At 41.7% G+C, this 113158-nt stretch carries 123 protein-coding genes, 1 other RNA gene and 4 pseudogenes (3 of these 128 cut by a window edge); 89 read left to right on the top strand and 39 right to left on the bottom strand.

Going from position 1 to position 113158, the window contains the following annotated elements; genetic code table 11:
• Positions 1–876, bottom strand: the 5' portion of a protein-coding gene (locus NSQ83_RS11050; protein WP_015483359.1) for a diglucosyl diacylglycerol synthase. Its footprint begins 273 nt before the window's first position; only the first 876 of its 1149 coding nucleotides appear in the window; its start codon is at positions 874–876; the stop codon falls past the left edge of the window.
• 230 nt (positions 877–1106) lie between these two features.
• Entirely contained in the window at positions 1107–2012 is a 906-nt protein-coding gene (gene metA, locus NSQ83_RS11045) for a homoserine O-succinyltransferase (RefSeq protein WP_015714134.1), read from the bottom strand.
• A 304-nt stretch (positions 2013–2316) separates the two neighbouring features.
• Between metA and NSQ83_RS11040 the strand changes: the two genes are divergently transcribed.
• From NSQ83_RS11040 to NSQ83_RS10990, 11 genes are all read left to right on the top strand, one after another.
• Entirely contained in the window at positions 2317–2799 is a 483-nt protein-coding gene (locus NSQ83_RS11040) for a glutathione peroxidase (protein WP_074794588.1), read from the top strand.
• A gap of 15 nt (positions 2800–2814) precedes the next feature.
• Positions 2815–3432, top strand: a complete 618-nt coding sequence (gene hdhQ / locus NSQ83_RS11035) for an Mn(2+)-dependent (deoxy)ribonucleoside pyrophosphohydrolase (RefSeq protein WP_074794587.1) — start codon at positions 2815–2817, stop codon at positions 3430–3432.
• A 59-nt stretch (positions 3433–3491) separates the two neighbouring features.
• A complete protein-coding gene (locus NSQ83_RS11030; protein WP_074794586.1) occupies positions 3492–4625 on the top strand; it encodes a conserved virulence factor C family protein in 1134 nt (377 codons plus the stop codon).
• Positions 4626–4914: 289 nt separating this feature from the next.
• Positions 4915–6591, top strand: coding sequence for a dihydroxy-acid dehydratase (gene ilvD, locus NSQ83_RS11025; protein WP_009967560.1), 1677 nt, complete (start codon positions 4915–4917; stop codon positions 6589–6591).
• Positions 6592–6696: 105 nt separating this feature from the next.
• Positions 6697–7131 (top strand): bacilliredoxin BrxA, encoded by a 435-nt coding sequence (gene brxA / locus NSQ83_RS11020; protein WP_003230794.1) that lies wholly within the window; start codon positions 6697–6699, stop codon positions 7129–7131.
• A 41-nt stretch (positions 7132–7172) separates the two neighbouring features.
• Positions 7173–7946 carry a class I SAM-dependent methyltransferase gene (locus NSQ83_RS11015; RefSeq protein WP_198878675.1) on the top strand — a complete coding sequence of 258 codons (774 nt, stop codon included), beginning with the start codon at positions 7173–7175 and terminating at the stop codon, positions 7944–7946.
• Between the two features lie 259 nt (positions 7947–8205).
• Entirely contained in the window at positions 8206–8817 is a 612-nt protein-coding gene (locus NSQ83_RS11010; protein ID WP_009967559.1) for a YpjP family protein, read from the top strand.
• A gap of 17 nt (positions 8818–8834) precedes the next feature.
• A complete protein-coding gene (locus NSQ83_RS11005; protein WP_003230797.1) occupies positions 8835–9368 on the top strand; it encodes a phosphatidylglycerophosphatase A in 534 nt (177 codons plus the stop codon).
• Positions 9369–9451: 83 nt separating this feature from the next.
• Positions 9452–10246, top strand: coding sequence for a thymidylate synthase (locus tag NSQ83_RS11000; protein ID WP_046663397.1), 795 nt, complete (start codon positions 9452–9454; stop codon positions 10244–10246).
• Complete coding sequence (gene dfrA, locus NSQ83_RS10995; protein ID WP_015251863.1) at positions 10243–10749, top strand: dihydrofolate reductase DfrA; 507 nt, start codon at positions 10243–10245, stop codon at positions 10747–10749. The genes NSQ83_RS11000 and dfrA overlap by 4 nt, the downstream gene beginning before the upstream one ends.
• Positions 10750–11370: a hypothetical protein gene (locus NSQ83_RS10990; RefSeq protein WP_015251864.1), complete on the top strand. Its 621-nt coding sequence runs from the start codon at positions 10750–10752 to the stop codon at positions 11368–11370.
• A gap of 39 nt (positions 11371–11409) precedes the next feature.
• On the opposite strand, the gene NSQ83_RS10985 is transcribed toward NSQ83_RS10990, so the two are convergent.
• Positions 11410–12051 (bottom strand): hemolysin III family protein, encoded by a 642-nt coding sequence (locus NSQ83_RS10985; protein ID WP_004398522.1) that lies wholly within the window; start codon positions 12049–12051, stop codon positions 11410–11412.
• 20 nt (positions 12052–12071) lie between these two features.
• Positions 12072–13067 carry a sigma-54-dependent transcriptional regulator gene (locus tag NSQ83_RS10980; protein ID WP_033884735.1) on the bottom strand — a complete coding sequence of 332 codons (996 nt, stop codon included), beginning with the start codon at positions 13065–13067 and terminating at the stop codon, positions 12072–12074.
• Positions 13068–13314: 247 nt separating this feature from the next.
• On the opposite strand from NSQ83_RS10980, the gene ilvA reads away from it, so the two are divergent.
• From ilvA to NSQ83_RS10945, 7 genes are all read left to right on the top strand, one after another.
• Positions 13315–14583, top strand: coding sequence for a threonine ammonia-lyase IlvA (ilvA, locus tag NSQ83_RS10975; RefSeq protein WP_174222964.1), 1269 nt, complete (start codon positions 13315–13317; stop codon positions 14581–14583).
• A gap of 85 nt (positions 14584–14668) precedes the next feature.
• Entirely contained in the window at positions 14669–14920 is a 252-nt protein-coding gene (locus NSQ83_RS10970) for a DUF2535 family protein (RefSeq protein ID WP_004399020.1), read from the top strand.
• Between the two features lie 146 nt (positions 14921–15066).
• Complete coding sequence (gene scuA, locus NSQ83_RS10965) at positions 15067–15648, top strand: cytochrome c oxidase assembly accessory protein ScuA (RefSeq protein ID WP_174222963.1); 582 nt, start codon at positions 15067–15069, stop codon at positions 15646–15648.
• A 77-nt stretch (positions 15649–15725) separates the two neighbouring features.
• The gene (locus NSQ83_RS10960) at positions 15726–16493 is read left to right on the top strand and encodes an SGNH/GDSL hydrolase family protein (RefSeq protein ID WP_003245956.1); all 768 of its coding nucleotides are present in this window, start codon (positions 15726–15728) and stop codon (positions 16491–16493) included.
• Positions 16494–16502: 9 nt separating this feature from the next.
• Positions 16503–17066, top strand: a complete 564-nt coding sequence (locus NSQ83_RS10955) for a YpmS family protein (RefSeq protein ID WP_015251867.1) — start codon at positions 16503–16505, stop codon at positions 17064–17066.
• A 12-nt stretch (positions 17067–17078) separates the two neighbouring features.
• Complete coding sequence (ypmT, locus tag NSQ83_RS10950; protein WP_198878677.1) at positions 17079–17273, top strand: protein YpmT; 195 nt, start codon at positions 17079–17081, stop codon at positions 17271–17273.
• A gap of 71 nt (positions 17274–17344) precedes the next feature.
• Complete coding sequence (locus NSQ83_RS10945; RefSeq protein WP_198878678.1) at positions 17345–18682, top strand: MATE family efflux transporter; 1338 nt, start codon at positions 17345–17347, stop codon at positions 18680–18682.
• Between the two features lie 49 nt (positions 18683–18731).
• On the opposite strand, the gene NSQ83_RS10940 is transcribed toward NSQ83_RS10945, so the two are convergent.
• A complete protein-coding gene (locus tag NSQ83_RS10940) occupies positions 18732–19157 on the bottom strand; it encodes a MarR family transcriptional regulator (RefSeq protein ID WP_004398634.1) in 426 nt (141 codons plus the stop codon).
• Between the two features lie 131 nt (positions 19158–19288).
• Between NSQ83_RS10940 and msrA the strand changes: the two genes are divergently transcribed.
• Positions 19289–19822: a peptide-methionine (S)-S-oxide reductase MsrA gene (gene msrA, locus NSQ83_RS10935; RefSeq protein WP_042976318.1), complete on the top strand. Its 534-nt coding sequence runs from the start codon at positions 19289–19291 to the stop codon at positions 19820–19822.
• Positions 19823–20257, top strand: coding sequence for a peptide-methionine (R)-S-oxide reductase MsrB (gene msrB / locus NSQ83_RS10930; RefSeq protein ID WP_024572009.1), 435 nt, complete (start codon positions 19823–19825; stop codon positions 20255–20257).
• A gap of 43 nt (positions 20258–20300) precedes the next feature.
• On the opposite strand, the gene NSQ83_RS10925 is transcribed toward msrB, so the two are convergent.
• Positions 20301–21326: a nucleoside-diphosphate sugar epimerase/dehydratase gene (locus NSQ83_RS10925; protein WP_014477115.1), complete on the bottom strand. Its 1026-nt coding sequence runs from the start codon at positions 21324–21326 to the stop codon at positions 20301–20303.
• Between the two features lie 365 nt (positions 21327–21691).
• Here NSQ83_RS10925 and NSQ83_RS10920 point away from each other — a divergent pair, with 365 nt between their 5' ends.
• Complete coding sequence (locus tag NSQ83_RS10920) at positions 21692–22840, top strand: phytase (protein ID WP_015483350.1); 1149 nt, start codon at positions 21692–21694, stop codon at positions 22838–22840.
• Positions 22841–22910: 70 nt separating this feature from the next.
• On the opposite strand, the gene cgeB is transcribed toward NSQ83_RS10920, so the two are convergent.
• Positions 22911–23864 carry a spore maturation protein CgeB gene (gene cgeB / locus NSQ83_RS10915; RefSeq protein ID WP_041336460.1) on the bottom strand — a complete coding sequence of 318 codons (954 nt, stop codon included), beginning with the start codon at positions 23862–23864 and terminating at the stop codon, positions 22911–22913.
• Positions 23865–23870: 6 nt separating this feature from the next.
• Positions 23871–24272 carry a spore crust protein CgeA gene (gene cgeA, locus NSQ83_RS10910; protein WP_015251873.1) on the bottom strand — a complete coding sequence of 134 codons (402 nt, stop codon included), beginning with the start codon at positions 24270–24272 and terminating at the stop codon, positions 23871–23873.
• Between the two features lie 204 nt (positions 24273–24476).
• On the opposite strand from cgeA, the gene cgeC reads away from it, so the two are divergent.
• The 14 genes from cgeC (at position 24477) to NSQ83_RS10840 (ending at position 34908) form a co-directional block, all read left to right on the top strand.
• Complete coding sequence (gene cgeC / locus NSQ83_RS10905; RefSeq protein WP_003230826.1) at positions 24477–24782, top strand: spore maturation protein CgeC; 306 nt, start codon at positions 24477–24479, stop codon at positions 24780–24782.
• A gap of 64 nt (positions 24783–24846) precedes the next feature.
• On the top strand, positions 24847–26127 hold the full coding sequence (cgeD, locus tag NSQ83_RS10900; RefSeq protein WP_128480798.1) for a spore maturation glycosyltransferase CgeD: 1281 nt from the start codon (positions 24847–24849) through the stop codon (positions 26125–26127).
• 28 nt (positions 26128–26155) lie between these two features.
• On the top strand, positions 26156–26935 hold the full coding sequence (gene cgeE, locus NSQ83_RS10895) for a spore maturation N-acetyltransferase CgeE (RefSeq protein WP_015383898.1): 780 nt from the start codon (positions 26156–26158) through the stop codon (positions 26933–26935).
• 79 nt (positions 26936–27014) lie between these two features.
• Complete coding sequence (gene yoyG / locus NSQ83_RS10890) at positions 27015–27128, top strand: YhzE/YjcZ family sporulation protein YoyG (protein ID WP_003218179.1); 114 nt, start codon at positions 27015–27017, stop codon at positions 27126–27128.
• On the top strand, positions 27122–27277 hold the full coding sequence (locus NSQ83_RS10885) for a hypothetical protein (RefSeq protein ID WP_015714119.1): 156 nt from the start codon (positions 27122–27124) through the stop codon (positions 27275–27277). Before yoyG ends, NSQ83_RS10885 begins: the two co-directional genes overlap by 7 nt.
• Positions 27258–28592: an aspartate aminotransferase family protein gene (locus NSQ83_RS10880; RefSeq protein WP_029726807.1), complete on the top strand. Its 1335-nt coding sequence runs from the start codon at positions 27258–27260 to the stop codon at positions 28590–28592. Before NSQ83_RS10885 ends, NSQ83_RS10880 begins: the two co-directional genes overlap by 20 nt.
• Positions 28593–28598: 6 nt before the next feature.
• Positions 28599–29288, top strand: coding sequence for a CoA transferase subunit A (locus tag NSQ83_RS10875; RefSeq protein WP_029726808.1), 690 nt, complete (start codon positions 28599–28601; stop codon positions 29286–29288).
• On the top strand, positions 29273–29926 hold the full coding sequence (locus tag NSQ83_RS10870) for a 3-oxoacid CoA-transferase subunit B (RefSeq protein WP_015251878.1): 654 nt from the start codon (positions 29273–29275) through the stop codon (positions 29924–29926). Before NSQ83_RS10875 ends, NSQ83_RS10870 begins: the two co-directional genes overlap by 16 nt.
• An 8-nt stretch (positions 29927–29934) precedes the next feature.
• Positions 29935–31245 (top strand): peptidase, encoded by a 1311-nt coding sequence (locus tag NSQ83_RS10865; protein WP_080316919.1) that lies wholly within the window; start codon positions 29935–29937, stop codon positions 31243–31245.
• Positions 31223–32050, top strand: a complete 828-nt coding sequence (gene ablB, locus NSQ83_RS10860; protein ID WP_041054607.1) for a putative beta-lysine N-acetyltransferase — start codon at positions 31223–31225, stop codon at positions 32048–32050. The genes NSQ83_RS10865 and ablB overlap by 23 nt, the downstream gene beginning before the upstream one ends.
• Positions 32051–32078: 28 nt before the next feature.
• Positions 32079–33494, top strand: a complete 1416-nt coding sequence (ablA, locus tag NSQ83_RS10855) for a lysine 2,3-aminomutase (RefSeq protein ID WP_160221644.1) — start codon at positions 32079–32081, stop codon at positions 33492–33494.
• Positions 33491–33769 carry a YokU family protein gene (locus tag NSQ83_RS10850; RefSeq protein ID WP_004399539.1) on the top strand — a complete coding sequence of 93 codons (279 nt, stop codon included), beginning with the start codon at positions 33491–33493 and terminating at the stop codon, positions 33767–33769. The genes ablA and NSQ83_RS10850 overlap by 4 nt, the downstream gene beginning before the upstream one ends.
• A gap of 86 nt (positions 33770–33855) precedes the next feature.
• Positions 33856–34080: a YozE family protein gene (locus tag NSQ83_RS10845; RefSeq protein ID WP_003231160.1), complete on the top strand. Its 225-nt coding sequence runs from the start codon at positions 33856–33858 to the stop codon at positions 34078–34080.
• A gap of 147 nt (positions 34081–34227) precedes the next feature.
• Positions 34228–34908, top strand: a complete 681-nt coding sequence (locus NSQ83_RS10840; protein WP_014477102.1) for a hypothetical protein — start codon at positions 34228–34230, stop codon at positions 34906–34908.
• On the opposite strand, the gene NSQ83_RS10835 is transcribed toward NSQ83_RS10840, so the two are convergent.
• The gene (locus tag NSQ83_RS10835) at positions 34905–35048 is read right to left on the bottom strand and encodes a hypothetical protein (RefSeq protein WP_003231164.1); all 144 of its coding nucleotides are present in this window, start codon (positions 35046–35048) and stop codon (positions 34905–34907) included. The two genes, NSQ83_RS10840 and NSQ83_RS10835, sit on opposite strands and share 4 nt — an antisense overlap.
• Before the next feature lie 118 nt (positions 35049–35166).
• Between NSQ83_RS10835 and NSQ83_RS10830 the strand changes: the two genes are divergently transcribed.
• From NSQ83_RS10830 to yodL, 3 genes are all read left to right on the top strand, one after another.
• Positions 35167–35343, top strand: a complete 177-nt coding sequence (locus NSQ83_RS10830; protein ID WP_038429171.1) for a YozD family protein — start codon at positions 35167–35169, stop codon at positions 35341–35343.
• Between the two features lie 76 nt (positions 35344–35419).
• The gene (gene pgpB / locus NSQ83_RS10825; protein WP_038429169.1) at positions 35420–36031 is read left to right on the top strand and encodes a phosphatidylglycerophosphatase PgpB; all 612 of its coding nucleotides are present in this window, start codon (positions 35420–35422) and stop codon (positions 36029–36031) included.
• 60 nt (positions 36032–36091) lie between these two features.
• Positions 36092–36406 (top strand): shape determination protein YodL, encoded by a 315-nt coding sequence (yodL, locus tag NSQ83_RS10820; protein ID WP_004399431.1) that lies wholly within the window; start codon positions 36092–36094, stop codon positions 36404–36406.
• A 39-nt stretch (positions 36407–36445) separates the two neighbouring features.
• On the opposite strand, the gene NSQ83_RS10815 is transcribed toward yodL, so the two are convergent.
• The gene (locus NSQ83_RS10815; protein WP_003231174.1) at positions 36446–36571 is read right to left on the bottom strand and encodes a hypothetical protein; all 126 of its coding nucleotides are present in this window, start codon (positions 36569–36571) and stop codon (positions 36446–36448) included.
• A 201-nt stretch (positions 36572–36772) separates the two neighbouring features.
• On the opposite strand from NSQ83_RS10815, the gene deoD reads away from it, so the two are divergent.
• Positions 36773–37474: a purine-nucleoside phosphorylase gene (gene deoD, locus NSQ83_RS10810; RefSeq protein WP_038429167.1), complete on the top strand. Its 702-nt coding sequence runs from the start codon at positions 36773–36775 to the stop codon at positions 37472–37474.
• An 82-nt stretch (positions 37475–37556) separates the two neighbouring features.
• Entirely contained in the window at positions 37557–38378 is an 822-nt protein-coding gene (gene ldcB / locus NSQ83_RS10805; RefSeq protein WP_038429165.1) for an LD-carboxypeptidase LdcB, read from the top strand.
• A 70-nt stretch (positions 38379–38448) separates the two neighbouring features.
• Here ldcB and NSQ83_RS10800 read toward each other — a convergent pair whose 3' ends face one another.
• Together NSQ83_RS10800 and NSQ83_RS10795 are read right to left on the bottom strand one after the other, a co-directional pair.
• Positions 38449–38700 carry a hypothetical protein gene (locus NSQ83_RS10800; RefSeq protein ID WP_014477099.1) on the bottom strand — a complete coding sequence of 84 codons (252 nt, stop codon included), beginning with the start codon at positions 38698–38700 and terminating at the stop codon, positions 38449–38451.
• An 87-nt stretch (positions 38701–38787) separates the two neighbouring features.
• A complete protein-coding gene (locus NSQ83_RS10795) occupies positions 38788–39489 on the bottom strand; it encodes a class I SAM-dependent methyltransferase (protein WP_015714112.1) in 702 nt (233 codons plus the stop codon).
• Between the two features lie 152 nt (positions 39490–39641).
• Here NSQ83_RS10795 and ctpA point away from each other — a divergent pair, with 152 nt between their 5' ends.
• Entirely contained in the window at positions 39642–41042 is a 1401-nt protein-coding gene (gene ctpA, locus NSQ83_RS10790) for a carboxy-terminal processing protease CtpA (RefSeq protein WP_128422284.1), read from the top strand.
• Between the two features lie 34 nt (positions 41043–41076).
• Here ctpA and NSQ83_RS10785 read toward each other — a convergent pair whose 3' ends face one another.
• Entirely contained in the window at positions 41077–42567 is a 1491-nt protein-coding gene (locus NSQ83_RS10785) for a sodium:solute symporter (RefSeq protein ID WP_128422283.1), read from the bottom strand.
• Positions 42567–42767 carry a DUF3311 domain-containing protein gene (locus NSQ83_RS10780; RefSeq protein WP_003231189.1) on the bottom strand — a complete coding sequence of 67 codons (201 nt, stop codon included), beginning with the start codon at positions 42765–42767 and terminating at the stop codon, positions 42567–42569. The genes NSQ83_RS10785 and NSQ83_RS10780 overlap by 1 nt, the downstream gene beginning before the upstream one ends.
• Positions 42768–42950: 183 nt before the next feature.
• On the opposite strand from NSQ83_RS10780, the gene NSQ83_RS10775 reads away from it, so the two are divergent.
• Together NSQ83_RS10775 and NSQ83_RS10770 are read left to right on the top strand one after the other, a co-directional pair.
• Positions 42951–43862 (top strand): ring-cleaving dioxygenase, encoded by a 912-nt coding sequence (locus tag NSQ83_RS10775; protein ID WP_029318029.1) that lies wholly within the window; start codon positions 42951–42953, stop codon positions 43860–43862.
• A gap of 15 nt (positions 43863–43877) precedes the next feature.
• Entirely contained in the window at positions 43878–44480 is a 603-nt protein-coding gene (locus NSQ83_RS10770) for an alpha/beta hydrolase (protein WP_024573520.1), read from the top strand.
• Positions 44481–44522: 42 nt separating this feature from the next.
• Here NSQ83_RS10770 and NSQ83_RS10765 read toward each other — a convergent pair whose 3' ends face one another.
• Positions 44523–45131, bottom strand: coding sequence for a nitroreductase family protein (locus tag NSQ83_RS10765; protein WP_128422282.1), 609 nt, complete (start codon positions 45129–45131; stop codon positions 44523–44525).
• 129 nt (positions 45132–45260) lie between these two features.
• Here NSQ83_RS10765 and yodB point away from each other — a divergent pair, with 129 nt between their 5' ends.
• The gene (gene yodB, locus NSQ83_RS10760) at positions 45261–45599 is read left to right on the top strand and encodes a transcriptional regulator YodB (protein ID WP_004399427.1); all 339 of its coding nucleotides are present in this window, start codon (positions 45261–45263) and stop codon (positions 45597–45599) included.
• Between the two features lie 379 nt (positions 45600–45978).
• Here yodB and NSQ83_RS10755 read toward each other — a convergent pair whose 3' ends face one another.
• Entirely contained in the window at positions 45979–46368 is a 390-nt protein-coding gene (locus NSQ83_RS10755; protein ID WP_014477090.1) for a tautomerase family protein, read from the bottom strand.
• A 364-nt stretch (positions 46369–46732) separates the two neighbouring features.
• Between NSQ83_RS10755 and NSQ83_RS10750 the strand changes: the two genes are divergently transcribed.
• Positions 46733–48067 carry a gluconate:H+ symporter gene (locus NSQ83_RS10750; RefSeq protein WP_144500736.1) on the top strand — a complete coding sequence of 445 codons (1335 nt, stop codon included), beginning with the start codon at positions 46733–46735 and terminating at the stop codon, positions 48065–48067.
• 84 nt (positions 48068–48151) lie between these two features.
• A complete protein-coding gene (locus NSQ83_RS10745; protein WP_004399366.1) occupies positions 48152–48388 on the top strand; it encodes a hypothetical protein in 237 nt (78 codons plus the stop codon).
• A gap of 34 nt (positions 48389–48422) precedes the next feature.
• Here the strand turns inward: NSQ83_RS10745 and gerT are convergent, their stop codons facing one another.
• Positions 48423–48884, bottom strand: a complete 462-nt coding sequence (gene gerT / locus NSQ83_RS10740) for a spore germination protein GerT (RefSeq protein ID WP_038427762.1) — start codon at positions 48882–48884, stop codon at positions 48423–48425.
• Positions 48885–48982: 98 nt separating this feature from the next.
• Between gerT and rarD the strand changes: the two genes are divergently transcribed.
• From rarD to bshB2, 4 genes are all read left to right on the top strand, one after another.
• A complete protein-coding gene (gene rarD, locus NSQ83_RS10735) occupies positions 48983–49879 on the top strand; it encodes an EamA family transporter RarD (protein WP_119899497.1) in 897 nt (298 codons plus the stop codon).
• Between the two features lie 75 nt (positions 49880–49954).
• Positions 49955–50233: a hypothetical protein gene (locus NSQ83_RS10730; protein WP_003231211.1), complete on the top strand. Its 279-nt coding sequence runs from the start codon at positions 49955–49957 to the stop codon at positions 50231–50233.
• Positions 50230–50580: a YojF family protein gene (locus NSQ83_RS10725; protein ID WP_003231213.1), complete on the top strand. Its 351-nt coding sequence runs from the start codon at positions 50230–50232 to the stop codon at positions 50578–50580. Before NSQ83_RS10730 ends, NSQ83_RS10725 begins: the two co-directional genes overlap by 4 nt.
• Before the next feature lie 18 nt (positions 50581–50598).
• Complete coding sequence (bshB2, locus tag NSQ83_RS10720) at positions 50599–51264, top strand: bacillithiol biosynthesis deacetylase BshB2 (protein WP_003231215.1); 666 nt, start codon at positions 50599–50601, stop codon at positions 51262–51264.
• Between the two features lie 25 nt (positions 51265–51289).
• On the opposite strand, the gene rsbRC is transcribed toward bshB2, so the two are convergent.
• Positions 51290–52138 (bottom strand): RsbT co-antagonist RsbRC, encoded by an 849-nt coding sequence (gene rsbRC / locus NSQ83_RS10715; RefSeq protein WP_128422279.1) that lies wholly within the window; start codon positions 52136–52138, stop codon positions 51290–51292.
• Between the two features lie 15 nt (positions 52139–52153).
• Entirely contained in the window at positions 52154–53512 is a 1359-nt protein-coding gene (locus tag NSQ83_RS10710) for an MATE family efflux transporter (protein ID WP_106073492.1), read from the bottom strand.
• 265 nt (positions 53513–53777) lie between these two features.
• Between NSQ83_RS10710 and cdaS the strand changes: the two genes are divergently transcribed.
• From cdaS to odhB, 8 genes are all read left to right on the top strand, one after another.
• Positions 53778–54401: a cyclic di-AMP synthase CdaS gene (gene cdaS, locus NSQ83_RS10705; protein WP_015251893.1), complete on the top strand. Its 624-nt coding sequence runs from the start codon at positions 53778–53780 to the stop codon at positions 54399–54401.
• A gap of 235 nt (positions 54402–54636) precedes the next feature.
• Positions 54637–55854: a macrolide family glycosyltransferase gene (locus tag NSQ83_RS10700; protein ID WP_004399256.1), complete on the top strand. Its 1218-nt coding sequence runs from the start codon at positions 54637–54639 to the stop codon at positions 55852–55854.
• 381 nt (positions 55855–56235) lie between these two features.
• On the top strand, positions 56236–57480 hold the full coding sequence (cwlS, locus tag NSQ83_RS10695) for a D-gamma-glutamyl-meso-diaminopimelic acid endopeptidase CwlS (RefSeq protein WP_046663362.1): 1245 nt from the start codon (positions 56236–56238) through the stop codon (positions 57478–57480).
• A gap of 92 nt (positions 57481–57572) precedes the next feature.
• Positions 57573–58163, top strand: a complete 591-nt coding sequence (locus tag NSQ83_RS10690) for a superoxide dismutase family protein (RefSeq protein WP_015251895.1) — start codon at positions 57573–57575, stop codon at positions 58161–58163.
• A 63-nt stretch (positions 58164–58226) separates the two neighbouring features.
• The gene (locus NSQ83_RS10685) at positions 58227–59141 is read left to right on the top strand and encodes a MoxR family ATPase (RefSeq protein WP_015251896.1); all 915 of its coding nucleotides are present in this window, start codon (positions 58227–58229) and stop codon (positions 59139–59141) included.
• A 10-nt stretch (positions 59142–59151) separates the two neighbouring features.
• Positions 59152–61068, top strand: coding sequence for a nitric oxide reductase activation protein NorD (locus tag NSQ83_RS10680; protein ID WP_128422278.1), 1917 nt, complete (start codon positions 59152–59154; stop codon positions 61066–61068).
• Between the two features lie 228 nt (positions 61069–61296).
• Positions 61297–64131, top strand: a complete 2835-nt coding sequence (gene sucA / locus NSQ83_RS10675; RefSeq protein WP_080529430.1) for a 2-oxoglutarate dehydrogenase E1 component — start codon at positions 61297–61299, stop codon at positions 64129–64131.
• Between the two features lie 15 nt (positions 64132–64146).
• Positions 64147–65400 carry a 2-oxoglutarate dehydrogenase complex dihydrolipoyllysine-residue succinyltransferase gene (gene odhB, locus NSQ83_RS10670; protein ID WP_014477077.1) on the top strand — a complete coding sequence of 418 codons (1254 nt, stop codon included), beginning with the start codon at positions 64147–64149 and terminating at the stop codon, positions 65398–65400.
• Positions 65401–65449: 49 nt separating this feature from the next.
• Here odhB and NSQ83_RS10665 read toward each other — a convergent pair whose 3' ends face one another.
• A complete protein-coding gene (locus tag NSQ83_RS10665; RefSeq protein ID WP_029726822.1) occupies positions 65450–66415 on the bottom strand; it encodes a bile acid:sodium symporter family protein in 966 nt (321 codons plus the stop codon).
• A gap of 218 nt (positions 66416–66633) precedes the next feature.
• Here NSQ83_RS10665 and NSQ83_RS10660 point away from each other — a divergent pair, with 218 nt between their 5' ends.
• The gene (locus NSQ83_RS10660; RefSeq protein ID WP_014477075.1) at positions 66634–67971 is read left to right on the top strand and encodes a sodium-dependent transporter; all 1338 of its coding nucleotides are present in this window, start codon (positions 66634–66636) and stop codon (positions 67969–67971) included.
• A 32-nt stretch (positions 67972–68003) separates the two neighbouring features.
• Here NSQ83_RS10660 and NSQ83_RS10655 read toward each other — a convergent pair whose 3' ends face one another.
• The 3 genes from NSQ83_RS10655 to dhaS form a co-directional block, all read right to left on the bottom strand.
• Positions 68004–68849: a superoxide dismutase gene (locus NSQ83_RS10655; RefSeq protein WP_015251901.1), complete on the bottom strand. Its 846-nt coding sequence runs from the start codon at positions 68847–68849 to the stop codon at positions 68004–68006.
• A complete protein-coding gene (gene sqhC, locus NSQ83_RS10650; protein WP_339238363.1) occupies positions 68839–70737 on the bottom strand; it encodes a sporulenol synthase in 1899 nt (632 codons plus the stop codon). Before sqhC ends, NSQ83_RS10655 begins: the two co-directional genes overlap by 11 nt.
• Positions 70738–70837: 100 nt before the next feature.
• Entirely contained in the window at positions 70838–72325 is a 1488-nt protein-coding gene (gene dhaS / locus NSQ83_RS10645; protein WP_015714095.1) for an aldehyde dehydrogenase DhaS, read from the bottom strand.
• 229 nt (positions 72326–72554) lie between these two features.
• Here dhaS and NSQ83_RS10640 point away from each other — a divergent pair, with 229 nt between their 5' ends.
• Together NSQ83_RS10640 and NSQ83_RS10635 are read left to right on the top strand one after the other, a co-directional pair.
• Positions 72555–72758 (top strand): DUF6501 family protein, encoded by a 204-nt coding sequence (locus NSQ83_RS10640; RefSeq protein ID WP_003231245.1) that lies wholly within the window; start codon positions 72555–72557, stop codon positions 72756–72758.
• 353 nt (positions 72759–73111) lie between these two features.
• Complete coding sequence (locus NSQ83_RS10635; protein WP_003220141.1) at positions 73112–73456, top strand: PH domain-containing protein; 345 nt, start codon at positions 73112–73114, stop codon at positions 73454–73456.
• 86 nt (positions 73457–73542) lie between these two features.
• Here NSQ83_RS10635 and NSQ83_RS10630 read toward each other — a convergent pair whose 3' ends face one another.
• Positions 73543–73776 (bottom strand): hypothetical protein, encoded by a 234-nt coding sequence (locus NSQ83_RS10630; RefSeq protein WP_003231251.1) that lies wholly within the window; start codon positions 73774–73776, stop codon positions 73543–73545.
• A 4-nt stretch (positions 73777–73780) separates the two neighbouring features.
• The gene (locus tag NSQ83_RS10625; protein ID WP_004399338.1) at positions 73781–74044 is read right to left on the bottom strand and encodes a hypothetical protein; all 264 of its coding nucleotides are present in this window, start codon (positions 74042–74044) and stop codon (positions 73781–73783) included.
• Positions 74045–74110: 66 nt separating this feature from the next.
• On the opposite strand from NSQ83_RS10625, the gene yocM reads away from it, so the two are divergent.
• On the top strand, positions 74111–74587 hold the full coding sequence (yocM, locus tag NSQ83_RS10620) for a salt stress-responsive protein YocM (protein ID WP_085187518.1): 477 nt from the start codon (positions 74111–74113) through the stop codon (positions 74585–74587).
• Here the strand turns inward: yocM and NSQ83_RS10615 are convergent.
• Positions 74574–74801, bottom strand: coding sequence for a hypothetical protein (locus NSQ83_RS10615; RefSeq protein ID WP_038429125.1), 228 nt, complete (start codon positions 74799–74801; stop codon positions 74574–74576). The two genes, yocM and NSQ83_RS10615, sit on opposite strands and share 14 nt — an antisense overlap.
• 77 nt (positions 74802–74878) lie before the next feature.
• Between NSQ83_RS10615 and NSQ83_RS10610 the strand changes: the two genes are divergently transcribed.
• From NSQ83_RS10610 to NSQ83_RS10585, 6 genes are all read left to right on the top strand, one after another.
• A complete protein-coding gene (locus NSQ83_RS10610; RefSeq protein WP_003231257.1) occupies positions 74879–75211 on the top strand; it encodes a hypothetical protein in 333 nt (110 codons plus the stop codon).
• A 74-nt stretch (positions 75212–75285) separates the two neighbouring features.
• On the top strand, positions 75286–75777 hold the full coding sequence (locus tag NSQ83_RS10605) for a TraR/DksA family transcriptional regulator (protein WP_003231259.1): 492 nt from the start codon (positions 75286–75288) through the stop codon (positions 75775–75777).
• A 150-nt stretch (positions 75778–75927) separates the two neighbouring features.
• Complete coding sequence (gene azoJ / locus NSQ83_RS10600; RefSeq protein ID WP_003231260.1) at positions 75928–76554, top strand: FMN-dependent NADH-azoreductase AzoJ; 627 nt, start codon at positions 75928–75930, stop codon at positions 76552–76554.
• A 236-nt stretch (positions 76555–76790) separates the two neighbouring features.
• Positions 76791–76977: non-coding RNA, 6S RNA (ssrS, locus tag NSQ83_RS10595), on the top strand.
• Positions 76978–77118: 141 nt separating this feature from the next.
• On the top strand, positions 77119–78894 hold the full coding sequence (recQ, locus tag NSQ83_RS10590; RefSeq protein ID WP_069703917.1) for a DNA helicase RecQ: 1776 nt from the start codon (positions 77119–77121) through the stop codon (positions 78892–78894).
• A gap of 247 nt (positions 78895–79141) precedes the next feature.
• Complete coding sequence (locus NSQ83_RS10585; RefSeq protein ID WP_003231267.1) at positions 79142–80005, top strand: 3D domain-containing protein; 864 nt, start codon at positions 79142–79144, stop codon at positions 80003–80005.
• A gap of 601 nt (positions 80006–80606) precedes the next feature.
• Here the strand turns inward: NSQ83_RS10585 and desR are convergent.
• The 5 genes and pseudogenes from desR to NSQ83_RS10560 all read right to left on the bottom strand — a co-directional run bounded on the left by desR (position 80607) and on the right by NSQ83_RS10560 (position 85215).
• Entirely contained in the window at positions 80607–81206 is a 600-nt protein-coding gene (gene desR, locus NSQ83_RS10580; protein WP_004399356.1) for a two-component system response regulator DesR, read from the bottom strand.
• 18 nt (positions 81207–81224) lie between these two features.
• The gene (gene desK / locus NSQ83_RS10575) at positions 81225–82337 is read right to left on the bottom strand and encodes a two-component sensor histidine kinase DesK (protein ID WP_029318043.1); all 1113 of its coding nucleotides are present in this window, start codon (positions 82335–82337) and stop codon (positions 81225–81227) included.
• A 119-nt stretch (positions 82338–82456) separates the two neighbouring features.
• On the bottom strand, positions 82457–83515 hold the full coding sequence (desE, locus tag NSQ83_RS10570; protein WP_029318044.1) for a fatty acid desaturase DesE: 1059 nt from the start codon (positions 83513–83515) through the stop codon (positions 82457–82459).
• A gap of 161 nt (positions 83516–83676) precedes the next feature.
• Positions 83677–84654: pseudogene (locus NSQ83_RS10565) on the bottom strand (LD-carboxypeptidase).
• A gap of 63 nt (positions 84655–84717) precedes the next feature.
• On the bottom strand, positions 84718–85215 hold the full coding sequence (locus NSQ83_RS10560) for an N-acetyltransferase (protein ID WP_014477061.1): 498 nt from the start codon (positions 85213–85215) through the stop codon (positions 84718–84720).
• Positions 85216–85385: 170 nt separating this feature from the next.
• Between NSQ83_RS10560 and NSQ83_RS10555 the strand changes: the two genes are divergently transcribed.
• Positions 85386–86168: a VLRF1 family aeRF1-type release factor gene (locus tag NSQ83_RS10555; RefSeq protein ID WP_122895472.1), complete on the top strand. Its 783-nt coding sequence runs from the start codon at positions 85386–85388 to the stop codon at positions 86166–86168.
• Between the two features lie 136 nt (positions 86169–86304).
• Complete coding sequence (locus tag NSQ83_RS10550; protein ID WP_003231280.1) at positions 86305–86841, top strand: DUF420 domain-containing protein; 537 nt, start codon at positions 86305–86307, stop codon at positions 86839–86841.
• 89 nt (positions 86842–86930) lie between these two features.
• On the opposite strand, the gene NSQ83_RS10545 is transcribed toward NSQ83_RS10550, so the two are convergent.
• Positions 86931–87608 carry a lysozyme family protein gene (locus NSQ83_RS10545; protein WP_003231283.1) on the bottom strand — a complete coding sequence of 226 codons (678 nt, stop codon included), beginning with the start codon at positions 87606–87608 and terminating at the stop codon, positions 86931–86933.
• Between the two features lie 193 nt (positions 87609–87801).
• Here NSQ83_RS10545 and czrA point away from each other — a divergent pair, with 193 nt between their 5' ends.
• On the top strand, positions 87802–88125 hold the full coding sequence (czrA, locus tag NSQ83_RS10540) for a Zn(II)-responsive metalloregulatory transcriptional repressor CzrA (protein ID WP_003231284.1): 324 nt from the start codon (positions 87802–87804) through the stop codon (positions 88123–88125).
• 26 nt (positions 88126–88151) lie between these two features.
• Here the strand turns inward: czrA and csk22 are convergent, their stop codons facing one another.
• Positions 88152–88697 (bottom strand): mother cell-specific sporulation protein Csk22, encoded by a 546-nt coding sequence (gene csk22, locus NSQ83_RS10535; protein WP_080529424.1) that lies wholly within the window; start codon positions 88695–88697, stop codon positions 88152–88154.
• Between the two features lie 205 nt (positions 88698–88902).
• Here csk22 and NSQ83_RS10530 point away from each other — a divergent pair, with 205 nt between their 5' ends.
• The 7 genes from NSQ83_RS10530 (at position 88903) to csaA (ending at position 93696) form a co-directional block, all read left to right on the top strand.
• Positions 88903–89844: a YafY family protein gene (locus tag NSQ83_RS10530; protein ID WP_029318046.1), complete on the top strand. Its 942-nt coding sequence runs from the start codon at positions 88903–88905 to the stop codon at positions 89842–89844.
• Positions 89845–89897: 53 nt separating this feature from the next.
• Positions 89898–90380, top strand: a complete 483-nt coding sequence (locus tag NSQ83_RS10525; RefSeq protein WP_014480008.1) for a GyrI-like domain-containing protein — start codon at positions 89898–89900, stop codon at positions 90378–90380.
• A 75-nt stretch (positions 90381–90455) separates the two neighbouring features.
• Positions 90456–91157 (top strand): MBL fold metallo-hydrolase, encoded by a 702-nt coding sequence (locus NSQ83_RS10520; RefSeq protein ID WP_017697554.1) that lies wholly within the window; start codon positions 90456–90458, stop codon positions 91155–91157.
• 5 nt (positions 91158–91162) lie between these two features.
• Complete coding sequence (locus NSQ83_RS10515) at positions 91163–91738, top strand: TetR/AcrR family transcriptional regulator (protein ID WP_160245195.1); 576 nt, start codon at positions 91163–91165, stop codon at positions 91736–91738.
• Between the two features lie 77 nt (positions 91739–91815).
• Positions 91816–92559: a GNAT family N-acetyltransferase gene (locus NSQ83_RS10510; protein WP_204551332.1), complete on the top strand. Its 744-nt coding sequence runs from the start codon at positions 91816–91818 to the stop codon at positions 92557–92559.
• A gap of 14 nt (positions 92560–92573) precedes the next feature.
• Complete coding sequence (locus NSQ83_RS10505; RefSeq protein WP_072592544.1) at positions 92574–93299, top strand: helix-turn-helix domain-containing protein; 726 nt, start codon at positions 92574–92576, stop codon at positions 93297–93299.
• A gap of 64 nt (positions 93300–93363) precedes the next feature.
• A complete protein-coding gene (gene csaA, locus NSQ83_RS10500) occupies positions 93364–93696 on the top strand; it encodes a chaperone CsaA (protein ID WP_014480003.1) in 333 nt (110 codons plus the stop codon).
• A gap of 249 nt (positions 93697–93945) precedes the next feature.
• Here csaA and NSQ83_RS10495 read toward each other — a convergent pair whose 3' ends face one another.
• Complete coding sequence (locus tag NSQ83_RS10495) at positions 93946–95382, bottom strand: flavin monoamine oxidase family protein (protein ID WP_204551331.1); 1437 nt, start codon at positions 95380–95382, stop codon at positions 93946–93948.
• Positions 95383–95509: 127 nt separating this feature from the next.
• Here NSQ83_RS10495 and NSQ83_RS10490 point away from each other — a divergent pair, with 127 nt between their 5' ends.
• The 3 genes from NSQ83_RS10490 (at position 95510) to yobK (ending at position 98438) form a co-directional block, all read left to right on the top strand.
• Positions 95510–96067, top strand: a complete 558-nt coding sequence (locus tag NSQ83_RS10490) for an SMI1/KNR4 family protein (protein WP_198878682.1) — start codon at positions 95510–95512, stop codon at positions 96065–96067.
• Between the two features lie 100 nt (positions 96068–96167).
• On the top strand, positions 96168–97970 hold the full coding sequence (gene yobL, locus NSQ83_RS10485; RefSeq protein WP_198878683.1) for an LXG family T7SS effector ribonuclease toxin YobL: 1803 nt from the start codon (positions 96168–96170) through the stop codon (positions 97968–97970).
• A 9-nt stretch (positions 97971–97979) separates the two neighbouring features.
• Positions 97980–98438: a type VII secretion system immunity protein YobK gene (yobK, locus tag NSQ83_RS10480; protein WP_198878684.1), complete on the top strand. Its 459-nt coding sequence runs from the start codon at positions 97980–97982 to the stop codon at positions 98436–98438.
• A 282-nt stretch (positions 98439–98720) separates the two neighbouring features.
• Here yobK and NSQ83_RS10475 read toward each other — a convergent pair whose 3' ends face one another.
• The 3 genes from NSQ83_RS10475 to NSQ83_RS10465 all read right to left on the bottom strand — a co-directional run bounded on the left by NSQ83_RS10475 (position 98721) and on the right by NSQ83_RS10465 (position 102589).
• On the bottom strand, positions 98721–98795 hold the full coding sequence (locus NSQ83_RS10475; protein WP_256683490.1) for a putative holin-like toxin: 75 nt from the start codon (positions 98793–98795) through the stop codon (positions 98721–98723).
• A gap of 570 nt (positions 98796–99365) precedes the next feature.
• Positions 99366–100334, bottom strand: coding sequence for an ROK family protein (locus tag NSQ83_RS10470; protein ID WP_038429107.1), 969 nt, complete (start codon positions 100332–100334; stop codon positions 99366–99368).
• 14 nt (positions 100335–100348) lie between these two features.
• Entirely contained in the window at positions 100349–102589 is a 2241-nt protein-coding gene (locus NSQ83_RS10465) for an alpha-galactosidase (protein ID WP_048655130.1), read from the bottom strand.
• A gap of 537 nt (positions 102590–103126) precedes the next feature.
• Here NSQ83_RS10465 and NSQ83_RS10460 point away from each other — a divergent pair.
• The 6 genes from NSQ83_RS10460 (at position 103127) to NSQ83_RS10435 (ending at position 109892) form a co-directional block, all read left to right on the top strand.
• Complete coding sequence (locus NSQ83_RS10460; protein ID WP_038429104.1) at positions 103127–104011, top strand: sugar ABC transporter permease; 885 nt, start codon at positions 103127–103129, stop codon at positions 104009–104011.
• A 19-nt stretch (positions 104012–104030) separates the two neighbouring features.
• Positions 104031–104912 carry a carbohydrate ABC transporter permease gene (locus tag NSQ83_RS10455; RefSeq protein WP_326256824.1) on the top strand — a complete coding sequence of 294 codons (882 nt, stop codon included), beginning with the start codon at positions 104031–104033 and terminating at the stop codon, positions 104910–104912.
• 93 nt (positions 104913–105005) lie between these two features.
• Positions 105006–106274 (top strand): sugar ABC transporter substrate-binding protein, encoded by a 1269-nt coding sequence (locus NSQ83_RS10450; protein ID WP_038429103.1) that lies wholly within the window; start codon positions 105006–105008, stop codon positions 106272–106274.
• Positions 106275–106327: 53 nt separating this feature from the next.
• Entirely contained in the window at positions 106328–106945 is a 618-nt protein-coding gene (locus tag NSQ83_RS10445; RefSeq protein ID WP_198878685.1) for a hypothetical protein, read from the top strand.
• Positions 106946–107245: 300 nt separating this feature from the next.
• Positions 107246–108610 carry a glycoside hydrolase family 1 protein gene (locus tag NSQ83_RS10440; protein WP_015251931.1) on the top strand — a complete coding sequence of 455 codons (1365 nt, stop codon included), beginning with the start codon at positions 107246–107248 and terminating at the stop codon, positions 108608–108610.
• A gap of 262 nt (positions 108611–108872) precedes the next feature.
• Positions 108873–109892 (top strand): substrate-binding domain-containing protein, encoded by a 1020-nt coding sequence (locus tag NSQ83_RS10435; protein WP_015251932.1) that lies wholly within the window; start codon positions 108873–108875, stop codon positions 109890–109892.
• A gap of 294 nt (positions 109893–110186) precedes the next feature.
• On the opposite strand, the gene NSQ83_RS10430 is transcribed toward NSQ83_RS10435, so the two are convergent.
• On the bottom strand, positions 110187–112250 hold the full coding sequence (locus tag NSQ83_RS10430) for a glycosyl hydrolase (protein WP_198878686.1): 2064 nt from the start codon (positions 112248–112250) through the stop codon (positions 110187–110189).
• A gap of 355 nt (positions 112251–112605) precedes the next feature.
• Here NSQ83_RS10430 and NSQ83_RS10425 point away from each other — a divergent pair.
• Together NSQ83_RS10425 and NSQ83_RS10420 are read left to right on the top strand one after the other, a co-directional pair.
• Positions 112606–112965: pseudogene (locus tag NSQ83_RS10425) on the top strand (UV damage repair protein UvrX); the annotation flags it as partial.
• Positions 112961–113158, top strand: a pseudogene (locus NSQ83_RS10420) (YolD-like family protein) (its annotated part continues 36 nt past the right edge of the window); the annotation flags it as partial. The pseudogenes NSQ83_RS10425 and NSQ83_RS10420, both read left to right, overlap by 5 nt.
• Positions 113136–113158, bottom strand: a pseudogene (locus NSQ83_RS10415) (SOS response-associated peptidase family protein) (its annotated part continues 200 nt past the right edge of the window); the annotation flags it as partial. The pseudogenes NSQ83_RS10420 and NSQ83_RS10415 overlap by 59 nt on opposite strands.

Below are 113158 nucleotides of genomic sequence, written 5' to 3'. Positions count from 1 at the left end.
AATGGCTGTGGCTTCTGTCAAAGTAATGCCGCCGGGCTTGGTAATCATGCAATCTGTGATCCGAAATAGCTCATCAATGCGCTCCACATAGCCCAGAACTTTTAATTTGTCACCATTTTCCGCCTCAAGCGCACTCAAAGATTCTTTTAAAGCCGTATTTTTCCCGCACACGACAACCACTTGCACTTGGTCATCCTTGACAAGGTTTTCGCACAGCTCTTTTACGTTCTTTAATACACCGTGAGCACCTGCCATGATCAGAAGCACTTTTTTGTTTGGTGAAAGATTGTACTTTTTATATATCGGGCCAACCGGCATGGATTCTTCAAATTGCGGCCTGATTGGAATTCCTGTGATTTTTACGTTGCTTGGATGAGTGCCGATCTCCAGCAGTTTTTCCTTCACGTAATCTGTCGCCACATAATATTTATCCACGTTTTCGTGAACCCAAATTTTATGAAGACAAAAATCAGTCATAACGTTGAAGGTAGGAATGACTCTTCCAGTTCGGCGTCTGTATTCCGGCACGACGATCATCGGAAATGTATTAATAATAATATCGGGCTGATGTTCATCGACAAGTTCGCCCAATCTTTTATTACCCATTTTAAAGTAAATATTGAATTTACGTTTATTATAGATTTTGTCAACTCCGTAATAAAACAAACGATAAAACTGTTTCCCGATTGAGAAGCTTTTTAAATAAAGGTATTGAGTTACCTCTGAAACAATCGGATTTGACTCTTGGTACAAATTAGAAACTGTTACATGCTGAAAGCCGAGCCGTACACATTGTTCATAAAGTGTTTTGGCTACCTGCACATGTCCATTTCCGTAATTTGCAGTCAAAATTAATACTCTTTTATTGGTATTCAAGTAAATTCACCTCAATGTAATCAACAACAAGCAAGCTTCATGCATCGTAAGGAGTTATTGTCTATACATAAACATAACACAAATACATAATCGAATTATTAATGCAGTGAAAAAGTTAAGCTAATTTTAAATGATTTGGATTCCAGTATTTTAAATTTTTGTTATACGCAGACTGAATCAGATGTATTTTATCATATTTTTTGCTCAGCGTATCACTAAAAAAAGAAAAATTAGTCCCATTCATAAGGAGTTTCTTGGTAAACGTAATAATTCAGCCAATTCATAAACAATAATGTGGCATGCGCTTTCCAGCGATTCACTGGCTCGTTGCTGCCTTTTGCAAAATAATGTTTAGGCTCCTCGACAGTAGAAAGGTTTCGTTCCAAATCTCTTTCATACTCTTGAAGAAGCGTATTTGTATCATATTCAGGGTGCCCTGTCAAAAAGACTTGTTTTTCGTCTTTAGACACAATTAAGCACACCCCGGCTTCCTTTGATGCGGTAAGAATGTTTAACTCGGGCACTGCTTGAAGCTGTTCCATATTTATATCTGTATGCCGGGAATGCGGCACGTAGTATAGCTCGTCAAAACCTCTTACCAATCTTTCGTGTTTTGAAAGAACGGTATGTTCGAACACACCGAAGATTTTTTTCGGCATTTGAATTTTTTCCACACCGTAATGGTAGTACAAACCTGCTTGAGCACCCCAGCAAATATGCAAGGTTGAAGTGACATTTGTTTTGCTCCACTCCATGATTTCCTTGAGCTCTTCCCAATATGAAACCTCTTCAAACGCCAAATGCTCGATCGGCGCACCGGTGATAATCATGCCGTCAAACCTCTTGTGACGGATATTGGAAAAAGTCGTGTAAAATTCGTCAAGGTGTTCTCTCGCAGTATTTTTCGGCGTGTGTGTGCTTGGGATTAAAAATGTGAAATGAACCTGTAAAGGCGAATTTCCAAGCAATCTGAGAAGCTGAGTCTCTGTTTGGATTTTTTTCGGCATCAAATTTAATATAATAATTTTTTGCGGCCGGATATCCTGATGAAATGCTCTGCTTTCATCCATTACAAATATATGTTCACTTTCAAGCACCTGTTTTGCCGGCAGGTGTGTTGGTATATTAATAGGCAACGTGCCACCTCCATTATTTCCCCGTTTAATTTTCTTCATTATAGGAATTTTCACGCCAATTTTCAATCTATCTATACGTGTTGAGGGGGAAACAACAGAAAACTCTTTAAATAAAACGCACTGACACGCCTTTTGGTTTCACAGTAAAATGATTTTCAAAGATGTCAGAGGGAATTGTAATGTTTTATAGAATGATAAGATAAAAAACGAGCCATATGAATTGATAATGAACGGACGCTCATATCGTGAATTGCGATTTAAAAAAGGTAAAATAATCAGCACCAGGGACATAGGAGGGACTTACATGTCTATTTATCATATGAAGGTACGTACAATCACAGGGAAAGACATGACACTTCAGCCTTTCGCGGGAAAGGTACTGATAATCGTGAATACAGCAAGTAATTGCGGTTTTACTCCCCAATTGAAGCAGCTGCAGGAATTATATGATACATATCAGCAGGAGGGGCTGGAGATCTTAGGGTTCCCCTGCAATCAATTCATGAACCAAGAGCCTGGTGAAGAGGCTGACATACAGGAATTTTGTGAAACAAATTACGGTGTTACATTTCCTATGTTTTCAAAAGTGGATGTAAACGGGAAAAACGCCCACCCGCTGTTTGTGTATTTGACAGAACATGCGAAAGGGATGCTGGGAACTAAGGCGATCAAATGGAATTTCACGAAATTTATAGTGAATAGAAATGGAGAAATCGTTGGCCGTTATTCACCAAATACAAATCCGAAAGAGCTGGAAGACACTATCGTGAAGCTATTAGAGCAATAAAAAGAGGGTGTTTTTGTGAAGGAATTGAAGCAGGCAGAGCAAATCAGGACATGGGTTCAATCTATCCTGACTGACGAAAGCTCTGGACATGACTGGCATCATGTGTCAAGAGTAGCAGATCTTGCAGTGTATATTGGAGAAAAGGAAAAAGCGGATTTGTTCATTGTTGAAACGGCGGCTTTGGTTCATGATTTAATTGATGTGAAGCTGCCTGACACGGTCAGGCTTTCTGTGAGCGAAGTATATGATCAGCTCGTTTTTTTCGGAGTAGGAAAAGAGAATGCTGACAGGGTGATTCATATTATAACAAGGATGTCCTTTCGAGACAGGGAAAAGCTGGCGAAGGAGCCGCTCTCAATTGAGGGAAAAGCCGTACAGGATGCTGACAGAATTGATGCGATTGGTGCTGTCGGCATTGCGAGAGCTTTCATGTTTGCAGGCGCAAACGGCCATGGCCTTTATGGAGATGATCGAAGCGCCTACGCTCATTTTTTTCATAAGCTGCTGCGGCTGAAAGATATGATGAATACAGACGCTGCACGGGAACTGACAGAAGAAAGACACAATTTTATGCTTCAGTTTGTCCGCCAATTAGAAAAAGAAATACCCGGGATTGATGCCAAAACGTCGTAATAGAAGGCTTGGAGCGACTATGATAGAATAAGTCACAGATATGCTATAGGAGGACGATCATGAAGATAAAATCAATTGAACCTACACCAAGCCCGAATACAATGAAAGTCATCTTAACGGAAGAGCTTCCGGCGGGGAAAAGCAATAACTATAAACTTGAGCAAGCAGAAGGCGCACCGCCTGTTATAGCGGAAATCCTTAAAATAGATGGAGTTAAAGGGGTATATCACGTCGCAGATTTTCTTGCTGTTGAACGGAATGCAAGATACGACTGGAAAGACATTTTACCGCAAGTCCGCACTGCATTTGGGATGGAAAGTGCTGAAAGCGGAGAAGAAAATCGTTCTGATCAAGAATCTTTTGGAGAGGTAAAAGTTTTTGTGCAGATGTTCAGCGGCATTCCTATGCAAGTTAAATTAACCGATGGAGAGCGGGAAGAACGCTTCGGCTTACCTGAACGCTTTCAGCAGGCCATCTTAAAACTTAGATCTGAAGCTTCCAATGTTGTGTTTGAGCGGGCTTGGAAAGAACAAGGAGTCAGGTTCGGTGACTTTAATGAAATCGGCCATGACGTGACAGAAGAGCTTCAGGCGGCATACAGTGATGAACGGCTGAAACGACTGACTGAAGCAGCCGCTCAAGGAAAGGGCGAAGCAAAACAAGCTGTACAGCGCAAAGCGTATAAAGTAACGCTTGACATGCTGGATGATGAGGACTGGAAAAAGCGTTATGCACACTTGGAACAGATGGATCCGAAAGAAGAGGATATCCCGGTTTTACAGAAGGCATTGGATGATCCAAAGGTGTCCATCAGAAGACAGGCTGTTGTGTACTTAGGAATGATTGAAACACCTGATGTTCTTCCTCTATTGTATAAAGCACTTGAGGACAAAGCTGTATCAGTCAGAAGAACGGCCGGAGACTGCCTGTCTGATATCGGCGATCCTCAAGCCATTCCTGCTATGATCAAGTCATTAAGCGACTCCAGCAAGCTTGTTCGCTGGCGTGCGGCCATGTTCCTGTACGAAGTCGGCGATGAAAGTGCAATTGAAGCTTTGCGCGCTGCAGAAGATGACCCCGAATTTGAGGTCAGCCTTCAAGTCAAAATGGCGCTTGAACGTATTGAGCATGGAGAAGAAGCAAAAGGTTCTGTTTGGAAACAAATGACGGAAAGCAGAAAAAAAGGCGAATAAAGATAAAAAAGGTGCAGATCATGCACCTTTTTTATGTGAATTCACTTTTTATAAAAATTATTTCGAATATTGTTGAAAAATATCCGAAAACTATTTATAGTAAGTAACAATATTAATAGTTGGAGGGTTCAAATCGAAAGAAAAGCTATATAAATATAAAAACACGAAAGAACAAAACAAGGTGAGGGCGGCCTGAATTTATCTTATTTGCAAAAACAGCTCATAAATAAACTGAAAATTTTCAAAATAAAATCCAATCAAACAATTGAAAGAATTTAGGAGGATCACCATGGCAGAATTACGCAGTAATATGATCACACAAGGAATCGATAGAGCTCCGCACCGCAGTTTGCTTCGTGCAGCAGGAGTAAAAGAAGAGGATTTCGGCAAGCCGTTTATTGCGGTGTGTAATTCATACATTGATATCGTTCCCGGTCATGTTCACTTGCAGGAGTTTGGGAAAATCGTAAAAGAAGCAATCAGAGAAGCAGGGGGCGTGCCGTTTGAATTTAATACCATTGGGGTAGATGATGGCATCGCAATGGGGCATATCGGTATGAGATATTCGCTGCCAAGCCGTGAAATTATCGCAGACTCTGTGGAAACGGTTGTATCCGCACACTGGTTTGACGGAATGGTCTGTATTCCGAACTGCGACAAAATCACACCGGGAATGCTTATGGCGGCAATGCGCATCAACATTCCGACGATTTTTGTCAGCGGCGGACCGATGGCGGCAGGAAGAACAAGTGACGGGCGAAAAATCTCCCTTTCCTCAGTATTCGAAGGGGTAGGCGCCTACCAAGCAGGGAAAATCAACGAAAACGAGCTTCAAGAACTAGAGCAGTTCGGATGCCCAACGTGCGGGTCTTGCTCAGGCATGTTTACGGCGAACTCAATGAACTGTCTGTCAGAAGCACTTGGTCTTGCTTTGCCGGGTAATGGAACCATTCTGGCGACATCTCCGGAACGCAAAGAGTTTGTGAGAAAATCGGCTGCGCAATTAATGGAAACGATTCGCAAAGATATCAAACCGCGTGATATCGTTACAGTAAAAGCGATTGATAACGCGTTTGCACTCGATATGGCGCTCGGAGGTTCTACAAATACCGTTCTTCATACCCTTGCCCTTGCAAACGAAGCCGGCGTTGAATACTCTTTAGAACGCATTAACGAAGTCGCTGAGCGCGTGCCGCACTTGGCCAAGCTGGCGCCTGCATCGGATGTGTTTATTGAAGATCTTCATGAAGCGGGCGGCGTGTCAGCGGCTCTGAATGAGCTTTCCAAGAAAGAAGGAGCGCTTCATTTAGACGCGCTGACTGTTACAGGAAAAACTCTTGGAGAAACCATTGCCGGACATGAAGTAAAGGATTATGACGTCATTCACCCGCTGGATCAACCATTCACTGAAAAGGGAGGCCTTGCTGTTTTATTCGGTAATCTAGCTCCGGACGGCGCTATCATTAAAACAGGCGGCGTACAGAATGGGATTACAAGACACGAAGGGCCGGCTGTCGTATTCGATTCTCAGGACGAGGCGCTTGACGGCATTATCAACCGAAAAGTAAAAGAAGGCGACGTTGTCATTATCAGATACGAAGGGCCAAAAGGCGGACCTGGCATGCCGGAAATGCTGGCGCCAACATCCCAAATCGTTGGAATGGGACTCGGACCAAAAGTGGCATTGATTACGGACGGACGTTTTTCCGGAGCCTCCCGTGGCCTCTCAATCGGCCACGTATCACCTGAGGCCGCTGAGGGCGGGCCGCTTGCCTTTGTTGAAAACGGAGACCATATTATCGTTGATATTGAAAAACGTATCTTGGATGTACAAGTGCCAGAAGAAGAGTGGGAAAAACGAAAAGCGAACTGGAAAGGTTTTGAACCGAAAGTGAAAACCGGCTACCTGGCACGTTATTCTAAACTTGTGACAAGTGCCAACACCGGCGGTATTATGAAAATCTAGATATTGGGGACACTTTCTTTTATTTTAAGGTGTGAACATTTGAAATCCGGCCCTCTCTATAGTATCCTTTACTTCAGATGAAGGATACTAGAGGGGGCTTTTTTTATGTCAATGGCTTATGAAGAATACATGCGCCAGCTTGTCGTACCGATGCGCCGCGAGCTGACTGGAGCAGGTTTTGAAGAGTTAACAACAGCAGAAGAAGTAGAAAACTTTATGGAAAAGGCAGAGGGCACAACTCTTGTAGTCGTTAACTCTGTATGCGGCTGCGCGGCAGGCCTTGCGCGTCCTGCGGCTACACAGGCAGTCCTCCAGAATGACAAAACACCTGACAATACGGTGACTGTTTTTGCGGGCCAAGATAAAGAAGCTACTGCGAAAATGCGTGAGTATTTTACTGGCCAGGAGCCTTCTTCACCATCAATGGCTCTTTTGAAAGGCAAAGAAGTCGTACATTTTATTCCGCGTCATGAAATTGAAGGACACGATATGGAAGAAATCATGAAAAATCTGACTGCTGCCTTCGATGCGCACTGCTAAATGCCCGTTTTCCGGGCATTTTCTTTTTGGGAGTACAGAAGATGATAACAACAAGCTATAGACCGTCTGAACACACCATAAAAACCGCAAAGCAGCTTTCTAAAGAGCTAAATATGCCATACTGCGGCCGGAATAAACAAACGGTTGAACACCTGCTGAGGTCAGCTGAACGTGATTTGCTTGTGGTCGGCAAAGAGCGGTTTGAGCTGTATACGAAACAAGGTGCCAAATTCTTTTTTCATCCGAATACAGCGATGTTTAGAGCCAAACGCTTCTTACAGGGAGAGCAAGAGCCTATGCTTCGGGCTGCCGGCTTATCTGAAGGGGATACGTTTTTAGATTGCACACTCGGGCTGGGGTCAGATGCCATTATCGCAAGTATGGCAGTAGGCGAAACGGGTTCTGTTGTTGGGATTGAAAAAAACCATCTTGTGTCTGTTTTAGTGAGGATGGGGCTGCATTCATGGGAAACGGGTATAGAAGAGCTTCAAACTGCGATGAGAAGAATCCAGGTGAAGGATGGTGATTGCTTTGAACACATCAAGCAGCTTCCTGACAACTCTGTTGATGTGGTTTATTTCGATCCAATGTTTCATGAACCTGTAGAAACCTCTGATGGCATCGCGCCTTTACGTGATTTGGCAGGGGATTCCGTTTTGCACGAAGGATGTATCAATGAAGCGGTACGAGTCGCCAGAAAAAGCGTTGTGTTAAAAGACCACTGGAAAAGCCCGCGGTTTGAACAGTTTGGTTTTAACGTCATGAAAAGAAAAACAGCACTGTTCCATTATGGAGTCATTCAAACAAGCCCGTGATTCATATCACGGGCTTTCTGTTAATCGGTGACCTCCATGACGACAAAGTATAATAATGTTAAGAGTGAAACTGTGGCAAACAGAGCGTCAATCATGCGGAAAGCCTCCTTTCATGAAATATTGTAAGCGTTTTTACACAAAGTGCATAGCAACGAATCTCCTAATTTGCATATCAGTTTCATATAGTACATGACTTGCATGTTTTGGATGTGCTAAAATAAGAGAAACATGACAATAAAATAGAGAGGAATAAGCAGTCATGAAATTGTGGATGAGAAAGACCCTTGTGGTTTTATTTACCATTGTAACGTTCGGGCTCGTATCTCCTCCGGCTGCCCTTATGGCGGACAAGCCTTCCGGACAGCCGAGCAGTCTTGAGCAGAATGATTACACCGCTTTTTATGATGAGCATGACCTGTACGATGATGAGTCGGATGACAGGCGAGATCCTGAACTGCTTTTTCAATCGTACAAGGAACAGCTCCTTGACAGCGCTGAGGATCAGTCCTTTTTAAAATTCGGCAGCAGAATCGCTCCTGTCATTGAGGATGACTATCGGAAAGAGATCCTGCCAAAAATCGAAAATGTGATTAGTGATTATTTAGCGACATTGCAAGATGATGAGGCGTACCAAGATGTTGTGATCTCAAGCATGCCTTCAGCGGGCAAAACGGAAAAAATTTTCAACGTTTACAATCGGACAACTGGAGAAGATCTTCTCAGATTCCATGTGCGAAGAGACCACCCGCCTCATGACGGCTACTGGTTTAATTTTCATTATCATACAGCAGAAGATGGATTTCAATCACATCATGAGCTTGGGAGCATTTACTGGGACCGCAACACGCCTCCCAACTGGATGAGTGCCTAAAGGAGATGCCATTAGACATGAAAAAGTACACAATGAATGAAATGGTCGATATAACAAAGGATATGCTGAACAAACGGGGCGTTATGATAGAAGATATTGCACGGATTGTTCAAAAACTTCAGGAAAAATACAATCCAAATCTGCCGCTCAGTGTTTGCATGGAGAATGTAGAAAAAGTCCTGAACAAACGTGAAATTATTCATGCTGTTTTGACAGGCCTTGCACTCGATCAGCTTGCAGAACAGAAGCTTCTCCCCGAACCGCTGCAGCACCTTGTTGAAACGGATGAACCGCTTTACGGCATAGATGAAATTATCCCGCTTTCAATCGTTAATGTGTACGGGTCGATCGGTTTGACCAATTTCGGTTATTTGGATAAAGAGAAGATTGGAATTATTAAGGAACTTGATGAAAGTCCAGACGGTATTCACACCTTTTTGGATGATATTGTGGCAGCACTTGCTGCAGCAGCGGCGAGCAGAATTGCACATACGCATCAGGATCTGCAAGATGAAGAAAAAGAACAGGATGAAAAGCCTGTCGTCAGCTGACTATAAAAAAATCATTTCTGGGTTCAGAAATGATTTTTTATTGTGTTACACTACTAGAAGACTACTTTTAAAGGATGAAAAAAATGAAACAGTATAAGGATTTATGCAGACATGTTTTAGAGCATGGTGAGAAAAAGGGAGACCGGACAGGGACCGGAACAATCAGCACTTTTGGATATCAAATGAGATTTAATTTACGGGAAGGCTTTCCGATGCTCACCACTAAAAAACTCCACTTTAAATCAATTGCGCATGAACTGCTGTGGTTCTTAAAAGGAGATACGAATGTACGCTATCTGCAGGAAAACGGAGTGCGAATTTGGAATGAGTGGGCTGATGAAAACGGTGAACTTGGACCTGTATATGGCTCCCAATGGCGTTCTTGGCGGGGAGCTGATGGAGAAACCATTGATCAAATTTCCCGTCTTATTGAAGATATTAAGACAAATCCGAACTCCAGACGCTTAATCGTCAGCGCCTGGAATGTTGGTGAAATTGATAAAATGGCGTTGCCGCCGTGCCATTGCCTGTACCAATTCTATGTGTCTGACGGCAAGCTGTCCTGTCAGCTGTATCAGCGCTCTGCCGATGTTTTCTTAGGTGTGCCGTTTAATATTGCATCTTATGCCCTGCTAACCATGATGATTGCTCATGTGACTGGGCTTGAACCGGGCGAGTTCATCCATACATTTGGTGATGTTCATATCTATCAAAATCATATTGAACAAGTCAATTTGCAGCTTGAAAGAGATGTTAGACCGCTTCCGCAGCTTCGTTTCGCCAGAAAGGTTGATTCTATTTTTAACTTTGCATTTGAGGACTTTATCATCGAGGATTATGATCCGCATCCTCATATAAAAGGGGCGGTCAGCGTATGATTTCATTCATTTTTGCGATGGATGCCAACAGGCTTATCGGCAAAGATAATGATTTGCCGTGGCATTTGCCCAATGATCTTGCATACTTTAAGAAAGTAACATCGGGCCATTCAATCATTATGGGCCGAAAAACATTTGAATCGATCGGACGTCCGCTTCCAAATCGGAAAAATATTGTCGTTACCTCAGCGCCGGCTTCAGAATTTCCGGGATGCACGGTTGTCGGTTCATTAAAGGATGTACTGGACATTTGTTCAGGCCCTGAAGAATGCTTTGTGATCGGAGGGGCTCAGCTCTATACGGACCTGTTCCCTTATGCGGACAGACTGTATATGACGAAAATTCATCACGAGTTTGAGGGTGACCGTCACTTTCCTGAATTTGATGAATCCAATTGGAAGTTGGTTTCTTCTGAGCAGGGGACCAAAGACGAAAAAAACCCGTATGATTACGAATTTCTAATGTATGAAAAAAAGAATTCTTCTAAAGCGGGAGGATTTTAATTGGTTCGCTACAGCCTTCTAGTGGTTTATATTGTGTATATGCTGTTAAAAAATATGAAACAATTATTTAATCAAACAATGCTCGATCCCCGTCTGTCATACAAAAAACAGATGACTCTTGTGTACGAACAGCCAAAGGCGTTTTTGGAAGGCTGTATCGGCATCTCCGGTTCAGTTGTGACGATCCATCAGCCAGAGCCAATACCACACGGTCCTGTTTTGTATGTGCATCCCCGTTTGCGTTTGGCTGAACTGGCCTTAATTGCTGGATATATTGAGGAACCGGCCGGCTTTATCGCCAACCCAAAAGTGTTCCGCTTGCCTTTTATCGGGCAATGGCTGGATCGGATGGATGTGATTTCAGACGGGGATTCAGAAAAGGTATATGAAGATGTGACAAAACAGCTGGAAAAGGGACAAAGCCTGATTCTTTCACTAGATGGTTCTATTGATCCTGTAGAACTTGCGGCCCGCTATCATCTTCCGTTGGTGATGGTGGAAACGAAAGGAACAGATAACATGCAAAAGGGCTCGTTTTTTAAACGCTTAAAACCGGCAGACATTGAATTGTCCTTTTCAAAAGCTTATATACCTGCCAATGAAAAACAATTACGTGCATAAAAAAAGCGCAGTCGTGAAGACTGCGCTTTTCTGTTACTGTTACGAAAGGAACGGCACCTTTACACAATAGAAGAGCACGCAGAAAAACATAGCAGCGCTCCCGCCCAATACAAAGCTGTGCCAAATGGCGTGATGGAAGGGGATCTTTTTCCAAATGTAAAAGATGGTTCCGACAGAGTATAAAATGCCGCCGAGAAAAAGGAGGCTGAATCCCGCTCCGCTCAGTGAAGCATATAAAGGTTTAACTGCAATAATCATCAGCCACCCCATGACTAAATACACGAAGGTTGACAATAGGATAAACCGTTTCACAAAGAAAATTTTAAAAACGATTCCGCCTAGGGCAAGTGACCATACGATAACCAACAGGGTAAAGCCGAGTGTGCCTTTCAGCGGCCCAAGCAAAAAAGGCGTGTAGGTTCCGGCGATGAGTACGTAAATCGCGCTATGATCAATAATCTCCAAAATGTCCTTCGTTTTTTTATGTGTGATGCTGTGAAGCAGGGTGGAGCTCAAATATAACAGCAGCATAGAGACACCGAATATTGTAAAGCTGACAATGTCCCATGCAGACCCGTAATTAGCCGCAAATATGATTAGAAACACTAATGCTGGGATGGATAAGAGGACACCGATGCCGTGTGTAATCGCATTGGCGATCTCTTCTTTGATTGTAAACAAGTGCATTCTCCTTTCGATCGCTAGATCATTTGATTTTTTAACGTCTCTATAAAGCTCAAGCCCTCAAAGGTAATTTTTGTGCCTGCGCGTCCGCGGCTTTTGGTGACATAATCTTTTTTCTCCAAATAGTCGAGACGGCTTCTGACCTGCTGAGGAGTTAACGAGGTTTGGGTATTTTTGCTGTGTTCAGAAATGATCCGTCTGCTGGCAGGTTCTCCTTTTTCGTTCAATACTTTTATTGTTTCCAAAATAAACAAAAACTCAGCTTTTTCCATTAAAGTCAGCAGCTTCGCTTTTTTCTTCGACGTTTTTCCGTCTATCGCGCCTCTAATATATGGCGGCAGGTCATATGGCTGGATCGTTCCTCCGCTTGATACTGCCGCCATATAATCTGCAGCGTTTTTTAATTCCCTGACATTGCCTTCAAATGCATGCTTCTCAAGCACGGGAAAAACGGAGGGATCGATTAACAATTGCTGACCGGAATTTGAGAGAAAATGCTGTGTCAAAAGCGGAATATCGCTTTTTCGTTCCGATAATTCGGGCAGTGTGAGCGTTAAAATGTTCAGTCTGTAGAATAAGTCTTGCCTGAATGTATGTTCCACGGATCGGTCTGCAGAAGCACAGATCATTCGCGGTTTCTCCGTGTCTGAATCAAGCGCTTTTAACAGCTGAGCTTGTACAGAAGCAGGCATGCGCCATACATCATCAAGAAAAAGGGTTCCTCGTACCGCTTTTTGAAAAACACCTGTGTTTCCGTTAGGGCCAAAAAGCTCATGAATAAGGGTTTCTTCCGAATGGGTGCTGCAATTGACGCTTATAAACGGTTCATTGCTTCTCGAAGATTCCAAGTGTATGGCATGTGCGAAGTGATTTTTGCCTGTTCCGATTTTTCCTGTTATTAAGACAGGAAGCTCCGATAACGAGAACTGCTTGGCGATTCGCTTCGCTTCCAGGAAAGTTTGATGTTCTCCGATTAGATGTTGAAATGTATTGAGTTTTGGTGCACTATTCATCAATTGGCTCCTTTTGGTTCTAATTGGTTTCATTATATCATGCCTTTTGGTTGAAAACACCCTTTATTTTACGATCATCTTTTTTTTGGCTCTGCAGGATAATGGTTGAACAGAAGTTACCACAAGATGTGGTGGACATAGTTTGTATTTTTTTAATTATTAAATAAAAATAATTGTCTTATTTTTTGAATATTCGTGTTATAATGGCATATTAAATAGGGATTTAAAACAAGAAAGGAATCTGTACATGAAACCGTTGTTGAAAGAAAACTCTCACATCCAAGTGAAAGACATTTTGAAGGCTCACCAAAACGTAAAGGACGTTGTCATTCACACACCTTTGCAGAGGAATGACAGACTTTCTGAGAGATATGAATGCAATATCTATTTAAAACGTGAAGACTTGCAAGTTGTCAGATCTTTTAAGCTCAGAGGGGCTTATCATAAAATGAAACAGCTTTCCAGCGAGCAGACAGAGAACGGAGTTGTGTGTGCAAGTGCCGGAAACCACGCTCAAGGTGTGGCATTTTCGTGTAAACATCTTGGCATTCACGGGAAAATTTTTATGCCGTCTACTACACCGAGACAAAAAGTATCTCAAGTTGAACTATTCGGAAAAGGATTTATCGATATTATTTTGACAGGTGATACGTTTGACGACGCGTATAAAAGCGCCGTTGAGTGCTGTGAGGCTGAATCTCGGACGTTTATCCATCCGTTCGATGATCCGGATGTGATGGCCGGACAGGGGACGCTCGCAGTCGAGATTTTAAACGACATTGATGCAGAACCGCATTTTCTTTTTGCAAGTGTCGGAGGCGGCGGCCTTCTCTCTGGGGCAGGTACATATTTGAAAAACGTGTCTCCTGATACAAAGGTAATTGCTGTTGAGCCGGCGGGAGCGGCATCCTACTTTGAATCAAACAAAGCTGGGCATGTCGTCACACTTGATAAAATTGACAAGTTTGTAGATGGGGCGGCTGTTAAAAAAATTGGCGAGGAAACCTTCCAGACGCTGGAAACTGTCGTTGATGACATTCTCCTTGTGCCTGAAGGAAAAGTATGTACATCCATTCTTGAATTATATAACGAATGTGCGATTGTTGCTGAACCGGCCGGAGCTCTTTCTGTCGCAGCGCTTGATTTGTACAAAGATGAAATCAAAGGAAAAAATGTGGTGTGTGTGGTCAGCGGGGGGAATAACGATATCGGAAGAATGCAGGAAATGAAGGAGCGTTCCTTGATTTTTGAAGGTCTTCAGCATTATTTTATCGTCAACTTTCCGCAAAGAGCGGGGGCGCTCCGCGAATTTCTTGACGAAGTCCTCGGGCCGAATGATGACATTACAAGATTTGAATATACGAAGAAAAATAATAAAAGCAACGGACCTGCTCTTGTCGGCATCGAGCTGCAGAACAAAGCCGATTATGGGCCGCTGATTGAACGAATGAACAAAAAACCGTTTCATTATGTAGAGGTGAACAAGGATGAGGACTTGTTCCATTTGCTGATCTAATTTTTTTACACAACCGCGCAAAATGACAGACAGCCCGGCTGGCATCATATATAATAGAAGAAAAACAAAAAAGAGGATTGATAGCTTGTTACTCAAAAGCCTAGAGTTCAAACGCGGTGACGGGATTCAGGTGAAAGTGACAGAAATACCTGTATTAAAGGAAGATGAGCACTATTTCTTTATGTTACATCACCATTTGCAATTCTACTTAAAAGAAGTGTTTTCATCAAACAGCAGGGCAAAAGTGTATTCTTTCCGACATTATATGAAGCGCCGGATGAAGTGGGCAGATTATCAGGCTGTATTTCATCAAGAGGTGTTAAAGCACAACGCGTAACATGCCGTTTTTTACCTGCATGCCCTCCTTTGTAATCGTTAATGGGAGGCATGCAGGATTTTTTTTGCTCAGTATCGAATACAAACATGGGACAGTAAGGACGGTTTTAGAAAGCGTTTTTATGATGGCTGGAAAGGGTGGATGTCATGAAGGTTATCAAGGGGTTAACGGCTGGGCTGATTTTTCTGTTTTTGTGTGCATGCGGAGGACAGCAGATTGAAAATCCGCTCAATTACGAGGTGGAGCCTTTTACATTTCAAAACCAAGACGGCAAGAACGTTTCTTTAGAGAGTTTAAAAGGAGAAGTATGGCTGGCGGATTTTATTTTTACCAATTGTGAAACTGTATGTCCGCCAATGACCGCTCATATGACCGATCTGCAAAAAAAACTGAAAGCCGAAAATATAGATGTCCGCATCATATCATTTAGTGTTGACCCAGAAAACGATAAGCCGAAACAGCTGAAGAAATTTGCCGCAAATTATCCATTATCTTTTGATAACTGGGATTTTCTCACGGGATACAGCCAGAGTGAGATTGAGGAGTTCGCACTTAAGAGCTTTAAAGCGATCGTAAAGAAGCCGGAGGGAGAGGACCAAGTGATTCATCAATCTTCTTTTTATTTGGTAGGTCCGGACGGTAAGGTGCTGAAAGATTACAATGGAGTAGAGAATACACCGTACGATGATATCATTTCCGATGTGAAGTCAGCCACTACACTCAAGTAAGCTAAGAGACTAGGCATTTGCAAATCTTCTAAAACATGATACACTTTCCACTAGTAGAATGGGAAGGAGCAACAAGATTGAAGCTGCGCATTTTTTCAATCATGGCCAGTTTGATTTTGCTTCTTACTGCGTGTACGAGCATACGTACATCATCTGAGGGAAAACAAAAAGCCCATGAAACGAAAACAAAAGAACACATTGTCATAGCGGCTGTCGGAGATTCGCTGACAGAAGGAGTCGGAGATCCCGACGGAAAGGGATATGTCGGCAAGGTGGCGGATTCTATCCGGTCAGATAAACAAGTCAAAACGGTCGACGTGAAAAATTATGCCGTAAAAGGGAACCGTTCGGATGATTTATTAGAAAAACTAAAAGATAAAAAGGTTCAAAAAGGCATAAAGGACGCAGATTATGTCTTTTTTACAATTGGCGGTAATGATTTGATGAAAATCCTTCGCCAAAACTTTCTGCAATTAACCGTTGAACCGTTTCAGGAAGCGGAAAAACCGTACGAAAAGCGCTTTGAAAAAATCATTTCTGAAATTCGCGAGCTGAATGATCACGCTGAGCTGATTTATGTCAGCATGTACAATCCGTTTACGTTTACGTTATCAGAACTAAATGAAATAAATGGTGTCGTCACGGATTGGAACCATATTGCTGAAAAAGAGCTGAAAAAAGATAAACATGCAAAAATCGTTCATATCGAAGATTTGTTCAATCAAAAAAGTGACAGCAGCCGAATTTCCGAGGAAGATGATTTTCATCCTAATGGTACGGGTTATTCTCTTATCGCAAAGCGCGTCTATCAAGCCATTAAAAAAGAAGGATTACCGAAAGAGTAGGGTGACAGCATGAATAAGTGGAAGCGACTGTTTTTTATATTGCTTGCAATCAATTTTATCCTCGCCGCCGGGTTTGTGGCACTTGTTTTGCTCCCGGGGGAACAGGCTCAGGTGAAGGATTCATCTGAGAGCGAGTATGGATTTCAAGTGACAAGCACAAAAGAATCATTAGCTGCGTTTGTTAACTCATATTTAAACGACAAAGCATCAAACAAGCTTGATTATAAAGTAGAGATTGATGATGATGTTCATGTCGCAGGGAAAATCAAGGCATTTTCCACGTCTATTGATGCGTTTATCGCTTTTGAGCCGACCGTGAAAAAAAACGGTGATGTAGAGCTGAATGTCACGAAATTTTCGTTAGGGAAATTGAGTATACCAATTAGCTTTGTGTTAAATTATATGGACAGCTTTTATGAATTGCCGTCATTTGTCCATGTTCACCCCGGAGATAAAAGCATTGAAGTGCGTTTGTCAGAAATGCCTTTAACGAATGGAATGTATGTCAAAGCGGATAAGATAAATTTAGAAAAAGATGAAATTGAGTTTTCCTATTACCATCCCAAACAATAGAGGTGACTGAAAATGAAACGGATTTACCAGTATTTCAGTTTATTATCTTTTACATTTTCCCTGTACTTCGGCTGGCTTGCTTATCATCATCTGACTGCTGAAGACATGGATCAAATGTATTTGAATATTTCCTATTGTGCCTTGTTCCTAAGTGTGATGGTGTTTACATTCGGTATGCGAGACCGAAAAAAAACCGATAAGTCATGAAAAAAGAGACATGAAACAACGTCTCTTTTTTCGTGCGGTCCGAAGAAAATTTGAGAACACAAGGAGAAAAGATGAAAGCATACGATTTTACACAGGGGAACGTGCTGAAACAGCTTGTACTGTTTTCAATGCCTATTATGCTCGGAAACGCATTGCAGGTTTCCTTTCAATTTATAGACAGCTTGTGGATCGGCAATTTACTGGGGGCAAAGGCCCTTGGGGCAGCCGCGGTATCAAGCACGATTGTTTTGACCGTGCTGTCTTTTATTTTGGGTCTTAACAATGCGACGTTAACCATTTTATCTCAGCAAAAAGGAAAAGATGATGTAAAAGGAATGGCGTCGTATATTAACGCTTTTGTTGTTTTATTAACAGGCCTAAGCATCGGATTCGGCGTTGCCGGTTTTTTTCTCTCAGAGCTTTTGCTGCGTCTTCTAAAAACGCCGGAGTCAATGATTCCGCTTGCTGAGACGTATTTACAGATTCAATTTATCGGCATTTTATTTTTGTTTGGTTATAACTTTATCAGTACTGTGCTTCGTGCGCTGGGCGACAGCAAGACACCTCTCCGGTTTATTGCGTTTGCTGTTGTACTGAATACAGTGCTTGCACCGCTCTTTATTTCTGTGTTCCGCATGGGAATAGCGGGAGCGGCTTATTCAACGATTTTGTCACAGGGCATTGCGTTTGTGTATGGGTTGTTTTATGTCATCAAACACAAGCTTGTGCCATTCTCAATTCCGAGAATGCCCAAGTGGGAAGAGTCCGCGCTGATTTTGAAACTCGGGATTCCGGCAGGTCTGCAGATGATGGTGATTACAGGCGGTATGATGGCGATTATGAGTGTTGTCAACTCATACGGGGATCACGTGGTATCAGGCTTTGGCGCGGTGCAGCGGCTCGATAGCATCATCACGCTTCCAGCAATGGCTGCCGGTACAGCCGTCAACAGTATGGCAGGGCAAAATATTGGAATTGGAAACGAAAAAAGAGTGGGAACGATTGCAAGGCTGGGTGTGATGGCTGTTATTTCCTGCATGCTGGTGATTGCGGTTATGATTTGGGTATTTGGTAAATATCTCATAAGGTTATTTATCAGTGAGCCCGATGCGGTCGCATTTGGTGAACAATATTTGAAGTGGATCGCGTTTTTCTACCCTTTTATTGGGATTAATTTTGTGCTGAACGGAATCGTCAGGGCCGCGGGAGCGATGCTGCAGGTTCTGGTATTAAATTTGATCTCGTTTTGGGTGTTGAGATACCCTTTCACAGCTCTATTTTCAGCTTGGCTTGGACAAAAAGGAATCGGGCTTGGAATCGGAATGAGTTTTTTATTTAGCAGCTGCGCGGCATTTTTGTATTATAGATATGGCCGCTGGAAAGCAATGAAGCTGTTTACTGAAAAATAAGTGAAGCACTGCGAAAAGCACATACCTATATATCGGTATGTGCTTTTTTTCACCGTTTTTTATCAAGTTTGCTGAAGAGCTCGATTAACGTGGCAAGTTCAGCATCAGTGTAGCAGTCAAAGCGTTTAAAGAAATATTCCGTTTTTTTCTCGTTAAAGTGCTGAAGGACTTTTTCGCCCGCTTCAGTGATATGAATGCGGATGATGCGTCTGTCTTCCTTCGATCTGATTCTCGTAATCCATTCCTTTTCTACCAGCGCATCGGTCACAGCCGTAATGTGGCTTGCCGATACCTCTAAAATAGGCGCAAATTCAGTGACTTTTTTAGGTCCTTGTTCACTGAGGATCCGAAGAATGGTGAATTCATTCCGCGACAGCTCTTTATCTAAAATTTCATTGATTTCATTGCGTATTTGTTTAAAGACTTTACGGAGTAAAGTTTCCATATCGTACATCATCTGTGTTCTTACTTTCAAATTTGTGAACCTCCATTACATAAGCATATTGCTTAAAACCTATAGATTTTATTGAAAAGCAGAATCATTTTCATTCTATTTTTACATGCTATAATATAATAATACCACGTATTAACAAAGGAGGCACCAGTATGTCTGAAAAAAAAGAAATCGCCACATTTGCAGGAGGCTGTTTTTGGTGTATGGTTAAACCTTTTGACGAACAGCCGGGAATTGAAAAAGTGGTGTCCGGGTATACAGGCGGCCATACTGAAAACCCTACGTATGAAGAGGTGTGCAGTGAAACGACGGGACATCGTGAAGCCGTTCAAATCACGTTTAATCCTGATGTATTCCCTTATGAAAAACTGCTTGAATTATTTTGGCAGCAAATCGATCCGACAGATGCCGGGGGGCAGTTTGCTGATCGCGGCAGTTCCTATCGCGCAGCCATTTTTTATCATAATGAAAAACAAAAGGAGCTTGCGGAAGCTTCCAAGCAACGTCTGGCGGAAAGCGGCATCTTTAAAGATCCGATTGTAACGGACATTTTAAAAGCTGAACCTTTCTATGAAGCGGAAGGCTACCATCAGCATTTTTATAAAAAGAATCCAGCACATTATCAGCGCTACCGGACAGGTTCCGGACGAGCGGGATTTATCAGCGAGCATTGGGGGGCTAAATAAATGGCGTACAATAAAGAAGAAAAATTGAAGTCATTAAATCGCATGCAATATGAAGTAACGCAAAATAACGGCACGGAGCCGCCATTTCAAAATGAATATTGGGATCATAAGGAAGAAGGGTTGTATGTAGACATTGTGTCAGGCAAGCCATTGTTTACATCCAAGGATAAATTTGATTCCCACTGCGGCTGGCCAAGCTTTACAAAGCCGATTGAAGAAGAAGAAGTGGAAGAAAAACTGGACACGAGCCACGGCATGATTCGCACAGAAGTAAGAAGCCGAACTGCTGATTCTCATCTTGGCCACGTATTTAATGACGGACCTGGTCCAAACGGACTTCGTTACTGCATAAATTCAGCAGCGCTGCGGTTTGTTCCGAAGCATAAGCTAAAAGAAGAAGGATACGAAAGCTATCTGCATCTCTTTAATAAATAAAGTGTTAAAAACAGGCCTGCCTAATGGATAGACAGGCTTGTTTTTATGCCTTTTTCTCTTGATGCAATTCTTCAATAATCTGAGCAATTCTTTCTTTCGTAATGAGCGGGGCTTGATCTGATTGATACCCAGGCAGATTGACTTTGCGAAAGTCAGGATGTTTTTCCGGCTCTGGAAGGATCGCATAAAGGTTGCCCCATTCATACAGTGATTCAATTTCATGTGGAGATGTTAATTCTTCGTGAAGCTTTTCACCTGGACGCTTGCCCACTTCTACTGCAGCCGGCCGCGGGAGCCCGTGCTGCGATGCATATTCTTCAAACCCATGAATCAGTTCTTCAAGTTTCAGTGATTCCATTTTGAAAATAAAGGTTTCTCCGCCTTTTGTAATAGCAGCCGATTGTAATGTCAATGTAGCTGCATCGTCTATTGACATGAAAAATCTGGTCATGTTTTTGTCTGTGATGGTCAGGGGTTCACCCTCCATCATCTGTTCAAATAATATGGGGATGACCGAACCTCTGGAACCGAGAACATTTCCAAAGCGGACCGAACAAAACAAGGTTCCTTTGTTTTGGACGTGGCGGTTTGCTTGATGAAACAGCTTTTCAGATAACAGCTTGGTGGCACCCATTGTGTTCACAGGAGATACAGCTTTATCTGTACTGATATTAATGACATGCTGCACTCGGTGTGAAAGGGCAGCTTCCACCACATTTTGTCCGCCGATGAGATTGGTCTGGATCGCTTCAAATGGATGGTCCTCACATGTCGGAACCTGTTTCAGCGCAGCCGCGTGAAAGACGATATCGACGCCTTTCATCACCTGATTCACCCTTCTGTGATCGCGTACATCTCCAAGTACAAATAATAGCCGCTTATCCTCCGCATACTTTTGGCTCATGACATACTGTTTACTGTCGTCTTTGCTGAATACAATCACCTGTTTAGGTGTAAGCAGCAAAAGGCGTTTGACAATTTGACTCCCGATTGAACCCGTTCCGCCAGTGACTAAAACTGTTTTGTTATGGAAAAATGGTTTTAGTTCTGCTGTTTGCTGTTTAGGCATGGCTTATCCTCCAACTCTCGTTTCTCTACCATGCATCATATGTTCAACTTTGTAATCGAATTAATGAAAGCAACCAATAAAACAAAATTTAGGGGAATGATCATGTCACAAAGTGTTCTTTTTTAATAGAAAATGGAAAAACGGACGTAACTAGGGAACAACAAAACTAAATAAACAATGTACTAAATATTCAACATATTTTTATTTCGCTCCGCAAAAGGAAATCTGGCAAAGTCCATGTACCTCTTTGGGGAAAAGTTGTTTATGAGTCAGAAACCCTATAAAAAAAGGTTCATTTTCCTCACGGTAATCACCTGTATATATTTTACAATAGTAGTGATAGTGATAAAAGAGGAGGGTACCAAATGAAGGTTTCAAAAACAATGCTGCTAAGCACTGCCGCGGGTTTATTGCTTAGCCTGACAGCAACCTCTGTGTCGGCTCATTATGTGAATGAGGAACATCATTTCAAAGTGACTGCACACACGGAGACAGATCCGGTCGCATCTGGCGATGACGCAGCAGATGACCCGGCCATTTGGGTTCATGAAAAACACCCGGAAAAAAGCAAGCTGATTACGACAAATAAGAAGTCGGGGCTCGTCGTGTATGATTTAGACGGAAAACAGCTTCATTCTTATGAGTTTGGCAAGCTCAATAATGTCGATCTGCGCTATGATTTTCCATTGAATGGCGAAAAAATTGATATTGCTGCCGCATCCAACCGGTCCGAAGGAAAAAATACAATTGAAGTATATGCAATAGACGGGGATAAAGGAAAATTGAAAAGCATTACAGATCCAAAACATCCTATTTCCACCAATATTTCTGAGGTTTATGGATTCGGCCTGTATCACAGCCAGAAAACAGGAGCATTTTACGCATTAGTGACAGGCAAACAAGGGGAATTTGAGCAGTATGAAATTGTTGATGGTGGAAAGGGTTATGTAACAGGGAAAAAGGTGCGTGAATTTAAGTTGAATTCTCAGACCGAAGGCCTTGTTGCGGATGATGAGTACGGAAACCTATACATAGCAGAGGAAGATGAGGCCATCTGGAAATTTAACGCTGAGCCCGGCGGAGGATCAAAGGGGCAGGTTGTTGACCGTGCGACAGGAGATCATTTGACAGCTGATATTGAAGGACTGACAATCTATTATGCACCAAATGGCAAAGGATATCTTATGGCTTCAAGTCAAGGAAATAACAGCTATGCAATGTATGAACGGCAGGGGAAAAATCGCTATGTAGCCAACTTTGAGATTACAGATGGCGAGAAGATAGACGGTACTAGTGACACGGATGGTATTGATGTTCTCGGTTTCGGACTTGGCCCAAAATATCCGTACGGGATTTTTGTGGCGCAGGATGGCGAAAATATCGATAACGGACAAGCCGTCAATCAAAATTTCAAAATTGTATCGTGGGAACAAATTGCACAGCATCTCGGCGAAATGCCTGATCTTCATAAACAGGTAAATCCGAGGAAGCTGAAAGACCGTTCTGACGGCTAGAATAGAAAGCAGCTTGTGCAGCTGCTTTTTTCTATGAATAAAAAAATCGTTCATAGCAATGAACGATTTTTCAAGAAAGCGCCAGATGAATCGCTTTTAGTTTTGCAGGAAGCTCATCAAACGTAAATGCGGGTACGGTCTCTTTATAATTGGCTGCTGCAGCTTTTTGCCGTTCTTCAGGGTGGTAGATATAGAAAGCGGCTTTTTCCTTAAAGTCGTTCATGCCGTGATAAGAAATAAAGGATGAAAAAGGATGTGCCGCGGGTAAATCTGTTAATTGAAATGCTTCGCATGCAGCGATATCAAACGTTCGGTTATTAAAACTGGCATTTTTGATGCGCATAGTATTTTGGTTGAAAGCAAAATGATAGGGACGATGCGCATTAATTACGATGTCTGCCCCATTATAATAATGAACGGCCTGTTCGGGTGGAACCCATGTGCTGACGACATCAATATGCGGCTGTTTGAGCACTTTTTTAGGCAGATATTTTCCCCATTCCTTGCCGATTACCCGAACCGTGAATGGCAGATGGACCGCTTCTTTCATAAGCTGAACCCGATTAGGGTAAGGATAGCCGATGATTAACAGATTTGAATGATAGGAATGTTCGGTGCCCATTTTTTTAAACAGCCGATGGTTAACTGGTATCGGAACATAATAGACGTTCTGGTAGCCGAGCTCTTGATAGTAGAGAGCTGCATTTTGTTCTATCGTTAATATGGCGTCAGCAAGCTTAATTACCTGAAGGCTGATATCCATATAAAATGGGTCTTCGGTCAGCCAAACATACACGGGGATATCCTTACCCTTTAACCAGGTCAGCCAGTCGTGAGGAACGCGGTCTCCAACCATCATAAGTGTGAAGTCCGGCTGAAACGCTTCGATCTTCATCAAAGATTCTGCTTCAGGTTTATCTGCAATCATATACTCTGTATGAGTGTTCTGAAAACATTCTTCAGCCCAGCGATCAAAATAACTGTATATTCCTCCGTATCCCGACTGGATATACAAGACTTTCATCGGATGTTATGAAAAGAACGTAACGCTTTCTACTTTGTCTACATCAATTAATGTTGTAGCTTGGCCTGCCGGAGTGACGGAGCTTTCCTGTGTTACAAAGACGATACCGTGAACCTGATCGAAAGCAACGAAAACAACCGGTCCGATCATGTCACCTGAATCAGTCACAATGCTGATTGTAGTGCCTGGCGTAATTCTGGCAAAAATCCATCTTGCCGGAAGAGAAGGGTCTAAAAGAGATTCTGCCGTAACCGTTTCACTTTCATCTACTTTTTGATCGATGGCAGCATCAAGCAAGGCTTTAAGATTACTATCCATATTTTCTCCTCCTTCTGTTGCAGTTGGAAATAAAGGGCTTAAAACGGCTTTAATTAAATCCTTTTTTAACTGTGCATTTTCAGAGCTCATTACACACACCTCCTATTCGATAGTGAACTCACGTTATTCATATTCTTCCGGCTGTTATTTGGTATGAGTCGAACGCCGTACCTGATCTATTTTTCATCTATTTAAGGAAAATGCTGATTTTTTAATGGAGTGGACATAGCCTATACCATAAATCGAAGTCGCACATATTGTGAAACAGAGATAATGATAAGGGAGAGGGATGATTTGGATTTAGAGAAACAAGTGGATCGAGAAGAAAACCAAGATGATCTGCATTTTATTTTGCTTTTGCTGATTCTGCTTATACGTCAATCGTCTTCTGAAGGAAATCCATCTGACCTCAGACGCCAGCTTGTTTTTGCAAAAGAGCTGGGCGTACCGGTTTCAAAAGTCAATTTGATCAACGGAGATACACTTCAAAATGTCATCGTAAAAGAAGTTCTGACTGATTTGGTTATTTTCCAAAACCCGTTAAATAACACGAGATCTCATGTTTCACTCTCAAGTGTTGTAAGCTGGGGTGCTTTTTAAATGATGACAGAGGCTCTGCTTGCTGCGGAGCCGTTTTTATGTTTGACGGCGGGAGGCGGTATAGATGGGAGAGAAAGTGTCTATTATTTTAACAAGTTACAACAAACCCGATTATTTGCAAAAAGCGATCGAAAGCGTGATACAGCAAACGCATGATCTTTGGGAGCTTTTTATCATGGATGATCATTCGAATGCAGAAACAACTGCGGTGATTCACAAGTATCTCCATGACCGGCGCATTCAATATCATAACAGTTTCGTGCATCCTGCAGATCGATTAAAAACAGCCCGTTATGCCACATTAATTAACAGTGCGCTCCCATTTGCAGACGGCGATTACATTTCCTATCTTACTGACGACACTGTTTATCATCCTGAGCGGCTGAGCCGTATGGTGCAAGAGTTTTCACATAAGCCTGAAGCGCAGGCGGTCTATTCAAAACAAAAAGTTGTACATGTAAACGAAAGGGGAGAGGAAATCTCACATTTCTACAGAAATGCCAATGCAGTGCTTGATCAGGCCGCTTTTCAAGTTGATCATTGCTCCGTTATGCATCGCCGTTCGTTACTTAATCTCATCCACCATAAATTTGGAGGCTACTGGGATGATGATATGAAGCATTGGAATCATGGAGACGCAATTTTTTGGGCGAGACTCAACAACTTTACCCCATTTCTGCCGATAAATGAAGTATTAGACACAACCTATAAAACCCCAGATTCATTTCAAAATGCATATCGGTTTCTGCCCGCCGATTTGATTGACGGCTCTTTTGTAAAAGGTTCAGATCAAAATGTGTATTTTTATGATCAGGGTGTGAGGCATCCTGTTGGAGAAAAGTGGGGTTTTTTGTATCTAAATCGGACTGTCGCTGTTCCAGACCCATATTTATTCCAATATAGGATTGGCAAAATTTTAAACATTCCGAATTATATTTTAGTAAAGGAAGCTGACCATCCTGCAATATTTTATATCGAAGCCGGAAAAAAAAGGCGAATTGTGGACCAGTATGCGTTTCAATTTTATCAATTTCAAAGAAAAGACATAGTGACAATTGGAAAAGAAGAGATGGAGATGCTTCCGGAAGGGCCGCCGATTACGTGGAAACGATCTGAATTGATCAAAAATCCACCTGGCCGACGGGTGTTTTTCATCGAACGCGAGCCGTTTTTGTTTCTAAACGGCGTCTTTCACCCGATTAGTGAACAAGTAACAAGGAAATTTTTTTTACATCAGAAGCCAATCTCCGCTTCTTTCCGAAATATTCAGCAATTTCCAATTGGAAAGCCGTTTTATCCGGTGTACGATGAGATTATAAAGAAATTGAATATTGCAACAGAGTAAAGGCATAGGTCATAAAAAGGAGACGTTCATGACAGGACATTATTCAAAAACGGAACATCAATATATATTGTTAACGTCTGAATCGGCATCGTTTGATCATTACAGCGTATACAGAGATCCGCAGCTTCCGCAAATTTTTTCTCATAACTTTGTTCAGCTCCATGATACGTTTCCATTGGAGCGGTTACTTAACTTTTTACCCTCCGTACCAAAGCTGCTTGATGCGAATTATCTCCATTTAAAAGCGTCGCCGCAGCATGTTTTTCCGCTCGGCTTGAAGCAGTCGCTTGTAAAAAGCGGTTTTGTCGTCGAGGATGAGCTACTATATGACATGAAGCTTAGTGACTGGAAGGGGCAGATGGGACATCCTTTAACCGCATGGGGGACGGCGAAAAGTCTTAGCGACGGATCTTCTATTATGAAAATTTACGATTCCATTTATATTGGAGAAGCAATCGCTGAACAAAAATTAAAAAGAAAATATCCTTTCTATGAAGCAGGTATAATCATTCTTGTTGTTTGTTACAGCGACCAGGCACAGAAAGTTCCCATTGGGTGCGGCGAGCTGTTTATCGATCATCAAGAGAAAACGGCTAAAATCGAAGAAGTGGCAATTTTAGATCAGTTTCAAAGGAAGGGCTACGGCAGTATCTTAGTGAAAGAAATGCTGTCCATCGCCAAATCACTAGGAATGGAAGCAGCCTACTTAGTTGCTGCAAGCACTGACGGTGCAACTCAGTTTTACGAAAAGCTGACGTTTAAAAAATATGAGCGGGTGCATACTGTATTTCATTATTTCCTTACATGAAATAGGCGTTTGCACAAACCATTTGGGACTTGGCCCGCATAAAATGCCGTATATCGTGATAAGAAAGGATGAAAACAGCATGTATGGATACTCTGGGTACGGTTACGGATTTGGCTGCGGGACAAATACATTTGTGTTAATTGTTGTCTTGTTCATTTTATTAATTATTGTTGGAGCCGCTTTTATTTGCTAGATGCTGAAATTCCAAAAGAGCCTTCCCTATTAGGAAGGCTCTTTTTATGTGAAAAAGTTTTTGCGGGGAACGTCATGCCGCCATTTGGACACTCATACAATATGGTAAAAGGGGTTTTGAGGTGGGAGCATGAGCAGTTATTTGATTAAGCCAGAGCTTAGCTCGGCCTATCCGGTTGTCAGTTATGCGAAGGGTTCATATGTTTATGATCAGACCGGAAAAAAATATCTCGACGGCTCGTCAGGAGCGGTGACATGTAATATCGGCCACGGAGTTCGTGATGTGACTGAGAAGCTGAAAGAACAGCTTGATCAGGTGTCTTTTGCTTACCGCTCACAGTTTACGAGTGAGCCCGCCGAGCAATTAGCCGCGCTCTTGGCACAGGAGCTGCCCGGAGATGTGAATTGGTCTTTTTTTGTCAACAGCGGATCAGAAGCGATAGAAACAGCTATGAAAATCGCCATTCAGTATTGGCAGGAAAAAAAGCAAACACAAAAATCCATCTTTTTGTCTCGATGGAGCAGTTACCACGGAATAACTTTGGGAGCGCTTTCATTATCTGGTTTTTATGAAAGGAGATACCGGTTCACCCATCTCATTGAACGGTATCCAGCTATCTCAGCTCCACATATTTATCGGCTGAATCACGAGACAGAAGAAGACTTTGTTCAGACTGCAGCTGATGAACTGGACACTATGATCAAAAGAATCGGAAGCCAATTCATCGCCGGCTTTGTGGCTGAGCCTATTATTGGTGCTGCAGGAGCAGCGATTACTCCGCCTCCGGGATATTATGAGAGATTAAGTGAGGTATGCCGCACACACGATGTGCTTTTTATTGCAGATGAAGTGATGACGGGGCTTGGGAGAACAGGAAGGATGCTCGCGACAGAGCATTGGGACACCGTACCTGATATTGCTGTACTGGGGAAGGGACTCGGTGCCGGTTATGCGCCTATTGCTGCTGCCGTCGTATCTGATTCTATTATTGAAACGATAAAACAAGGGTCAGGTGTGATTATGAGCGGTCACACATATAGTGCACATCCCTATTCAGCCAAAGCTGCTCTTGAAGTTTTGCGATATGTGTTAAAGCACGGCTTGATCAAACAATCAGAAAAAAAGGGCGCTGTGCTGAAGAAAAAGCTTGATGAGGCGGCATCTCAAAGCGGCATTATAGGTGATGTGCGCGGAAAAGGACTGCTATTAGGCGTTGAATTTGTGGCAGACCAAAAAACGAAGAAAGTGTTTCCGCAAGAGCAGACGATAACTCAGATTATTGTCAGCGAGGCGAAAAAACGCGGGCTGATTGTTTATCCTTCCAAAGCTGGAATAGACAGTGGAGAAGGAGATGCTGTCATTATTGCTCCTCCTTTTACCATTTCAGACGGTGAAATGGAAGAGCTTATCTCTATTTTTTCAGAAACAGTTGCAGCGGTCGAAAAAAACTTAAAAAAGGATTGACATTAAATGGCGTCATTTCAAAAAGCAATCAGCATTGACACAGCAATTGCAGATGTTCGGGATGGATCGGTTCTGATGTTTGGCGGTTTTGGGGGAGTCGGGTCGCCTCCTTCATTGATTGAAGCGATATTGGACAGCGGTGTAACGGATTTAACTGTGATCTGCAATGACGCCGGTTTCCCGGATATAGGGATCGGCCCGCTTATTGTTAATCAACGGGTCAAAACCCTGATCGCCTCGCATATCGGTTCCAATCCTGTAGCCGGAAAACAGATGACAGAGGGGACGTTAGAGGTTCAATTTTCACCTCAGGGAACGCTTGCGGAACGGATTCGCGCCGGCGGAGCGGGGCTTGGCGGTATTTTAACCGACGTGGGCATTGATAATCAAATGGTTTGCGAAAAAAAGGACATCGTAACAGTGGCGGGAAAACGATACTTGATTGAAGAGGCGCTGACGGCTGATTTTGCTTTCATCAATGCTTACATTGCAGATGAATTCGGCAATCTAACGTATGACAAAACCGCGCGCAATATGAATCCGCTTATGGCAATGGCCGCCAGGAGAACCTTTGCCGAAGCTGAGCGTATCGTTCCGATAGGTGAGATTTCTGAAGAAATGATTGTCACACCGGGGGTTTTTGTTGAGGGAGTTGTAAGAAGCGAGGGAGTGAAGTGGAAATGGGCTTGGGAGTAGCAGAAAGAGAACAGATTGCAAAACGGGCTGCTGCTGAAATTAAGCAGGGCATGATTGTGAATCTCGGTATCGGTATCCCATCCTTGGTACCGAACTTTTTGCCGCCTGACATGCAGGTCATGTTTCAAGCGGAAAACGGTGTCCTTGGCATTGGAGAAAGTCCCGAAAAGGGAGAAGAGGATGCGCATTTATGCAACGCCGCGGGCTATCCTGTCCGCGCTGTAAAAGGGGCGTCTTATTTTGATACAACCATGTCTTTTGCGATGATCAGAAAAGGCAAAATTGATATTACGATTTTAGGCGCCCTGCAGGTGAGCCAATCAGGAGATTTGGCAAATTGGCTTGTTCCGGGAAAAAAGGTGCCTGGTATGGGCGGGGCGATGGAGCTTGCCCAAAAAGCGAAAAAAGTGGTTGTCGTCATGAGTCATACAGATCAAAAGGGAAGGCCTAAATTAACAGAAAGATGTACGCTGCCATTAACTGCTGCAGGCTGTGTAGATTTGATTATTACCGAAAAAGCGGTTCTTGAGGTCGATAGCCATCACTTCATTTTAAAAGAGCTGATGAATGGCTCGACAATCGATGAGGTGACGAGGCTGACAGAAGCTGAAATCAAAATAGATATGCCTTTTTCTTAAGAGGGGGAATGAGGATGCAAGACATTGAAAGAAAAGTAATCGGGTGGCTTGATCAGCATTCGGCCAAAGCCATTCGTCTTCTCAAAAGGCTGATTGGGGAAAAAAGCACATTGGGGTCAGAGTTTAACGCCCAAGCTGTTGTGCTTGAAAAGCTGCGGCAATTTCATATGGACATTGATGTATGGGAGCCAAGTATAAAGCAATTAAAACAGCATCCCTACTTTAAATCTAACCGATCCGATTTTCATGAGAGCCCGAATATCGTGGCTAAAAAAACGGGAGCCGGCGGAGGCAGGTCCCTGATTTTGAACGGCCATATCGATGTTGTGCCTGAAGGAAGCGTAAAGGATTGGAAGTATGAACCGTATCAAGCTGTCGAAGAAAACGGTAAAATATACGGCCGCGGCTCAACGGATATGAAGGGAGGCAATACAGCCCTTCTTTTTGCTTTAGAAGCCCTGCACGCTTGCGATGTCAAATTGAAGGGAGATGTATTGTTTCAGAGTGTTGTAGATGAAGAGTGCGGCGGCGCCGGTACACTGTCCGCCATCATGAGAGGCTATCGTGCTGACGGGGCGTTGATTCCTGAACCGACGAATATGAAACTATTTATTAAGCAGCAGGGTTCGATGTGGTTTCGGATCACTGTGAAGGGATTAGCCGCACATGGGGGCACACGCTATGAAGGGGTAAGCGCGATTGAAAAAAGCATGCACGTTATCACAGCGATACAAGAGCTGGAGAAAGTCCGCAATGCGAGAATTTCAGATCCGCTGTATGACAATATCCCAATACCGGTACCGGTGAATATCGGCACGATCTCGGGCGGTGCCTGGCCATCTTCAGTTGCAGACCGTGTCGTTATAGAAGGGAGATGCGGAATTGCTCCCCATGAGAAACCAGAAGCTGTAAAACTTGAATTGGAAAACTGGCTGAAGGATTTAGAATACCATGACGAATGGTTTAAACGCCATCCCGTACAAGTCGAATGGTTTGGCGCTCAATGGCTGCCGAATGATTTACCTGATGATCACCCTTTAATTTCTGTGCTGCAATCAGCCTATCAAAAAATGAAACAGACAGAGCCGATTATTGAGGCTTCCCCGTGGGGAACGGATGGAGGGCTTTTGTACCATGCAGGAGATACACCAGTGATCGTTTTCGGGCCGGGGGAAACAAAAACGGCTCATCAGGCCAATGAATACATTGAGGTTGAAGCCATGATAGAATCTGCTAAAATTATTGCACTTTTTGTCATGGATTGGTGCGGGCTTCATACAGATGGGGAGGATGCGGATGCTCAAGTCAATAAAGAGTAGCGGTGTCACAGCAGTTTTGGACCATGACGGCTTTAATAAACGAATCAGAGTGGTCCGTTATGACGGAGCTATTGAGAAGGCCCTGCCGGATATCTTGGCAGCGGCAAAAGAAGAGAATGCAGAAAAAATCATTGTCTATGCGAAGCAGCATGATGAGCCGATCCTTGCCAAACAATTATTTGCGCCGGAGGGCTATCTAAAGGGCTATTATCTCGGCTATTCGGCTTGTGTCATGGTACGTTACCTTTCAGAAAGCCGGAGACAAACAGATTCTTATACAGAGGAACAGGAGATCATCGAAGCCATATATCGCACAGCGCCCCGTCTTCGCAACGACAGTACACCCGTTTTTACGATGAGAAAAGCAGAAACAAACGACATGTACCAGCTATCGATGCTGTATAAAAAAGTATTCCGCACGTACCCAACACCGGTATTTGACCCCGCTTATATTGAAAAGACGATGAATGCAAATACGGTGTATTATATCATGCTTGATCATGACCGCCTGATCAGCTCAGCAAGCGCAGAAATCAATCCAGAGCTTGGGCATGCAGAAATAACCGATTGCGCTGTGCTGCCGGAATATCGCGGCCATTCGTTAACAAGCTTTTTAATCGAGGCGTTAGAAAAAGAAATGGCTGGAAAGGATATCTTTCATGTATTTTCTCTCGCCCGTGCTTCGTCTTTTGGGATGAATGCTGTGTTGTACCATTCAGGTTATCAATATGGCGGAAGGCTGATCAATAATTGCTTTATAGCCGAAGGCCTTGAAAACATGAATATTTGGTGCAAGCAACTGTAAGTCAAAATATGCGCGAGGAGGAATTCGTTTGAAAAACAAATGGTATAAACCGAAACGGCATTGGAAGGAGATCGAGTTATGGAAGGACGTTCCGGAAGAGAAATGGAACGATTGGCTTTGGCAGCTGACACATACTGTAAGAACGTTAGATGATTTAAAGAAAGTCATCAATCTGACTGAGGATGAAGAGGAAGGCGTCAGAATTTCTACTAAAACGATCCCCTTAAATATTACACCTTACTATGCTTCTTTAATGGACCCCGACAATCCGAGATGCCCGGTACGCATGCAGTCTGTGCCGCTTTCTGAAGAAATGCACAAAACAAAATACGATCTGGAAGACCCGCTTCATGAGGATGAAGATTCACCGGTACCCGGTCTGACACACCGCTATCCCGACCGTGTGCTGTTTCTTGTCACGAATCAATGTTCCATGTACTGCCGCTACTGCACAAGAAGGCGCTTTTCCGGACAAATCGGAATGGGAGTCCCCAAAAAACAGCTTGATGATGCAATTGCTTATATCCGGGAAACACCTGAAATCCGAGATTGTTTAATTTCAGGCGGTGATGGGCTGCTCATCAACGACCAAATTTTAGAATATATTTTAAAAGAGCTGCGCAGCATTCCGCATCTGGAAGTCATCAGAATCGGAACAAGAGCGCCCGTTGTCTTTCCGCAGCGCATTACCGATCATCTGTGCGAGATATTGAAAAAATATCATCCGGTCTGGCTGAACACCCATTTTAACACAAGCATCGAAATGACAGAAGAATCCGTTGAGGCATGTGAAAAGCTGGTGAACGCGGGAGTGCCGGTCGGAAATCAGGCTGTCGTATTAGCAGGTATTAATGATTCGGTTCCAATTATGAAAAAGCTCATGCATGACTTGGTAAAAATCAGAGTCCGTCCTTATTATATTTACCAATGTGATCTGTCAGAAGGAATCGGGCATTTCAGAGCTCCTGTTTCCAAAGGTTTAGAGATCATTGAAGGGCTGAGAGGTCATACCTCAGGCTATGCGGTTCCTACCTTTGTCGTTGACGCACCAGGCGGAGGAGGTAAAATCGCCCTGCAGCCAAACTATGTCCTGTCACAAAGTCCTGACAAAGTGATCTTAAGAAATTTTGAAGGTGTGATTACGTCATATCCGGAACCAGAGAATTATATCCCCAATCAGGCAGACGCCTATTTTGAGTCCGTTTTCCCTGAAACCGCTGACAAAAAGGAGCCGATCGGGCTGAGTGCCATTTTTGCTGACAAAGAAGTTTCGTTTACACCTGAAAATGTAGACAGAATCAAAAGGAGAGAGGCATACATCGCAAATCCGGAGCATGAAACATTAAAAGATCGGCGTGAGAAAAGAGATCAGCTCAAAGAAAAGAAATTTTTGGCGCAGCAGAAAAAACAGAAAGAGACTGAATGCGGAGGGGATTCTTCATGAAAACATGCGAATGGTGCGGCGAGCTCGAAGCGGTGCCCGGCAGGAACACGGTGTACTGGGAGCTCCCTGATGGAACGAGGGCTATAGAACTGACAGACACCCCTGCCATGGTATGTTCTTCCTGCGGTATGACCTATCAAGAGGAAAACACGGTTAAAGAGATTGAGGATCAGCTGCTTTTAATTCAAACAAAAAAACTGCCTGAAAGCCTGACATATCAGCAGCTCATGGAGACAGAAAGAATTTTGAAACGCAACTATTTTGACTTCTCCTGAGTCATGTTTCAGTATTCTTTTGTTGTAATTTTACACTTGAACTGTATAATAGAACAACAAAAGACAGACACCAGGAGGGGAAACCCATGAAATCCTTTTATCACTATTTATTGAAATACAGGCACCCTAAGCCGAAGGACAGCATCAGTGAATTTGCCAATCAGGCGTATGAGGATCACAGCTTTCCAAAAACATCTACCGATTATCATGAAATCAGTTCATATTTGGAGCTGAATGCTGATTACCTTCACACGATGGCGACGTTTGATGAAGCTTGGGATCAATACGAGTCTGAAGTGCACGGCAGATAATAGCTGTTTCATCCGCAGATCACTGCGGATTTTTTTATGTCCCCCATACTATAATTGGATATTTCCTTTGGTTTTCATGCCCATGCGAATTGGCTTCACCCGGCATACGATAGCGTATGAGAAATGTTGCGGCGAGGGGGAGACACCATGAAGCAAAATAAACCGAAATTCCAAGTAGGGGATATCGTAGTCGTCATTATGTATGGAACAGTCGGCACCATCACAAAAGTGCACCAAATTGATAAACACTATCTTTATGAAGTCAATCATAACGAAGTTTTATACTTTGAATCATCTATTCAGCTTTATAAAGATTATGAGGGTGTCATTGTCGACATGGAGAAGCTTGATATTGAGTATGAATTCCTTATTGGGGACGTTGTTTATGTAAAAGATTATGGAAAAGAACTCTTTCGCATTATCGGCCATAGAACAGAAATTTGGAGATATTTAGAAGATGGCTGGGAAGATATCATTTATGAACTGACCCGTTTAAAGGATGGAGAGTGGCTTGAAACGGAGGAAGAGGATCTCACGCTGGTGCTTAGAAAATATGAAATGGACCAGTTTGTGCATCAGCTGTTGTTTGTCCATTATGTCGGAGAAACTGGCCATGAGATCGGCGAAGATATCGCATCGTCTGCTCTTCTTCAGTTTGAAGGCGATGATGAAGATCAAGATACCCTTCACATCCTTGCTGTGTCAATTGTTGATGAGCTTCTGGATATTTATAATGACTACAAAATACTGTACGAAATGTTTCAGGATGAAGAATATAAAGACATGATGATGTTTGTTTTGGAAAGTTTAAAAGAGCATTTCAGTTAGTTTGTGAACATACGGATCAAGACATATAAAAAATATGGCAGACAGCCCCAAATCATCACACGCGTCATTCCTTTGAGCGTTTTTTCCATTATGATATCAAATCTTTCTCCGTCCAGTGCTTCCATCATTTTAGCAATCATAGCGTCAGCCTCCCATGGCTCGTTTTTTATTCAATATATGACTGAAAGAATTGTTTAGAACACCGGGTATAATTCAGCCTGTTTTTTCATAAAACATAAAAAAGGAGGCGGTACGGAGATGAAAGAAATAGATCTTGTGATTGATACGGAAGAAATCGCTGAATTTTTTTACAGAGAGCTTGCAAGACGGGGCTACATACCGAGTGAGGATGAGCTGTTTGAAATCGCTGATATTACCTTTGATTATTTGATAGAAAAATGTATGATAGATGAAGAGCTGGATGAAGGTGAGTGAGGCTTAAAACCGGAGCGGTCAGCTCCGGTTTTATTATTCGTGTTCTATGACTTCTGTGAAAATTGAGGTGGTTAAATTGTACAAGCCCGTTAGTTTGTTTCTTTTCTTTCTCATTCTAGCTGCGGCCATTCATACAAATGCTGTTCAATCTGCAGATGAAGCAATAAGCAAGGCAGCTGTTTTGATCCGTCAGCCATGGCTTAATGAAGTCATGACGGGGATCACGCATCTTGGTGCTTCTTCTTTTCTGCTCCCTCTAATTGTCATCATTGGAGCAGGCATGTTTTTCTACAGAAAAACATGGGACGGCCTGTTGATGCTCTTAGTATTCGGCACAGATCGGCTGTTAAACAAAGTCTTAAAAGAATGGATCGAAAGAGTGAGGCCTGATTTTGCACCGCTGGTTCATGAATCATCCTTCAGTTTTCCGAGCGGCCATTCCATGAATGCTGCTTGTGTCTATCCTGCTATTGCTTACTTTTTAGTGAAACACCTCCCGTTTTTGTCCAAGCATAAAAAAATGGTATATATCATAGCCGGTGTAATTGCTGTTTTAGTCGGCATAAGCAGAGTGTATCTGGGGGTTCATTTTGTGACGGATGTGTTAGGCGGCTTTAGCCTCGGCTTGCTTCTGTTTTTCCTAGTAAAAGGTTTTGACGAAAAGATTAAGCGGTTTCGACAAAAATAGAGAGAGGAAAACACAGCAAAAACGCCAATATGTTAAAGAAATAAGAGGGAGGGGATCTTGATGATGTTATCCGTGTTTAAAAAGAAGTCTTGTTCCTATGACGTGACAATATTTCAGACACCCCGGTTTGGCGAAAAAAAGGGCTACAGAGCCGTCTATCGAACTGAACTGAACGGGAGCGATCATCAAGACGTGCTGAAAAGAGCATTCTCTTTGTTTAATGTATTCGACACTGTTCCGAGTGATTATGATGCAAGATTCATGGCCACAGGGGACGTGATCCTGATTGACGAGGGCAGAAAAGGGAAAACATATTATCAACTGCTTCCCGCCGGCTGGAGGAAAATCAATCGTCTGATTGTACAAACGACATAATGAAAAGAAAACTGCGGAAACCCGCAGTTTTCTGCAGTTTTAAGGCTTGCGTTTGGCAGCAGAATATTCTTTCCCGTGTGCTTCTTCAGCTGCAATGATATCTTTTTCAGGTATATGATTGTTCTTTTTTTGGCCGGTGATCCGGTTACGATGTTTTTTACCCATGTCCTACCCCTCCTTCCTGCGGTTAGGTTTTCAAATTAACACCCCGATTATCCGTTTTTCTGAGGAAGTGCCTAACAGATCCTCGAACATTTCTTTTTTCGACATATTCCTTTATAATCAATGCTGAAGTTTGTTTCATCATGACATTCGTTGTAAAATGGACGGGCTGGATGATAATTTAGATTTACAGGAGGATATGAGATGAGTGTACATATAGGTGCTGAAAAAGGACAAATTGCGGATACTGTGCTTTTGCCGGGAGATCCTCTCAGAGCAAAATTTATTGCAGAAACGTATCTTGAAAATGTAGAATGCTACAATGAAGTCAGAGGCATGTATGGATTTACGGGTACATATAAAGGTAAAAAAATCTCAGTACAAGGCACGGGAATGGGCGTTCCGTCTATTTCAATTTATGTGAATGAATTAATTCAAAGCTACGATGTGCAAAATCTAATAAGAGTCGGTTCCTGCGGCGCTATTCGTAAAGATGTCAAAGTGCGAGACGTCATTTTGGCGATGACCTCCTCAACTGATTCACAAATGAACAGAGTTGCTTTCGGAAGCGTTGATTTTGCGCCTTGCGCAGATTTCGAGCTTTTAAAAAATGCCTATGATGTCGCAAAGGATAAAGGTGTGCCGGTGACTGTAGGAAGCGTATTTACAGCTGACCAGTTCTACAATGACGATTCGCAAATTGAAAAACTTGCAAAATACGGTGTGCTTGGCGTTGAAATGGAAACAACTGCATTGTATACATTAGCAGCGAAGCACGGAAGAAAAGCCCTGTCAATTCTCACCGTGAGTGATCACGTATTAACAGGAGAAGAAACGACAGCGGAAGAGCGTCAAACGACATTTCATGATATGATAGAAGTGGCTTTACATTCCGTATCACAATAAAATATATCAAGAGGCGTGCTGGGTGCCGGCAGCCTCTTCTTTATGAATGCGGAAACGATTGATAAAAGGAAGGTAATGTAATATGAAAAAGTCCGGTAAATGGTTCTCACTGGCTGCCGCTCTGAGTGTAACGGCAATAGTCGGAGCCGGCTGCAGCATGTCGAACGGAGATGCTCAAAAGGATACGAAAAGCACAGCAGAAACAAAGCAAACAGAACAAAAAACAGCTGACAGCAAAAAATCAAACACTCAAAACAGTGAGTTTTCATTGGAAAGCCAGTATTTCAATGATATTAAAAAAGTCGATGGTCTGGAAACCATTCAAAATCCAGAAAATATACTCGCGCTTGTCAATAAACAATATGCACTGCCCGGAAACTATGAACCTAGCGATCTTGTCATACCAGATGTAGAGTTTTCTTTTGAAGAAAAGATTCAAAAACGTTACATCAGAAAAGAAGCGGCCGACGCATTAAAAACAATGTTCGATGCTGCCAAAAAGGAAGGCTATGAACTGGCAGCTGTCTCAGGGTACCGTTCGTATGACAGACAGAAAGTCATTTTTGACAATGAAGTAAGCCTAAAAGGGGAAAAGAAGGCAAAGGAAGCGGTTGCTTACCCGGGTGAAAGCGAGCACCAAACAGGCCTCGCGATGGACATTTCGAGCCGGAGCAATGGCTTTGAGCTAAATGAAGCGTTCGGAAGCACGGCAGACGGGAAATGGGTGCAGGACAATGCTTATAAATATGGCTTTATCATTCGCTATCCGAAAAATAAAGAAGATATCACGAAATATGAATATGAGCCATGGCATCTGCGCTATGTAGGCAAAAAAGCCGCAAAGGTCATCCAAGATAATGATTTAACGCTTGAAGAGTACTTTGAAAAAGTGAAGAAAATTTAAAATGAAAAGCCCGCTTACACTAGATAAGCGGGCTTCATTGTGTCTGGTGAATCTAGCATTTGTTCTATGCTTACCAGAAGAATAAACCAGCAAGAGCGACCCCTGTAATTAAACCGAGGGAAATACCGTAAGCTGCTCCGTATCCCCAATAACCGCCCCAATATCCGTAACCGAAACCTCTTGGCCCTCCGCCGGTCGGAGCTATAAAAACTCTGTCTCTTGTTACACGGGTAATTCTGCCGACGTGAACTCTCCCGCCTCTCTCTGTAATTCTGACGACTTTACCTTGATGGTTTTTGCAAAGATGATAATATCTCTCCAATATTGTTCCCCTCCTATCCTGACTTTCTATCAGCATATGATAGATAGGAAAAAAAGGTTGGACGAAAACAGGGGGCGATACGCCGTTTTACTTGTACGCGATAAAAATACAATGACCCATGTACTCACTATATAACTGCATGAGCTGATAATGTGTTTGAAGCGTATCGTAATAGATGGGATCAATCGTTTGCGATAAATCCATTTCTGTGGTTGGTTCAAATTCCATGTCTTCCGGAAGAAGTGTCATCGCTTCTGTTTTTTGAAAGCCATAGGATCTTAGGAGTTTATGCCATTCGCTTTCTTCATGTAAGCAAGTAAATCCGTAAAAATCCATCATTTGCTTCTTTTCTGCAGGGGGCATCGGTTTTTTTAAAGCAGCTTCGATACCAATCAGCATCCCGCCGGGTTTTAAAACTCTTGAAATTTCTTGAAGAGAGGATGTCAGGCGTGAAAAACTGAGGACTGATTCTGACAGGACGCAGGAAAAGGACTCAGAAGAAAACGGGAGATGTTCCAGCTCCGCCTGATATGCAGGGATGGCAAGCCCTTCATTCGCAAATCTTTTTTTCGCTTTCTCAAGCATAATAGGATCTTTATCAACGACTGTTACAGGATACAGCAAATGTCCTAAATAAGCCGCCGTTTGCCCTGTTCCGCATCCGGCATCAAGAATCGGCTGATCCGGGGAGGGCGCAGCCTTTTGCAAGACCGCTTTTGAAAAAGCCAGCCCGCCTGGGTGCGCCCCTGCGACACCGAATAAGGACAGCATTTCTAAATATCGGCTCAATATCGAATCCTCCTTTTTCCTTATCATATGTCGTATAAAGACATAGGTTTATGAAAAGCAAAAGAAGGGCGTTTCTCTTTCATTTCTGCTCCGAGTTGACGAATAAGAATTCGTCCATGATAATAATGTAAGAAGAAAAAGGTGGTGTTTAATTGAAACGGCAATTAAAACTGTTTTTTATTGTGCTGATCACTGCAGTTGTCGCTTCGGCGCTTACTTTATTTATTACGGGCAATTCCAGTATCCTGGGCCAAAAATCAGCAAGCACAGGAGACAGTAAGTTCGACAAATTAAATAAAGCGTATGAGCAAATCAAAAGTGATTATTACCAAAAAACAGATGATGACAAATTAGTAGACGGAGCAATTAAAGGAATGATTCAATCACTGGATGATCCGTACTCTACATATATGGATCAAGAGCAAGCGAAATCATTCGACGAGACGATTTCAGCATCTTTTGAAGGAATCGGAGCCCAAGTAGAGGAGAAAGACGGAGAAATCCTTATTGTATCCCCAATTAAAGGTTCACCTGCTGAAAAAGCCGGTATCAAACCGAGAGACCAAATCATTAAGGTGAATGGAAAAAGCGTAAAAGGCATGAATGTAAATGAAGCCGTCGCTTTAATCCGAGGCAAAAAGGGCACAAAGGTGAAGCTTGAACTGAACAGAGCGGGAGTGGGGAATATCGATCTTTCCATTAAGCGCGATACCATTCCTGTAGAGACTGTCTATTCAGAGATGAAAGACAACAACATCGGAGAAATTCAAATCACTTCTTTCTCTGAAACAACAGCTAAAGAGCTGACAGATGCGATTGACAGTTTAGAGAAAAAAGGCGCCAAAGGCTATATTTTAGATTTGAGAGGCAACCCGGGCGGCTTAATGGAACAGGCGATTACGATGAGCAACCTGTTCATTGATAAAGGGAAAAACATCATGCAGGTTGAATACAAAAACGGTTCAAAAGAAGTCATGAAGGCCGAAAAAGAACGGAAAGTGACCAAGCCGACCGTCGTTTTAGTAAATGACGGTACAGCAAGCGCAGCCGAAATTATGGCCGCTGCCCTTCATGAATCGTCAGACGTACCGTTAATCGGCGAGACGACATTCGGCAAAGGTACAGTACAAACGGCAAAAGAATATGATGATGGCTCTACCGTCAAACTGACAGTTGCCAAATGGCTGACTGCTGACGGCGAATGGATTCACAAAAAAGGCATCAAGCCTCAAGTGAAAGCAGAGCTGCCTGATTACGCGAAGCTGCCGTATTTGGACGCAGATAAAACGTACAAATCAGGTGATACAGGCACAAACGTCAAAGTGGCTCAGAAAATGCTCAAAGCACTTGGTTACAAGGTAAAGGTTAACAGTATGTATGACCAGGATTTTGTATCTGTCGTCAAACAGTTCCAGAAAAAAGAGAAGCTGAATGAAACAGGCATACTGACTGTCGATACAACAACGAAATTAATGATAGAACTTCAAAAGAAGCTGTCTGATAATGATACGCAAATGGAAAAGGCAATTGAAACACTGAAAAAAGAAATGTAAAAAAAACCATACGCGGCTGCCGCGTATGGTTTTTTTATGCGCCCTTTTGATTTGGATTAGCGTCTTGTTTTTTGCCAAATAAACCTTCAATGACAGGATTGGATCCCGCGTTTTTAACGAACAGCGGATTCAGGATGACCACAGCGATCATGTTGGCGGCCAATCCCCAGAATCCTTCATAAATGCCATGTGCGGATTGAGTGATATACACAATAAACGTTACCGCTAGGCCGGCTAATAATCCGATAACCGTTGCTTCTTTCGTTTGGTTTTTCCAGAACAGGCTGACAGCAATCGCAGGGAAGATTTGCACCATACCGGATACACCTAATAGCTGAAGTGTCACTAAGGCAGTCGGGAACAGCATTCCAAACAGCAGCGCAAGACCGATGACAACAAAGACCATTGAACGTGTGACGAGGGTCAGCTTGTTTTGCGACACATTCGGATGAATCAAATCCCGGTATAGGTTGTTGGCGAATAAATTCGATGCGCCGATTGCCATAATGGAACAAGGTATTAATGAAGCAAGAGCGATAGTGGCATATGCAAAGCCTTGTGCCACGCCGCCGTAAGATGTTTGAATCAAATGCAGCAGCGCCAGCCTTGGATTTGTATCTTCCGGCAGGACAAGAAAGGCGATAAAGCCAAGAAAAATAACCAATATTAACACGATATTATAAAGCGGCAAAAACATGCTGTTTTTTCTTACTGCATCAGCGCTTTTCGCCGTGAAAACACCTGTAGCGGCATGTGCCCACATAAAAAGTGCCAAAGCGGAAACAATAGATGCTGTGATAAACCAAGGAATGCCTTTTGGTCCTTCTGACGGTATCGTCAGCATTTGCGGCGCTTCCTTCACTAACGTGTCAATCATTGGCGTCCAGCCATTAAAATGAATGAGAGGGAGGGACACCACCATAAACAGCATAATGACCCATACTAAAATGTCCTTAATGATGGCTGTATATGTGGGCCCTTTAATCCCGCTGAAGAATGTGTAAAGAGCAACAAGAATAAATGAAATGATCACAACGAATTTTACGTTAATATATCCGGTACCGGCAACCTGAAGCGTGTCTTGAATGCCGCTCAGCTGAAGGCATATGTACGGAATAAGCATGAGTACCCCGACGATGGCAACGAGGCTTGCCAAAAGCTTACTGTTAAAACGTTCCCGGGCATAATCCGCGAGTGTTGTTAGTTTATGAATTTTCGCAACATTCCAAAGTTTTGGCAAGAAGAAGTAGGCGATAAAGTAGGCCAACACAGAATAAGGAATGGCGAAAAATGCAACACTTCCGCCTGTAAAAGCAGTACTGGTCAACCCTAAGAAAGTATAGGCCGTATAAAGGTCAGCGCCTACTAAAAACCAGACGAGAAGACCGCCGAAACGTCTGCCGCCGACAGACCATTCTTCCACAGAAGTGCGTGAGGATTTGTCTCTTCCGGCGAGAAAGCCGATACAGACAACGGTTAAAACAATAATAGCAGTAATGAGAAGTGCAGTCAGATTCCCTTGCATTATTCAAGTCCTCCATCTTTTTTTTGCATCTGATAAATGCCAAACGAGCATAACGGCGTAACAATAATCCACAGCAGCAGCCAAAAGTGGAAAAACGGCAGGCCGAACATAATCGGTTCTATTCGATTCACAAGCGGCAAAAGCGCGAGCTGAACGAATGGCAAAAGAATGAGAATAACAATAAGTGCTTTTTTAACCATTTACTTTCCTCCTGAAACATGATAATGCTCACTATAATAGCAGTTGTAAGAAAAGATCACAAGATAATTATTAGAAAAAAATGATTTTTTCAATTATTTAATCAAAACACATGGTTTGCAACCTTTTCAATAAAGGTTTAAAATAATAAATATCTTGAAATCGAGATAAATAGGAGTGAGAAAATGAAAACAGAAGGATTGCACCATGTCACAGCATTCGCCAGAGATCCGCAAGAAAACTTGCGATTTTATACAGAAGTGCTTGGGCTCAGGCTTGTTAAAAAAACAGTAAACTTTGATGATCCCGGAACGTATCATTTTTACTTTGGGAATCAAAACGGAGATCCCGGTACAATAATGACCTTTTTTCCGTTCCAAGGAAGCGGACAGGGAACGGTAGGAAAAGGCCAAGCGGGCCGGGTGTACTTTTCAGTTCCCTCAGGCTCCCTGTCTTTTTGGAAGGAGCGTCTTGAGAAAAGCGGGCTGAGCCTAGAGGAAAAAACGTTGTTTGGTGAAAAAGGTCTTATTTTTGATGATACAGAAGACCTTCCGCTGGCGATCATGGAGGATGCGAAAAGCGGCAAAAGCGAGTGGACGCCTGACGGGATCACAACAAATGAAGCAATTACGGGAATGAAAGGTGTGCTGCTATATTCCTACGACCCGCAGGCGACCATACAATTGTTAACGGAAAGCTTTGGATACACCAAAGTGGCCGAAGAAGACCAGATTGTCAGACTGGCAACCTCAGCGGCCGTCGGCGGTGTCATTGATGTCCATTTACACCCTGAAAAAAGAGGAGTCGGAGGATATGGTACGGTACACCATGTAGCGTTTCGGACAAAGAAAAACGAACAGGCGAAATGGCTGCCGATTATTGCTGAAAACCATCTGCCTTCGTCAGAAATTCTCGACAGGGAATACTTTACATCAGTTTATTTCAGGGAGAAAGGCGGTATCTTATTTGAAATTGCCACAGATGAACCGGGCTTTATGACAGATGAAACGTTTTCTGAGCTAGGGACTTCCTTAAAACTGCCTGAATGGCTGGAGAAACATAGACACCAAATTACAGACATTTTACCTGAACTTTAAAAGGGGGAATTTATAATGAAGCATATTTATGAAAAAGGAACATCTGACAACGTACTTTTGCTGTTGCATGGCACGGGCGGTAATGAACACGATCTGCTTTCATTGGGGCGGTTTATAGACCCTGATGCCCATTTGCTTGGTGTCAGAGGATCGGTGCTTGAAAATGGAATGCCGCGATTTTTCAAACGTCTGAGTGAAGGAGTTTTTGATGAAAAAGATCTTGTGGTGCGGACAAGAGAATTGAAAGATTTTATCGACGAGGCTGCAGAAACGCATCAGTTTGATCGCGGCAAAGTGATTGCAGTCGGTTATTCAAACGGCGCAAACATTGCGGCAAGCCTGCTTTTTCATTATAAAGATGTGTTAAAAGGGGCTATTCTGCATCATCCAATGGTTCCGATTCGGGGTATCGAGCTGCCTGATATGGCGGGGCTCCCTGTTTTTATCGGTGCCGGGAAATACGATCCTCTTTGCACGAAGGAAGAATCAGAAGAGCTTTACCGCTATTTACGTGACAGCGGGGCATCAGCCTCCGTTTTCTGGCAGGACGGGGGCCATCAGCTGACTCAGCATGAAGCTGAACAGGCTCGTGAATGGTACAAAGAGGCGATTGTATAAAAAAACCTTAGTCCGGATTTCGGACTAAGGTTTTTCATATCCTTACAGCCAAGTTGATACTTTTGAAAGCGGCAGACGGTTGCTTTGATGGGCAGGCTTCACTGCTTTGCCGATTGAAATTAGCATAACCGGAACATAGCGCTCACTGATATCAAATTGCTTTTGGAACTTCTCTTTGTTAAATCCGCCAATTGCGCAAGTGTCATAACCTTTTGCTTTTGCGGCAATCATAAGCTGCATAGCAGCTAAAGAAGCATTTAAGAAAGCTGAATCACGTGCGAATTGCTCGCTTTGGTAAGCACCGTTGATTTGGCCGAGCAATGTTTGTTTGATTTCATCCGTAATATAGCCTTGGCTTGCTAATTCAGCATAAACTTCTTCACCGTTTTCATTTGCCTTTAAATCGCCTAAAATGGCAACAACAGCAGAAGACTCAACGATTTGTTTTTGATTATACGCTACAGGAAGAAGCTCCGCTTTTGATTCATCGCTGTGGAATACTGTAAAATGCCAATGCTGAAGGTTCCAAGCGGAAGGCGCTTTAGCGGCAAGGTCTAATAGCTCAGTCAGCTCCTCCTTAGAGATCGGGGCATTTGTATCATATTCCTTTACAGATGCACGTGCTTTTAAAACATCCAGAGTATTCGTCATAGTGTTTCCTCCTTCGGATAAACGTGGTATGATAATAGAAAAGTTAGAAGCTTACTAAATGTAACTTGAAAGATTATTGTAATGGATCATTGAATACATGTCAATCAATAGATGAAGGGATGAAGACTTGTGGGAAATACGATGTGCCCTAAAATGGAATCCGCATTCTCATTGCTGGGAAAACGATGGAACGGTCTGATCATCCATGTGCTAATGGATGGGCCGAAACGGTTTAAAGAGATAACGGAAACAATACCGATGATCAGCCAAAAAATGCTGGCAGAGCGCTTGAAGGAGCTTGAACAAAACGAGATTGTCGAACGGCAGGTTCTCCCTGAAACGCCGGTCAAAGTCATCTACACGCTGACTGAAAAAGGAACAGCGCTTCAAGCTGTATTTCAAGAAATGCAGGCATGGGCCGATCAATTTTGCGAGCCTGGTGACACAGTGTGTGAAGAAGAGAAATAAGGAAAGCGGCACCTGAAAAAGAGCCTTTGTTTCCATGGTGAGTCATGTAAGTACGGTTCACACCCGTTTACATGACTTTTTACATTTGTCAGACTGACATTTCCGGATTGCAAAAGTGTCATGTTCATGGAAATGATCAATAAGTTATAGCATCCAACCTGTTGTAAATGGGGATTATGATGTATCTTATTATGCAAATCAGCAAAATTTTATATTTTCGGCCAAAGTCAGCTTCCAATTGGCATTTAAACCGGATCTAAAAGGAGATCCAGGTTTTTCGTATTGCTGGATGCTTCTAGACTGATGACTTCCGCATTTATGAAAAAAAGAGAGAGCTTCTTGGAGCTCTCTCTTCTTTTTTTTGTGGGGAGACGAAATCTTATAGTTTTCCATTCAAAAATTGCGCCTCACCAAGACCGAAACTCCAGTCTGCGTCACCATTCTCAGTAATAGATACCATGAGGTCTTCAGGGGAAATTCCGCATTTTTCTTCTAGCCTTTCAGCAAGCAGAGCATACAATTTTTCCTTTTGGCTTTCGGTTCTTGCTTTGCTTGTCATGCTAATGATGACCAGATCCTTGGTTCTCTGAAACCCTAATCCCGTATCTTGGATTATAAGCTCGTTTGCGGGATGCTGATGGACAATTTGATAACGGTCTCTTTCCGGAACACCAAATGCTTCAACCATCGCTTGGTGAGCAGTATCTAATAACAATTGCAGCGATTTTTCATCACGGCCCTCAATTACATCAAAACGCAATAATGGCATGTGTACTCCTCCTTCTGTGAAGTTGTTATCCGTCTGTTCTCATATTGTCTCATTTGCTTCCAGACAATGAATAGATATAATGATTGGCAGTCAACTTTAAAAAACATAACATATAACCAAAAGTTAATCAACATATAACTAATAAATCATTGGGTTAGGCGGTAGGTAATCGAGACAAGCTCATAAAAACGATTGACAGTCATTGATTAGGAGATTAGTATGAACATATTAGTTGATCAAAAGATAACAATCATATAACCAAGACGTTTTTAGTTATTAATGAAAGCGTTTTCTGTTCGTCTAGGCATGAAAAGCGCCAAAACATTGTCGCGAGAATCATATAAAACACTTTTGGAGGGGTACCATGCCGATTTTAATTGTAGCTGTCGGAGTGCTGATTCTGTTATTTCTCATTATTAAAGTAAAATTAAATACCTTTGTCTCACTGATTGTCGTTTCATTTTTAGTAGCCATCGGACTTGGAATGGATATCAATAAAATTGTTCTTTCAATTGAGGCTGGAATTGGCGGGCAGCTGGGGCATTTAGCTTTAGTGTTTGGACTTGGCGCGATGCTTGGGAGGCTTGTCTCAGATGCTGGGGGCGGCTATCGGATTGCCATTACGCTGATTGGCAAATTCGGGAGGAAACGAATACAGGCGGCGGTTGTGGTTGCCTCTTTTATCATCGGTATTGCGCTGTTTTTTGAAGTGGGTCTTGTTCTGTTGATACCGATTGTTTACGCGATTGCTAAAGAATTAAAAATGTCTTTTCTGTATCTGGGAATCCCGATGGCCGCCGCCTTAAATGTTACTCACGGATTTTTGCCCCCGCATCCTGCTCCAACTGCTATCTCAGTTGCATATGGTGCCCATATTGGCCAGGTGCTGCTTTTTGGAATCATCATCGCTGTTCCGACAACTGTGATTGCCGGGCCTTTATTTAATAAATTTGCGATGAAACGGTTTCCTGGTGCGTATCAAAAGCATGGAAACCTATCGGGGTTAGGACCAAGGAAAGAATTTCAGCTGAATGAAACACCGGGCTTTGCGATCAGTGCTGTCACGTCTTTATTCCCGGTTATCTTTATGGCAATGGCAACAGTTTTTTCTTTATTATTGAGTGAACATTCAAAAGGAAAAGACATTATAGAATTTATCGGCACTCCGGGAACGGCAATGCTCATTTCGCTGTTGCTTGCACTCTATACGATGGGATATGCCCGTAAAATATCTATGCAGGAAATCAGCAGATCTATTTCAGAATCAATTTCGCAAATTGCGATGATGCTGCTCATCATAGGAGGGGGAGGAGCGTTTAAACAGGTGCTGATTGACGGCGGGGTCGGCGATTATGTCGCTGATTTTTTCCGTCAAACAAACATGTCGCCGCTATTCGTTGCATGGACCATCGCCGCGGTTCTGCGTCTGTGTCTAGGCTCTGCTACCGTGGCTGCGCTTACCACAGCGGGAATGGCAGCTCCGCTTATGGAGGCTGGCAGTGTAAACCCCGCGTTAATGGTGCTTGCAACAGGAGCCGGCAGTGTCATTGCGTGTCATGTAAATGATGCAGGATTTTGGATGGTAAAGGAATTTTTCGGCTTGAGCATGAAAGAAACATTTCAAACCTGGACGCTGCTTACAACAATTCTTTCGGTTACAGGGCTCGGCTGTGTGTTATTGGCAGGGCTTGTGATGTAACAATCATAGACAGTCCGTAGCCCAATCGTTTTTCTTCCTTGCTGAATACTTTACGTATAGGCAGACATAAAGGAGGAAAAAATCATGTACCCTCATCATTCGTATTTACGCGGAATCCCAGGTCCAGCCGGATATCCGGCGCGTAGTCCTTTTTTGTTTGGCGCTCCTCTAGTCGGCGGTTTATTAGGCGGTTTTCTCGGGAGTGCGCTGTTTAACTATTCTCGTCCCTATGCCTATCCTCCTGGCCCTTATGGATATGGAGGCGGACCGTACGGTTTTGGTGCTGGCGTGCCATACGGGGGATATCCCGGCTTCTATTAATAAAAAACGGCCTGCATCGATTGCAGGCCGTTTTTTATCGGATGATTTCTACCTCGGACATATTGTAGTCTTGCTGCTTTTGAAACATGACTTCCAGAAGGCCATCCTTATAGACGGCTTTTGTTCCTTTGCGTTTGACTAAACAAGGAAGGTTTACTTTTTTCGGATGATCTGCTCTTGGGAGGTTTTCCAACCATAATTCGTGAGATGTGTGTTTGATTCTCACTTGTTCCAGCCATTCTTCGCTGATTGGCACCTTTACAAACACATGGTCAGCAGTTTCGAATATATCAATATCAGGTTTGACATCAGGTTTGGCGGGATGTTCTTTTTGGGGGAGAGGATCGCGGAAAGGAAATTGAGCCGCATAATCACTGCCGAACACACTTTCCATCACACGATTGACATACGTTTCAACTTCTTTCGGATCAGCTTTTTTTAATGCTTCTTTAGAAAATTGATTGTGGAAAGGAAAGTACTTGTTCCACTCAAACATTGTCTTCACATCCTTTCTTCACGGACAAAATAGTATATGCCCGCCAGATCTTTCACGTGATATAATATAAGATGCTCTAAAGAAAGGCAGGGATATAAATGCAATATTCAGAAACAAAAAAAGGCGTTATTTACACAGCCGTTTCCTTTATCATGTGGGGCCTGTTTCCGCTCTATTGGAAGCTTCTCGAACAGCTGCCGGCTCTTGATATTTTGGCTCATCGTATTATATGGTCTTTTGTTTTTATGTGTATCGTACTTTTTTTCTTGCGGCAATGGAAATTAGGATGGCAGGAACTGTGCTCTTTGAAAAAGAACGGAGGGATCCTCTCTTTATTTCTTGCTTCTATCCTGATTTCGATCAACTGGTTTGTATACATATGGGCTGTCAACCATGGCTTTTTGCTTGAGGCTAGTCTTGGCTATTACATTAATCCGCTTGTATCAGTGCTCCTTGGGATTTTATTTTTAAAGGAAAAACTGAATCGCCTGCAATTAGTGGCCGTTTCGATTGCGGCAGCCGGTGTCATCATCTCGGCGTTCCAATACGGCTCCATTCCTTATGTTGCGCTTCTCCTCGCATTCAGCTTTGGGCTGTACGGGTTAAGCAAAAAAAGAACAAGCCTGCCGAGCGCAATCGGTTTAACGCTGGAAACATTCATGATTATGCCGATTGCATTAGGGTATTTGCTGTTCAGCGGACATGTTCAGCCAGCGGGTGCAGAAAGCGGAGGGACGTGGCTGCTTCTCTTTTTGGCCGGTGTGTTTACGGCTTTGCCGCTCTTATTGTTTGCGGAAGGAGCGAAACGGCTGCCACTGTATCAAGTCGGTATCTTACAATATATTGCGCCGACCATTACCCTTCTGATCGGGCTGTTTGTTTACAATGAACCATTTTCCAGCTCGAAGGCTTTTACATTCAGCTGTATATGGGCTGCGCTGATCTTGTTTACGTTTTCACAAGTGAAGTGGAAACGGGCGTCAAAAAGCCATTGAGGCCTTTGGCTTTTCAGCTGATGCATATATTATGTATAATCATTTCATGTATGTAAGACATAAAGGAGCAAGACAATGGACAATGATAAAGAGATAGTGAAAGCCTATGCTTCACTTTGGAATAACCGATCTCTCGCACATGATGACGCAGAAGCGGTAGCAGAGGCGATTGATCTCGAGCTCTTGGATAAACGAACACATCCAAGACTCCGAAAACCGATGCTGGAAAAATATTTTGCCGCGATTCAGCGCATTGTGAATTCACAGCTCGAACCGGCTGTGAAATATCAGCTGGTCAAATTACATACAGAACGTGCAGAGTATTTAAAAGAAGAAAGAGGGGAGCAATCATGAAAGCGATCATAAAAGAAGATGTGCAAGCATCTTTAGAACGATATGCGGACCGCCCTGTATATATCCATTTAGAAACCACCACAGGTTCTTATTCAGCGCATTTAAATGAAAAGAACATGACGGTTGTTGCGTATATCCGCAATGCAAAAGTCACTTATCATCAGGCAAAAATCAAAGGCAACGGGCCTTACCGCGTTGGCTTGAAAACAGAAGAAGGCTGGATTTATGCTGAAGGCTTGACTGAATACACGGTAGATGAAGAAAACCGTTTATTAATGGCGGGACACCTGCCGGGCGGTAAACTGGCTATTTCTCTGCAAATCAGCGAAAAACCGTTCACAGTTTAAAGAAAAGGGTGAATAATAATGAAAGAACATGTACTAGTAATCCTGCCTCACCCTGATGATGAATCATATGGAGTGGCAGGCCTCATTGCCTTAAACAGAAAAAAAGACATTCCCGTTACGTATGCCTGCGCCACTTTAGGTGAAATGGGCAGAAATATGGGCGATCCATTTTTCGCGAATCGGGAAACGTTGCCGCTATTAAGAAAACAAGAGCTCATCAATGCCTGCAAAGAAATGGATATCAATGACCTTCGTATGCTTGGACTCCGTGACAAAACGCTCGAATTTGAAGATGATGAGTATTTAGCTGATATCATGGAAGAGATCATAGATGATGTAAAACCAAGTTTAATTGTCACATTTTATCCCGGACACGGTGTGCACCCTGACCATGATGCATGCGGGGAAGCGGTTATCCGTGCATTATATCGCAAAAAGAAAGAAGACCGTCCGCGTACAATCTGCATGGCCATTACCCGCAACAGAGAAGAGGTTCTCGGCGAAGCTGATGTCGTGCTTGATATCAAAGAAGTAGCTGATATTAAAATGAATGCGTTAAGAGCTCACCGCACACAAACAGAAGGCATGCTCAGAGAGCTTGAAGAGAAATTGAAAAATAATGAACCTGTTATGGCAACATGGTTTGAAGAAGAAATATATTGGACGTATCAATGGAATGATTAATCAAAAAGGTATAAGGCCTTAAGCCTTATACCTTTTTTAATTTTAAGTCCGATGCAATTGCTGAAGCGAGAGTGGATCTCAAGGAAATACCTTCGAAAGACAAACCTAGCTGAACCGCTGTTTGCGCGATTTCCGGACGGATTCCAGACAAAGTTGAAGAAACACCGATTAAACGAAGCGCCTCAATCAGACTGAACAGCTGATGGGCAACCATCGTATCAATCACAGCTACTCCTGACAAATCAATATACAGTTGTGTCACCTTTTTTTTCGCACATTGATGCAGTGTGTTTTCCATAATCAGCTTGGCGCGGACTGTATCAATATCTCCGATTAAAGGCAGCAGTCCGACGCTGTGAAACAGCACGATGACCGGAGCGCTCAATTCAGTAATCATATCTTTTTGGGCCTGAAGCTGAAGGCTTGTGTTTTTGTACATTTCTTCTATAAAAATATGAATCACAAGATCAAACGCTTTTATAAGGGCGTGATACAGGTCTTCGGCTTCTTCGCTTTTCACAGTATCCTGATTGAGATGGACAAATTCTTTCACATAGGAAACATATAAATCTCTCACTCTGACAAACTCCCGAATAATATAGTGGATAGGAGTTTTTAAATGCTCTTGATCCTGTGTGACTTCAAAGGCCCAATCTTTCAGTATAGGCAAGTATACGTCCTCATCATCTATAAAAATACGGTTTATTTTATAGTTAAAGGCAAGATTCTGGCTCTTTAAATTGTGAATGACAACAGGATCTGTTGAGGCATAAATGGAATTGGGATCAGTCTCCTCGATTGTTTCATACCACGTTGAACTGATGGTTTTCGCATGCTGGGAAAGATACTCGAATAATTTTTTGTTTTTTGCCATGATTGATCACCTCTTTTAAATGTGTTGTTTTTGCGAATAACGTTTTTGCAGTTTTGCCAGCCTGAAAAACAGCCCAACTGCTCCGGCGGCGAGTCCTGCTATTAATCCAATCCAATAGCCGAATGCACCGAGGCTTGTAAACGTACCGACCATATAACCGACCGGAAGGCCAATGACCCAGTAAGAGACAAAAGCTGCCGCAAGCGTATAGTTCACATCTTTGTACCCTCTGAGTGCTCCCTGGATCGGTGCGGCAACAGCATCGGAAAGCTGAAAAAATAGCGCATAAATTAAAAAGTGCTGTGTCAGCCGGAGCACATCGGGGTCAGAAGTGTACATGCCCGCAATTTGCTCTCTGAATAAAAGGATACAGGCGGCAGTGAACAAAGAAAAGCCGATCGCCATCATGATGCCGATTAAGCTATATGAGCGTGCGTCCTTAAAACGGGCTGCACCCGCTTCAAACCCGACAACAATTGTTAGAGCCATGGACACGCTAAGCGGCAGCATATATAAAAGAGACGCAAAATTCATGGCTGCCTGGTGGGACGCGATGGTCACTGTATGAAAATGGCTCATGAGAAGCGTGACAGCTGCGAAAATGCTCGTTTCAAAAAACACGGCGAACCCAATAGGCAGCCCGATTTTGAGCAAATTTTTGCATGCTTTCCAAGAGAACTTATACATGGTAAGGAAAATCCCGTATTCAGAAAACGGTGCGTTTTTATGAATAATGAAAAAACTGATGATGCAGATACACCAGTAAGTTAACGCGGATGCCAGCCCCGCGCCTACACCCCCAAGTCCCGGCATTCCGAACTTCCCGAAGATAAATACATAATTCAATACAAAATTGATTGGAAGAGAACTGAGTGTAATCATCATGGTGACTCTCGTTTTTCCTAATGAGTCGATGAATGATCTCAACACGGTGTAAACAAATAAAGGGAAAATTCCCAGTGATAAAAAGCCTAAAAAGTGTTTAGCAATCTGATGCACGTGAATATCAAGGTTCAATCGGCCAAGAATAAGGTCAACTGCAGCATATCCAATCAATAAAACGGCGATGCTAAGTAGCGCGGCCACGTATACAGCCTGTAAAACAGTAAAGGGGATCTTCTGTTTTTTCTCTGCGCCTAATAGCTGAGCGACAATCGGGGTGACCGCCATTAATATACCTGCAAGTCCTGTGTAAACAGGGGTCCAAAGGCTTGAGCCAATCGCGACACCCGCTAAATCAGCGGGGCTGACTTTCCCTGACATCACCGTATCTAGAAAAGTCATAAGAGAAAGCCCCGCCTGGGTAATGAATATCGGTATTAAAATGTGCAAGAGCTGTTTGATTTTTTCCCGGGCGTTTTGAGTTTCTTTCATACATTGATCTCCGTTTCTTTTTCATAACGAGAGAAATTATAACATTTTATGTATAAAAAGCAATGAACGCCGGGCCTATTCTTTTTTTGTTGGTTTCGTTTTTCTAAACATTTGGGCATAAATAAAAGAAAGCGAAATCACGCCTAAAAAGGTGCAAATATACTGAATGATTCTTTCGATTTCCATTCTTTACATCCCTCCTTTACCAATAGAATGTGCATCAATAAGATAAGCATTCGTGAAAAGTTGGAAATTTGAACAGGAGATGAAGATTATGCGCTATGAGCAGATATCAGAAAATGCGTTCAAGGGGAAAATACAGGTGTACCTAGAGCAAATATTAGGTGATGCATCTCTAATCTTGAAAACGCTTCACGAAAAAGACCAGTGTCTCCTTTGTGAATTAGATGATTTGGGGCACATATTTCAGGACATGCAGGGGATTGCATCCTCCTTTTATTTGCAATCATACATTGAGGAATTTACGCCGGCATTTATTGAGCTGGCCAAGGCGATTAAAGCCTTATCGGAACATAAGCATGGAGCTTTAATTGTGATTGAAAGAGCAGACCCGGTTGAACATTTTATTCAAAAAGGCACCTCCCTACACGCCGAGATCAGCTCTTCATTAATTGAAAGCATCTTTTTTCCCGGAAACCCTCTTCATGACGGCGCTTTATTAGTGAGGGAAAACAAACTCGTGTCAGCAGCCAATGTGCTCCCGCTGACGACGAAGGAAGTGGATATCCATTTGGGAACCCGGCACCGGGCGGCTCTCGGTATGTCGGGCTATACGGATGCACTGGTGCTCGTGGTTTCAGAGGAAACAGGGAAGATGTCGTTTGCCAAAGACGGTGTATTATATCCGTTAATTTCACCAAGAACGTAAAAATAATAAAAAGGGCCTGATTAAGAATCCTATCATGAGACAAAATGACTGAATTCGTATCTTTATTAAAGCATTCGCTTCAAGCTGAATGCTTTTTGTCTTGAAGACAGGGAATATAAGCTGGTAGAAAAGTTATATGTAATGAATATTAATAAAGTGAAATACTTTACCTGTTTATGTATTTATAGTACCGTATAAAATATTATATAAATTTTCAAAGGAAGGGTGCTGCCGCATGGCAAATGTATTAATGATCGGTTTCCCCGGTGAAGGGCATATTAATCCCTCTATCGGTGTGATGAAGGAGCTGAAATCCCGGGGAGAAAACATTACGTACTACGCAGTGAAGGAATATAAAGAAAAAATCACAGCTCTTGATATAGAGTTTCGTGAGTATCATGATTTCAGGGGAGATTACTTCGGGAAAAACGCAACCGGCGATGAAGAAAGAGATTTCACAGAAATGCTCTGCGCTTTTTTGAAAGCCTGTAAGGATATCGCGACTCATATTTATGAGGAAGTCAAACATGAATCGTATGATTATGTCATATATGATCACCATCTTCTCGCGGGTAAAGTCATTGCCAACATGCTGAAGCTGCCAAGATTTTCATTGTGTACAACCTTTGCGATGAATGAGGAATTTGCGAAGGAAATGATGGGAGCGTACATGAAAGGATCACTTGAAGATTCACCTCATTATGAATCATACCAGCAGCTTGCAGAAACGTTAAATGCTGATTTTCAAGCAGAGATCAAGAAGCCATTTGATGTTTTTTTAGCTGATGGTGACTTGACAATCGTCTTTACATCAAGGGGATTTCAGCCACTGGCTGAGCAATTTGGCGAGCGATATGTATTTGTCGGTCCTTCCATTACAGAAAGAGCCGGAAACAATGATTTCCCATTTGATCAGATTGACAATGAAAACGTGCTGTTTATTTCAATGGGAACCATTTTTAATAATCAAAAGCAGTTTTTTAATCAATGCCTTGAAGTGTGTAAGGACTTTGACGGTAAAGTTGTGCTTTCCATCGGCAAGCATATTAAAACAAGTGAGTTAAACGACATTCCGGAGAATTTCATTGTACGCCCGTATGTCCCTCAGCTTGAGATCTTGAAAAGAGCCAGCTTATTTGTGACCCACGGCGGAATGAACAGCACAAGTGAAGGTTTGTATTTTGAAACCCCGCTCGTTGTCATTCCGATGGGAGGCGACCAATTTGTTGTCGCAGATCAGGTAGAAAAAGTCGGCGCAGGAAAAGTAATTAAAAAGGAAGAATTGTCTGAAAGCCTACTGAAAGAGACGATACAAGAAGTAATGAATAATCGTTCGTATGCTGAAAAGGCAAAAGAAATTGGACAATCACTGAAAGCGGCAGGCGGCTCTAAAAAAGCAGCCGACAGCATTCTTGAAGCTGTAAAACAAAAAACTCAATCAGCAAATGCATAGTGTAAAAGCCTGTTCTTATCGAAAGAACAGGCTTTTTGCCATTTCATAAGAATGCAGAGGAAGGGATTTGACACGCCGATAGAGAATTGATTAGAAAAATAGACAAGAAAGGAGGAGAAACTGCTTCGTTCATCGATAGAAAACCATCATTTTTACCCTCACTTAAATAGTTCCTTAGACTTTCGAAAAACATATCGTGCTTATGTAAAATGTTAGATGTTTATTTGAAGGTTTAAAGGTCGAACGATGCTGAAAATGCTGCGCCAAATGTTTGAAAAGGGTTTAACTTGCTGAAAAATTGACGATAAAACAGTTGTGTGCCATTTTTGGAAACAAAATACTAGCTGTTTTTACAAAAAAACAGTTTAGGAGGTTGAATGAATGAAAAAGAAGATTGTAGCCGGCTTGGCTGTTTCTGCAGTTGTTGGGTCGTCGATGGCCGCAGCACCCGCGGAAGCAAAAACGATAAAAGTAAAAAGCGGTGACTCTCTTTGGAAACTTTCCCGCCAGTATGATACGACAATATCAGCTCTGAAATCCGAAAACAAATTGAAATCAACGGTGCTTTATGTCGGACAAAGCCTTAAGGTTCCTGAAAGCAGCAAAAAAAGCACGACATCCCCATCTAACTCAAGCAAAACATCAACATACACAGTTGCATATGGTGATTCCCTATGGATGATTGCTAAAAATCATAAAATGAGTGTTTCTGAGCTTAAAAGCTTAAACAGCCTGAGCAGTGACCTGATTCGTCCGGGGCAAAAGCTTAAGATCAAAGGGACAAGCAGTTCAAGCGGATCAAATGGACCAAAGAAAAACAGCGGTTCCAATTCTTCAGGTTCTTCAAAAAGTACATATACGGTCAAGCTTGGTGACTCACTGTGGAAAATCGCAAACAGCTTAAATATGACTGTAGCCGAATTAAAAACCTTAAATGGCTTAACATCAGATACACTTTATCCTAAACAGGTGCTCAAAATAAAAGGAAGCAGTTCACCTAAGAACGGAAACAGCGGTTCCAAAAAGCCGTCAAACTCCAATCCCTCAAAAACAACGACGTACAAGGTAAAAGCAGGCGATTCACTGTGGAAAATTGCAAATCGGCTCGGAGTCACTGTCCAAAGCATCCGTGATAAAAACAATTTATCATCGGATGTGCTGCAAATCGGGCAGGTTCTGACTATTTCGGGAGCATCAAAATCTAATCCTTCAAATCCGACAAAGCCAACAAAGCCAAAAGATAACTCAGGGTCAAACATTCAAATAGGTTCGAAGATTGACAGAATGATAACGGAAGCGAAAAAATATGTCGGAGTGCCTTACCGATGGGGCGGAAACACGCCTGCCGGTTTTGATTGCAGCGGCTTCATTTATTACCTCATTAATAATGTATCATCTATATCAAGATTGAGTACGGCAGGGTATTGGAATGTCATGCAGAAAGTCAGCCAGCCGTCAGTAGGAGACTTTGTCTTCTTTACCACATATAAATCCGGCCCGTCTCACATGGGGATTTATCTAGGCGGCGGTGATTTTATTCATGCAAGCTCATCGGGCGTCGACATTTCCAATCTCAGCAATTCGTATTGGAAACAGCGGTACTTGGGCGCAAGAAGTTATTTTTAAAAATGAGTATGACAAAAAGCCTTTTATAGGCTTTTTTGTTTATACCAGACAATGATTGACCACACTGTTAGAAAAAACAAGGGGGAGACAGTATGTACCGTCTCTTGCTGTTGATGATGCTGACGGCACTGGGAGTTGCCGGATGCGGACAAAAAAAACCTCCAGACCCTCCTAACCGGGTGCCGGAAAAAAAAGTGGTTGAAACGTCAGCGTTTGGTCATCATGTCCAGTTGGTCAATCGTGAAGGGAAAGCAGTCGGCTTTATAGAGATCAAAGAATCAGATGATGAAGGCCTCGATATTCATATTTCCGCAAACAGCCTGCGTCCAGGTGCTTCTCTCGGTTTTCATATTTATGAGAAAGGTTCTTGTGTCAGGCCGGATTTTGAATCAGCGGGCGGTCCCTTTAATCCGCTGAACAAAGAACACGGCTTCAATAATCCGATGGGGCATCATGCCGGAGATCTGCCGAACCTTGAAGTCGGTGCTGATGGAAAGGTAGATGTCATAATGAATGCGCCTGACACTTCACTGAAAAAAGGAAGTAAACTAAATATTCTCGACGAGGACGGAAGTGCATTTATTATTCATGAACAAGCGGACGATTATCTGACAAACCCAAGCGGCAATTCCGGTGCGCGTATTGTCTGCGGAGCCCTTTTGGGAAATAACGAGAAGCAGTAATATCATCCAAGCCCTTTTGTATTGAGCATACAGGGGCTTTTTTAGTATACTCGTTAATGGAATATGAATAGGAAAGGGAATCTGTCTATGACAACTCAACTACAGCACTTAACATTGCCGGAAGATATACAACAAAAGCTTTTATCATATAAAGAGCAGCCTATTTCCCCGGAGTTTCAATCGCTTATAGGAACATCAGGCTATGAGGCGGAGGATGAAGCCATTCTATTTGACGCCATTATTGCATTAGCCATGGGGAAAAATGTCCTGCTGAAAGGGCCTACAGGTTCAGGAAAAACAAAGTTGGCAGAAACATTGTCCAGCTATTTTCATAAACCGATGCACAGCGTCAACTGTTCAGTCGACTTGGATGCTGAGGCATTGGTCGGTTATAAAACGATTGAAAATCAATCTGGCCAGGCGACAATCGAGTTTGTTTCAGGACCTGTTACAAAGGCAATGAAGGAAGGCCATTTTCTTTATATAGATGAAATCAATATGGCGAAGCCAGAAACACTGCCTATTTTAAACGGTGTATTAGATTACAGAAAAATGATGACAAATCCGTTTACAGGCGAGGTCATACGGGCTAAAAGCGGTTTCGGAGTCATTGCAGCCATCAATGAAGGCTATGTCGGAACTGTTCCTCTGAATGAAGCGTTGAAAAACCGTTTTGTCATCATTGATGTGCCTTATATTAAAGGCGAGCTGCTGAAACAAGTGCTCATGTCTCAGTCAGCCCTGAAAGACGAGAAATTGATTGACAGATTTATCACGCTTTCCTCTGACTTGATCGTTCAGGCCAATAACGGACAGGTGTCTGAAGAAGCGGCATCCATCAGAGCTTTACTCGATACATGTGATTTAGCTGCTTATATTCCGCCGCGTCGTGCCATTGAGCGGGGAATTGTAGAAAAGCTTGATGATGATCGGGAAAAAGCGGCCGTCCGAAATATTGCAGAAACTCTATTTGAATGAGGGGGCTGCGATGAAATTTATCAAATTTAACGACAGCACGATTGATTCATTTTTATTTATGATGCTGACTGATTTGGCCAAAACACTCACCAAGAGTGAAGCGGTAGAAGTGGAGTATGGCGTTCAGTCCTATTACAATCCATTTGAAAAGAAAATCTATATGAGCCACTTTTGGAAAGACAGGGCAGCTGAGGACATGGAAGCGGGTCTGAAAAGCGACGTCTACCTGCGTTCAGTCGGAACAAGATATAGCTCGCTGCATGAGTTTGCGAACTTTTTGAATGATATCCATCGTCATCTCACCTTTAAAAGTTTTGCCAAGCAGCTCTTTATGCTGCTTGAAGACATTAGGATCGAAGAATGCATCAAACGTGAGCGTCCGGGTACGAAACATGTATTTGCGAAGCGAAAAGACATGTACAGAAAACATTTCTCAACCCAGCTGACCTTAAATTTGGAACGAAGCATTTTTACCGATGCGCTCTTTTGCGCGATCTATGTCAAGCTCACAGCGGAATCGCCGCTCGAGACCCTTCCATCCATACGTGAAGATATCGATCTGATGCGCCCGTTTATTGAGCAGCAGCTCTTGCGTGTGTATGAAGCAGATTCGACACGGCAGGTTCTGAAAATTGTTGAGGACCTCATGGACGGACTTGAAGAGGTGCTCGATAAAGACATGTTGAACACCTACTTCTTTTTGCCTGAGCTTGACTACGCAAAAGCTGCAGAACAGCCGTTATTTGAAGAAGAGAAAAAAGCGCCGAAGCTGAGTGATGACATCACGCTTCCAAAACAATCAGACGGTGATGAGGATATCCATGAAGAAGAAATGCCGACATGGCACCGGGAAACAGAAGCACCGTCTAAAAGCTTCCTTCAATTTGATATTGAACACGGCGCAAAATCAGATTTAGGAAAAGATGCTTCAAGGGAAGGCGACGATGGAGATCAGGCCCTTGGCTCTGTTCAAGGATCAGCCAGACAAACGAAACGGAAAGACTATTCCAAGCTTGAAGCGCTGGAGTCCCAAAAAGACCAGCCGAACGGAGCGGGTATGGCTGACGGCAAAGAAAATAAATACGCATTTCCAATTTATAAAGAACCGCAGCCGGCAACAAATGAAGAAGAGCTTTCTTATAAACAGCAGGCAAAAACGATTGAGTCGTATCAAAAGCGTTTGAAACAAATGATTCAAAAAACACTGGAGCATAAAAAAACATTGCCGAGAACAGACCTTCATGTCGGGAGACTGAACAATAAGCTTCTTCGCTACTTCACTGAGCGAAATCCGCGCCTGTTCTACAAAAAGCAAGAACCATCTTCAGAAATCGACGCAGTTTTTACATTGCTGGTCGATTGTTCAGCCAGCATGTTCGACAAAATGGACGAAACAAAACGAGGAATCGTGCTGTTTCACGAAGCGTTGAAATCGGTAGCGGTTCCGCATCAGATTGTCGGGTTCTGGGAGGACACAAATGATGCAACCGAAACAAGCCAGCCAAACTATTTCAATACGGTTATTCCCTTCCGATCATCATTAAGACAAGAGTCTGGACCGGCCATTATGCAGCTTGAGCCAGAAGAAGATAACCGTGACGGGTACGCAATTAGGCAGATGACGAAAAAAATGCTGCATCGCAGCGAGGCGCAAAAGTTCTTAATTGTTTTCTCAGATGGAGAGCCGGCCGCATTTGGCTACGAACAAAATGGGATCGTCGATACAAGTGAGGCGGTTATCGAAGCCCGAAAAAGAGGAATAGAAGTGATAAATGTTTTTCTCTCCAACTCAGAAATAGAAGAATCGCAAATGAAGACGATCCAGGATATGTACGGAAAATTCAGTATATTTGTCCCGGATGTTGATCAGTTACCGGATGTTCTGTATCCGTTGCTGAAAAAACTGCTTCATAAAAGCATAGGGTAGCCCTTAATCCTATGCTTTTTGGCGTTTGTTTTTTCGAATGATTAAATTTTTTGTTTTTTATAAAGGTTTTTTACTATTTTGTGAACAATCAAGGTAGAATCAAATTGCAAACAGTGGTAAAATATCGTTGGAAGCGTTTTTATTACATAATTTTGGACACAGCGTTCGAAAGTTATTTCAAGATAGTGAATCAATCACTTGATTATCTAAGTTGGGGGTAATATTCAAATGTTTCAAAATAGTATGAAACAACGAATGAATTGGGAAGATTTTTACGGTCCGAACCTCGGCTATGCGCTGGAGCTTTACGATCAATATACCCAGGATCCGGACAGCATTGACCCGGATTTGAAGGAAATGTTCGACGAGCTCGGTGCTCCGCCAAGCGATATAAAAGAGGCCTCGGGAACAAAAGAAAAGGGACGTGTTACAGCCGATCTGATTCAAAAGATCGCATCCGCAGTCAGACTTGCAGAAGATATCCGAACCTATGGCCATTTGAACGCTTCCGTCAATCCGCTCAGAAAGGATGGGAAAAAGAGCGAACTTTTTCCATTATCCGATTACGGGCTAACAGAAGAGGAAATAAAAGCAATACCTGCGTCTGTCATCTGCAAAGACGCTCCTAAAAACATTACGAACGGTTTAGAAGCCATTCAGTATTTACGAAATACGTATAAAAGAACCATCTCTTTTGAATTTGACCATGTGCATGACTTCAAAGAGCGCGAGTGGCTGACAAGAAAGATTGAATCTGGCGAGCTGTTCCAGAAGAACTCAGCTGAAAAACTGTCGGCTGTGCTGGAAAGACTGACTGAAGTAGAGGGCTTCGAGCAGTTTTTGCACCGCACATTCGTAGGGCAGAAGCGCTTTTCCATTGAGGGTCTGGACGCTCTTGTTCCAGTGCTTGATGACATTATTGCACAATCTGTCAAATCAGGTACGACAAGTGTCAACATCGGGATGGCGCACAGGGGACGCCTGAATGTCTTGGCACATGTGCTCGGCAAACCGTATGAAATCATCTTCTCTGAATTCCAGCATGCGCCGAACAAAGATCTTGTCCCGTCTGAGGGATCAATTGGAATCAGCTACGGATGGACAGGGGATGTCAAATACCATTTGGGGGCGAATCGGGAGCTTCAAGACGCTGAAACAAAATCAGCGCGCATTACGTTAGCGAACAACCCGAGCCACTTGGAATTTATCAATCCGATTGTTGAAGGCAGCACAAGAGCGGCACAGGAAACGCGAACACAAAGCGGATACCCGGTACAAGATGAAACAAAATCGCTGGCCATTTTAATCCATGGAGACGCTGCATTCCCTGGGGAAGGAATTGTAGCTGAAACATTGAATTTAAGCTCTTTAAAAGGGTATCAAGTAGGCGGTGCGATTCATATTATCGCCAATAACATGATCGGATTCACAACAGAAAGCGCTGAATCCAGATCGACAAAATATGCCAGCGACCTGGCCAAGGGTTATGAAATTCCGATTGTTCACGTGAATGCGGACGATCCTGAAGCTTGTCTTTCAGCTGTTAAGTTTGCGGTCGAATACCGAAAAACATTCAACAAAGATTTTCTGATTGATTTGATCGGGTACAGACGCTATGGACACAACGAAATGGATGAACCGTCAACCACTCAGCCAATGCTGTATGACGCTGTCAGAAAGCATCCGACCGTCAAACAAATTTTCGCTGAAAAGCTGGTAAAAGAAGGCGTGCTTACCGAGGAAGTTGTTCAAAACATCGAAAAATCGGTAACGAAGCGCATTGAAGATGCATATCAGAAAGTTCCGTCTAAAAAGGAACACACTGCCTGTGAAATTGAACTTCCAGAGCCTGTATCAAACGGTTTCCCAGATGTGGACACTTCGATTGATTTTGATGTGCTCCGCAAGCTGAATGGCGAATTGATCAACTGGCCGGAGTCATTTAATGTTTTCGGCAAGCTAAAGCGCATTTTAGAAAGACGCGCCAAGGCGTTCGATGATGACAGAAAAGTGGAATGGTCTTTGGCAGAATCACTCGCGTTTGCTTCAATTTTGAAAGACGGAACACCGATTCGTTTAACAGGACAGGATTCCGAGCGCGGAACGTTTGCCCAAAGAAACCTTGTGCTTCATGACAGTGAGACGGGCGAAGAATTTGTGCCGCTTCATCACTTATCTGACTGCAACACATCATTTGCTGTTCATAACAGCCCGCTGTCTGAAGGATCGGTTCTCGGTTTTGAATACGGCTATAACGTGCATTCACCGGAAACGCTTGTTTTGTGGGAAGCGCAGTACGGAGATTTTGCCAACGCTGCTCAAGTGTATTTTGACCAATTTATTTCTGCCGGACGCGCGAAATGGGGCCAAAAATCCGGATTAGTCATGCTGCTTCCGCACGGTTACGAGGGACAGGGGCCTGAGCACTCAAGCGGAAGAATCGAGCGATTCCTGCAGCTTGCAGCGGAAAACAACTGGACGGTTGCCAACCTGACAAGCGCGGCACAGTATTTCCATATTTTAAGAAGACAGGCTAAAATGCTGCTTCGTGAAGAAATCAGACCGCTCGTCATTATGACGCCGAAGAGCCTTCTTCGCAACCCAAATACGGTGTCGGAAGTGCAGGAGCTCAGCGAAAGCCGCTTCCAGCCTGTTTATGAACAGTCGGGACTTTCTCATGACTATGAAAAAGTAACCAGACTTGTATTATCCAGCGGTAAAGTGTCTATAGACATCAGTGATCATTTTAATAAGTTAGAAGACGGTAAAGAGTGGCTTCACATTGCGAGAATCGAACAGCTGTATCCATTCCCGGCAAAAGGAGTCAAAGAATTATTTGCAAAACTTCCGAACCTGAAAGAAATCGTTTGGGTGCAGGAAGAGCCGCAGAACATGGGGGCTTGGGGTTATATCAGCCCGTATTTGACAGAGATTGCACCAGAGGGAGTAAGCGTTCAATATATTGGACGAAGAAGACGATCCAGCCCTGCAGAGGGAGATCCGACAGTTCATAAAAAAGAACAGGAACGTATTGTATCTGATAGCTTGACTCGCAAAAACTAAGGGGGAAATGAAAAAATGGCGGAAATTAAGGTACCTGAATTAGCAGAATCAATCTCAGAAGGAACAATAGCCCAATGGTTAAAGCAGCCTGGTGACTATGTAGAACAGGGTGAATATCTGCTTGAACTAGAAACGGATAAAGTGAATGTTGAATTGACAGCAGAAGAATCGGGTGTACTTCAAGAGGTATTGAAAGATTCGGGTGATACCGTCCAGGTCGGAGAAATTATCGGTACGATTTCAGAAGGCGCGGGTGAAAGTTCTGCCCCTGCTCCTACAGAGAAAGCAGAAAGCAAGGAAAGCGTAAAAGAAGAGAAACAGGCTGAACCAGCTGCACAAGAGGTGAGCGAGGAAGCACAATCTGAAGCAAAATCAAGAACAATTGCTTCTCCGTCGGCCCGTAAGCTGGCGAGAGAAAAAGGAATTGACCTGTCTCAAGTTCCAACTGGAGATCCGCTTGGAAGAGTGCGCAAGCAGGATGTCGAAGCGTACGAAAAACCGGCATCAAAACCGGCTCCTCAGCAAAAGCAGCAGCCTCAGGCTCAAAAAGCACAGCAAAGCTTTGACAAACCTGTTGAAGTGCAAAAAATGTCACGCCGCAGACAAACGATTGCAAAACGCCTTGTAGAGGTACAGCAAACATCAGCGATGCTGACCACATTTAATGAAGTGGACATGACGGCTGTCATGAATCTCAGAAAACGCCGCAAAGATCAATTCTTTGAGCAAAATGAAGTGAAGCTCGGCTTTATGTCTTTCTTCACGAAAGCGGTCGTGGCTGCATTGAAAAAATATCCGCTGTTGAATGCAGAAATTCAAGGCGATGAGTTGATCGTTAAAAAATTCTACGATATCGGAATCGCTGTTGCTGCTGATGAAGGCCTTGTCGTTCCGGTTGTGCGGGATGCGGATCGCCTGACATTTGCAGGAATCGAAAAAGAGATCGGCGAGCTTGCGAAAAAAGCAAGAAACAATAAATTAACCCTTAGCGAGCTTCAGGGAGGCTCCTTCACGATTACAAACGGAGGGACTTTCGGTTCATTGATGTCAACTCCAATTTTAAACAGCCCGCAAGTCGGTATACTGGGCATGCATAAGATTCAACTGCGCCCTGTAGCCATTGATGAAGAGCGTTTCGAAAACCGTCCGATGATGTATATCGCTTTATCTTATGATCACCGAATTGTAGACGGTAAAGAAGCGGTTGGTTTCCTCGTGACAATCAAAAATTTACTGGAAGATCCTGAACAGCTTTTATTAGAAGGATAATAAAAAAGGGTACATCACGATAAAGTGATGTACCTTTTTTGATGCATATTTAAAGTGATAGATTGCTGCTTTTGGATCCAGCTCGTTTCTTTTTCACTTTTTTCGACCAATATGTTGCAAGCATAGAACCTGAAAGGTTATGCCACACACTGAATATTGCGCTTGGTACGGCAGATAGCGGTGAGAAATGAGCCGTGGCAAGTGCAGCCCCAAGTCCGGAGTTTTGCATGCCGACTTCGATTGCGATCGCTTTTTGAGACGGGTAATCCATTTTTAAAAGCTTTGCACAAAGAAACCCAAGTAAATAACCGATACCGTTATGCAGGATAACAACTGAAAAAATGAGCAACCCCGATTGAAGCAGATTTTCCCGATTGCCGCTGACGACAGCTGAGACAATCGCAACGATGCCAATGACAGAAACAAGAGGAAGGGCATGTACGGCTTTTGCCACTTGTTTTCTGAAAAACATTTTGACAATCAGACCTGCAATGATCGGAAATAAAACCGCCTGTAAGATTGAGATAAACAAAGACCCTGGCGAGACAGGAAGCCATTCTTTGGCAAACAGCATAATCAACAACGGTGTTACAACAGGTGCCAATAAGGTAGAAATTGTCGTAACCGCAACAGAAAGGGCAGTATTTCCTTTTGCTAAGAATGTCATAACATTAGATGCAGTTCCCCCGGGACAGCAGCCGACAAGAATAACACCAACTGCGATTTGAGCTGGAAGATGAAGCCCAAATGCGAGGCCGAAAGCAACGAGCGGCATGATCGTATACTGGGCTATTACTCCAATAATAACTTGCCAAGGCTTTCTTACCAGCTCTTTGAAATCATCGGCTTGCAGTGTAAGGCCCATCCCAAACATGATAATGCCAAGAAAAATCGTAATATAAGAACTGATCCACGTAAATAAAGATGGGAAAGAAAATCCCAGCACTGCAAAAACAATGACCCATATGCCAAAGGTTTGTCCTGCAAAATGACTTATTTTTCTAATGATGTCCATAAAAACACTCCTAACACACTTATCAAGAACTTCAGCAGAAATTCTTACAAATTTCATAACATTCTCTTATTATAAATAATTTTCTGAATAATTCAATATTAGTTTTTAGCAGATGTCTATAGATATATAATGTAAACTAATTAAAATGTTCTTGACTATATAGGAAGATATTCTTACAATGAACCTTTATAATGGTTAGATCAAATAGGAGTGATACGGTGAAGGAAGCAAATCAATGGTCTTCGAAGCTCGGCTTTATTTTAGCCGCGGCAGGATCAGCTATCGGGCTTGGTGCGATATGGAAATTCCCATATGTTGCCGGAACCAGCGGAGGAGGCGCATTTTTACTTATTTTTATTTTATTTACGGTTTTAATCGGACTGCCTTTATTGTTAGGTGAATTCATCATAGGCAGAAGAACACAGAAAGATGCCGTTCAGTCCTATAAAACACTTGCTCCAGGAACGAAGTGGCATTGGATCGGTTATTTAGGTATGGTGACGTGCTTTATTCTTCTATCTTTCTACAGTGTCGTAGGCGGATGGATTTTAATTTATATTATAAAAGGCTTCACTGGCGGTTTATCGCAAACATCTGGTTTTGATACGATATTTGCAAGTACCATTTCAAATCCTTATTTGGCTGTAGGAGGCCAGCTGCTCTTTATGGTGGTAACAATTTTAGTTGTTGCAAAAGGGGTAAGCAGCGGAATTGAAAAAGCAAGCCAAGTATTAATGCCGGCGCTTTTTCTATTATTCATCATTTTAATGGTGCGTTCGGTTACACTTGATGGCGCGATGGAAGGAATCAAATTTTTCCTGATGCCTGATTTAACTGCAATTGATGCCAATACCATTTTATATGCAATGGGACAATCCTTTTTCTTATTAAGTGTCGGTGTATCTGTCATGGTAACGTATAGCGCTTATTTAGAGAAACAGGAAAATCTGGTACAGTCCGCTGTATCTGTAACTGTTATGAACATGCTTGTTGCTGTAATGGCCGGAATTGCGATTTTTCCAGCTGTCTTTTCATTCGGCCTCAAACCAGACCAAGGCCCGGTTCTGTTATTTAACGTGCTGCCGACTGTGTTTAATCAAATGCCGTTCGGAATTATCTTTTTATTAGCATTTTTACTTCTATTTTTATTTGCTGCATTGACATCTGCTTTTTCAATGCTGGAAATTTTGGTCGCAGTACTGTCGAAAGGCGATGTCAATAAGAGAAAACGATTCGCTTGGTTAGGCGGAATTGCTATTTTTATTGTCGGTGTGCCGTCTGCATTATCATACGGTGTCTTAAGTGACGTCACTATATTTCATCTGTCTATTTTTGATGCGGCCGACTATCTTGTGAGCAATATTTTAATGCCGTTAGGTGCGTTACTGATTTCGATTTTTGTCCCGCTTAAAATACCGAAACAGGATTTGTTTGACGAGCTGAAAAGCGGTTCCAATCTCAAACGAAAGTGGTTTGCGGTTTGGCTGCTGCTCATTCGATATCTATCTCCTGTTGCCATCATCATCGTGTTTTTGCATGTGGTAGGGATTTTTTAAAACACGGAGCCCCCGAGGAAAGGGGGCTTTTTTTAATAGAGCTTCCAAACGACTTCTTTTGCCTGCTCAAAACGTTTTTCAGCCTCGCGCCAATCCACGACATTCCACCAGTGATCGACATAGCTGGCCCGGTCATTTTTGTATTGCAAATAGTAGGCATGCTCCCATACGTCAAGCGGTAAAAGGGGGATTACATCCCATTGGCTGAAGAGCTGGTGTTTTTCTGCCGTTAAAATCTCCAGCCGTCCTGATCGAGGTGCCCAGACCAGAATGGCCCAGCCGACGCCTTCCACTTTTTTAGCGGCTTGGGTAAAATGTTCTTTAAAAGCGGAATAGCTTCCAAATGAAAGGTCTATCATTTGGAACAATGCCCCTGTAGGACGCCGTTTTCCGTTTGGATGCATAGAAAACCAAAAAATACTATGCAAATAATGGCCTGCTCCATGGAACGCAAGCTCTCTTTCCCAATGAGTGATTAAGTCATAATTCTTTGTCGCTCTCGCTTTTTTAAGCTCTGATTCTGCTTTGTTCAGGCCATCGACATAGCTTTGATGATGTTTTGTATGATGAAGGACCATAATATCGCGTGAAATATAAGGTTCTAAGGCGGAGTATTTGTAGGGAAGCTTTGGCAGCACGTGTTTCCCTATAGGGACATAAGCGCGTCTTTCACTTGTATCATCTGATTCTGTTATATCCCGATAAAGGGCAGCGGCCTGTTTATACCAATCTTCTTCTGTTGTTTGATCATCTTCAAGAGCCTCAATCATCTTGTCGATTTGATCTTCAAACTGGTCAAGCTGTCCCCGCTTTTGAATCTGGTCTTTCAGGGCTTCACACCAATTGAACATCTCCGTTTGATAAGATTCACGTTTCATTTGCTGTCTCCTTTTCAATAGAATCTAAATACTTCCCGACAGCCAGCAAAGAGAATACATATGGATAACTGTGATAGCGAATATAAAATTGCTTCGGCAATCCGATCCCTGCTGGATATGCGAGGCTATCGGCACTATGCGAACTGCTGTCGGTAAGGTATTGCATGCCATTCACAACTGACGGGTGTTCGGAATTTTCATATGTGAGCAAAGCGTCTAAAGCCCAGGCCGTTTGTACAATGGTTCCTCTATGAAGCGGTACATATGTTTTGATTTCGGCGCTTTTGCAGGATTCTCCCCAGCTTCCGTCATCATTTTGTATGGATTTGAGCCAACGCAGAGCCTTTTGTATACCGGGATGCTTTCGGTCAACCCCGCATGCATGCATACCAGTAAGAGCAGCCCAAGTGCCGTAAATGTAGCAAACACCCCATCTGCCGTACCATGACCCATTTTGTTCCTGATGTTCGAAAAGCCAGTTCACAGCGCGTTGAATATGTTGATGTTTTTTTGTGAAGCCAACTTTCTCGCCTAAAAAGTGCAGTACACGTCCGGTGAGGTCGGCGGTTGAAGGGTCAACTGCAGCGTCCTCGGCGGATTCAAGCGGCAGCAGGCGGATCAGCGGATGGTTCACGTTTTTTTCGAAAGCAGAAAATCCGCCGTCATTGTTTTGCATCGATAAAAGCCAAGATACCCCCCGCTCCCATGCTGCAGGAGAATGATTGCGGGGAATCGCCTTTAAAACGGCTGCAGTGTCGTCACAGTCAGGGTTATTTGTATTAATGTTTGAAAACCCCCAGCCGCCAGGAACTGAATTTGGATTTTTGACAGACCAATCTGCTGTTTTGGTATGCTGGCGTTCTAGCAAAAAGTCGGCTGCTTTTGTAACAGAGCCATCCGTTTCGGTCACACCATTTTTTTGTAGGGCATAGCTGATTAGAGCTGTATCCCAAACAGTTGAAGTAGAGTTTTCCAGATAAGGAACCCCGTTGCATTTAGTCACCAGTGATTTAATGCCGGTAATCGCCCTCCTGATAACAGGAGAATAGTGTGACACACCAAGTGACAGAAGGCTGTAAACCATATATATGGTTGCGCTCGCATAGCTGTATAATGTTCCATCTTTTTCAATCCGGTCCAGCATATACGTTTTAGCTGTCTGTAGGCCCAGCTGCTGAAAAGCAAATGGTGCATGAAAAACGCGTTTCCAATGTGACAAAATAGACGTGAGATCTCTTTCTTCGAAAGCATCAGACCGAAGCCAAGTGAAAGGATTTTTTGTCATGTGCGGATCGAGATGGTGAAGAGATGAAATATTGCGGTTAATAAGGAAAAATCGCTGATTGAGTGTTACAGCCATAGGAGCAAAATGAATACGGGCATATGAGCTGAACTGATAGAAATGAATCGGCAATGTTGGGGGGAGCGCCATGAGTGATAATGGTAAATACAAAGCAGGCCAAGGATAAAGCCCGTTCGCGGCAAGCATCCATTTTGTCATAAAATGAACATGTCTCAAACCGCCATGTGAGATGATAAATTGTTCAGCTTTCTTCATGTGCGGCTCAGTTCTGTGAAAACATCCTGAAGCCAGCATCCCGACATATCCTTGGACCGTAGCCGTTAGATTTCCGCGCGTTTCATCGGGATAGTTGATAAATGTGCCGTCTGGCTGCTGTTTTGCATGAATGCCGGCTGCAAGGGATGATATCAGTTCTTTTTCATTTTCGCCTTCATCTAGTGAGGTAAGGAGCAAAATAAAAAAGGAATTTGTCATGATTGGTCCTTCAAAGCAAAATGTCCATGATCCATCAGCATTTTGCCTATCTCTTAACTCCGTAATGGTTTTCTTTTGAAAACGCCTCACTTTCTCCTGAAGTGTGCCCATCACGCTCAACTCCTTCAGAAGCATATATATTCAGCGTCTTTTACTGCCATTACAGAAAGAAAAAAACTGCTGGCAGGCAGCAGTTTTTTAAACATACATGTTAGTCTTCAAGGTTTATCCATACACTTTTGACTTCTGTGTAATTATCCAAGGCATATGATCCCATTTCTCGTCCGAGTCCTGACTGTTTATAACCGCCAAATGGAGACGCCGCGTCAAACACATTATAACAGTTCACCCAAACGGTTCCGGCTTGAAGTCGGTCCGCGATATAGTGAGCCTGCTTGACGTTTTCTGTCCATAGTCCGGCCGCAAGCCCATATTCTGAATGGTTTGCCCGTTCAATAACTTCATCGACTGTTTCGTACGGAATTGCAGTCAGCACGGGTCCGAAAATTTCTTCTTTTGCGATGGTCATTTCGTCTTCAACATTCGCAAACACAGTCGGTGCGACAAAATATCCTGCTTCAAAAGGACAGCTTCCGCCGGTCACTGCTTTTGCTCCTTCATCTTTTCCTTTTTGAATATAGGAAAGAACGCGCTCATGCTGTTCCTTGCTTACGAGAGGCCCGATTTGAGTATCTTTATGAAGTCCCGCTCCTTGGCGGAGTGACTCAGCATAGGACGCCATTTCATCAACAACTTCATCATATTGGTCTTTATGAATGAAGACACGTGAGCCCGCACAGCAGACTTGGCCCTGGTTAAACATCACACCGTTTAAAGCGCCCGGGATGGCTTTTTTCAAATTCGCATCCGGCAGAAGAATATTAGGCGATTTTCCGCCCAGCTCCAATGTCACACGCTTAATGCTTTTCGCTGCGGTGGACATGATTTTCTTTCCGATTTCAGTGGAACCGGTAAAGGCAATTTTATCAACCGCTTCGTGGTTCGTCAGCGCTTCTCCCGCATCTTCACCGAATCCTGGGATGATGTTGATTACACCGGCAGGGAAACCGGCTTGGTCAATTAATTCTGCCAAATAAAGAGCTGAAAGCGGTGTTTGTTCAGCCGGTTTGAGGACGATTGTACAGCCTGTTGCAAGTGCCGCGCCCATTTTCCACATCGCCATCAGGAGCGGGAAATTCCATGGAATGATCTGGCCGACGACACCGACAGGCTCATGACGCGTATAATTAAAGTAAGCGCCGGAAACCGGAATCGTCTGTCCTGTTATTTTTGTACACCAGCCGGCGTAATAGCGCATATGCTCAATAGCTAGCGGAATATCTCCATTAGTCGTTTCATTGATCGGTTTCCCATTATCAAGTGTTTCAAGCTGAGCAAGCTCAGTTTTATGCTCTTCCATTAAGTCTGCCAGCTTATACATCAGTCTGCTTCTCGAAGCTGGAGACATTGTTCTCCATTCACCTTGGTCAAAGGCTTTCCGGGCAGCTTTAACAGCTTTGTCCACATCCGCAGCCTGGGCTTCATACAGCGTCATCAAGGTTTCGCCGGTCGCCGGGTTTGGAGTGTCAAAGGTTGCCCCTGAGGCACTCGGAACAAACTTTCCGTCAATATAAAGCTTCTTTGTTCCCTGTAAAAATGTCTCCAGCCTTTTCGTCACTTGCATCGTTAAAGAACTCATCCGTAACAAACCTCCAGTCATTTTTTATGGTCTGTTCTGAGATTCTTGGTGATAGCACATTGATTCCTGGATTGAATAGCAGAAATAAGCTGTGATAGTTGCTTCAAACGTAAGCGTATACAAACATTCTATAATAGAAATCAAGGCAAAATCAATGAATAACCGATATTGCAATTTACAAAAGAAAAAAGCTACAATAAGCTTATAGATAAGAAAAGGAGATTTCATCATGATTCATAAAAATTGGCTTGAAAAAGAAACCATTAAAAAAGTAAAGTGTGTGCAGACAAACGCAAAAAAATATATCGTAAACCGCGTTTTAACGCCGGGAAAAGAATATGAAGTAAAAAATGAAACAGAGGAGTTTCTCTTTGTGGTCGACAATACGAATAAAGTCGGCGGCTATTATAAAGAATACTTCGAAGAGATGTAATGTTTCCTTGAAGCATCAGACAGATTTTGTTAAAACATCGATACATAATCCGCAGCTCAGCTGCGGTTTTTTTGTGGTTAAAACAGGAAATATAAAACAAAATTAAAAAAATCATTAAAAACCGCTTTTTTATAAAAACATTGCTGAATATTGAAACTTTTTTCTCTATATGTGCGTATTACTTGATGACAACAGCTTAAAAGCCAAAAAACAAATCAAAAATTTGAAAAATGTAATCTGTTCGTAATGGTTTAAATGTCTTCTATGTCGTATTCTTATATAGGGATAAAGGACTTATTTTTATGTAGTGAATGATAAAACAAATAGATAAATGCAGAAAGAGGGGTTCTTCATTGGGTATTTTTTCTGTTAGCAGATCAACGGACGCAAAGAAGCTTGAGGCTTTGCTCGTTGAAGGGGAAAGAATAGAATCGATTTATAAGCTCCGAGTGGACCAAATTTGCTTTACAAATAAGCGGATCATTTTCTTTGACAATAAAATGTTTTCTAAAAAGAAGGTTCGTGTATTTCTTCCATATAAAACAATTGAAAGCTTTGCCATCCAAGAAGCGGGAATGTTTGATCCGGACACTGGGCTTTTATTGATGACAAGAAGCAAAACGTTCGAATTAGAATTTGCGAAAGACACCGATTTAAGCGAGGTTCAGGCGGTGCTGACAAAGCATTTGTGCAGCTGAACATTTGATGAGCCAGCCGTTCAAAAAATGGTTAGGCTTTTTTTTATATATAAAAACAAGAACAGGGCATGTGCGCCCTGTTCTTATTACACCACACTGTTTTTCGCTGAGTTCGAATCAACAAGATCTGCATCTAATACATTTGAAATCGGCACGACAAGAGGAGTAAAGTCGCCATTTTCTTCTCCAAACCCTTGATTTATTTTAGCTGATAAAAAGTAATCGACCTGCTGATACGGACCGAGTGTTAAAGAGGAACCACGGTCCATCGTATTGATTTTAAATCCGCCGACATTCACGACGGAGGGTGAAAAGAACATCTCATCACTTCCTTTTGATTGAGGAGTTAACCGCTTCACTTTCAAAAGAGGCCGGAGAATCAATTTGGTCTCTGTCATCCACATGGCTTCTCGTGCCCATAAATCCGCTCGCATCTCCAAAATTCTGTCCGTAGCCTTGATTTTTTTTATCTGAATTTTGCCATTCTGCCAATAAATTTTGTCCTACGTTTACAGCTGAAGCATTTTCAAAGGAATTAATTTTCAGCATGAAAATATTAATATTGATATACGGAGTTGGTTGAACCACAGGCAAACCTCCTTTCTATAGTTGTATGCTGGCGGTTATAAAGTATGTTAAGACAGGGGGCTTCAAATGGATTTCGAAAAGATGAAGCAGTGGATGGAATTCGCACAGCAGATGTACGGCGGTGACTTTTGGAAACAGGTATTTGATGAAGACCAAAAAACCCCTTTTATGACAAATGGCCAATCTCCGTTTCCGTTTTCGCAGCAAGATCAGCGAGGGAAAGGAGATGCTTCATTTCCGAGCATGGATATTGTAGATACCGTTGCGGAAGTGCAGTTTTTAATTTATCTTCCAGGCTACCGTAAACAAGACGTTCACATATTATCGTACGGAGATTATTTAGTGGTGAAGGGGCAGCGCTTTTCCTATTTTAATGAACAGGACTTTCGCCAAAAAGAAGGGAAATACGGAAGTTTTGAAAAGAAAATTCCGCTTTCCGATCATCTTCATGGAAAGATGAATGCCATTTTTAAAGACGGAATCCTATACATCACTATTCAAAAAGACGAAGGTCAAGCGAAAACCATTGTTATTGATGATTGATTTTCATACTGAGTGCATCTGACCCATCACGGTCATCAATTGATTCAATCGGAATGACCATGACAATAACATCTGCATTTTGTTCCCCAAAACCGTTATTTCTTTTGATAGCAGAGCACCTGTTCCTTAACTCCGCAGAACCAAAGGTAAGGGATGAGCCGGTGCCTATCGAGTTAGTCTTGAGATGAGAAATATTGATGTTAGTCGGAAGCATGAAAACCTCTCCTTTCTATGGGATATACCTCATTATATATGTAGACGAAAGAGGAGTATGCAAAGGGTCGTGATGTCATGAAAAAAATGTTCCGGTCGCTGATCAGGCATTGCTTGAAACCAGAACTTGACAAACTGCGTGAATGTGAAGAAAGACTCTCAGTGATTGAGAAACAAAAACAAAGCAGCAAACAAGAGTCTGAAGAAACCTATATACATATTGAAACGCTGAATGTCGAAAAGGTTGACTATCATCTTGAATTCGGCGAGCTGACCATTGATGAACTGAGCGGCAGATTAAATATAGGCGCAACCTATTATATACCGCCAGAAGAGAAGGACAAAAAGTGCCAACGAAAACCCGAAGCACCATCGACGCCAGCGGTCACGATCCGTTCAAAAAGGCAGTAGCTCATCTTTCCATCGATGTTTCCATGTTTGACAGAAGGCAAAACGGGAAACAGGATAGAAAGGAGAGGATATACATGGCACTGACAAAAGAACAAACACAGCATCTCTATCATAAATTGCTCGATATGCAAAAAGAATTGTCTGGCGAGAAAAAGGAAACAGAATCAATGACGGAAGAAGTGGGGGAGCTTTCCAACGGGGTTGACAACCATATGGCAGACCACGGGACGCTCGTCACAGACCGGATGACAGACCAAACAGTGAAAGAGATTGACCGGGAGCTGTTAGAGGAGGTCAACCGTGCATTACAAAAGATGAAAGACGGAACTTACGGCGTGTGTGAAAAAACCGGCCAAGAGATTCCTTACGAAAGACTTGAAGCTGTTCCTTATGCAAGAATGACAGTTGAGGCCCAAGCTGATGTGGAGGATGATCTGGAGACAGATGCTCCTTCTTATGAAAGAGAGTTTCATGAACAGGTAAAAGACTTATCCAACAAAGAAACAATTGATCAAAAAAGCTCGCAGACGTATGAAATCTTGGATCGTGAACAAGATTCGAAGTAAAAATGGCAAGCAAGTACACCGATATTAGATGTACTTGCTTTTTTTTGAAAAAAAATCTCATATTCAAAATAAAATGATTGACTTTGCGTAAAAAAGAAAGTAACATACTATTTGTAAGTAAATATAAAAAGTTTACCGGGAGGAATACAAATGTCTACAGTTTTATTTGTAAAATCAAGCGACCGTACAGCTGAAGAAGGCGTTTCAACTAAACTTTACGAAGCTTTCTTAGCTGCTTATAAAGAAAACAACCCTAATGATGAAGTGGTTGAATTAGATCTTCATAAGGAAAACCTTCCTTACCTTGGCAGAGATATGATTAACGGAACATTTAAAGCAGGTCAAGGAATGGAAATGACAGAAGATGAGAAAAAACAAGCAGCAATTGCTGACAAATATCTGAACCAGTTTGTAAAAGCTGACAAAGTTGTTTTCGCATTCCCGCTTTGGAACTTCACAGTGCCAGCAGTGCTTCATACTTATGTTGATTATCTGTCTCGCGCAGGCGTTACATTCAAATACACACAAGAAGGACCAGTCGGTTTAATGGGCGGCAAAAAAGTTGCGCTTCTTAACGCTCGCGGCGGTGTCTACTCAGAAGGACCAATGGCTGCACTTGAAATGTCATTAAACTTCATGAAAACAGTTCTTGGTTTCTGGGGTGTTCAAGACTTGCACACAGTTGTCATCGAAGGACATAACGCAGCACCTGATCAAGCGCAAGAAATCGTTGAAAAAGGTTTACAAGAAGCAAAAGATCTTGCTGCAAAATTCTAATAAAGCCAAGACTCCTATCGTTACAAATAGGAGTCTTTTTGTATATACACATTAATATAGAAGAAAATAATCATTCGCTTTTAGCAAAAAAGGCTATTTTTTTATTGTAATATATTTTTTTGTTTGTCGAATTGTCAGGTATTTTGGAGAAAAAGCAGTTTTATTCACTGGAAAAAGTTTTTCTAAACAATTGTTTTGGCCTCTTGATTAAAAGCGCCTGATGGTGTACTATATTAAAGAAGCTACTTTGTGCGTATTGTTAATTAAGTTTTAACCTTTAAGCTGTAATAGGGAGTTTTATATCGAAGCCGGAATGTCATGCCTCCATTGCAGAGGACGACAGGAACGTTTCTGCAAACACCCACTTTGAGGAGTGGTGGTTTAAAACTTTCTTACTTGCATACGGCAAGACGTAGCGAAAGCCATTTCCTTTTCGGAAATGGCTTTTTATTTTATCTAAAAAGGTTTGGTATAGTGAATATTCCATTTTTATGTGAAAGAAATGAAGGCCGCTTTTTTATGATATGATGGGAGAAATTCAAGGAAAAGCGAGGTTTACACGTTATGTTACATAGAGCCCAATCCCTTCTGGCTCATTATTTTGGTTATGAGAAGTTTCGGAGCGGCCAAGATGAAGCGATCCGCTTGGTGACGGAAGCGAGGCAAAATACGGCCTGCATTATGCCGACGGGAGGCGGCAAATCGATTTGCTATCAGATTCCGGCATTAATGTTTGAAGGGACGACGATCGTCATTTCACCGTTGATTTCCTTGATGAAGGATCAAGTTGATGCGTTAGAAGAAGCGGGGATTAACGCCGCCTACATTAACAGCACACAATCCAATCAGGAAATATATGAGAGGCTGAACGGACTCAAAGAAGGGGCTTATAAGCTTTTTTACATTACACCAGAGCGACTAACGTCCACAGAGTTTATCCGGATTTTGCAGGGCATAGATGTTCCTCTGGTCGCAATAGACGAGGCGCACTGTATTTCTCAATGGGGCCATGATTTCAGGCCAAGCTACAGGAATATTGAAATCTTGTTCCGTGAATTACACGACAAGCCTGTCATCATGGCGTTAACAGCAACAGCCACACCCGAGGTTCATGATGATATTTGCAAACAGCTGCATATTCAAAAAGAAAACACGGTATATACCGGATTTTCCCGAGATAATTTAACCTTTAAAGTAGTAAAAGGAGAAAATAAAGATCGGTTTATAGACGAATATGTACAAAACAACAGGCATGAAGCAGGAATTGTCTATACAGCGACCAGAAAAGAAGCTGATCGGATATATGAGAGATTGAAACGAAATCAGGTCAGGGCAGGCCGGTATCATGGAGGTATGGCTGATGATGAGAGAAAAGAGCAGCAGGAAAGGTTTCTTAATGATGAGCTTCAAGTGATGGTGGCAACCTCTGCTTTTGGAATGGGTATTGATAAATCAAATATCAGATTTGTTCTGCATGCACAAATCCCGAAAGATATGGAAAGCTATTATCAAGAGGCAGGACGAGCTGGACGGGACGGTCTTGCCAGTGAATGTGTTCTCCTGTTTTCACCGCAGGATATTATGGTGCAGCGTTTCTTAATTGAGCAATCAGAACATGAAGAGAAACAAAAGCAGGATTTAAAAAAGCTGAGACAAATGGTCGACTACTGTCATACGGAAGATTGTCTGCAGCGTTTTATCCTTATGTATTTCGGAGAAAAGGAGCCTGATGCGTGCGGACAGTGCGGAAACTGTACCGATACAAGAGCGGCCCATGACGTGACGCGGGAGGCGCAAATGGTCTTATCTTGTATCATTCGCATGAAAGAACGGTTTGGCAAGACGATGGTTGCACAGGTGCTTTCCGGCTCCAAAAATAAAAAAGTTCTTGAAAACGGCTTTTCCGACCTTTCAACATACGGGATATTAAAACACCAATCCGTTGGCGAAATCAGTGATTTTATCGAATTTCTTATTTCTGACGACTTCATCAGGATGTCAGACGGAACGTTTCCGACTCTTTTTGTCAGCAGTAAAGGAAGGAATGTGCTGAAAGGAGAATTATCAGTAGCGAGAAAAGAAGCGTTAAAAGCGGCAGCGATTACTGAAAATGACGAGCTATTTGAACGATTGCGCATGGTTCGGAAAGAAATTGCGGCTGAGCAGGGTGTTCCGCCATTTGTTGTTTTCTCTGACCAAACGTTAAAAGAAATGTCAGGAAAACAGCCCGTAAATGATGATGAACTTTTGTCTATAAAAGGAGTCGGAGAACAAAAAAGAGCAAAATACGGCCGGCTTTTTTTACAAGAAATACAAGCTTATGCAAGGATGACAGACTAAAAAAACAGAAAAACAATCTTTTTTTCTATAAAAAACACATTTTATTTTCTCTGTTTCGCCTCAAAATAAAAAGACCTGCGAAGCCTATTATATCAAGGGTTCAGCAAGTCTTTCCATCAGAGAGAAATCCTTCATGTAAAGGAACTGTAATCTAAATCATATCTTTTTGTTATTGATTTGACATTTACGTGTGTTACGATATCACCTGTTAGCCGCCAATAAAAAGCTAACAAGGGAGGATTTACTTATGAAGAAGACGATTATGTCCTTTGTGGCAGTTGCTGCACTTTCAACAACTGCATTCGGAGCTCACGCTTCTGCAAAAGAAATTACGGTGCAAAAGGGTGATACGCTCTGGGGAATCTCTCAGAAAAATGGAGTGAACCTAAAGGACTTAAAAGAATGGAACAAGTTAACTTCTGATAAAATCATTGCAGGAGAAAAACTGACCATTTCTTCAGAAGAAACAACCACGACTGGGCAATATACAATTAAAGCGGGAGATACGCTTTCTAAGATTGCTCAAAAATTCGGCACGACAGTCAACAACCTGAAAGTTTGGAATAACTTAAGCTCTGACATGATCTATGCTGGATCAACTCTTTCAGTAAAAGGTCAGGCAACAGCAGCAAACACAGCTACTGAGAATGCGCAAACAAACGCACCTCAAGCTGCGCCAAAACAAGAGGCTGTGCAAAAAGAGCAACCTAAACAAGAAGCTGTACAACAGCAACCTAAACAAGAAACAAAGGCTGAGGCAGAAACTTCTGTTAACACAGAGGAGAAGGCTGTTCAATCAAATACAAATAATCAAGAAGCTTCAAAAGAACTAACAGTTACTGCTACTGCTTACACTGCTAACGACGGCGGCATTTCCGGCGTTACAGCTACAGGCATTGACTTAAATAAGAACCCGAACGCGAAAGTTATTGCGGTTGATCCTAATGTAATTCCGCTAGGTTCTAAAGTCTATGTTGAAGGCTACGGGGAAGCAACAGCAGCAGACACTGGCGGCGCTATTAAAGGAAATAAAATCGACGTATTTGTACCAAGTAAAAGTGATGCTTCTAATTGGGGCGTCAAAACTGTAAGTGTTAAAGTCTTAAACTAATAATATAGATTGTGATAAAAGACATAAGCTTTTGGCTTGTGTCTTTTTTTGTTCTGCTTAGAGCTGTTTATATCATATGCTGATAAAAGAAAGTGGTCCCGTTTTTCTTTATGTGCGATTCAGGGGCTCTCGGGTTAAAAGATTGATTCCACATTACAGAGACATTCGGCATCATGACATTTATAGCTGGTTGTTACTATCTTTGATCAGCGAAACGACTGGTGTTGTATCTTTTTTGGCAGATAATAAGCAGTTGGATGTAGCAAATGCCATTTACGGAATCGGATTGATTTCAGACGGTTTTTTATTGTGATATTAGGCTCTTGCAGTTGGGCATGGCAGCTTCGGGAGAGAAGTGGCACAACTTTGTCATACTGAAAATACAATATAATCAATATCAGAAATTCTGCTGATGTGCAATGGCCGACCATTTTAACAGGGATATCATTCAATCCAGTCTTTTATTGGGCTGTTAACCAAGCAATCGTTCAGCGGGCGTAGGAGCGAGGATATGGATCAATTTAATTCTGGTTGCGGCGAGGTTCTCAAACGGGAATTTCAGGTTAACAAAAAGGATCCTGGCAGATGCCAAGATCCTTTTTTATTTAAACCAGCCTTTTTCTTTTGACCGGGTAATGGCTTCAATTCGATTTTTCACTTCAAGCTTTTCTAGAATCATTGAGATATAATTCCGCACCGTCCCGCTTTTGATGCTGAGTTCCTGAGCGATTTCTTTTGTGTTTTTACCGTCAGCCACAAGTTCGAGCACTTCTTTTTCTCTATCTGTAAGAGGGTTAGCTTCGCTGTATAAGTCCTCCATCAGCTCAGGTGCATAGATGCGTTTTCCGTTCATGACGCTACGGATGGCGTTGGCCAGCTCTTCACTCGGACTGTCTTTTAACAAATAGCCTTTAACGCCAGCTTTAATAGCTCTCTGAAAGTAACCGGGTCTGGCGAAGGTGGTTAAGATGATAATTTTGCAGCCTGTATCTTTTAGCTCCTCAGCAGCTTCAAGCCCTGTTTTTCCGGGCATTTCAATGTCCATAATACATACATCAGGCTGGCGTTTTTTGACAAAATCAACAGCATCTTGGCCGGTTGTACCTTTGCCTACGACTTCCATATCGTCTTCGAGGTTTAGAAGTGATCCTAAAGCGCCCAGCAGCATTTGCTGATCTTCTGCAATAAATATACTAATCATATAAGCCATCCTTTATGTTTATTTTGAATTATTAGGAATTGCCATGGTAAGCTTGGTTCCGTTTTCGGTATCGATGTGAAGGCTTCCGTTTGCAAACTCAAGCCGTTCTCTCATCCCGAGTAAGCCATGTCCTTTTGAAAAGGAATTTTCTTCTCCTTTGAATGTTCCATCGTCAGACACTGTTATCACAACTTCCTTCCAGAGCTGCTGAATGTCAACTCGGCAAGTTTTAGCCTGGCTGTGTTTGACGACATTTGTGACAGCTTCCTTTAAGCACATGCTCAAAATGTTTTCATTCAGCAATGAGATATTTTCGGGCCATTTCTCTTCTTCATAGATAAACATAATGTCAGCTGCTTCGAGAATTTGTTTGATGTTGATCAATTCATCCTTGAGCCGGATGCCCTTCATAGAGGAAACGATTTTTCTTACTTCATTTAAAGAAGTTCGCGCTGTTTGCTGAACACTTTTCAGTTCACGAGCTGCTTGTTCGGGATCTTTGTATATCAATTTTCTTGCTAAGTCGCTTTTTAAACCAATAAGAGAAAGCTTTTGCCCAAGCGTATCATGGAGATCGCGGGCAATTCGCTGACGTTCTTCTAATTTTACCAGTTCTGCAATCCGTTCATTTGCATCCTCGAGCTTTTCTTCAAGCCGTTCGCGCTCCTTGCGGCTTCTTATACTAAAGGGCAATAAAATTGCGCTGATGAGGGTAATGACGACAAAAGGAATTTGTGTCAGAAAGAATTCCTTCTTTAATACGAGACTGAAATTGGCTGCGACGGCTGCGCTTATTAAATGGACATAATATAAAATATGAAAAGGGACGCGTTCCTTAATGTTTCCAATAAAATACGCGATAAAAAAAGCAAAATAAATATAACTGAACAGGGTAATGGAAGCGGTTGAAATGCCAATTAATAAAAATCCCCACAAATAAATGGTCCAGCCTTTTGAGACAAAAGCAAATCGATATACCGAAAAAAATAAAAGCGTCAAAATGATGCCGACAATAATAACAAATGTAGATGATGATTTCCATATAAAGTAGAAGGGGAGGATGAAAAATATCGTCCATATATAGGGCGTAATCCCGTTTAGTTTTTGAAATGTTAAATGCTTTTTAATCATGATCTTACCTCATTTTCAGCTTTTCATCTTACTTGTAACTTTATCATTGTGAAAGCCAGAATGCACCCTCCAACAATAAAAAGGAAGCCTTCTAGTATATTAGAAGACCTCCTTTATCATCAGGCATTCTTCCGCAGCTTCTGTTTTTCTGGTGAATCAGGCGGAAGGCTTACAGCTATATGATTTATAGCCCGAAATGACACAAACTGTTTGTTATCTTCATCCCATAGACGGAACGCAAGTGATTGCAGGCTTGTTTTTAAGGTGATTGTCGGTACGTTTTTTAATGGTTCGTGATGTTCATGAGCAACTTCAAGCTTATAGTTAGGCACCTTTGGACTCAAATGATGAACGTGGTGGTAACCAATATTGCCTGTTAGCCATTGAAGCAGTTTCGGGAGTTTATAAAATGAGCTGCCTTCAACAGCAGCCTGAACGTAGCTCCAGTTTTCATCCGCTTCAAAATAAGAATCTTCAAAGGTATGCTGCACATAAAACAGCCAAACACCGATTGAACCTGAAATCAGAAATATCGGGCCTTGCACCAGTAAAAACGATTGCCAGCCAAAGATCAGACAGCAAGCGGCAGCCAACGCGACAATTGCCAGATTCGTAAGGTATGTGTTTACACGTTCTTTTCGTCTTGCTCCTTTTTTGTTAAAACGGTTCGTGATCAGAAAAACATAAATCGGTCCGAGAATAAACATGATAAACGGGTTTCTATAAAGTCTGTATGCAAGCTTTGTTCGTCTGGATGCAGCTTTATATTCGTTTACTGTTAACATCCAGATGTCTCCTGTTCCGCGTTTATCCAGATTGCTGCTAGTTGCATGATGAATCGAATGGCTGTGCTGCCATTGAAGATACGGGAATAAAGTCAGGACACCTGTCAGAAAACCGAGAATGTGGTTATAGCGTTTTTGTTTGAAAAAAGATTGATGGCAGCAGTCATGGAAGATGATAAAAATTCTTGTCAGAAAACCTGCGGCAATCACCGTTAATGCTAACGTAAGAAGATAGGAGACATCGAGGCTGAGATAAGCAAGAAACCATAGGCCGAAGAATGGGATAAACGTGTTTAAAAGCTGAATCAGGCTGTTTTTTGTTTCAGGCTGAGCAAATGCAGCGACTTGCTTTGTCAGCTGTTTTTGTTTATGTGCAATGGTTTGTTCAGTCATAGTAAGTATCCTCTCATTGTGTGTCTCGGTTCAGTATACGCTAATGAGAGAAGTCTTTTGTAGTAGCACACATCATGCCTCCTATATGACATTTGTCATGTCTCGTGCGGCATGCATAACCGATTGCGCTAAAAAAGCTTGTAAAAAAATTTACAAGCTGATTAATGTTTATCAATCCATATTCGTGATGTACCCGAAATAGCTTCAATCCTGCATGTTCCTCCTATAGGGAACGTGGCAATTGGCGAGGTATGTCCGGCATTTATATTTGCGATGATCGGGATGCCGGATAATTCTTTTTTTGTTTCGATCATGGCTTTTACAAGATCCATTGATACGTTTGATGCTTTCTGAAATCTGCCGATCAAAATCGCCTTTACATGTGAAAAAGCGGGGAGGTGGATGAGTGATTGCAGATCGCGGTCAAACATATGGATGTCTGACATATAATCATCTTCAATCAATAAAATAGTATGTTCTGTTTCGGGAAAATACTCCGTTCCCTGCAGCAAATTAAGCGTGCATAAGTTTCCGCCAATTAAAGTGCCTTCCGCATAACCTTCTTAGATTACAACAGGGCCGTTATTAGGATAAAAACGCCTGTTTTCTTGATCCAAAAACCAGCGGTCATCGCTCCACTCACTTGAAGGAAGAATTTCAAACGGGTCGTCCGAAGCGCAGCAAGAAAGAAAATACTCTTGTGTATAATCAAGCCCTTTTTTCATTGCAAATGTTGAGAAGTGGGGGCCTGAATACGTAACAAGACCCGTTTTTCGATAAATTGCGTTGCAAAGAGCGGTTATATCGGAATAGCCGCACAGAATTTTTGGATGCCGTTTGATTTTCTCGTAATCAAGATAACGCAGCAGCTGATTTGAATTAAACCCTCCGAGTGTCGTTAAAATCGCTTTGACGCCTGGATCAAAAAAGGCAGCGTGCAGATCATGGACTCTTGACTCGATAGAGGATGAATCAAATTCATTACATTCATTTGCGTGTTCAGCGATGGTTACCCGATAACCTAAGCGTTCTAACGCCGTTTTTGCTCGGATTTTTGCTTCATTTGATAATATAGACATGCTGGTCGCGGGAGACACGATCCGGATTTCGTCTCCCTTTTTCAGTTTTGAGGCGTACATAGAACCCTCCATCAATGGTTTTTTACCATTACAGCATATCTTGGCTCTTTCTTCCAGACTTTTCTACAAATCAACCCACTTAATGCTGCCGGATTGGGTATCATGATCGATACATACTTTGAATTGATGTTTTTCATAAAAGTGAATCAGCCGGTCTACATGATTCCAATCCCGTTTGGCGATGTCTCCTGTGACTTTCGGTATATTGTGGTCTCTTGCTATATCTTTTAAATATTTCATGCAAATGGAACCAAACCCGTGATTCGGAGGGCCTTTTATATCGCCTATATGAATGGCATCGTCCTTGTAAGACGCTACAAGTGAAAAACAGCCTTTTCCTCGGTAAGCCGTTTTACAATCAGTTAGCATAATTTTGCATGTTTGGCCATCATCAATCGAGGAAACAATCATCCACTCATCATGTTTCGATTGATCAATACCAAGCACTTTGGCATCTTTAGATAAATCCTTCATATTCTCCTGCATGCGATAAATTTGAAATTCTAAATCATTTAGTTCTTCTTCAAGCTCTTGACGATTTTTTTCTTTAATAGTAAACAAGATCAAACTCCTTTCAAAAAACAGCTTAGAAACACAGTTACCAATTGTATTAGAAGAGAGGCGTATTGTAAACAACAATTCCATTATTACTAGAAATTAGCGGAAAGTCAGGTTTGATCGTTTTTAAGAGAGGAAAAAGAAAACTAACCTGTGAAAAAGGAGGAATCGGAATGGCGATTGATTCATTGATTAACAAATTACAGTATGTCCAATTGGAATCGCCGGATAAAATTCTCTCTCTGTATCTCAATACAGACATGAGAGATCCAGAGCAGCAGGGGGGAGAATGGAAGATTGCCCTAAAGTCAGGATTCAGCCGATTAAAAGAGTATTTGGCAGCTAGTGATCCAGAGGAGGAAAAGTGTCTGGATGGAATCAGGGCTAAAATGAATCAATACTTGAATGCAATGGGAAAAGACATGCCCCGCAGTCTCGTGTTTTTTGTTTCCGACAGCGGCATATGGGAACCTATTAAGCTTCAAGTCCCTGTAGATACAAGATTTTACTGGGAAGAAACAGCTGTCCTGGATCAGCTGAAGGGTTTGCGCCAGGCATACCCAAGTACGGCGTTTATTTTAACTCAGCAGCATGAAGTGAAAATTATTGAAACCGTTTTAGGAAAAATTGAGGCGGTGGAGCGTTATGAGTATGATATGATCAATGAGTCTTGGAAGAATAGCCATTCCGCTGTAGACAAAGCGCCACCATTTGAAGAGAACCGGATGAGGAAACATGTAACAGAGAACCAATCGAGACTGTATAAGCGGCTGGCTGCCAGCCTTGATCAAAAAGCTGCCGTGAAAAGATGGGAACGAATGGTTATTGCCGGGGATAAAGAAACGGCCGATATCTTGGATCAGCATATGAATAAACCCATTCATTCGAAAATTCAAAAGAACCTGCTGAATGAAAATGAACATAAGGTCATTGAACATTTGATAAAAGAGGCGTAAACCTAACAGGCCGGGGCTAATAGCCTCCGGCCTTTGAAGTGTGTCTAATTTCTGACGAAGCAATCGAAACCGTTGACATCTTCTTTGAATTTGCATACGATTTGGATAGCCAGTACAAATTAGGAGAGGTCACCAAATGAACCAAACAGAAAATAAACCGAAAAATTACACGGGGATTGTCCTTACGCTGACAGTTCTGATTAACGGTTTAATCGCAGTGCTGTTTTTTATGCCTAAATTAGATCAGTTCAGCCATGCGAATATTCACATTTTGCCAATGCTGAATGCGATATTCAACAGCTTTACGTTTATCTTCTTATTGGCCGCGCTGATTATGATTAAACAGAAAAATATCAAAGCTCACAAACGCTTTATTTTGGCCGCATTCACAACAACATTACTATTTTTGATTTGCTATGTGACGTACCACTCGATTGCGGAAAACACGCTCTATGGCGGAGAAGGTATTATGCGCCCGATTTATTTCTTTATTTTAATTACACATATCTGCCTTTCTGCAATTATTGTGCCGCTTGCGCTGTTTACGCTAATCAGAGGCTTCAGCATGCAGGTGGAGCGCCATAAAAAAATTGCGAGATGGACAATGCCTCTATGGCTGTATGTAAGCCTTACAGGCGTTATTGTATATTTGATGATTTCACCGTATTATTAAAAGCCATACTCAGTATGGCTTTTTTTACGTGTAAACATGGCAAAAGCCCAAATTCATTTTTGGGCTTTTGTCAGTAAATTGATAGACTCTTATTCATGAGCCTTGGATTCCATGGTTTCAAGTGTTGCAACCTGCAAAGATTCTTCAACAGTTTTTGTTTTTTCTTTTACTTTTTCTGCATACGTATAATCACCGTAGCAATACGGATAGCGGAAATTTTTCGCATTTCCCCCGCAAGTATACAGATCAGGATTTTTTTTGACTTGCTGCTCGGAGTATTGTTTTGCCAATTCCTCAGTATGCGTTCCTCCATGTTCAGCTACAAAATCAATGTAACCTGCCCCCATGTTGTAGCTTTGAATAATGGTATCCAAATCCACGCCTTTTTCCTTACCGGTCTTGTACATGAGGGTAAATTGCTTGATGCCTTGTTTAACACTGAGTTGAGGGTCTGTTATCTCATTGCGTTTTAACCCCAGAGATTCAGAGGACTGCATGGGATCATTGCCTTTTCCTTTTGACTCCTGATACATCATGCCTAATATGAGTGATGTATAATTAGAGAGTCCTTGGCTTTCAAGCTCTTCTTCCACCAAGGGTTTGTAATCGGTTAAACGTTCCAAAACAATCGTTTTCGTATCGATCGGAAGTTTTTTGATTAAATCCCGGTTGAAAAAAAGCAGGACCAATAAAAAAGAGGCGATGACAAAGACAAAAATCATCATAAAACCCGCAGCAGCGAAACAGCCTTTTCTCTTTTTCTTCACTGTGTTTCACCCTCAATGTTTGGAGCAGTATGACCTTTTTTATTATGACATAAGACGGTATATCAGACCAAGTAAAAACCTGATTTGAAACATAAATTTAAACTATGAGATTGAAATGGAATACAAGCAGGCTGGTTTGCACTCAAGCGCATTTGTTATAAGATAAAACTATGAATAAAGAAAGGTGATACATATGACTGAATTTAGAGAAACGGAACAATCGGCTGCTGATCTGGACGAGGAGACGCTGTTTCTAGTCGCGCAAACATTCAAAGCGCTTTCTGATCCAACCCGAATCAGGATTCTCCATTTATTGTCCCAGGGTGAGCATGCTGTAAACGGAATTGCAGAAAAGCTGAATTTACTGCAATCCACCGTGTCCCACCAGCTTAGATTTTTGAAAAATCTTCGGCTTGTCAAATCGCGCAGAGAAGGAACATCGATTTATTACTCTCCGGAGGATGAACATGTTTTAGATGTTCTTCAGCAAATGATCCATCATACACAGCATGATTGAAAAAGACATCCTTGCTTAACTCGCTGTTAGCGGGCAAGGATGTCTTTTTCTTTATTGTATTCGTGCTGTTCGAGTTCGTTTCTGCTGAGCTTGATGACAAAAGAAGAAAAACCGATATAATAAACGGCTATCAGAAAACAGACGCCAATTGTCAGAGGGTCCGTTCCGATTGACTGACTGTATGATCCAAGGCGGTTTAGATCAGGTGAGGTAAGATAAAGCTCCGTCACTCGATACAGAAATCTTGATAGAAATAAAGTTAAGAGAATCACCTCTACCCAAATATGAGTCCGAAAATAGATCTTTCCTCTGCGTTTTTCAAAGGAGATGTTTTTCTTAGCGAAAAAGACAAGGAGCCATCCGCCAAGAATGCCCAAAATGAGATATCCATATAAAAAAGGGTGAATGGCGCTGAAGATTGAAAGGCCAAAAGCAAACAGCGAGAAAAGAATGATACGGGTGAACAGCCAGCGGGGCTTCAGCGGCTGGTATCCGATGGACCTTTTAATTTTTTTATACAGAAAAAAGATGATGATCATGGCAGGATAAACGCTCTGAAGTGTAAGATGCATGATGTGAAATCCCCTCCGTTGAGAAGTGTATGCTTATCCGGTCGGAAATAGTAGCTGAAATAAATACTGAACACAAAAAAGAAGGGGAAACCCCTGTTTTCATAGCATATGCGAGGTGTATTCCGCCGCATAATAGATATGCCCAAGCTTTATCAAAATGTTATGATTGTTTTGTTGGAAAATACAAGAAGAAAAGGTGCGCAGAATGAAACTGGAACGTTTGTTAGCGATGGTTGTGTTATTGATCAGCAAAAAACAAGTGCAGGCTGCAGAGCTTGCTGAGCTGTTTGAAGTATCTGTCAGAACAATTTACCGTGATATTGAGACGATCAATAGGGCTGGTATTCCGATTGTGACCTCACAGGGTTCCGGGGGCGGAATTGGCATCATGGAAACGTATCGGCTTGAAAGAGAGTGGCTGAAGGAGGAGGAATTGTTTGCAATTGCTTCCGCTTTGCAAAGCGTTTCATCTATGTATGAACCCGTTTCTCACAGCACAGCCTATCAAAAAATCAAACACCTTATACCTGAGCAATCTACTCAAGCATTTAAGCACCAAACAGAAAAATGGTTTATTGACATGACGGCTTGGGGCCATACTGAGGATCAAAAGACGCTGCGCGAGAAAATCAGCGCTGCCATCGATCGGTTGTCAACGATATCTTTTACATATACAAGCGCAAGCGGGGAAACACTACTTCGGGAAACTGAACCTTATACATTGGTTTGCAAGGCGGGGCACTGGTATTTATATGCCTACTGCCTGGTAAGAAATGATTTTCGCTTTTTTAAACTGAACCGGATGAAAGATCTGGCTATCTTACATCAGACATTTATCAGAAAAGACATTCAGCTGGACACTTTGCCATGGGATAAGAGTTGGTACCAAAAGGACCGTTTAACTGAATTGGTTATTCTTGTTCAGCCGTCAGCACGTCAGCGCATAGGTGAATGGTTCGGATATGATGTCCTTCACTGTTGTGAGGAAGATGAAATCTGCCGGGCAGTGATTTCACTTCCAGAAGATCCATGGCTGATCGGTTTTTTGCTCCAGTTCGGAAAGGATATTGAGGTTCTGCAGCCTCTTCATATACGGGATAAAGTAAAAGAAACCATTCATCACATGCAAAAAATATATGAAACCTGACACACTGCTGTCAGGTTTCTTTGTCTATAATCTTAAAAAAAGGAGGAGATCGTATGGGCTTTTCACATATAACACACTTAGACCGGAAACGATTTGCCGGACTGTCACAACGGACAAGCAACGCACTGGAAATGACGGAAGAAAGGAGGATTCCGGCACTGTGGGACCAATTCTGGAAGCAGGATATGAGCGCTCTTTTATCACAGGCTGAAAAAGACAAAAGCATTATTGCCTTATATTCGAATTATGAACAAGAGACGAATGGGTTTTATACGTTTTCAGTCGGAACGTTTCAGGAATACGACGACATTCTTCCGGGACCATATGAAAACATTGATTTGCCGGCTTCCGCTTACGCCGTTTTCACTTCCAGAATCGGTCCTATTGAAGAGATTGTGCTTGAAACGTGGAAGGAAATTTGGACTTGGGATAAGCGGCATCTGCGCACGTTTACAGGTGATTTTGAGATGTATGATCAAAGTGCCGCAGTGCCACAGCGAGCACAAGTTAACATTTATGTAGCGATAAAAAAATAATAAACTCTTGAAAAACTAATGGTGTTAGTTAATAATAAAACTAACGCCATTAGTTTTGTTAGGAGGAATAAAAAGATGAGAATGACTCAGTACCAAACGGTTTGGCAGCTGACTTTTTTTCCAGCATTGTTTCCGGTTAATTGCTATTTAGTAGAGGAAGAAAACGAAGTCACCCTTATTGATGCCGCACTGCCAGGCAGCTATAAAGGGATTATTCAAGCTGTGAATCAGCTTGGAAAACCGCTTCAGCATATTTTACTGACTCATGCACATGGGGACCATGTCGGATCACTGGATACATTGGCACAAACATTTCCGCATGCAAAGGTCATGATCTCGGAACGGGATTCATTCTTGCTCCAAGGTGACACATCCTTGCGGCAAGATGAGCCGCAGACGCCTATAAAAGGAGGTATTCCGAAACACATACAAACAAAGCCTCACCAACTGCTGACGGGCGGTGAAACAATTGGTTCTCTGCTTGCCATTCCAACACCGGGCCATACACCGGGCAGCATGTCATTTCTTGATACAAGAAACGGCACTTTAATAGCAGGAGATGCGTTTCAGTTGCGCGGAGGAATCGCTGTATCAGGCCAGATAAAATGGACGTTTCCTTTTCCCGCTTTCGCCACATGGAATAAGGAGGAGGCCATCAAAAGTGCACAATTGCTCGCAGATAAGGCGCCTTCCTGTCTCGCTGTCGGACATGGAAAATTCCTGCGATCACCTTCAGAGCGGATGAGACAGGCGATCCAAAAAGCAAAGAAAGGATGATGAGCATGTCACCGAGAATAGGTTTGACCCAAAAAATGATTGTAGACGCTGCAGCAGAGATTGCCGATCAGGAAGGGGTAAATGGTGTCTCACTTGCCGCACTTTCTAAAAAAATGAATGTTCGCCCCCCGTCATTGTATAACCATATCAACGGGCTGCAAGCGATCAAAGCAGAACTTGCTGTCAGAGGACTGACAAAGCTTTTTGATCAAATGGCGGACTCCGTAACCGAACGAAAGGGAGATTCCGCTATGCTTTCTTTAGCTCATGCATATGTTGATTTTGCAATTGAAAATCCCGGATATTATGAAGCGGCTCTGCTTAAGGTTCAGGACAAACGGACGGAAATCGTCTCTGACCAAATTGTCTGTCTTGTGACGAAGCTGCTCATTGAAAACGGCTATGCAAGTGAAAAGACTGCCATTCATGCGACAAGGGGGCTCAGAAGCCTGCTGCATGGCTTTACTGCTTTAATCGCAAAAGAAGCATTTGAACGTGAGGAGGACATTTTAGAAAGCCTGTCATTTTCAATTAGGACATTTTTGTCAGGATTATTAATAAACAATAAAAATATTATGTAAACAAATAAATGGATGTCTTATATTTCTGAATATTGTATAATATCAAGGGAGTATACATAGGGGAGAGGCATTATGCAATGGAAGACATTCACAAGATTGAACGATTAGCGGCAGCTTCATGGCCGGCTTATTTTCAAAAAAGCATAGGGCAATGGCTTCTCAGAGCGAATTTTGGCGTAACCAAAAGGGCAAATAGCGTATGGACGTCTGCGGATATGCCTGAAGGGGATTTTCAGCTAGAGGCCGAACTTTTTTATCAAAATTTAGGCTTACCTGTTTGTTTTCATATTAGCAACGCATCACCGAAAGGGCTTGATGACGCATTGGCAGACAGCCGTTATGAAAAGGTAGACGAGTGCTTCCAGATGACAGCGTTGTGCCGGTCAATTATGAGCCGAACAAATGACAACAGCCGAATTACATACAAGTGGGAACAAGAGCCATCATCTGTTTGGATAGATGAATTTATTCAATTAGAAGGGTTTTCACCCGAGCGTCACAAAGGTTACAAACACATTTTCGAACGCATGCCGCCGTGTAAAACTTTTTTCAAGATGTATGACAAAGAAAGCCTGACAGCGCTTGGCACGGTTTCTGTCATTGATGGTTATGGCGGACTTAGTAATATCGTTGTAGCTGAGGAGCACAGAGGAAAAGGGGCAGGAACCCAAGTGATCAGGGTATTGACTGAATGGGCAAAAAACAACGGAGCGGAACGCATGTTTTTACAAGTGATGAAAGAAAATCTGGCGGCAGTTTCTTTATATGAAAAAATCGGCTTTTCGCCTATATCGGAACACCATTACCGGATTAAAAGCTGACCAAAGGAAGGGGGTTGCTGATGGATTCGCTTCAAGAGATGATTTGCGAAAAACGGACATACACACGCCTTTATCATTCACATAAGCACGCGTACAGCCAATTTCTTTTTCCGCTTGAAGGGAGTATTGATCTTGAGACTGAAGAGCGCCAGGTGAAATTAAAGCCAGATCATTTTTTATATATTCCTCCGGAGTGTGAGCATCGTTTCCGTTCTATCGGAAGAAATGAATGTCTTGTACTGGATGTTCCGCTTCATGCAATGAAAATTGATGAGTATCGTGCAGGATCGGGAATTGAAGCTGCACTCGATCCTTTCTGGTCTTCGATCAGGTACTTGCTGACAGAGGAAGCAAAGGCCGGAACAGCCAACTCGCTTCATATGCTAGTACAATACATAAAAGAAAAGCTTCAATCCCATAGCTATGCCTCAATTGCATACATTCACAGCCATTTATTTGAGCGGCTGACAATTAAGAAGCTGGCAGAAATCGAGCATTATCACCCAGCTTACTATTCAAGCTGGTTCAAAAAACAGACAGGGAAGTCCCCGCAGAACTATATTGCCGACCTTCGCCTTGAGGAAGCAAAACGAATGCTGATGGAGAGAAATGAAACCCTTACCGTCGTGAGCGAGGCGCTGGGCTTTCAAAACCTTTCTTCTTTTACAAGATGGTTCACGAAAAGCACAGGAATGCCGCCCCGCCTGTATCGAAACACCTTATATTCGGATAAAAAATGATGGCTCTTTAGTTAAAAGAATATTGTATATCTCCTTTACAATAGGAGAAAAAGGAGTTATTGATATGGCAGTTATTGAAGACTTTGAGAAATTGGATATCAGAACGGGAACAATTGTAAAAGCGGAAGAATTTCCTGAAGCAAGAGTACCGGCAATCAAGCTTGTGATAGATTTTGGGACTGAAATCGGCATAAAACAATCGAGCGCACAAATCACGAAGCGTTACAAGCCGGAAGGTCTCATCAACAAGCAAGTCATAGCAGTCGTGAACTTTCCGCCCCGCCGGATCGCCGGATTTAAATCGGAAGTCTTGGTCCTCGGCGGCATACCCGGCCAGGGCGACGTCGTCCTTTTGCAGCCGGATCAGCCTGTCCCAAACGGCACAAAAATCGGATAACGCAAAAAAAGACGTTTGCCTAAGGCAAACGTCTTTTGCGTATTGAGGCGATGCACCACACGCCACATTCGTGTGTGCCGTAAAGGCATGTACATCGGCTTACACAATTCAGCTCATCGCTATATGAATATAGCATGGAGGGCGAAGGATTGCAAGGATTACTTTGTTTTTGTGATTGAATTTGTCCGTCTAATCAAGATCTTATTATATGAAATGTAATAATTTTTTAGTACAGAAGGTGAGCATGATCTAAGGTAAGCGATTGACCTCATAAGCAACACGTATTCCAGATTCAATCGCGCCTTGCATCCACGCATGAGTGAGTGAGGCGTGTTCTCCGGCGAAATGAACTCTGCCCTCAGGGACAGGAATATAGGGATACAGCTCTAATTCTTGTCCTGGTTCGAAAGCTGTAAAACCTCCCGCAGAATACGGGTACTGGCTCCAGCTAAAAGAAGTGCCAGACACAAATTCAGACCATACAATATCACCATAGATTTCAGATAAATTCAGTAAAGTATACTGGATTCGCTCTCCTTCTGAAAGACTGTCCCATATTAGTGCCTCATCGGCCCATGTATAGCTGGCCAGAATGACAGCATGTCCATTTGCTCCAATATTTCTGCTTGGATAATATGAAAAACGAATCGGAAGATCAGTAATAGATTTGCCGCCGCGCTGACCGGCTTTTTCCCAAAATCGGCTTTTAAACTCTATGCCGATTTTTGTTGCACTGATATAGTTTAGCTCACGGATGGCCCTCCGTTTATAGTAAGAGAATGAATGGTATGGTTCGACTTTTACAAATCGCAATGTTGAAAAAGGAATGGTTACAATAGCGAGATCTGCTGTGAACGATGCAAATTCTGCCGTTTGTTGATGCTGACAATGGATCGTAACACGATTTTCACCCTGAGACATTTTCATCATTTTTTGATGGTATAGAATGTTTGTTTTTAATTGAGGAAGAAACGCGTGAGGCAGCAGATCCATACCGCCAGTTATCTCATAGAAGTGAGCGGGCGATGAAAAAAAGATAGATTCCCGCAATACTTCAACAAGGGACATCCCCATATACGCTTCCATATCCAAAAGTACACCGATCATATCGATCGCGCCATATGAAAAATACGTGTTTAAAAAAGAGCTTAACGAATAATTTTTGTATTGTTCTTCGACAATCCGCCAATTTCTCGCTGGATTTTGATTGATAAAATTTAGAATAGGCTGCAGTAAAGAAAGCAACAGCTCTTCAGACGTTTTCCCTTGTTCATTTGGTGCAACTGGATATCTCAATATTTCAGGAGCTCGTTCAAAAACTTGGAGACGTGTTTTGATTCCATTTGCATAAATGATGTCCATCGGGGTTCTGTTGATAAATACATTTGTTGGCAATTTGAATTTTTTGATATATTCTAAGGTTAACGAATGGTTATTCGGTATGCGCATCGGACCAGCGTTGAAATACAAATCATCACTAAAGGGAGATCTCAAAGTGCAGACACGGCCGCCCGCTCTGCCGCTCGCTTCGAGAATTGTTACTCTGTGACCGGCATTTTTCAGCAATGATGCTGATACAAGCCCGGACAATCCAGCTCCTATAACAAGAATGTGCTTTGGATGCTGCGATGCGCTAAGGCCATTTCTAATGATCTTTACCATGTCATCATTCATTAGAGAATTCAATTTTTGGAGGCACCTCTTTTTAGAATTTATTGCATTATATTCACTGAAAAGAGCACCTATCACGATCTGTTCACATCTTTTGGAATTTGAAAGGTTATTGTTAAAAGGAAATAAAGGGGTGATGTATGTGACTAACTTTGTTCATAAGACGGTAAATGGCTTGAAAAGTCTTTTAGATGAAAAAGGAGCCATTCAATTGTTTTGTTCTGAAGGAGATATCATGGAGTTCCTTGTTATATTTTCACAGGACAAAGCAACCCTTAACGACATTCAAAGTTTTGAAGCTAAACATCAGATTACCCTTCCAGAGGATTATCAGAAGTTCATGACACTACATAACGGTGCGAAAATTTTTGAAATTCTTTCTGATGGGGAGAATATAGGTGGAGGACTTTATTTATTTAGCCTTGAAGAGATTGAAGAAGAATTAAAATATGAGGATTTGTTTGAAGATATCAATGGTATTCCAATTGGCTACTTATTGGAAGAATGCCATTTAATGATTGATAAAGATAAAGTGAACCTAGGTGATCCCAACTATCTCTATATATTTGAAAGTGGTTTAGAATATAATCCATTAAACGTAAACTTTGAAATATTTTTAGACCGGTATATATTGGCCAATGGGGAACCTTTTTGGGATTGGCGCTACTATACCGCAGAAAATTATTATAGAACAAGATAGTGTGTGATGTATAAGACAGTCATTTTGGCTGTCTTTTTCTGTTATTCAAATAGATTACTGTGGTAAAATTTACATAGAGTAGTCTAGGAAGGAGAATGATATGAAGGTATTTGAGGCTGATTCATTACTCTTTGAGGCCGATAAAAGAACCAAAGAGTATAAGGAACTAAGGTCGCAAATGGTGAAGCTAAGAAAAGCTTTTCAAAACGTAGCTAACCTAGATGACAGTGAATTTTCAGGCAAGGGTGCTGACAACATTAAAGCATTTTATCATGATCATGTCGGTGTTACTGATCAATGGATTGATTTAATTGACATGAAGATTGCTTTCTTAAGCAGCATGTCTGCAAAACTTGAAGATGCTAAGATGTCTGATGCTTACATAGAAGAATCCTTTTTAGAACACGAGTTGGCTAACGCCTATACAAAATCAAAATCCATTATGTCTGAACAGAAAAAAGCAATGAAAGACATATTAAACGACATCAATGATATTCTTCCCCTTGAAATATTTTCAACAGAAAACTTCAAAGACAAACTTTCTTCTGCAGATGACAAACGTGAAAAAACAATCGATAAGCTAAACAAGCTTGATGAGGATTTAAAAACAGAATACGCTGAAACAGAGCCTAACGAACAGTTCATCCAGCAAGATTTTAAAAAGCTGCAGGAATCAACAGGCAAAGGGAAGAACGCCACTCCGATTCACTATAACGCCAAAGCGTATAGAGAAAGTGACATACATAAGAAAAAAGGCGACATAGAGAAGCATTCTGAAGCTTACTTAAGCGTGAAGAAAGAAGAAGCAAAGGAACGTGAAATCAAGGAATTAAAGAAAAAACTTAATTACGGTGTCTCTGACACTGATGAATATTTAGAGATTGCTAAGAAAGCAGGGTACGAGAATCTGGAGCCCGCTCAAGTACAGCTTGCAGTGCAAATTGAACAAGCAAAGCAGCTAGAAGGAGCAGGAGAAATCACCTGGGACATCGTAAAAGGTGTCGGAGTAGGCTTATATAATGTTGGCAAAGACACTGTAACTGGCATATGGGATTTCATCACCGATCCGGGAGAAACACTCTCAGCACTGGGGAATGCAGTTATTCATCCAGTGAAAACTTACGATGCCATTTCAGCAGCAATAGAAGAGTCATATCAAAAGGATATGGTGAATGGAGATGCCTATTCTAGATCAAGATGGGTTACCTATGCTATTGGTTCAGTGGCTGTAGCTGTTGTTGGTACAAAAGGTGCAGGAGCCATTAACAAAGCAGATGCAGCGGGGAAGGTCATAAACAAAGCAAGTCAGGCAGGGAAGAAAATTAAGGACGTCAAGATTCCAGATTTGCTGCCTTATAATCCTAAGTACGACTTTGCTCTAGCCGATAACGTGCCGTACAATGTGGTTGATAGCCAAAGCCTTAAGAATGAACTTTTGACTAATGCGAAGAAAATACCGGATGGAACAAGAAAACCGTTTACTGGCCAAAAGATAAGCCCCCCTTGGCTAAATAAAGAAAAGTATGATGCATATGAAATAGAGGGGAAGGTAAAGGCGAAGGGGAAAGTTAAAGATGTAAGCCGTAGAGTGTATACTATGAAAGATATTGATATTAATCAAAAAACAGAATTCGGTGTTACAAATCTTCAGCTAATGAAAAACGGGAATGCCCCTTATGCAAAAGACGGTACACAGATTAATTTACATCACTTGATTCAAGAAGAACCTGGCCCAATGCTTGAAATCCCGAACAGCTTACATACAAAATATAGTGATGTCATTCATCAGCTTAAGTCTGATGGGGAAAGTTTTAGAAATGATAAGGTTTTAAAAGCACAATACGAGAGCTTTAGAAAGAGATATTGGAAATGGAGAGCGAAACAATTTGAAAATGAGAATTGAGGTGTTTATATGATTTATTCGAAGGTTGAGAACTTTATTAATGAAAATAAACAAAATGCTATATTTACAGAAGGTGCAAGTCATGAAAACATTGGTCGCATTGAAGAAAACCTCCAATGCGATCTCCCCAACAGTTATAAATGGTTTTTAGAAAAATACGGTGCTGGTGGTTTATTCGGCGTTTTGGTTTTAGGCTACAACTTTGATCATGCATCAGTTGTAAATAGAACTAATGAATATAAAGAACACTATGGCCTTACTGATGGACTTGTGGTTATTGAAGATGTTGATTACTTTGCTTACTGTCTAGATACAAATAAAATGAAAGACGGAGAATGCCCTGTAGTTGAATGGGATAGGGTAGTTGGTTATCAAGATACTGTTGCAGAAAGCTTTATTGAATTTTTTTATAATAAGATTCAGGAAGCGAAAGATGATTGGGAAGAGGATGAAGACTGGAACGATTAAGTAAAAATATTACAATTGCTCAATAGATACACTTGAGTTGCACATCCTCAATCTAAATAAAATAATGGTTTTATCCATAAAGCAATTGTATTCAAATAACATTTCTATATGGTTATAATTAGGATAAGGATTATGCTTTTTAAGGTATAAAAAATGCATAAAATAAAAAGACTAGGGTGCTATCAACACCCCGTCTCTGTACTAAAGCTACCCACTAAAGGGCTTGCTCGATGTGATTTCTTGGTAGACCTATCCCTTCAGGTTCTTAGGCTCAAGGGAGGTCTATTTTTTATTTATATATGTCAACAGAGCAATTACAAATGACCCGAATGCAAGCATTAGCATTAATGCCTGGATGTTGACATAGCCTCACCCTCTTTCATAGGGGATGAGCAAGACTCCCTTGAGTGAGAAAATTAATGTACAGGAAAAAATATACTATACATAAATGTTCTTGTCGTTATAATTCCATAATAAATTACCAATGTGAAATGGACGTGCTTTAATGCAAGTTCTTCTTTATTTCAAATCCTAAAAAACTCATCCAACAGTATAAAAATAAGCCAAAAAATCAGCTTTTAATAAAATCAGAGATTTTGGCCATTAAAATTGGACAAGGAATCTTTTTTATAAATCCTTAATATTAATTATATTTTAATAAATAATTTGGTCCTTGAGTTGCTTAAAATATTCATCTGCTGCTTCTTTTGATTCAAGAAGTTCCATACTTAATAACACATTCACCTCGTTCTACACCTTCAAAATATGACGTCTCGTGACCTGATTCTTGAGCAAATTTTTTTCTGACTGGGTAATATTAGGGATGGTTTGTAAGGAATATAAAGATTTAAAAGAATAGTTTTTATCCCAATTGTCTTGGGGGACAGCCATTGGCTTGTAACTAATTTCGTAAAAGAAGCTCTGCATTTATGCAGGACTTCTGTCGTAAGTTTCATGGTCAGTATCAGGCATTGTTCTTTTCCAGTCTATATCTCGACACTGAAAGTAATGGAATAAAGCACCGAGAAGATTAGCATCATTTCCAAATTTGCATGCTTCTATTATTGGACGTACTTTTGCACCCTGCAATGAATTCATTATGATATCAATTTTTTTATTTATTTGTTTGATAAGATTTTCATTGCTGCTGACTGCGCCGCCAATAATAATTTTCTCCGGATCATAAACATACTGGAGGTTGAAAATACCCTTAGCTAAAGATAAATGAAAATCATCGATGGCTTTCATGCACTCCCGATCACCTGCTTCAGCTGCTGCAAATACTTGTTTTCCATCTAAATTCGATACATCGATTCCTTTAATTTCTGCAACCCGACGAACGAGAGCACCTATTGCAGCTAATTCACTCCATGTCCGGAAAGAAATATTGTTTATATCATCAACAGTATCCAAGATCATATTGCCGAATTCTCCGCTGTGCAAGTTAGCTCCTTTATGAACTTTTCGGTCTATTACAACTGCACCGCCGATTCCAGAACCGATTACTACAAATAAAACATCATTGTTACCTACAGCTGTACCTTTCCAAACCTCACATAAAGCCGCACAGTTTGCATCATTTTCGATTTCAACTGGCAAACCGCTTTTGTTTTGAATTATTTCTTTTATATTAGGGCCGTGTATACAAGGAAGGGCACTGGTTCCCCCTATAATGCCGGTGTCGCTATTAACTCCCCCAGGACTGCTGAGAGCAATCCCGGAAATCTGGTACTTATCTTGATTTTTTCTCGTTACTTGTAACAATTCAGAGATGAACTTTTCAAAATCAAGGGGTGAAGAAGGAAATGAACCCCTGGTAAGAAAATCACCATTTTCATTAATAACAGCATATTTAATCGCACTGCCGCCTATATCAAAAACCATGTAATTATTCATAGGTATCCCCCTTTTTACAACGCAGTTTCTACTTCCTTCAGTACAAATATCTCGGAAGAGAAGTCACCTGGCAACTCCCTTTGCCAATATTCATAAGCGCGGTCTGTGTAGTCCTCAGCTAAAATAATTCCTATATTCATTAATTCATCACCGTAATGATTGCTGCCCCGCTCTTTAATATGATAAAGTTTCTCAGGGTTTAGGCCTTTTAATTTAATACGGTAGTATTTATCGTTTGGTTTTGCGAGGATCTTATAATATCCCACGATTGCTTCTCTTTGATCTTCTGATACAATCATCCAAGACACTTCGTTGGATTCAAAAGGGTTTTGCAGCCGGTAAAACTGTCCGTTACGAATTAGATTGCGTTTTTCTTTAAAGAAGGAAACCTGTTCTTTCACTTTTCTTTTTTCTTCATCATTTAGTTTTGTTACATCAAGTTCGTAACCAAATGTGCCGAAATAGGCAACATTTGCCCGAGATTCAATCGGTGTGGTCCTGCCGACCTGATGGTTCGGAACAGCCGAAACGTGGCTTCCTATAGAATTTAGTGGATAAACCATAGAAGTCCCATATTGAATTTTTAATCGTTCAACTGCATCTGTGTCATCACTGGCCCAAGCTTGGGGAGCATAATATAGCATCCCCGGATCAAAACGAGCTCCTCCTCCTGCACAAGATTCAAACAAAATTTGTGGATGTTTTTGGATTAAACGCTCGTAAAGACTATAGACTCCTAGAATATACCGATGATAAACCTCCCCTTGTTGATCTGCAGCCAGGCTCATTGAATAAGCTTCTGTAATATACCGGTTCATATCCCATTTGATGTAGCTTATTTTTGTACCCGTGATAATCTCATCCATGAGCGAGAAGATATGATCGACCACTTCTTCTCTTGTAAAATCCAAAATAAACTGGTTGCGGCCATGTGAAGGCGAGCGGCCAGGAGTGGCGATAATCCAATTCGGATGTTCATTTAATAGCTTTGTACCTTTGCATACCATCTCTGGCTCAAACCACAAGCCGAATTTTAACCCTAATACATCTATTTTTTCAGATAAGCCTTTAATGCCAGTTGGCAATTTTTCTTTGTTTGTGAACCAGTCCCCAAGTGAACTTGTATCATCATGTCTTTCTCCAAACCAGCCATCATCCAAAACGAATAACTCAATTCCTAAGTCCTTGGCCGCCTTGGCAATTGTTAAGATTTTTTCTTCATTGAAATTAAAATACGTGGCTTCCCAGTTGTTAATTAAGATAGGGCGGTCTTTATCACGCCAATTTCCCCTAACCAACCTTGTACGGTAAAGCTCATGAAATGTTTGACTCATTCCGTTTAATCCTTGGTCAGAAAACACCATAACACATTCAGGGGTTTGGAAGGATTCTTTTGAATTTAATTTCCACTTAAAACAGAAAGGGTTAATTCCCATCATTACCCGGGTTACACTATATGCGTCTACTTCAACCTGGGCTAAAAAGTTACCGCTGTATACCAGGCTGAATCCATATACATCACCGGTGTGTTCAGTGGTATCCGGCCGCTTCAAAGCAAGAAAAGGATTGTGGACATGGCTGCTGGCACCTCTCGTGCTATAGACAGATTGGATTCCTTTTGATATTTTTTGCACTTCCATGTGAGCTTCACGGGCCCAAGCTCCTGCTAGATGAACCATTTCATAGTTGTCGTCTGGGAAATCAACATTCATGCTCATAGCATTATTAAGATAAAATGCTTCCTCACCGGTATTGATAAATCTAGAATTTCGGCAAATAACACTTCTATCCGCATAAATAGAATAACTTAAAATTAATTTGCTCTTTAAAGTATGATCCACTAATGTGATTTCGATGGTCTCCGCTTCACTCTCATTTTCTACATAAGTCGCAGGCAATTGATTGAGTAGGGGCTTTCCTTGAATAATTTCATAGCTTTCAAACTGAAAATTTGTAACATGGCTGCCTGCATCATTTGTTATCATATGGGCGGGATATCGATAGTCTGTAGTTCCAAAACTTGGGTATTCTTGTTTTATGTGTTCTAATGATGAAGTGTGATCGCCTTCAAACATATTGCAAGAAGGTCTTATTTCGCGCTCAATAAGATGCTTAAATGACTCCCGGTGTTTTATTTTTTTTCCATAATACAGGTGCTCTAGTTGCTTGCTTTTTTCTAACACCCTAAAAATATAACTAATATTTCGGTTGAAAAGATGAAATTCTTTCGTTTCCTCATTGACCTTAATCGGCATTACTATTCACCACTCCTTACTAATAATAAACCCTTATTTTAGAAAGCACTTACAAAATAATAGAGAAAATAAAAAGAAAGTTGCAAGCGACTTAAATTATAACAAAAATTATCAAAATAAACTATTTATTTTTTGACAATATAAACTTAAATTAAAACTAAACCGTTACTTAATAAACGAACTCATCACAAATCATGTGTCTAATCTTAGTTATTTCTTGATAGTTAGGAACAAATTAGAATTAAATCAGTATTTGTAAGCGTTTTCTGCTTTATTTTTGAAAATTTCAAAAAAAGTATAGACATTTAATTCTGGTGAATATATAATTATTTTATTAAGTTAGCGATTAATGGTTGTTTAAGTTAAGTTAATAATTAAGTTAACTGATTAGTGATTTAATTTTTTTAAAAGGGAGTGAAAAACAAAGAATTTTTTGAAAACTGATCTAAAGGGTTTGAAGGTTTTCGAGAATTCCCAGGATATTTGATAAAGTCATGTGGAGTTCCTTATTAAAAATTAGATAAGGCGGGGTGGAAAATGCATAAATCGAAAACATTTTTGTTCTACATGTTCATCTTACCTTGGTTGATTGGGTTCTTTGTTTTTACAGCGGGGCCCATGGTGTATTCGTTATATATGTCCTTTACTGACTATTCGGGTCTTGGATCAGCAAATTGGGTAGGATTTGAAAATTATCAAAAGATATTTACAGAAGATCCTTTGTTTTGGCAATCATTATGGAATACACTTTTTTATACCGTTTTTGCAGTACCGCTTGGATTGATAGTTGGTTATCTGTTAGCGGTCCTTTTAAACGCAAAAGTAAAGTTTATGGGGTTTTTTAGAACTGTATTCTATTTACCGTCTCTTGTTCCCACTGTTGCCAGCTCTTTATTATGGATCTTGATTTTTCAGCCGGATTTTGGCATTGCGAATGCGATCCTTTCATTTTTTCATCTGCCAACCTCGAATTGGTTGCTGAGTGAGGCAATGGTTAAACCTTCTTTAATAATTATGAGTCTATGGGGAGCAGGTGGAGGAATGGTTATCTACCTGGCCGGCCTTCAAAATGTGCCTGCCTCTCTCTATGAAGCTGCTGAGCTTGATGGAGCAGGGAAGTTATCGAAGTTTTGGAATATAACAATACCTATGACATCAAACGTTATTTTTTTTAATTTAATCATGGGACTCATCGGCGCTTTTCAAATTTTTACACAAGCGTATGTTGTAAGCAGTGGAAACGGTGGACCAAATTATAAATCTCTATTTTATGTTTTCTACTTGTATCAAGATGCATTCAAGTTTTTTAAGATGGGGTATGCATCCGCTCTTGCTTGGATTCTATTTCTCATCATTTTAGTTTTCACACTGATTCAATTTAAGGTATTTGGAAAAAAAGTCTACTATGAATATGACGAATAAGTGAGGGAGGGAAAGTGAAGTGGAAATCGCAAAAGTAAAAACCAAAGCAGTGAGGATAAAAAAAGAGAGCAGCATAAAAAAAAGTAAACTTTTTGAAAGAATTCTGACATACGGACTTCTTGTCAGTTTATCTATCGTTTTCATCTTTCCATTTTTATGGTTGGTTGGGACATCACTAAAGCCTGAAAATGAAGCCATTTCTTTTCCACCTAGTTTGCTGCCGAAGGTATGGGATTTTGCGAATTATATAGACGTATTCACTATCGTGGACTTTGGTCAATATTATTTAAACTCCATCATTGTTACTGTAGCAACGGTAATTGGGACGGTTTTATCCTCGACATTGGTAGCTTACGGTTTTGCACGAATTAAGGGAAAAGGACGGGATGTTTGGTTTATCTTGTTGTTGGCAACTATGATGCTCCCTCCGCAAGTCACCATGATTCCTGTATACATGATTTTTGCGAAACTTGGTTGGACAAATACTTTTTTGCCGCTAATTGTTCCTGCTTTTTTTGGTAACGCTTACTTTATTTTCTTGCTTCGACAGTTTTTTAAAACCATCCCAAAAGAGCTTGAAGAATCAGCTTATTTGGATGGGTGCAGCACTCTGGGAATCTTCTGGCGGATTGTCCTTCCGTTATCCACTCCGGCAGTCATTACTGTTGCCTTGCTGAGCTTCATGTGGACTTGGAACGATTTCTTGGGACCGTTAATTTATCTCAATGACGATTCTAAATTCACGCTAGCTTTAGGGATTCTCCAATTCAAGGGTGCATTATTGATAGAATGGGGACCAATGATGGCAGCAAGTGTGCTTATTATTCTGCCTTTGATAATCATGTTTTTTGTTGGGCAGAAGTATTTCATAGAAGGTATCGCTACTACTGGTGGAAAGTAATAGCTAGGTTTGATTAGTGAGGGTCACGCTAGATAATGACCTTTTCTGGAACCTTATCTATATTTTACTAAATAAATAGGGGGGAGTAATTCGATGTTTAAGAAGAAAGGATTAGGTGTTTTCCTTTTAACCCTTGTGCTGGCTTTATCAGCCTTTTTGTCGGGATGTTCTGGATCTGATACGTCAAGTGGGGACTCAAAGAATGGCGTGACGCTCCGTATATTAGTTTGGAATAACAATCCAGAAGGTACAAAACTGGAAAATGAAATCTTTAAAGCATTTGAGAAAGAAAATCCTGGTGTCAATGTTGAAATGGTTTATGCTCCATACGATAAGTTTAACGACAAGTTCCTAACAATGTCTGCCGGCGGTGACCAGCCAGACTTAGTTTGGATCCAACCATCTGCCTTTGGACAGTTAGTATCTAAAAATGTATTGATGGATCTATCTGATAAAGAGATCAATAAAGATGAATACTTGCCTAACATTCTTGAAATGGGTAAGGTTGATGGCAAGCAATACGCGCTGATTCGTGATGCAGCGACATTCCAGATGGGCTATAACAAAGATATGTTTGATGAAGCAGGAGTGCCATATCCTTCAGATGATTGGACTTGGGATGACTTCCTTAATGCAGCGAAGAAATTAACAAAAGTTGAAGGTGGAAAAACAGTACAGTTTGGAATTGAAAACTACTATACTGGGGAAATTTTGGTTCAAAACGGGGGATCATACATAAGTCAAGATGGCAAGACAGTGACAGTGGACTCGCCGGAAACAATTGAAGCAATCCAGTTTGGCTCCGATCTTATCAACAAATATAAAGTTCAACCAACTTCAGCTCAAGCACAGGGCATGTCTAATTTGTTCCTAACTGGAAAAGCGGGCATGAAATTAATGGGCCCATGGGACTGGGCAGATACAGAGAAAAACGTTTCCTTTGAGTGGGATGTGGCACCAATGCCAGCAGGAAAAGCCGGCAATGTATCTGCAGCTTCTTATCTGCCAATCGGTATTGGAAAAGGGACAAAACATCCTGAAGAAGCATTTGAGTTGCTGAAGTTCCTATCAACCGGTAAAGGGCAGGATATCCAGATTGATACAATTAACGCAATTCCAGTGGTAAAGCGTCATGCAGATAAAATAACTACTATGAAAAACGCGCCGGAGAATGCAGCTTCATTAGGAACGCTTCTTCAAGAAGGCAAAACTGTTATGAATGCACCGTATACACCTGATTATGCCGAGATTGCAAATAAAATCCAGCCGGTCATTGACAATATTAATTTGAAGGATCTCGATGCGGAAAAAGAATTGAAAAAAATTGCGGATCAGATTCGCAAAGAATATAACCTGAAATAATAACGAAAAGGTACTTGTTAAATCAAGTACCTTATTTCAAGAAGGTGAAACGGATGGATAAAAGTACGTATTTAGACAGCAAGGTTTTCTGGATAATGGATTTGGTCTTTAGCCTGGCTAAAACGAGTGTATTCTTTTGGGTAGCGTTGATAAAAGAGTTCTTTATATTTGGTCTTGTTGCTTCTTTCTGTACATTGGTTGAAATGATGGATGAAGTTCTTTTGGGGAACGGGGTTTCTATTAGGGAAGGACTTCGAGAGAGAAGCCAAAAATACAAAGGTTATAAAAAAATTTCATTGTTTACTTTTTGTTTTTTTATTTATACAGGGCTGTTTATCATATTTCCATTACCTGAATCCGTACCGGCAGATATAGGAGTTTTTACAAAGTTTGCGTTTGTTTATTTGTATTTATTGGGAGTGGTGCTATTCACATATGTATCGTGGAACTTGGTTAAGTTGAATTTAAGTGTAAAGAAAGCTTTATTTTATGGTTTTTATTTAATGTTTAAAAGGTTTGTACGATCTGTTTTATTATTTGCTGTATTTTTAGTCATAGTTTTATTAAGTCAGATGAATTTAATTTTTCTTATATTCATTGCTCCTTCTCTCTATGTTATGTGTGGGACTATGATATTGAGAAAAATCTACAAAAGTGAAGTTTTGAACTAAGAATACTAGATCTGACTTAGACCGTTATTTGTTTGCAGGATGCACCTAAGGTTTATCAAATGTAGCCTGCTTCCGCTTTTTATGTTCCTGCTCTATAGTGGTGCGTAATAGATGTGTTTGTGCGGAAGACTCAGCAAAAGCAGTAAAACTATTCTGGAGAGAACTCTACCAGAATGGCGGAGAGCGATAATTATAAGGTAATACAACATAAGATTTCTTTTTTCGCTTAAACATACGCCTTGAAAGAATGTTCTTGAGGTAAGCCTGCAATGTTATTTCACAATTAAGGAGTGCAAAGAAATGAATAATAAGAATATTATCCCCGAGGGTTTTTTCTGGGGAGGAGCGGTAACATCTTTTCAAACTGAAGGTGCTTGGAATGAGGGAGGGAAGGGCCCGTCTATAGTAGATGCAAGGCCGGTAAAGAATAATCATTCAAATTGGAAGGTAGCAGTGGATTTTTATCATCGCTATAAAGAGGATATTGCGCTTTTTAAAGAAATGGGATTTAATGCCTACCGCACAAGCATTTCATGGTCAAGGGTTTTTCCAGATGGAGAAGGAGAACCTAATGAAGAAGGTTTAAAGTTTTATGATGAATTATTTGATGAGATGCTGACAAACGGAATCCAGCCTGTTATCACTCTTTATCATTTTGATTTACCTTTGGCGTTGGCAGAAAAATATAACGGTTTTGCTTCCAGAAAAGTCGTAGAGTTATTTGATAAATATGCAAGGACAGTATTTAAACGATTTGGAGGAAAAGTTAAATATTGGCTTACTTTTAATGAGCAAAATCTTGTTTTAACAAACCCGCAATATTGGGGAGTTACATTGGCTGATAATGAATCAGTTGAGGCTTTAAGATATCAGGTGTGCCACAATGCTTTTATTGCACATGCTAAGGCGGTAAAAGCTCTGCATGAGTTAGTGCCAAATGGACAAATGGCAGGAATGGTAACCTACCTAACAACGTATCCAGCGACCTGTGATCCAAAAGATGCTATAGCAAATATGAAAGCAAAAGAGTTATTGACAGACTTTTATTTTGATGTATTTGTGCACGGCGAGTATCCATCTTATGTTACCAGTCATCTTGAGCAGAACAACATAATGCCGGTGTTTGAAGAGGGAGATGCTGAATTACTTAAGGATAACACAGTTGATTACTTAAGCCTCAGCTATTATCAGAGTCAAACGGTTAAGCACCTGCCGGAAACGGATGGACACATTATTTCAGGTGTATGTCCGAATCCAAAACTAGATACCAATGAGTGGGGATGGGCAATTGATCCAATTGGCTTAAGAGTGGCTTTAAAAGATATGTATGCCCGTTATCGGCTGCCTATTTTCATAACAGAGAATGGGATTGGTGTAAGAGAAGAGCTGGACGAAAACCAAACAGTGGAAGATCAGTATCGTATTGATTATCTAAGGGAACATATTGAACAAATGAAACTGGCCATGAAAGAAGGTGTAGATGTTATCGGATACCTTTCGTGGGGATCAACGGATATTTTAAGCTCTCAAGGTGAGATGAAGAAGCGTTATGGCTTTGTTTTCGTAAACAGAGATGAAACAAATTTAAGAGATTTGAATAGATATAAGAAGAAAAGCTTCGATTGGTTTAAGGGAGTAATTTCTTCAAACGGGGTTAAGTTATAAACAAATAATAGTTTTGTGCTAGATTTAAAACGTTGATAATTAATGATTTGCCATACTCCGCCTATATCCATTGTTTATTTTAAAAACAGTGAATATAGGCTTTAATTGTTCCGCTCATACTATTCGCTGCTGTTGTATTAAAATTTACGTACCAATCTGTGCACGCTCTCGGGGTGGATTTCAGTAAGCCTCATTGACAAAAGATTTTATTAGCCATAAAATTAAGTTATCGATTAACAATAATTCAGAGAGGAGCGAGGATTTGAAAACTAATATTACCATGCGAGATATTGCAGAAAAGCTTGGTGTAAGCAGCGTAACAGTATCGAAAGCTTTAAATGATAAAGAAGGAGTCAGTGCTGATCTCAAATTAAAAATCAAACAAGTAGCTGATGAAATGGGTTATCGCTACAACACATCAGCCCGTGCCATGAAAGACGGGCGTTCTTATAATATTGGTGTTACTATTCCAGAACGATTTACGGGCATGACGCAGTCATTTTATTTAAACATCTATCAGTCTCTGTCTAAATCGCTGGAGCAAAAAGGTTATTACGGCATCCTTCACATTTTAAGTTCAAATGATGAAAAAACTTTAGTGCCGCCACGTATTTACTCGGAACAAAAAGTAGATGGTCTGATTATATTGGGGCAGGTCAGTAAAGAATACATTGAGATGATGCAGTCCGTAAATATTCCAGTAGTATTTATGGATTTTTATGATGAGAAAACAGATATGGATGCGGTTATTACGGATAACTTTTATGGCGCCTACGATTTAACAAACTACTTGATCAGCAAAGGACACAAGGAAATCGGATACGTCGGTAATTTATACGCGACAAGCAGTATTCAAGACCGCTTTTTGGGTTATTATAAATCGCTCCTTGAACACAGGTTAGAAAGAAACGACAATTATATTTTAAATGACCGGAATGAAGAGGGGAAATTTGTAGATATTCAATTGCCAGACCAAATGCCAACTGCCTTTGTTTGTAACTGTGACCAGGTAGCACGCCTCTTGATTAATAAGCTCGTCTTACACGGATATCAGGTACCGGAAGATGTATCAGTAGTTGGTTTCGACAATGATGCTTATGCAACAATCGGGTTTCCTGAATTAACAACTGTAGCTGTCGATGTGGAAGAAATGGCACGTACCGCTGTTCAATTTATGTATGAAAAAGTAAACGATCCTTCTAAAAAATTTGGTCGGGTCCAAGTAAAGGGTCGTATCATTTACCGCGATTCTGTCAGTTCTCCAACTGCCTCTCCCCAATGAGTATAGACCTCTTGTCTATGCTTTTTTATATTCAAATTATTACAATCATAGTTTTAATAAAAATTAGTAAGTTAATAAGCTTTGCACAAAGTAATTTTAATGTTTTCTAATCAAAGAGAAGCTATACGAAGTTGTTGTAGCGGAGAGCATTTGACACCTATTAAGTGAAGCTGTTGGGCTTTTCCAACAGCTTCACTATATATTCTGAATTATAAAGGAAAGATGTTAATTGAAACAGATCCGTTTTTCCATTCATAGGCCCGAATCAGAATAGTAGCCATTATATATATGTGCTCAGTGGCTGGCCGGTATATCGGTAAAGTCTGTTTTTCCAGAAGATGATACACGAATATTATCAAGGTAAATCGTGCCGTTAACAGGTTCTGATCCCGTAGCATTTACATAAATAGAAAACGCCCTTACACTTTTCAAGTGTTCAGCTGTTAATGTTTCTTTTTGCCGTTCGGCAGATTCCCATGGGGCCGGTTTAAATTCGGAAAATGGGATTGATACCTCGCTGGCTGTTTTAGAAGCAAGTGACGGATACGCCTCGAAGGCGATTCCTCCGGCATTGAGTTGAACAACCATTTTTTGATTTCCACCGTCTGCTTTCAGCCAGAAATCAATTGAATCTGCTTCAGCCCAGTCAACACTATCTAGAGATTTGGTCATGCCAGTATAACCTGCTCCAGCTAGTGAATAGTCATATTTTAATGCATAGGAACCTTCCGTTTTTACGATACTGGTTAACGATAGCTTTAAGGGATCACCTTGAGTAGCAAAGGCAGCCTGCAGCTGTTCATCATCGCCATAATATGTCTCAAATGTATCAACAACTGTTGGTGGCTGTTTTTCTGGCTCTTTTAAATACACCTTAATCGTTTGTTTTTGAGAGGTTCCATCAGCAAATTCGGCTGTTACATGAATAGTTGCTTTGTCACCTTTTAAAGCAGCAGACCCTTCATAATAATAACCATCACCTTTGACAAGAGGGTACTTCTTCGCTTTGTCATTCACGGTATAATAAATATCTTTGGGTTTACCCTGAATCACACTAACGCTGATTGGTGTAACTTTTTGGAGCGAAAGACTACGGTCAATTGGCGAAACAATATGCATAAACGGCTTTTCTGCAACTGTTTCCGGTACTGCTCCTCCGTATATATTCCCAACATCTTTCGAGAAAGCAGAATAGGGGTCTTTATAAAAATTGATAAAGTCAGGAAGTAACTCGTGATCTCCGAGCCCATTTGGTGCATTTTTGTATGGAACAAACAAGTTGCCATTAAGCCCGAAGTTAGCCCAGGTTTGCATATAAGAAATTTTTCTTGCATAGGGATCTGCTTTGATGGCATCAAGCACTCTCGTGAACCATTGTGTGTCAAGGTTTCCGTTTGTTTTTAATCCAAGTCCATATTCAGTTAAAGCAGCTATTTTCCCTTTCGAGTCTGCTAATTTTGAGAGCATGCCAAGATCTACTACGAGAGTATTTAAAAACCCTTCAGACCCCGGATTGTTTGGATTATCATACTGATCAAATCCTAAAACATCAACATAATCATCTCCAGGATAGGTTTTTAGGTATTTCTCTTCATCTCCGTTAAAAGATGCACCTGGTGAAAAAGCGTATAAAAAGTTATCGACGCCTTTTACATCACGCAAGTATTCTACAGTATATCGGTAAAGTTCTTTGTATTCTGCAGCCGAAGTGGTTTGAGCTCCCCACCAGAACCAGCCGCCGGTTTGCTCGTGGAACGGGCGGAAAATCACAGGAATATCTTTGCCTTCGTTGTCTTTCAAATCATTTGCAAAAGCAGCAATGTTGTCAAGCCATTCATTGAATCTAGCATTATAGCTTCCGCCCGGCAGGATATTTTTGACTACACGGCCGCTTGTGTCATAAAAGTCGCCGCCGGTTACAAAGTTATGCGGATGAGTACTAAGCGTTAAGATGCCACCAAGTTCATGTGCGGTTTTCATCGATTTTATCAGATTGGCTCGATTTTCGGCGGCAGATTGTTCACGTGATCCCGGCTTTTCATAGCCATCAAGACTGAGCGTATCCCAGCCAAAGAGGGCGGGATAGTCACCGACCGAGTTTTTCACTTCAGATTCGGTAGAACCTGTCCGCAGACCGGGTCCGGTAACGGTAATTCCCTCATCCGTTGCGTGCTGCTGGCCGAACAAAACTTTTTCGCCGCTAATACTTTGCAAATAAGAAAACAGCTGTTTTGTCGACGTTGATGCTTCAGCATCTACAAGATTAATAATCTGCTCCTGGGCTTGTGCGGAAGGCATAAGAAGAGAAGAAGATAAAACGAAAGCACCCGTAAAAGAAATCCATCCTTTTTTCAGCAAACCAGTTCCTCCTTTTAATCATTTAATTTTGAAAGCGCTTCAATTTTATATTATATATTTATTTACTTAATAAATAAAGTAAAAAATTTAATTTTTAAGGTTTTCGATAAATTGAAAAGGTGTGTTTCTGTAAATAAACTAAATTTCTTGTTTGAACAGAAGGCCGGTTGTAAAAATTCTACACACAGAATATCGCGAGCAAGAGTGACCTTGGCTGTTTAATGAGATAAAGCACGTTTATGAAAATATGATCAGTGTAGCAAAGATAAGCATTTCTTTCCCGAGCTTTTAGATAGGCCTTTTTTAAAAAAAGACAAATTGACGAAAAGGCCATTCACTGCATCTAACAGCTTTCAGCATATGGAGAGAATTTGGTTTGATGTGCACAGTAGGCATTGGAGATAATATGTTGCTGAGTAAGCTTGCGCTTGACCTGGAAAGTAAGAAAACAAAGAGTGGCATTGCACGTTGGAGATAAGAGGATGTGCCAAATAAACTCTGGAAGTTTCACCCGTGGTCTAAAATGTGGGGGATAGGAGGGAGGATGGAAAGAAACCTAAATCGGATGGCAATATCGACTGTAGATCAGTTAGCCAAATTTCCTTTAGAGCTGCTTGAAAAGAAGTTCGGAATAATGGGAAACCAGTTGTATTATCATGCTCATGGAATCGATTTATCAGAAATAGGAGCTCCTTTGATGCAAGGGCAGATTAGTTGTCTCTGAGGTACTTGAATTTAATAAAGAGTTGAAATTCAAACTCTTTAACAATGGATTCGTTGAAAATGTCACCGGCAGAGTCCATTACATTAATTTTGAACAACACAGGCTTCATGTAAAAGACCAGAATGACAATACAATGTCTTTGGATCAAGGCGTTTCCATTCGTTTACTAGCGGCTTTCGAAAGC

Origin of the sequence: Bacillus sp. PS217 (assembly GCF_037963535.1) — a bacterium.
In the GTDB taxonomy this organism is placed as follows: domain Bacteria; phylum Bacillota; class Bacilli; order Bacillales; family Bacillaceae; genus Bacillus; species Bacillus subtilis.
The sequence above is the reverse complement of the archived record's forward strand: the minus strand, read 5'-3'. Positions and strand labels throughout refer to the sequence as shown.

Excerpts from the sequence above, each read along its gene's own strand:
- czrA (WP_003231284.1), top strand. The coding sequence starts at position 87,802 with ATGACTGAATTTAGAGAAACGGAACAATCGGCTGCTGATCTGGACGAG.
- NSQ83_RS11030 (WP_074794586.1), top strand. The coding sequence starts at position 3,492 with ATGAAGATAAAATCAATTGAACCTACACCAAGCCCGAATACAATGAAA.
- NSQ83_RS10685 (WP_015251896.1), top strand. The coding sequence starts at position 58,227 with ATGAATAGGAAAGGGAATCTGTCTATGACAACTCAACTACAGCACTTA.
- NSQ83_RS10700 (WP_004399256.1), top strand. The coding sequence starts at position 54,637 with ATGGCAAATGTATTAATGATCGGTTTCCCCGGTGAAGGGCATATTAAT.
- cgeD (WP_128480798.1), top strand. The coding sequence starts at position 24,847 with ATGGGAGAGAAAGTGTCTATTATTTTAACAAGTTACAACAAACCCGAT.
- NSQ83_RS11000 (WP_046663397.1), top strand. The coding sequence starts at position 9,452 with ATGAAACAGTATAAGGATTTATGCAGACATGTTTTAGAGCATGGTGAG.
- yoyG (WP_003218179.1), top strand. The coding sequence starts at position 27,015 with ATGTATGGATACTCTGGGTACGGTTACGGATTTGGCTGCGGGACAAAT.
- NSQ83_RS10520 (WP_017697554.1), top strand. The coding sequence starts at position 90,456 with ATGAGAATGACTCAGTACCAAACGGTTTGGCAGCTGACTTTTTTTCCA.
- azoJ (WP_003231260.1), top strand. The coding sequence starts at position 75,928 with ATGTCTACAGTTTTATTTGTAAAATCAAGCGACCGTACAGCTGAAGAA.
- deoD (WP_038429167.1), top strand. The coding sequence starts at position 36,773 with ATGAGTGTACATATAGGTGCTGAAAAAGGACAAATTGCGGATACTGTG.
- recQ (WP_069703917.1), top strand. The coding sequence starts at position 77,119 with ATGTTACATAGAGCCCAATCCCTTCTGGCTCATTATTTTGGTTATGAG.
- yobK (WP_198878684.1), top strand. The coding sequence starts at position 97,980 with ATGATTTATTCGAAGGTTGAGAACTTTATTAATGAAAATAAACAAAAT.
- NSQ83_RS10925 (WP_014477115.1), bottom strand. The coding sequence starts at position 21,326 with ATGCCTAAACAGCAAACAGCAGAACTAAAACCATTTTTCCATAACAAA.
- NSQ83_RS10945 (WP_198878678.1), top strand. The coding sequence starts at position 17,345 with ATGAAAGCATACGATTTTACACAGGGGAACGTGCTGAAACAGCTTGTA.
- ilvA (WP_174222964.1), top strand. The coding sequence starts at position 13,315 with ATGAAACCGTTGTTGAAAGAAAACTCTCACATCCAAGTGAAAGACATT.
- brxA (WP_003230794.1), top strand. The coding sequence starts at position 6,697 with ATGTCAATGGCTTATGAAGAATACATGCGCCAGCTTGTCGTACCGATG.
- ablB (WP_041054607.1), top strand. The coding sequence starts at position 31,223 with ATGCTCAAGTCAATAAAGAGTAGCGGTGTCACAGCAGTTTTGGACCAT.
- NSQ83_RS10680 (WP_128422278.1), top strand. The coding sequence starts at position 59,152 with ATGAAATTTATCAAATTTAACGACAGCACGATTGATTCATTTTTATTT.
- cdaS (WP_015251893.1), top strand. The coding sequence starts at position 53,778 with ATGAAGATTATGCGCTATGAGCAGATATCAGAAAATGCGTTCAAGGGG.
- csaA (WP_014480003.1), top strand. The coding sequence starts at position 93,364 with ATGGCAGTTATTGAAGACTTTGAGAAATTGGATATCAGAACGGGAACA.
- yodL (WP_004399431.1), top strand. The coding sequence starts at position 36,092 with ATGATGTTATCCGTGTTTAAAAAGAAGTCTTGTTCCTATGACGTGACA.
- sucA (WP_080529430.1), top strand. The coding sequence starts at position 61,297 with ATGTTTCAAAATAGTATGAAACAACGAATGAATTGGGAAGATTTTTAC.
- NSQ83_RS10585 (WP_003231267.1), top strand. The coding sequence starts at position 79,142 with ATGAAGAAGACGATTATGTCCTTTGTGGCAGTTGCTGCACTTTCAACA.
- NSQ83_RS10765 (WP_128422282.1), bottom strand. The coding sequence starts at position 45,131 with ATGACGAATACTCTGGATGTTTTAAAAGCACGTGCATCTGTAAAGGAA.
- NSQ83_RS10880 (WP_029726807.1), top strand. The coding sequence starts at position 27,258 with ATGAGCAGTTATTTGATTAAGCCAGAGCTTAGCTCGGCCTATCCGGTT.
- cwlS (WP_046663362.1), top strand. The coding sequence starts at position 56,236 with ATGAAAAAGAAGATTGTAGCCGGCTTGGCTGTTTCTGCAGTTGTTGGG.
- NSQ83_RS10875 (WP_029726808.1), top strand. The coding sequence starts at position 28,599 with ATGGCGTCATTTCAAAAAGCAATCAGCATTGACACAGCAATTGCAGAT.
- NSQ83_RS10465 (WP_048655130.1), bottom strand. The coding sequence starts at position 102,589 with ATGCCGATTAAGGTCAATGAGGAAACGAAAGAATTTCATCTTTTCAAC.
- NSQ83_RS10530 (WP_029318046.1), top strand. The coding sequence starts at position 88,903 with ATGAAACTGGAACGTTTGTTAGCGATGGTTGTGTTATTGATCAGCAAA.
- cgeA (WP_015251873.1), bottom strand. The coding sequence starts at position 24,272 with ATGAGCTCTGAAAATGCACAGTTAAAAAAGGATTTAATTAAAGCCGTT.
- NSQ83_RS10845 (WP_003231160.1), top strand. The coding sequence starts at position 33,856 with ATGAAATCCTTTTATCACTATTTATTGAAATACAGGCACCCTAAGCCG.
- cgeB (WP_041336460.1), bottom strand. The coding sequence starts at position 23,864 with ATGAAAGTCTTGTATATCCAGTCGGGATACGGAGGAATATACAGTTAT.
- dfrA (WP_015251863.1), top strand. The coding sequence starts at position 10,243 with ATGATTTCATTCATTTTTGCGATGGATGCCAACAGGCTTATCGGCAAA.
- NSQ83_RS10460 (WP_038429104.1), top strand. The coding sequence starts at position 103,127 with ATGCATAAATCGAAAACATTTTTGTTCTACATGTTCATCTTACCTTGG.
- NSQ83_RS10980 (WP_033884735.1), bottom strand. The coding sequence starts at position 13,067 with ATGAATAGTGCACCAAAACTCAATACATTTCAACATCTAATCGGAGAA.
- NSQ83_RS10450 (WP_038429103.1), top strand. The coding sequence starts at position 105,006 with ATGTTTAAGAAGAAAGGATTAGGTGTTTTCCTTTTAACCCTTGTGCTG.
- NSQ83_RS10745 (WP_004399366.1), top strand. The coding sequence starts at position 48,152 with ATGTACCCTCATCATTCGTATTTACGCGGAATCCCAGGTCCAGCCGGA.
- desE (WP_029318044.1), bottom strand. The coding sequence starts at position 83,515 with ATGACTGAACAAACCATTGCACATAAACAAAAACAGCTGACAAAGCAA.
- ilvD (WP_009967560.1), top strand. The coding sequence starts at position 4,915 with ATGGCAGAATTACGCAGTAATATGATCACACAAGGAATCGATAGAGCT.
- NSQ83_RS10775 (WP_029318029.1), top strand. The coding sequence starts at position 42,951 with ATGAAAACAGAAGGATTGCACCATGTCACAGCATTCGCCAGAGATCCG.
- NSQ83_RS10955 (WP_015251867.1), top strand. The coding sequence starts at position 16,503 with ATGAATAAGTGGAAGCGACTGTTTTTTATATTGCTTGCAATCAATTTT.
- NSQ83_RS10515 (WP_160245195.1), top strand. The coding sequence starts at position 91,163 with ATGTCACCGAGAATAGGTTTGACCCAAAAAATGATTGTAGACGCTGCA.
- NSQ83_RS10840 (WP_014477102.1), top strand. The coding sequence starts at position 34,228 with ATGAAGCAAAATAAACCGAAATTCCAAGTAGGGGATATCGTAGTCGTC.
- odhB (WP_014477077.1), top strand. The coding sequence starts at position 64,147 with ATGGCGGAAATTAAGGTACCTGAATTAGCAGAATCAATCTCAGAAGGA.
- cgeE (WP_015383898.1), top strand. The coding sequence starts at position 26,156 with ATGACAGGACATTATTCAAAAACGGAACATCAATATATATTGTTAACG.
- NSQ83_RS10445 (WP_198878685.1), top strand. The coding sequence starts at position 106,328 with ATGGATAAAAGTACGTATTTAGACAGCAAGGTTTTCTGGATAATGGAT.
- NSQ83_RS11005 (WP_003230797.1), top strand. The coding sequence starts at position 8,835 with ATGAAAAAGTACACAATGAATGAAATGGTCGATATAACAAAGGATATG.
- NSQ83_RS10510 (WP_204551332.1), top strand. The coding sequence starts at position 91,816 with ATGGAAGACATTCACAAGATTGAACGATTAGCGGCAGCTTCATGGCCG.
- NSQ83_RS10605 (WP_003231259.1), top strand. The coding sequence starts at position 75,286 with ATGGCACTGACAAAAGAACAAACACAGCATCTCTATCATAAATTGCTC.
- csk22 (WP_080529424.1), bottom strand. The coding sequence starts at position 88,697 with ATGCATCTTACACTTCAGAGCGTTTATCCTGCCATGATCATCATCTTT.
- NSQ83_RS10470 (WP_038429107.1), bottom strand. The coding sequence starts at position 100,334 with ATGAATAATTACATGGTTTTTGATATAGGCGGCAGTGCGATTAAATAT.
- sqhC (WP_339238363.1), bottom strand. The coding sequence starts at position 70,737 with ATGGGCACACTTCAGGAGAAAGTGAGGCGTTTTCAAAAGAAAACCATT.
- dhaS (WP_015714095.1), bottom strand. The coding sequence starts at position 72,325 with ATGAGTTCTTTAACGATGCAAGTGACGAAAAGGCTGGAGACATTTTTA.
- yobL (WP_198878683.1), top strand. The coding sequence starts at position 96,168 with ATGAAGGTATTTGAGGCTGATTCATTACTCTTTGAGGCCGATAAAAGA.
- msrA (WP_042976318.1), top strand. The coding sequence starts at position 19,289 with ATGTCTGAAAAAAAAGAAATCGCCACATTTGCAGGAGGCTGTTTTTGG.
- NSQ83_RS10690 (WP_015251895.1), top strand. The coding sequence starts at position 57,573 with ATGTACCGTCTCTTGCTGTTGATGATGCTGACGGCACTGGGAGTTGCC.
- NSQ83_RS10555 (WP_122895472.1), top strand. The coding sequence starts at position 85,386 with ATGGCGATTGATTCATTGATTAACAAATTACAGTATGTCCAATTGGAA.
- msrB (WP_024572009.1), top strand. The coding sequence starts at position 19,823 with ATGGCGTACAATAAAGAAGAAAAATTGAAGTCATTAAATCGCATGCAA.
- NSQ83_RS10710 (WP_106073492.1), bottom strand. The coding sequence starts at position 53,512 with ATGAAAGAAACTCAAAACGCCCGGGAAAAAATCAAACAGCTCTTGCAC.
- scuA (WP_174222963.1), top strand. The coding sequence starts at position 15,067 with ATGAAGGTTATCAAGGGGTTAACGGCTGGGCTGATTTTTCTGTTTTTG.
- ypmT (WP_198878677.1), top strand. The coding sequence starts at position 17,079 with ATGAAACGGATTTACCAGTATTTCAGTTTATTATCTTTTACATTTTCC.
- gerT (WP_038427762.1), bottom strand. The coding sequence starts at position 48,884 with ATGTTTGAGTGGAACAAGTACTTTCCTTTCCACAATCAATTTTCTAAA.
- NSQ83_RS11015 (WP_198878675.1), top strand. The coding sequence starts at position 7,173 with ATGATAACAACAAGCTATAGACCGTCTGAACACACCATAAAAACCGCA.
- NSQ83_RS10655 (WP_015251901.1), bottom strand. The coding sequence starts at position 68,849 with ATGAAACGTGAATCTTATCAAACGGAGATGTTCAATTGGTGTGAAGCC.
- NSQ83_RS10615 (WP_038429125.1), bottom strand. The coding sequence starts at position 74,801 with ATGCTTCCGACTAACATCAATATTTCTCATCTCAAGACTAACTCGATA.
- NSQ83_RS10630 (WP_003231251.1), bottom strand. The coding sequence starts at position 73,776 with ATGTTCTTTTCACCCTCCGTCGTGAATGTCGGCGGATTTAAAATCAAT.
- rarD (WP_119899497.1), top strand. The coding sequence starts at position 48,983 with ATGCAATATTCAGAAACAAAAAAAGGCGTTATTTACACAGCCGTTTCC.
- NSQ83_RS10830 (WP_038429171.1), top strand. The coding sequence starts at position 35,167 with ATGAAAGAAATAGATCTTGTGATTGATACGGAAGAAATCGCTGAATTT.
- NSQ83_RS11040 (WP_074794588.1), top strand. The coding sequence starts at position 2,317 with ATGTCTATTTATCATATGAAGGTACGTACAATCACAGGGAAAGACATG.
- ldcB (WP_038429165.1), top strand. The coding sequence starts at position 37,557 with ATGAAAAAGTCCGGTAAATGGTTCTCACTGGCTGCCGCTCTGAGTGTA.
- NSQ83_RS10665 (WP_029726822.1), bottom strand. The coding sequence starts at position 66,415 with ATGGACATCATTAGAAAAATAAGTCATTTTGCAGGACAAACCTTTGGC.
- NSQ83_RS10755 (WP_014477090.1), bottom strand. The coding sequence starts at position 46,368 with ATGCCATTATTGCGTTTTGATGTAATTGAGGGCCGTGATGAAAAATCG.
- NSQ83_RS10730 (WP_003231211.1), top strand. The coding sequence starts at position 49,955 with ATGGACAATGATAAAGAGATAGTGAAAGCCTATGCTTCACTTTGGAAT.
- bshB2 (WP_003231215.1), top strand. The coding sequence starts at position 50,599 with ATGAAAGAACATGTACTAGTAATCCTGCCTCACCCTGATGATGAATCA.
- NSQ83_RS10525 (WP_014480008.1), top strand. The coding sequence starts at position 89,898 with ATGGGCTTTTCACATATAACACACTTAGACCGGAAACGATTTGCCGGA.
- NSQ83_RS10725 (WP_003231213.1), top strand. The coding sequence starts at position 50,230 with ATGAAAGCGATCATAAAAGAAGATGTGCAAGCATCTTTAGAACGATAT.
- desK (WP_029318043.1), bottom strand. The coding sequence starts at position 82,337 with ATGATTAAAAAGCATTTAACATTTCAAAAACTAAACGGGATTACGCCC.
- desR (WP_004399356.1), bottom strand. The coding sequence starts at position 81,206 with ATGATTAGTATATTTATTGCAGAAGATCAGCAAATGCTGCTGGGCGCT.
- NSQ83_RS10920 (WP_015483350.1), top strand. The coding sequence starts at position 21,692 with ATGAAGGTTTCAAAAACAATGCTGCTAAGCACTGCCGCGGGTTTATTG.
- NSQ83_RS10640 (WP_003231245.1), top strand. The coding sequence starts at position 72,555 with ATGATTCATAAAAATTGGCTTGAAAAAGAAACCATTAAAAAAGTAAAG.
- NSQ83_RS10815 (WP_003231174.1), bottom strand. The coding sequence starts at position 36,571 with ATGGGTAAAAAACATCGTAACCGGATCACCGGCCAAAAAAAGAACAAT.
- NSQ83_RS10785 (WP_128422283.1), bottom strand. The coding sequence starts at position 42,567 with ATGCAAGGGAATCTGACTGCACTTCTCATTACTGCTATTATTGTTTTA.
- NSQ83_RS10870 (WP_015251878.1), top strand. The coding sequence starts at position 29,273 with ATGGGCTTGGGAGTAGCAGAAAGAGAACAGATTGCAAAACGGGCTGCT.
- NSQ83_RS10440 (WP_015251931.1), top strand. The coding sequence starts at position 107,246 with ATGAATAATAAGAATATTATCCCCGAGGGTTTTTTCTGGGGAGGAGCG.
- NSQ83_RS10550 (WP_003231280.1), top strand. The coding sequence starts at position 86,305 with ATGAACCAAACAGAAAATAAACCGAAAAATTACACGGGGATTGTCCTT.
- NSQ83_RS10610 (WP_003231257.1), top strand. The coding sequence starts at position 74,879 with ATGAAAAAAATGTTCCGGTCGCTGATCAGGCATTGCTTGAAACCAGAA.
- NSQ83_RS10780 (WP_003231189.1), bottom strand. The coding sequence starts at position 42,767 with ATGGTTAAAAAAGCACTTATTGTTATTCTCATTCTTTTGCCATTCGTT.
- NSQ83_RS10865 (WP_080316919.1), top strand. The coding sequence starts at position 29,935 with ATGAGGATGCAAGACATTGAAAGAAAAGTAATCGGGTGGCTTGATCAG.
- NSQ83_RS10835 (WP_003231164.1), bottom strand. The coding sequence starts at position 35,048 with ATGATTGCTAAAATGATGGAAGCACTGGACGGAGAAAGATTTGATATC.
- NSQ83_RS10770 (WP_024573520.1), top strand. The coding sequence starts at position 43,878 with ATGAAGCATATTTATGAAAAAGGAACATCTGACAACGTACTTTTGCTG.
- NSQ83_RS10750 (WP_144500736.1), top strand. The coding sequence starts at position 46,733 with ATGCCGATTTTAATTGTAGCTGTCGGAGTGCTGATTCTGTTATTTCTC.
- NSQ83_RS10850 (WP_004399539.1), top strand. The coding sequence starts at position 33,491 with ATGAAAACATGCGAATGGTGCGGCGAGCTCGAAGCGGTGCCCGGCAGG.
- rsbRC (WP_128422279.1), bottom strand. The coding sequence starts at position 52,138 with ATGGCAAAAAACAAAAAATTATTCGAGTATCTTTCCCAGCATGCGAAA.
- yocM (WP_085187518.1), top strand. The coding sequence starts at position 74,111 with ATGGATTTCGAAAAGATGAAGCAGTGGATGGAATTCGCACAGCAGATG.
- NSQ83_RS11010 (WP_009967559.1), top strand. The coding sequence starts at position 8,206 with ATGAAATTGTGGATGAGAAAGACCCTTGTGGTTTTATTTACCATTGTA.